Origin of the sequence: Paludisphaera mucosa, from assembly GCF_029589435.1 — a bacterium.
Lineage (GTDB): Bacteria > Planctomycetota > Planctomycetia > Isosphaerales > Isosphaeraceae > Paludisphaera > Paludisphaera mucosa.
In genome coordinates this window covers 1381719-1493500 of sequence record NZ_JARRAG010000001.1, presented here as the reverse complement: position 1 = coordinate 1493500, position 111782 = coordinate 1381719, and the positions used below count along the sequence as shown (strand labels likewise).

General features: G+C 68.1%; 113 protein-coding genes and 4 tRNA genes (1 of these 117 only partly in view). 39 read left to right on the top strand and 78 right to left on the bottom strand.

Annotated elements, in window-relative coordinates; all coding sequences use genetic code 11:
* Window positions 1-1908: the 3' portion of a hypothetical protein gene (locus PZE19_RS06120; RefSeq protein WP_277859687.1), read on the top strand. 981 nt of this gene lie to the left of the window's left edge; only the last 1908 of its 2889 coding nucleotides appear in the window; its start codon lies off the left edge, out of view; the stop codon is at window positions 1906-1908.
* A gap of 147 nt (window positions 1909-2055) precedes the next feature.
* Here PZE19_RS06120 and PZE19_RS06115 read toward each other — a convergent pair whose 3' ends face one another.
* The 15 genes from PZE19_RS06115 to PZE19_RS06045 all read right to left on the bottom strand — a co-directional run bounded on the left by PZE19_RS06115 (window position 2056) and on the right by PZE19_RS06045 (window position 27221).
* The gene (locus PZE19_RS06115; protein WP_277859686.1) at window positions 2056-2427 is read right to left on the bottom strand and encodes an HU family DNA-binding protein; all 372 of its coding nucleotides are present in this window, start codon (window positions 2425-2427) and stop codon (window positions 2056-2058) included.
* Between the two features lie 243 nt (window positions 2428-2670).
* Window positions 2671-2880: a hypothetical protein gene (locus PZE19_RS06110; RefSeq protein WP_277859685.1), complete on the bottom strand. Its 210-nt coding sequence runs from the start codon at window positions 2878-2880 to the stop codon at window positions 2671-2673.
* Between the two features lie 323 nt (window positions 2881-3203).
* Window positions 3204-4829, bottom strand: a complete 1626-nt coding sequence (locus PZE19_RS06105; protein WP_277859684.1) for an alpha/beta hydrolase-fold protein — start codon at window positions 4827-4829, stop codon at window positions 3204-3206.
* 168 nt (window positions 4830-4997) lie between these two features.
* Window positions 4998-5071 (bottom strand) — tRNA-Ile (locus tag PZE19_RS06100).
* Window positions 5072-5255: 184 nt separating this feature from the next.
* Window positions 5256-6533 (bottom strand): DUF1559 family PulG-like putative transporter, encoded by a 1278-nt coding sequence (locus PZE19_RS06095; protein WP_277859683.1) that lies wholly within the window; start codon window positions 6531-6533, stop codon window positions 5256-5258.
* Window positions 6534-6709: 176 nt separating this feature from the next.
* Complete coding sequence (locus PZE19_RS06090; protein ID WP_277859682.1) at window positions 6710-12406, bottom strand: hypothetical protein; 5697 nt, start codon at window positions 12404-12406, stop codon at window positions 6710-6712.
* 129 nt (window positions 12407-12535) lie between these two features.
* Entirely contained in the window at window positions 12536-14575 is a 2040-nt protein-coding gene (locus PZE19_RS06085) for a PulJ/GspJ family protein (protein WP_277859681.1), read from the bottom strand.
* A 94-nt stretch (window positions 14576-14669) separates the two neighbouring features.
* A complete protein-coding gene (locus PZE19_RS06080) occupies window positions 14670-16154 on the bottom strand; it encodes a type IV pilus modification PilV family protein (RefSeq protein WP_277859680.1) in 1485 nt (494 codons plus the stop codon).
* On the bottom strand, window positions 16151-17569 hold the full coding sequence (locus PZE19_RS06075) for a prepilin-type N-terminal cleavage/methylation domain-containing protein (RefSeq protein WP_277859679.1): 1419 nt from the start codon (window positions 17567-17569) through the stop codon (window positions 16151-16153). The genes PZE19_RS06080 and PZE19_RS06075 overlap by 4 nt, the downstream gene beginning before the upstream one ends.
* The gene (locus PZE19_RS06070) at window positions 17566-19206 is read right to left on the bottom strand and encodes a type II secretion system protein (protein WP_277859678.1); all 1641 of its coding nucleotides are present in this window, start codon (window positions 19204-19206) and stop codon (window positions 17566-17568) included. The genes PZE19_RS06075 and PZE19_RS06070 overlap by 4 nt, the downstream gene beginning before the upstream one ends.
* 114 nt (window positions 19207-19320) lie before the next feature.
* Window positions 19321-20541, bottom strand: a complete 1221-nt coding sequence (locus tag PZE19_RS06065; protein WP_277859677.1) for a type II secretion system protein — start codon at window positions 20539-20541, stop codon at window positions 19321-19323.
* Between the two features lie 144 nt (window positions 20542-20685).
* Window positions 20686-21930: a type II secretion system F family protein gene (locus PZE19_RS06060; protein ID WP_277859676.1), complete on the bottom strand. Its 1245-nt coding sequence runs from the start codon at window positions 21928-21930 to the stop codon at window positions 20686-20688.
* Window positions 21931-22009: 79 nt separating this feature from the next.
* Entirely contained in the window at window positions 22010-23725 is a 1716-nt protein-coding gene (locus tag PZE19_RS06055; RefSeq protein ID WP_277859675.1) for a GspE/PulE family protein, read from the bottom strand.
* 328 nt (window positions 23726-24053) lie between these two features.
* Entirely contained in the window at window positions 24054-25166 is a 1113-nt protein-coding gene (locus PZE19_RS06050; protein ID WP_277859674.1) for a type IV pilus twitching motility protein PilT, read from the bottom strand.
* Between the two features lie 303 nt (window positions 25167-25469).
* Window positions 25470-27221 (bottom strand): GspE/PulE family protein, encoded by a 1752-nt coding sequence (locus tag PZE19_RS06045; protein ID WP_277859673.1) that lies wholly within the window; start codon window positions 27219-27221, stop codon window positions 25470-25472.
* Window positions 27222-27674: 453 nt separating this feature from the next.
* On the opposite strand from PZE19_RS06045, the gene PZE19_RS06040 reads away from it, so the two are divergent.
* The 3 genes from PZE19_RS06040 (at window position 27675) to PZE19_RS06030 (ending at window position 32727) form a co-directional block, all read left to right on the top strand.
* Complete coding sequence (locus PZE19_RS06040) at window positions 27675-28937, top strand: PQQ-dependent sugar dehydrogenase (RefSeq protein WP_277859672.1); 1263 nt, start codon at window positions 27675-27677, stop codon at window positions 28935-28937.
* A gap of 111 nt (window positions 28938-29048) precedes the next feature.
* Window positions 29049-30605, top strand: coding sequence for a UxaA family hydrolase (locus PZE19_RS06035; protein ID WP_277859671.1), 1557 nt, complete (start codon window positions 29049-29051; stop codon window positions 30603-30605).
* 1 nt (window position 30606) lies between these two features.
* Window positions 30607-32727 (top strand): DUF8201 family protein, encoded by a 2121-nt coding sequence (locus PZE19_RS06030; RefSeq protein ID WP_277859670.1) that lies wholly within the window; start codon window positions 30607-30609, stop codon window positions 32725-32727.
* A gap of 10 nt (window positions 32728-32737) precedes the next feature.
* Here the strand turns inward: PZE19_RS06030 and PZE19_RS06025 are convergent, their stop codons facing one another.
* Window positions 32738-34051 (bottom strand): hypothetical protein, encoded by a 1314-nt coding sequence (locus PZE19_RS06025; protein ID WP_277859669.1) that lies wholly within the window; start codon window positions 34049-34051, stop codon window positions 32738-32740.
* 96 nt (window positions 34052-34147) lie between these two features.
* Between PZE19_RS06025 and PZE19_RS06020 the strand changes: the two genes are divergently transcribed.
* The 4 genes from PZE19_RS06020 (at window position 34148) to PZE19_RS06005 (ending at window position 38066) form a co-directional block, all read left to right on the top strand.
* Window positions 34148-35134, top strand: coding sequence for an NAD-dependent epimerase/dehydratase family protein (locus PZE19_RS06020; protein ID WP_277859668.1), 987 nt, complete (start codon window positions 34148-34150; stop codon window positions 35132-35134).
* A 556-nt stretch (window positions 35135-35690) separates the two neighbouring features.
* A complete protein-coding gene (locus tag PZE19_RS06015) occupies window positions 35691-36248 on the top strand; it encodes an FHA domain-containing protein (protein WP_277859667.1) in 558 nt (185 codons plus the stop codon).
* Complete coding sequence (locus PZE19_RS06010; RefSeq protein ID WP_277859666.1) at window positions 36245-36622, top strand: FHA domain-containing protein; 378 nt, start codon at window positions 36245-36247, stop codon at window positions 36620-36622. Before PZE19_RS06015 ends, PZE19_RS06010 begins: the two co-directional genes overlap by 4 nt.
* Before the next feature lie 286 nt (window positions 36623-36908).
* Window positions 36909-38066 (top strand): hypothetical protein, encoded by a 1158-nt coding sequence (locus tag PZE19_RS06005; RefSeq protein ID WP_277859665.1) that lies wholly within the window; start codon window positions 36909-36911, stop codon window positions 38064-38066.
* A 106-nt stretch (window positions 38067-38172) separates the two neighbouring features.
* On the opposite strand, the gene PZE19_RS06000 is transcribed toward PZE19_RS06005, so the two are convergent.
* A complete protein-coding gene (locus PZE19_RS06000) occupies window positions 38173-39954 on the bottom strand; it encodes a DUF885 domain-containing protein (protein ID WP_277859664.1) in 1782 nt (593 codons plus the stop codon).
* 402 nt (window positions 39955-40356) lie between these two features.
* On the opposite strand from PZE19_RS06000, the gene PZE19_RS05995 reads away from it, so the two are divergent.
* Both PZE19_RS05995 and accD read left to right on the top strand, forming a co-directional pair.
* Complete coding sequence (locus PZE19_RS05995; protein ID WP_277859663.1) at window positions 40357-40956, top strand: histidine phosphatase family protein; 600 nt, start codon at window positions 40357-40359, stop codon at window positions 40954-40956.
* Window positions 40957-41059: 103 nt separating this feature from the next.
* Window positions 41060-41905, top strand: coding sequence for an acetyl-CoA carboxylase, carboxyltransferase subunit beta (accD, locus tag PZE19_RS05990; protein WP_277859662.1), 846 nt, complete (start codon window positions 41060-41062; stop codon window positions 41903-41905).
* Window positions 41906-41914: 9 nt separating this feature from the next.
* Here the strand turns inward: accD and PZE19_RS05985 are convergent, their stop codons facing one another.
* A complete protein-coding gene (locus PZE19_RS05985; RefSeq protein ID WP_277859661.1) occupies window positions 41915-42706 on the bottom strand; it encodes a PIG-L deacetylase family protein in 792 nt (263 codons plus the stop codon).
* A 278-nt stretch (window positions 42707-42984) separates the two neighbouring features.
* Between PZE19_RS05985 and lexA the strand changes: the two genes are divergently transcribed.
* Entirely contained in the window at window positions 42985-43593 is a 609-nt protein-coding gene (gene lexA / locus PZE19_RS05980) for a transcriptional repressor LexA (RefSeq protein WP_277859660.1), read from the top strand.
* Window positions 43594-43720: 127 nt separating this feature from the next.
* Window positions 43721-44212 carry a ribonuclease HI gene (rnhA, locus tag PZE19_RS05975; protein WP_277859659.1) on the top strand — a complete coding sequence of 164 codons (492 nt, stop codon included), beginning with the start codon at window positions 43721-43723 and terminating at the stop codon, window positions 44210-44212.
* 24 nt (window positions 44213-44236) lie between these two features.
* Here the strand turns inward: rnhA and PZE19_RS05970 are convergent, their stop codons facing one another.
* Complete coding sequence (locus PZE19_RS05970; protein ID WP_277859658.1) at window positions 44237-45742, bottom strand: hypothetical protein; 1506 nt, start codon at window positions 45740-45742, stop codon at window positions 44237-44239.
* A 120-nt stretch (window positions 45743-45862) separates the two neighbouring features.
* A complete protein-coding gene (locus PZE19_RS05965) occupies window positions 45863-46531 on the bottom strand; it encodes a PEP-CTERM sorting domain-containing protein (protein WP_277859657.1) in 669 nt (222 codons plus the stop codon).
* A 272-nt stretch (window positions 46532-46803) separates the two neighbouring features.
* On the opposite strand from PZE19_RS05965, the gene PZE19_RS05960 reads away from it, so the two are divergent.
* Window positions 46804-47637, top strand: coding sequence for a helix-turn-helix transcriptional regulator (locus PZE19_RS05960; protein WP_277859656.1), 834 nt, complete (start codon window positions 46804-46806; stop codon window positions 47635-47637).
* Window positions 47638-47855: 218 nt separating this feature from the next.
* Here PZE19_RS05960 and PZE19_RS05955 read toward each other — a convergent pair whose 3' ends face one another.
* The 6 genes from PZE19_RS05955 to PZE19_RS05930 form a co-directional block, all read right to left on the bottom strand.
* Window positions 47856-49256, bottom strand: coding sequence for a sigma-54-dependent transcriptional regulator (locus PZE19_RS05955; RefSeq protein ID WP_277859655.1), 1401 nt, complete (start codon window positions 49254-49256; stop codon window positions 47856-47858).
* 74 nt (window positions 49257-49330) lie between these two features.
* Window positions 49331-50947 (bottom strand): sensor histidine kinase, encoded by a 1617-nt coding sequence (locus PZE19_RS05950; protein WP_277859654.1) that lies wholly within the window; start codon window positions 50945-50947, stop codon window positions 49331-49333.
* Window positions 50948-51100: 153 nt separating this feature from the next.
* Window positions 51101-52576 (bottom strand): M48 family metallopeptidase, encoded by a 1476-nt coding sequence (locus PZE19_RS05945; protein ID WP_277859653.1) that lies wholly within the window; start codon window positions 52574-52576, stop codon window positions 51101-51103.
* A 99-nt stretch (window positions 52577-52675) separates the two neighbouring features.
* On the bottom strand, window positions 52676-53239 hold the full coding sequence (locus tag PZE19_RS05940) for a hypothetical protein (RefSeq protein ID WP_277859652.1): 564 nt from the start codon (window positions 53237-53239) through the stop codon (window positions 52676-52678).
* 178 nt (window positions 53240-53417) lie between these two features.
* Window positions 53418-54941 (bottom strand): helix-turn-helix domain-containing protein, encoded by a 1524-nt coding sequence (locus PZE19_RS05935; protein WP_277859651.1) that lies wholly within the window; start codon window positions 54939-54941, stop codon window positions 53418-53420.
* A gap of 90 nt (window positions 54942-55031) precedes the next feature.
* Entirely contained in the window at window positions 55032-55496 is a 465-nt protein-coding gene (locus tag PZE19_RS05930; protein ID WP_277860348.1) for a hypothetical protein, read from the bottom strand.
* A gap of 430 nt (window positions 55497-55926) precedes the next feature.
* On the opposite strand from PZE19_RS05930, the gene PZE19_RS05925 reads away from it, so the two are divergent.
* Complete coding sequence (locus tag PZE19_RS05925; RefSeq protein ID WP_277859650.1) at window positions 55927-58395, top strand: DUF1549 domain-containing protein; 2469 nt, start codon at window positions 55927-55929, stop codon at window positions 58393-58395.
* A 91-nt stretch (window positions 58396-58486) separates the two neighbouring features.
* Window positions 58487-59098: a phosphoesterase gene (locus tag PZE19_RS05920; protein WP_277859649.1), complete on the top strand. Its 612-nt coding sequence runs from the start codon at window positions 58487-58489 to the stop codon at window positions 59096-59098.
* Here the strand turns inward: PZE19_RS05920 and PZE19_RS05915 are convergent.
* Window positions 59081-60283, bottom strand: coding sequence for an alpha/beta fold hydrolase (locus PZE19_RS05915; RefSeq protein WP_277859648.1), 1203 nt, complete (start codon window positions 60281-60283; stop codon window positions 59081-59083). The genes PZE19_RS05920 and PZE19_RS05915 overlap by 18 nt on opposite strands.
* A 316-nt stretch (window positions 60284-60599) precedes the next feature.
* On the opposite strand from PZE19_RS05915, the gene PZE19_RS05910 reads away from it, so the two are divergent.
* The 3 genes from PZE19_RS05910 to PZE19_RS05900 all read left to right on the top strand — a co-directional run bounded on the left by PZE19_RS05910 (window position 60600) and on the right by PZE19_RS05900 (window position 62034).
* Entirely contained in the window at window positions 60600-61202 is a 603-nt protein-coding gene (locus PZE19_RS05910; protein ID WP_277859647.1) for a LemA family protein, read from the top strand.
* Window positions 61203-61300: 98 nt separating this feature from the next.
* Window positions 61301-61371, top strand: a tRNA-Gln gene (locus PZE19_RS05905).
* A 354-nt stretch (window positions 61372-61725) separates the two neighbouring features.
* A complete protein-coding gene (locus PZE19_RS05900; RefSeq protein WP_277859646.1) occupies window positions 61726-62034 on the top strand; it encodes a hypothetical protein in 309 nt (102 codons plus the stop codon).
* 37 nt (window positions 62035-62071) lie between these two features.
* On the opposite strand, the gene PZE19_RS05895 is transcribed toward PZE19_RS05900, so the two are convergent.
* The 7 genes from PZE19_RS05895 to PZE19_RS05865 all read right to left on the bottom strand — a co-directional run bounded on the left by PZE19_RS05895 (window position 62072) and on the right by PZE19_RS05865 (window position 64388).
* The gene (locus PZE19_RS05895; RefSeq protein WP_277859645.1) at window positions 62072-62407 is read right to left on the bottom strand and encodes a hypothetical protein; all 336 of its coding nucleotides are present in this window, start codon (window positions 62405-62407) and stop codon (window positions 62072-62074) included.
* Window positions 62404-62670, bottom strand: a complete 267-nt coding sequence (locus PZE19_RS05890) for a hypothetical protein (RefSeq protein ID WP_277859644.1) — start codon at window positions 62668-62670, stop codon at window positions 62404-62406. Before PZE19_RS05890 ends, PZE19_RS05895 begins: the two co-directional genes overlap by 4 nt.
* Window positions 62671-62961: 291 nt before the next feature.
* Complete coding sequence (locus tag PZE19_RS05885) at window positions 62962-63249, bottom strand: hypothetical protein (protein ID WP_277859643.1); 288 nt, start codon at window positions 63247-63249, stop codon at window positions 62962-62964.
* Between the two features lie 84 nt (window positions 63250-63333).
* Window positions 63334-63585 (bottom strand): hypothetical protein, encoded by a 252-nt coding sequence (locus PZE19_RS05880; RefSeq protein ID WP_277859642.1) that lies wholly within the window; start codon window positions 63583-63585, stop codon window positions 63334-63336.
* Between the two features lie 47 nt (window positions 63586-63632).
* A complete protein-coding gene (locus PZE19_RS05875; protein ID WP_277859641.1) occupies window positions 63633-63836 on the bottom strand; it encodes a hypothetical protein in 204 nt (67 codons plus the stop codon).
* 79 nt (window positions 63837-63915) lie between these two features.
* The gene (locus tag PZE19_RS05870; RefSeq protein WP_277859640.1) at window positions 63916-64161 is read right to left on the bottom strand and encodes a hypothetical protein; all 246 of its coding nucleotides are present in this window, start codon (window positions 64159-64161) and stop codon (window positions 63916-63918) included.
* A 23-nt stretch (window positions 64162-64184) separates the two neighbouring features.
* Window positions 64185-64388: a hypothetical protein gene (locus tag PZE19_RS05865; protein ID WP_277859639.1), complete on the bottom strand. Its 204-nt coding sequence runs from the start codon at window positions 64386-64388 to the stop codon at window positions 64185-64187.
* A gap of 232 nt (window positions 64389-64620) precedes the next feature.
* On the opposite strand from PZE19_RS05865, the gene PZE19_RS05860 reads away from it, so the two are divergent.
* A complete protein-coding gene (locus PZE19_RS05860; RefSeq protein ID WP_277859638.1) occupies window positions 64621-64848 on the top strand; it encodes a hypothetical protein in 228 nt (75 codons plus the stop codon).
* A gap of 151 nt (window positions 64849-64999) precedes the next feature.
* Here PZE19_RS05860 and PZE19_RS05855 read toward each other — a convergent pair whose 3' ends face one another.
* The 7 genes from PZE19_RS05855 to PZE19_RS05825 all read right to left on the bottom strand — a co-directional run bounded on the left by PZE19_RS05855 (window position 65000) and on the right by PZE19_RS05825 (window position 70152).
* Window positions 65000-65872 (bottom strand): S1 family peptidase, encoded by an 873-nt coding sequence (locus PZE19_RS05855; protein ID WP_277859637.1) that lies wholly within the window; start codon window positions 65870-65872, stop codon window positions 65000-65002.
* A 25-nt stretch (window positions 65873-65897) separates the two neighbouring features.
* Window positions 65898-66095: a hypothetical protein gene (locus PZE19_RS05850; protein WP_277859636.1), complete on the bottom strand. Its 198-nt coding sequence runs from the start codon at window positions 66093-66095 to the stop codon at window positions 65898-65900.
* Window positions 66096-66338: 243 nt separating this feature from the next.
* Window positions 66339-67061: a hypothetical protein gene (locus PZE19_RS05845; protein ID WP_277859635.1), complete on the bottom strand. Its 723-nt coding sequence runs from the start codon at window positions 67059-67061 to the stop codon at window positions 66339-66341.
* Window positions 67062-67163: 102 nt separating this feature from the next.
* Window positions 67164-67892: an AbiU2 domain-containing protein gene (locus PZE19_RS05840; RefSeq protein WP_277859634.1), complete on the bottom strand. Its 729-nt coding sequence runs from the start codon at window positions 67890-67892 to the stop codon at window positions 67164-67166.
* Window positions 67893-67991: 99 nt separating this feature from the next.
* Window positions 67992-68606 carry a hypothetical protein gene (locus PZE19_RS05835; RefSeq protein ID WP_277859633.1) on the bottom strand — a complete coding sequence of 205 codons (615 nt, stop codon included), beginning with the start codon at window positions 68604-68606 and terminating at the stop codon, window positions 67992-67994.
* Between the two features lie 221 nt (window positions 68607-68827).
* A complete protein-coding gene (locus tag PZE19_RS05830) occupies window positions 68828-69334 on the bottom strand; it encodes a hypothetical protein (protein ID WP_368411243.1) in 507 nt (168 codons plus the stop codon).
* Window positions 69335-69738: 404 nt separating this feature from the next.
* Window positions 69739-70152, bottom strand: coding sequence for a hypothetical protein (locus PZE19_RS05825; protein ID WP_277859631.1), 414 nt, complete (start codon window positions 70150-70152; stop codon window positions 69739-69741).
* 143 nt (window positions 70153-70295) lie between these two features.
* Between PZE19_RS05825 and PZE19_RS05820 the strand changes: the two genes are divergently transcribed.
* The 18 genes from PZE19_RS05820 (at window position 70296) to PZE19_RS05735 (ending at window position 82741) form a co-directional block, all read left to right on the top strand.
* Window positions 70296-70481 carry a hypothetical protein gene (locus PZE19_RS05820; RefSeq protein WP_277859630.1) on the top strand — a complete coding sequence of 62 codons (186 nt, stop codon included), beginning with the start codon at window positions 70296-70298 and terminating at the stop codon, window positions 70479-70481.
* Between the two features lie 72 nt (window positions 70482-70553).
* Window positions 70554-70838, top strand: a complete 285-nt coding sequence (locus PZE19_RS05815; protein WP_277859629.1) for a hypothetical protein — start codon at window positions 70554-70556, stop codon at window positions 70836-70838.
* A gap of 128 nt (window positions 70839-70966) precedes the next feature.
* Window positions 70967-71668 carry a sigma-70 family RNA polymerase sigma factor gene (locus tag PZE19_RS05810; RefSeq protein ID WP_277859628.1) on the top strand — a complete coding sequence of 234 codons (702 nt, stop codon included), beginning with the start codon at window positions 70967-70969 and terminating at the stop codon, window positions 71666-71668.
* Between the two features lie 69 nt (window positions 71669-71737).
* On the top strand, window positions 71738-71938 hold the full coding sequence (locus PZE19_RS05805; RefSeq protein ID WP_277859627.1) for a hypothetical protein: 201 nt from the start codon (window positions 71738-71740) through the stop codon (window positions 71936-71938).
* Between the two features lie 43 nt (window positions 71939-71981).
* Window positions 71982-73511 (top strand): UvrD-helicase domain-containing protein, encoded by a 1530-nt coding sequence (locus tag PZE19_RS05800; protein WP_277859626.1) that lies wholly within the window; start codon window positions 71982-71984, stop codon window positions 73509-73511.
* 71 nt (window positions 73512-73582) lie between these two features.
* Window positions 73583-74221 (top strand): phage replication initiation protein, NGO0469 family, encoded by a 639-nt coding sequence (locus PZE19_RS05795; protein WP_277859625.1) that lies wholly within the window; start codon window positions 73583-73585, stop codon window positions 74219-74221.
* 102 nt (window positions 74222-74323) lie between these two features.
* On the top strand, window positions 74324-76873 hold the full coding sequence (locus PZE19_RS05790; RefSeq protein ID WP_277859624.1) for a DNA primase family protein: 2550 nt from the start codon (window positions 74324-74326) through the stop codon (window positions 76871-76873).
* A 64-nt stretch (window positions 76874-76937) separates the two neighbouring features.
* Window positions 76938-77252 (top strand): hypothetical protein, encoded by a 315-nt coding sequence (locus PZE19_RS05785; RefSeq protein ID WP_277859623.1) that lies wholly within the window; start codon window positions 76938-76940, stop codon window positions 77250-77252.
* Between the two features lie 226 nt (window positions 77253-77478).
* Window positions 77479-77706, top strand: coding sequence for a hypothetical protein (locus tag PZE19_RS05780; protein WP_277859622.1), 228 nt, complete (start codon window positions 77479-77481; stop codon window positions 77704-77706).
* 17 nt (window positions 77707-77723) lie between these two features.
* Window positions 77724-77846, top strand: a complete 123-nt coding sequence (locus tag PZE19_RS05775; RefSeq protein ID WP_277859621.1) for a hypothetical protein — start codon at window positions 77724-77726, stop codon at window positions 77844-77846.
* Window positions 77843-78592, top strand: coding sequence for a DNA cytosine methyltransferase (locus PZE19_RS05770; RefSeq protein WP_277859620.1), 750 nt, complete (start codon window positions 77843-77845; stop codon window positions 78590-78592). Before PZE19_RS05775 ends, PZE19_RS05770 begins: the two co-directional genes overlap by 4 nt.
* Before the next feature lie 37 nt (window positions 78593-78629).
* Window positions 78630-79835 carry a hypothetical protein gene (locus PZE19_RS05765; protein ID WP_277859619.1) on the top strand — a complete coding sequence of 402 codons (1206 nt, stop codon included), beginning with the start codon at window positions 78630-78632 and terminating at the stop codon, window positions 79833-79835.
* On the top strand, window positions 79835-80317 hold the full coding sequence (locus PZE19_RS05760) for a hypothetical protein (protein WP_277859618.1): 483 nt from the start codon (window positions 79835-79837) through the stop codon (window positions 80315-80317). Before PZE19_RS05765 ends, PZE19_RS05760 begins: the two co-directional genes overlap by 1 nt.
* The gene (locus PZE19_RS05755) at window positions 80314-80556 is read left to right on the top strand and encodes a MerR family transcriptional regulator (RefSeq protein WP_277859617.1); all 243 of its coding nucleotides are present in this window, start codon (window positions 80314-80316) and stop codon (window positions 80554-80556) included. The genes PZE19_RS05760 and PZE19_RS05755 overlap by 4 nt, the downstream gene beginning before the upstream one ends.
* Window positions 80557-80573: 17 nt before the next feature.
* Window positions 80574-81722, top strand: a complete 1149-nt coding sequence (locus tag PZE19_RS05750) for a tyrosine-type recombinase/integrase (RefSeq protein WP_277859616.1) — start codon at window positions 80574-80576, stop codon at window positions 81720-81722.
* Window positions 81723-81920 (top strand): carbon storage regulator, encoded by a 198-nt coding sequence (locus PZE19_RS05745; protein WP_277859615.1) that lies wholly within the window; start codon window positions 81723-81725, stop codon window positions 81918-81920. It abuts the gene before it with no gap.
* A gap of 141 nt (window positions 81921-82061) precedes the next feature.
* Entirely contained in the window at window positions 82062-82388 is a 327-nt protein-coding gene (locus tag PZE19_RS05740) for a hypothetical protein (RefSeq protein ID WP_277859614.1), read from the top strand.
* On the top strand, window positions 82385-82741 hold the full coding sequence (locus PZE19_RS05735) for a hypothetical protein (protein ID WP_277859613.1): 357 nt from the start codon (window positions 82385-82387) through the stop codon (window positions 82739-82741). Before PZE19_RS05740 ends, PZE19_RS05735 begins: the two co-directional genes overlap by 4 nt.
* Before the next feature lie 18 nt (window positions 82742-82759).
* Here the strand turns inward: PZE19_RS05735 and PZE19_RS05730 are convergent, their stop codons facing one another.
* The 36 genes from PZE19_RS05730 to PZE19_RS05555 form a co-directional block, all read right to left on the bottom strand.
* A complete protein-coding gene (locus PZE19_RS05730; RefSeq protein ID WP_277859612.1) occupies window positions 82760-83035 on the bottom strand; it encodes a hypothetical protein in 276 nt (91 codons plus the stop codon).
* Complete coding sequence (locus PZE19_RS05725; RefSeq protein WP_277859611.1) at window positions 83032-83394, bottom strand: hypothetical protein; 363 nt, start codon at window positions 83392-83394, stop codon at window positions 83032-83034. Before PZE19_RS05725 ends, PZE19_RS05730 begins: the two co-directional genes overlap by 4 nt.
* A complete protein-coding gene (locus PZE19_RS05720) occupies window positions 83391-84233 on the bottom strand; it encodes a hypothetical protein (protein ID WP_277859610.1) in 843 nt (280 codons plus the stop codon). Before PZE19_RS05720 ends, PZE19_RS05725 begins: the two co-directional genes overlap by 4 nt.
* A 3-nt stretch (window positions 84234-84236) precedes the next feature.
* Window positions 84237-84662, bottom strand: a complete 426-nt coding sequence (locus PZE19_RS05715) for a hypothetical protein (protein WP_277859609.1) — start codon at window positions 84660-84662, stop codon at window positions 84237-84239.
* Window position 84663: 1 nt separating this feature from the next.
* Complete coding sequence (locus PZE19_RS05710) at window positions 84664-85566, bottom strand: hypothetical protein (protein ID WP_277859608.1); 903 nt, start codon at window positions 85564-85566, stop codon at window positions 84664-84666.
* An 18-nt stretch (window positions 85567-85584) separates the two neighbouring features.
* A complete protein-coding gene (locus PZE19_RS05705) occupies window positions 85585-87105 on the bottom strand; it encodes a hypothetical protein (protein WP_277859607.1) in 1521 nt (506 codons plus the stop codon).
* Between the two features lies 1 nt (window position 87106).
* On the bottom strand, window positions 87107-87289 hold the full coding sequence (locus tag PZE19_RS05700; protein ID WP_277859606.1) for a hypothetical protein: 183 nt from the start codon (window positions 87287-87289) through the stop codon (window positions 87107-87109).
* Between the two features lie 26 nt (window positions 87290-87315).
* Window positions 87316-87906 carry a hypothetical protein gene (locus PZE19_RS05695; protein ID WP_277859605.1) on the bottom strand — a complete coding sequence of 197 codons (591 nt, stop codon included), beginning with the start codon at window positions 87904-87906 and terminating at the stop codon, window positions 87316-87318.
* A gap of 80 nt (window positions 87907-87986) precedes the next feature.
* Window positions 87987-88403: a hypothetical protein gene (locus PZE19_RS05690; protein ID WP_277859604.1), complete on the bottom strand. Its 417-nt coding sequence runs from the start codon at window positions 88401-88403 to the stop codon at window positions 87987-87989.
* A 15-nt stretch (window positions 88404-88418) separates the two neighbouring features.
* Window positions 88419-88958, bottom strand: coding sequence for a hypothetical protein (locus tag PZE19_RS05685; protein WP_277859603.1), 540 nt, complete (start codon window positions 88956-88958; stop codon window positions 88419-88421).
* A gap of 3 nt (window positions 88959-88961) precedes the next feature.
* Window positions 88962-89489 carry a hypothetical protein gene (locus PZE19_RS05680; protein WP_277859602.1) on the bottom strand — a complete coding sequence of 176 codons (528 nt, stop codon included), beginning with the start codon at window positions 89487-89489 and terminating at the stop codon, window positions 88962-88964.
* A 24-nt stretch (window positions 89490-89513) separates the two neighbouring features.
* Entirely contained in the window at window positions 89514-90107 is a 594-nt protein-coding gene (locus tag PZE19_RS05675) for a hypothetical protein (protein ID WP_277859601.1), read from the bottom strand.
* Window positions 90107-91525: a hypothetical protein gene (locus tag PZE19_RS05670; protein WP_277859600.1), complete on the bottom strand. Its 1419-nt coding sequence runs from the start codon at window positions 91523-91525 to the stop codon at window positions 90107-90109. Before PZE19_RS05670 ends, PZE19_RS05675 begins: the two co-directional genes overlap by 1 nt.
* Before the next feature lie 51 nt (window positions 91526-91576).
* Window positions 91577-92005 carry a hypothetical protein gene (locus tag PZE19_RS05665; RefSeq protein WP_277859599.1) on the bottom strand — a complete coding sequence of 143 codons (429 nt, stop codon included), beginning with the start codon at window positions 92003-92005 and terminating at the stop codon, window positions 91577-91579.
* Window positions 91998-92363 carry a head-tail adaptor protein gene (locus PZE19_RS05660; RefSeq protein WP_277859598.1) on the bottom strand — a complete coding sequence of 122 codons (366 nt, stop codon included), beginning with the start codon at window positions 92361-92363 and terminating at the stop codon, window positions 91998-92000. Before PZE19_RS05660 ends, PZE19_RS05665 begins: the two co-directional genes overlap by 8 nt.
* Before the next feature lie 3 nt (window positions 92364-92366).
* Complete coding sequence (locus PZE19_RS05655; protein WP_277859597.1) at window positions 92367-92945, bottom strand: head-tail connector protein; 579 nt, start codon at window positions 92943-92945, stop codon at window positions 92367-92369.
* An 18-nt stretch (window positions 92946-92963) separates the two neighbouring features.
* Window positions 92964-93413, bottom strand: coding sequence for a hypothetical protein (locus PZE19_RS05650; protein WP_277859596.1), 450 nt, complete (start codon window positions 93411-93413; stop codon window positions 92964-92966).
* Window positions 93414-93472: 59 nt separating this feature from the next.
* Window positions 93473-94000 carry a hypothetical protein gene (locus tag PZE19_RS05645; protein ID WP_277859595.1) on the bottom strand — a complete coding sequence of 176 codons (528 nt, stop codon included), beginning with the start codon at window positions 93998-94000 and terminating at the stop codon, window positions 93473-93475.
* A gap of 64 nt (window positions 94001-94064) precedes the next feature.
* Window positions 94065-95510: a phage major capsid protein gene (locus PZE19_RS05640; RefSeq protein ID WP_277859594.1), complete on the bottom strand. Its 1446-nt coding sequence runs from the start codon at window positions 95508-95510 to the stop codon at window positions 94065-94067.
* A 92-nt stretch (window positions 95511-95602) separates the two neighbouring features.
* Window positions 95603-96568 (bottom strand): HK97 family phage prohead protease, encoded by a 966-nt coding sequence (locus PZE19_RS05635; RefSeq protein ID WP_277859593.1) that lies wholly within the window; start codon window positions 96566-96568, stop codon window positions 95603-95605.
* Complete coding sequence (locus PZE19_RS05630) at window positions 96537-97472, bottom strand: phage minor head protein (RefSeq protein WP_277859592.1); 936 nt, start codon at window positions 97470-97472, stop codon at window positions 96537-96539. The genes PZE19_RS05635 and PZE19_RS05630 overlap by 32 nt, the downstream gene beginning before the upstream one ends.
* Entirely contained in the window at window positions 97460-98890 is a 1431-nt protein-coding gene (locus PZE19_RS05625; RefSeq protein ID WP_277859591.1) for a phage portal protein, read from the bottom strand. The genes PZE19_RS05630 and PZE19_RS05625 overlap by 13 nt, the downstream gene beginning before the upstream one ends.
* 40 nt (window positions 98891-98930) lie before the next feature.
* On the bottom strand, window positions 98931-99191 hold the full coding sequence (locus tag PZE19_RS05620; protein ID WP_277859590.1) for a hypothetical protein: 261 nt from the start codon (window positions 99189-99191) through the stop codon (window positions 98931-98933).
* Window positions 99192-99243: 52 nt separating this feature from the next.
* Window positions 99244-99822 (bottom strand): hypothetical protein, encoded by a 579-nt coding sequence (locus PZE19_RS05615; RefSeq protein WP_277859589.1) that lies wholly within the window; start codon window positions 99820-99822, stop codon window positions 99244-99246.
* A 140-nt stretch (window positions 99823-99962) separates the two neighbouring features.
* Complete coding sequence (locus PZE19_RS05610) at window positions 99963-100328, bottom strand: hypothetical protein (RefSeq protein WP_277859588.1); 366 nt, start codon at window positions 100326-100328, stop codon at window positions 99963-99965.
* The gene (locus tag PZE19_RS05605) at window positions 100325-100513 is read right to left on the bottom strand and encodes a hypothetical protein (RefSeq protein WP_277859587.1); all 189 of its coding nucleotides are present in this window, start codon (window positions 100511-100513) and stop codon (window positions 100325-100327) included. The genes PZE19_RS05610 and PZE19_RS05605 overlap by 4 nt, the downstream gene beginning before the upstream one ends.
* On the bottom strand, window positions 100510-100866 hold the full coding sequence (locus PZE19_RS05600) for a hypothetical protein (protein WP_277859586.1): 357 nt from the start codon (window positions 100864-100866) through the stop codon (window positions 100510-100512). The genes PZE19_RS05605 and PZE19_RS05600 overlap by 4 nt, the downstream gene beginning before the upstream one ends.
* A gap of 76 nt (window positions 100867-100942) precedes the next feature.
* On the bottom strand, window positions 100943-102169 hold the full coding sequence (locus PZE19_RS05595) for a phage terminase large subunit family protein (RefSeq protein ID WP_277859585.1): 1227 nt from the start codon (window positions 102167-102169) through the stop codon (window positions 100943-100945).
* Entirely contained in the window at window positions 102090-102575 is a 486-nt protein-coding gene (locus PZE19_RS05590; RefSeq protein WP_277859584.1) for a hypothetical protein, read from the bottom strand. Before PZE19_RS05590 ends, PZE19_RS05595 begins: the two co-directional genes overlap by 80 nt.
* On the bottom strand, window positions 102572-102919 hold the full coding sequence (locus PZE19_RS05585; RefSeq protein WP_277859583.1) for a hypothetical protein: 348 nt from the start codon (window positions 102917-102919) through the stop codon (window positions 102572-102574). The genes PZE19_RS05590 and PZE19_RS05585 overlap by 4 nt, the downstream gene beginning before the upstream one ends.
* A 172-nt stretch (window positions 102920-103091) precedes the next feature.
* The gene (locus tag PZE19_RS05580) at window positions 103092-103337 is read right to left on the bottom strand and encodes a hypothetical protein (protein ID WP_277859582.1); all 246 of its coding nucleotides are present in this window, start codon (window positions 103335-103337) and stop codon (window positions 103092-103094) included.
* 204 nt (window positions 103338-103541) lie between these two features.
* Window positions 103542-103895, bottom strand: coding sequence for a hypothetical protein (locus PZE19_RS05575; protein ID WP_277859581.1), 354 nt, complete (start codon window positions 103893-103895; stop codon window positions 103542-103544).
* Between the two features lie 546 nt (window positions 103896-104441).
* Window positions 104442-104514 (bottom strand) — tRNA-Phe (locus tag PZE19_RS05570).
* A 132-nt stretch (window positions 104515-104646) separates the two neighbouring features.
* The gene (locus tag PZE19_RS05565) at window positions 104647-106773 is read right to left on the bottom strand and encodes a molybdopterin-containing oxidoreductase family protein (RefSeq protein WP_277859580.1); all 2127 of its coding nucleotides are present in this window, start codon (window positions 106771-106773) and stop codon (window positions 104647-104649) included.
* Between the two features lie 503 nt (window positions 106774-107276).
* Window positions 107277-109514, bottom strand: a complete 2238-nt coding sequence (locus PZE19_RS05560; protein ID WP_277859579.1) for an OPT family oligopeptide transporter — start codon at window positions 109512-109514, stop codon at window positions 107277-107279.
* A 103-nt stretch (window positions 109515-109617) separates the two neighbouring features.
* Window positions 109618-110298 carry an adenylate kinase family protein gene (locus PZE19_RS05555; RefSeq protein WP_277859578.1) on the bottom strand — a complete coding sequence of 227 codons (681 nt, stop codon included), beginning with the start codon at window positions 110296-110298 and terminating at the stop codon, window positions 109618-109620.
* 183 nt (window positions 110299-110481) lie between these two features.
* Here PZE19_RS05555 and PZE19_RS05550 point away from each other — a divergent pair, with 183 nt between their 5' ends.
* A complete protein-coding gene (locus tag PZE19_RS05550; protein ID WP_277859577.1) occupies window positions 110482-111096 on the top strand; it encodes a histidine phosphatase family protein in 615 nt (204 codons plus the stop codon).
* Window positions 111097-111106: 10 nt separating this feature from the next.
* Here PZE19_RS05550 and PZE19_RS05545 read toward each other — a convergent pair whose 3' ends face one another.
* The gene (locus PZE19_RS05545; protein WP_277859576.1) at window positions 111107-111418 is read right to left on the bottom strand and encodes a glutaredoxin family protein; all 312 of its coding nucleotides are present in this window, start codon (window positions 111416-111418) and stop codon (window positions 111107-111109) included.
* Between the two features lie 132 nt (window positions 111419-111550).
* Between PZE19_RS05545 and PZE19_RS05540 the strand changes: the two genes are divergently transcribed.
* Window positions 111551-111637 (top strand) — tRNA-Leu (locus PZE19_RS05540).
* Window positions 111638-111782: the final 145 nt, after the last annotated feature.

Genomic DNA, 111782 nt, shown 5'->3' with positions numbered 1-111782 from the left:
GTCGTGCAGATCGAGAAGACCGACGGCGTCGGATCGATCCGGGTCGACGACGTCCGCGTGACCGCCTCTCCGAACGCCGACATCGCCGCCTGGACCCCTTACCAAACGGCCGACGACGTCATCGGCTGGCACGAGTACAAGCCCGCCGCCGCGATCGCCGCCGGCTCGGCCCTGGATTTCTCGTTCCTCAACCCCGCCCCGGCCGGGTCGAAGGGGCCGGTCCTCGTCAAGGACGGCCACCTGGCGTTCACCTCCGGCGGCCGCGCCCGCTTCTTCGGGGTCCAGCTTTTGCCGCCTGCGGCGTTCCAGGACGCCGCGAAGTCCGACGCCCTGGCCGATCGCCTGGCGCGTTCCGGCGTCAACCTGGTCCGCATCGGCGAACTCGACACGCCCCTGGGTCCCGACCGCAGCCTGTTCGACGACGCCCGCGACGACACCAAGGAATTCGATCCGGTCTCCCTGTCGCGACTCGACCACCTGGTCGCCGCGCTCGAAGCCCGGGGGATCTACGTCGCCCTGGAGTTGCTGGGCGGTCGTCGCTTCCGCGCCGAGGACGGCGTCCAGGCGGCCGGCCTCCTCTCGGCCGGCGGCGGCCCCGCGGCCGTTCTGGACCCGGCGATCGCCAAGCTGAACCTGGACGCCTCGCTCGCCCTGCTGAACCGCACCAACACCGAGACGGGCAAACCGCTCCGCGACGATCCGGCGCTGGCCTGGGTCACGCTCGCCGGCGAGGTCTCGCTGTTCGACCTGATCGACCGGCCGGACGGTCTGCCCGCCCCCTACGCGGCGGAATTGCGAGCCAGGGGCGAGAAGGCGCGAGGACTGCCCGGGCGCCGCCTCTGGCAATCGGTCGAGTCGGCCCACTATTCGGCCTGGGCCGCGCAGCTCCGCAAGGCCGGCCTGAAGGCCCCCCTCGCCGGCGTCTCGCACTGGAGGCGGGAGTCCGAGTTCACGGCGATCCTCTCCGCGCCCGGGCTCGACATGATCGACGACCGGCTCTTCTGGGCGTCGACGGCCTGGACCGCGCCCGATCTGAGGTCCCAGCTCTGGAGCGGCGACGGCGGCCTGGTCGCGGGCGCGTCGCGCAAGCTCGTCGAAGGCCGGCCTTACGCGGCGGGCCAGTGGTGCCCGCAGACCCAGGGGGCCTGGGCCCTGCCCCACGAGGCGGCCGACCAGATCCTGGCCGCCGCGACCGCCCGCCACGAGGACTGGGACGCGTTGGTGCGCCGGGGCGTGTTCATCTACCCCAAGGTCTGGGGCGACGGCCCCGTGGGCACGGCGGGCGTCGAGGACATCTTCCAGATCCCCGAGGTCGCCAACGGAACCCCGCAGGTCTACGCCCTCTGGCCGCACGCCGCGTCCATCCTGCTCCGCGGACGCGAGGCGACGACCGCGAAACCGGCCGGCGAGGGGGATCGGCCCGTGATCCGGAAGCGGACCGTCCTGCCCGGGTGGGACTCGTCGCAGGGCAAGCTGGTGATCGACACGCCCTTCACCCAGGGCGTCGCCGGCTGGAACGGCGAGGATGGGGCGAAGTTCGACAGCCTGAGCGTCGCCGCCGAGTCGCCCTTCGCGGTCGTCGTCGCAACCTCCGCAGGACCCGAGCCGATCGCCGAGGCGAAGCGTCTGCTCGTGACGACCCTGGCTCGCGTCGAGCCGACCGGGTTCCGCTGGGTCGACCCCTGGAAGCGCGAGACGGCCGATCCCGGCCGCCCTCCCCTGCTCCAGGAGCCGGTCCGCGCCCGGGTCGAGTGGCGTCGCAAGGGGACGGTCAGGGCCTTCGCGCTCGACTCGTCGGGAGCGCGCGTCCAGCCGGCGCGGGTGGAGACGCTCCCCAACGGCGAGGGCGTGGCCCTGATCGTCGACGGTCAGTCGCCGGCGATCCACTGGGAGCTCGTCGCCGAGTGACGGGGCCGGCTCGCAGGCCTATTCTGCCCGACGTCCGAGCCCGCCGGGGCTGGAAACGACGGACCGCGTCGAGGGGCTCTCCACACGGAGGGCCCGGACGCGGTCGTGTTCGTCGGCCGACGTCGTCGGTCGATGGATCGGCAAGACTCAGATGAGGTCCTTGAGGGCCTTGAGCGGCAGGACCTTGACCACCTTGCGGGCGGGCTTGGCCTTGATCGTGATCTGCTCCTTGGTGGCCGGGTTGAAGCCCGGGCGGGCCTTGGTGGCCGGCTTGTGCACGACCTTGATCTTGAGCAGGCCGGGGATCACGAAGAGGCCGGGGCCCTTCTTGCCGATCTCCTTCTCGATCAGCTCGGACATCGCCTCGAACACCCCGGCGACGTCCTTCTTGCTGAGGTTCGTCTTCGTGGCGATGGCGGTGTAGATCTCGGTCTTGGTCGCGTGCTTCGCGGCCGTCTTCGCGGCCGGGGCCGGGGCCGCCTTGGGTTCCGCGGCCTTGGGAGCGGCTTTTTTGGCCATGGGACAATCATCCTTCTTCGAGAAAATCGACGACGAACGTCTCGCGAGCCGGTCGGATCCTCCCTCCCCGTTGAAGAGTGGTCGTCGTGGCTCCTGCCGATCGTTTTCGACGATTATGCCCGAAACATCCAGAGAAAATCAGGGTCGACCCCCAAAAACCCAGGGGTTTCGGCGATATTCTCGCTCCCGGCCCCTTCCGACCCCCTGATTTCGGCCTATCACGACCTTCGAGGCCACGTGCGCCTACACCGCCAGGCCGCGACGGACAGTCTCGAAATCCATGATGAACAGCCCCGTCGCCGACATCATGTCGACGACGAACCCCTCCCGCGCGTAGGCCTCGGCGCTGCGGGAAGCCTGACCGAAATCGGCGAACGCCTGACGCACCAGCCGCGAGCCGTCGCTGATCCGCAGTACGACCGTGGGACTCTGGGATCGCGTTTCGTTCGTCATGTTCACGTTCCTCACCGAAATCCAGGAGGGATCGTCGGGGATCGATGCGACGGGCGACCGTCGCGGTGGGGTGCGATCGTGGATGTGCGGCGTCGGTCGCCAGGGCTCAACCCGCAGTTCCTGCCGAGACCGACCTCGCAACTACGTAGGATAGGGGCCGACGTGCCTCCTGTGTCGCCCTGTTTCTCAAATTCGGCGCGAAGTTGCCGTGAAGCACGGGGCACCCTTTCTGAGCGTCGTAGGCGCGTGCGATCTCATGCCAGGCTGGACGCCGGCATGAAATTGCTGCGGTTGAGATGGTGCGCACTTAAGTCGTCAGCCCATCAAAGGCGGGGGGCCTCGGGCTTCCGCGGCGGGTCGAAGGCGTTTGCGCCTCGCGTCTTGACCTTACGCTTGTAGACGCCGGTCCCCGTCCCCACGTAGAGGACGTCGAAATTCGGACCTCCGAACGACAGGGACGTCGCGGCGCCACGAGGCGTCGGCAGGATGACGTTGACCCGGCCCGCCTGGTCGCAGACCTGGACGCCGAGCGCCGTGGCCGCGTAGAGCCGACCGTCGCGATCGACGGCGAGCCCGCTGGTCCCCGCGTCGCGGGCGTCGTCGCCGACGTGGAGGTGGTGATACTTCTGGCCGAACTGGAGGCTCAAATCGGGCTGGACCTGGTAGCTGTACACCCAGCGGCTCGCGGCGTCGGCGATGTACATCAAGGACTGATCGGGCGACAGGACGAGGCTGCCCGCCTCCGGCAGCGCCGTGTTCGAAACGACCGCGGCCCCGGTCGGCGAACGGGCCTCGATCTGCCGGCCGCTGGTCGAGGTCTCGCCGGGCCCGGGGAACGGGACGAAACGGGCGCCGTCGTGACGCGTGAGCCGTCCCAGGAGGGCGTCGACGACCTTGTCGGGCCGATCCGAGACGCTCTCGACGCGGCCGTCCGCGGAGATCTTCTGGATGCGTGAGGCCGCCGCGTCGCTGACGTAGACGTCGCCGGCCGGGTCGACGGTCATCGACGAGGCGTTGACGCCCGCCGCGGCGACGGACCAGCCCTCGCCGGGAACGACGATCTCCCGGAGCTTCTCGGCCCCTGGGCCCGGCTTGATGGGGACCGTCCAGTCCTTCCAGAGCCACCGCATCGCGTCGGCGAAGATCTCGGTCGCGTGCTTGGAGCTGTGGCCGCCCTCGCCCCAGGCGTGGGCGACCTCGTAACCGGCGAACGTCAGCGCTCGCTCCATCTCCTGGTTGGCCATCCACCAGTCGCCGCCGTAGATGTTCAGGTCGTCGGCCCCGTCCTCCATGAACACCCGCAGCGGCCTGGGCTCGTACTTCCGGATGAGCGTGGGATAGACGTTGCCGCCCCGCAGGCCGACGTAGGTGCCGATGCCGCTGAAGACCCGGCGGAAAGAGTCGGGGCGTTCCCAGGCGGCGGTGAAGGCGCAGACGGCCCCGCTGCTCGACCCGGCGATCGCGCGTTCGTCGGGACTCCGGGTGATCCGGATCGGGCGACCGTCCGCCGTCTTCTGCTTCTCGACCTCGGGCAGCAGCTCCTCGATCAGGAAGCGGGCGTAGGCGTCGCCCAGGCCGTCGTACTCATAGCTGCGGTTGAATCGATCCAGGGCCCCGTCGGACGTCGCCTTGACCCGGCCGTGCATCACGAAGACGCCGATGAGGACCGGGACCTCCCGCCTGGCGATCAGCTCGTCGAAAACCGCGGGCGCGTCGTACTGGACTCCGTCCTGGCAGACGAACAGGGCGGCGGGCTTCGAGGCGTCGTACTGTTTGGGGAGGTAAATCCAGTAATCGCGCGTCGTCCCCGGGAAGATGGTGCTCGCCTCGAAGACGTGCTTCTGGACCTCGCCCTTCGGCGTTTCCTCTGCGGACGAAACCCCGCACGCGACGACGCCGAGCCCGAAGACCCTCAGGACGAACCCCAGCCGAGCCGATCGTCGCATCATCGTTCGCTCTCATGAGAAAGTGGGGGCCTCGGGCGCGCCGAGAGCGGGACGCCCCCTAAGGCGTGACCGCATCGGTGGCTGATCCTATCCCGAGCGAAGGTCGGGCAAAAGGGCCGGGCCGCGTCGGACCCGAGGACGAAAGCGGGCGAGGAAGGGGAGGGACTCGAATGGGCGCACCAGGATTCGAACCTGGGACCTTACCCTTATCAGGGGTACGCTCTAGCCAACTGAGCTATGCGCCCGGCGTGCGGGACAGGAGATAGTTTAGCCGAAGGCGCCGGTGAGTCAACCACCCACCCCCTCGGCCGGCCTCGGATCCCCGAAAAGGAAACGACCCGCCCCGCGGGCCGGTGGGGCTCGCGGGGCGGGTCGATGGGGGCCCGTCGTCTCGTTCAGGCCGTCAATCCGAAAGACGCCTCGACCGCCTTACTGGATAAAGGCGTCCTGGCTGACCGGCAGTTGCTTGTACGGCAGGGGCAGCTTGCTCCCGGCCGGGGTGATGATCTTGGCGTAGACCGTGCCGTCGATCGTGTTGCTGATGAACCGGACCGAGCCGTCGCAGAAGCCGTAGTTGCAGCCGTTCGGGTGGCCGCTGGTGACGAACGGGAACGACCCCTTGATCGTCAGCGTCTGGCCGTAGCCGATGTTCTCGAAACCGCCCACGCGGTTCGCGGCGCCCCAGCCCTGGGCGTCGGCCGCCGAGGTTCCGCCGGCCAGGCCCGCGGTGCAGTCGCCGGACGTGCCGCAGACATTGTCGGAGGCGATGAACATCGAGAAGGTCGGCCAGGGAGCCGCCCAGTTGGTCTCGGAGGAGCCGGAGAACGTCGTGCCGGTCGAGTAGCCGACCAGCGTGTTCTCGCCGAGCAGGACCGTCGAGCCGGAACCGTCCACGATGCTCGCCGTGGTGGTCTTCATCCCGCCCCAGTAAGGGTTGCGACCGTTCTGGGCGCCGGGGATGTCGGTGTCGTCGCCCGTGATCGTCGAGTTGTTGTTGTAGATCGAGTTGATGAACATGACGCCCAGCTTCTGCTGGACGGCCTGGGCGAGGGTCTGGGTTCCCGTGGAATCCCACTTGAGCATCGTGCCGGTGCTGCCGCCCGTGCCGCCGTCGAGGGAGTAGCCGGTCCAGCCGAACGGATAGGCGCCGAAGCGGGCGAACCCGCCGTTGGCCGCGTAGCTCAGGTTGCCTTCGTTGGCCGTGAAGTTGGAGTCGTCGGGGCATCGCAGGATGCTCAACGAAGCGTGAGCGATATTCGCATTGGGGGTCGAGGTGCCGGGAGCGGCCGTCGCCAGGTAGCTCAGCTCCTGGGTCCAGTTATTGGCCAGGTCGGCCTGGTCGAGGTCCTGGAGGATTTCCACGACCCAGCTCTTGCCCGCGCGAGCCGCGTCGGTGGAAGCCGGCGCGTCGCCGACGCGATAGAGGACCGACTTGGTGATGTCGCCCTGGGGGGCCGTCTTGGGCACCGGCAGCGAGGCCGGGTCTTCGAAGAAGAGGCCGGCGGGGGGATACGAACCCTTGCGGATGGCGAAGTTGTTCAACGCCAGGCCGATGTTCTTGAGATTGTTCTGGCACTGGGCGCGGCGGGCGGCCTCGCGAGCCGACTGGATGGCCGGGAGGAGGAGGCCGACCAGGACGCCGATGATGCTGATGACGACCAGCAGCTCGATCAGCGTGAAACCTTGGCGGCGGCGACGGGGCTTCATGAGGCGGTCCTTTCGTAGACGGGAAGAACGAGACCACTGGATCCTATCGAGACGACGTCCCCTAAGACAATACGTTCGCCGGCGGGGCCTGTGACGGACGCCGAATTCCATCGTCGCGGGCCTCAAGACCCCAATTCGCCGGTCGAGAAGACCGGTGAAGCGACGGATTCATAACATCATTGCTTCAAAACCTGGCGGTAGAGCACCGCCTCGCGGAATTTCCCGGGGTTGGAGGCGTCGAAGCCGTCGAGCTTGAGACGATCGACGATGAAGAAACCCCGCTGTCGGACGTTCTTGCCCCCGACCAGTCCGACCTCGCGACCCAGGGTGTCGAAGGCCGCATTTACATCGGTCCACGCCATGGAGGGATCCCCCTGCGACTTGACCTCGAAGAATCCCACAGTGACCCAGACGGCGTATTGATGAGTACGCACCGTGCTGAGGTTCATCATCTTCTGCATCCACTCCGAGCGCCAGAAGGGATGCATCGCCTGCGTTTCCAACATGCCTGGTTGACCAGACGTGAAGTTCGTGAGATTGACCTGAGGCTGCTTCAGCGTGGCCACCGACGGCGGCGCATAGGTCCGCTGAAAGGACTCGCCTCCTCGGGAAGCATTACTATTAGACGCGGCATCTGTATCTGGAACCTGGAACAGACGCCTCGGCGGGACTGCAGGAGGATAAATCGGATCGTTGGGCCCCGGAGGCAAGTGAGACCGGAGCGCGGGATTCCTGACCCCTGCATCTCTCGCCACGATGCCGTGATCCGCCTGGGTCAGATTCAGGGTCGGGGTCGCCGGCCTCATGATGGTGGCATTGATGTCCGGGAAAGTTAGCGAGCGAAAAGGAGCTTCTGGCAGGGGGCTGAACAGGTAGCCCGAACTGCCGTGGCGGAGTTTCAAGAAATCGCTGAAAGCTCCCTTGAGGCTCCCACCTATAAGCGGGTCCGAGTCATAGAATCCTACATTGCTGAGCGGGTAGGCGGCTCTTCGAGGGTTCGAGGGGTTTAGATCGGACGGCCTCGGAGGAGACTGGGTGTAATCCCATTCGGTCACGACGAGCGGGACGTGGTCGGAAGTCGCGTCGAAGCCCTTTGGGTCCACTTTGTCGATCGTGATCGCGTTCAAAGCCGGCGGTACGTTTACAACTTGCTGTAACGTCGTCTTCGGAGTTCGAGAGCCGGCGTTTCCTACCAACCCCAGGAACACCTCTTCATCGATGATCAGATTGAGATTGAGTTGGCCGGGTCTGATGTCCTGACGGAACCAGTCGTAGTTGAAGCCGTTCGCCGCCGAAGCCACCGCCCCCATGACCGGGCTGGGGACCTCGAAAACCTCGAACATCTTGAACCAACCCCCGCTGCTCGGCCCGTACACGGTGTTCCATGTCGTAGCGGGCGGGCTCTGATCTCCAGGCGACGCCGAAGTGTAAAAGAGCTGGTCCACCAGATAGGGATAGGTGCGAGGATCCTCCGAGAAATTATCGACGTTAGGAGTAGCTAGGTTCGGGACTGTGACAGAATTCGTGGGCTTCGGCTTTGTGCGATCGCCGGTGAACTTGGGGGATTTCGACAGATTCACGTTGACATCGGAGGGTGCGTACTCCACGAACTGCTTGGTGAAGAGACCCGGTGGGCAGCCGGGGACGAGGGAAAGCTCCGCGACGCTCGTGAAGTCGCGATCATGGAACACGAGAAAGTCCCATCGCGGCAGCACGGCCGAGCCCTGGGTCTTATCCCCCAGCGTGTTATTGATGACGTTGGTCGACGGATATGTCTGGGTGCCATCCTTCGATTTTCCGAAATTACCCGCATTCGTCGCCGTCGTCGTGGACGGGGAGGCGAGCAGCTGTTCCGTGAAGCCGTATCGGGTGACGTCGAGATCTCGGCCCGCAAAGCTGCCGGTGGCTCTGGGCACGAGATGTCCGCCGCGATTCGGCTGGAAGCGTTGAGTCGAGTAGATTTTGTTGGCCGCGGACAGGTCAGGGATCTCCTCGCCTGCGGCGTTGATCTTCGGCTCCCCAGATCCCTCGATCATGTGGAATCGCATCGAATCCACGACGATCATCGGATTGTCCGCGGAGACGGGCGCGAACGGGTTGGCGGGACGGCGCAGGCAGACCCACTTGTATGCATTATCTCCGCGATTGTTGATCGCCGGAATTCGCCCTGGATAGGGGGCGGTGGGTTGTCCCGGCGGAGGTACGACACCAGGGAGGACGCCGGCAGGGATGTCGAAGCCCGGATTCGTCTGGACGGCCGTTTGAGTCGTCGGATCGTAGGAAGGCTTCAGGCTTTGCACCAACGATGGACTGGGACCATTTGGGCCCGGTGCGAAGGTCTGGCTGGGAGCAGAGGTCTCGCCATTCGGCACCGTCAGATCGTTGCCGATCGTGTAGTAGAAATTTTTCGGTGGCGCCGTTGCCGTTCCTGCAGCGGGAGGAGGAGTGGTGCTTTCCTTTGTCAAAGGGACGAGTTGCACGTCCTGAGCGAGGGATACGCCGTTTTGGAAGGCATCGCGATTGAGCGGCAGGGGGGCATAATAGCCGGTCCCTCCATTCGGCAGGAGTTGCCCTGTAAATGGATCGGGGCGCGTATACGGGGTCTCGTCGGCGAAGATCAGGTCCCAGCATCCGCCTTCGTAAGGTTTGTTGATCGTGTAACCGAAGCCGCCCAAATTCAGCGTGCTTGCATTGCTTGCGCCGCTCGTGGAGGACTCGGTGAGCGTATTGACCAGCTCGATAAAGAATCGCGAGACGGGATGAGGCGACGGCGCTGCGGGCGTATCCATCTTCGTCAAGAACGAATACGCCAGGACCTCGTTGATCGCCACCGGGCTGTATTCCATGCCGTATTGAATCAACGGCAGGTCGGAACCGTCGGGAAGTTCGGTGGCGAGGACGAGGCTCGGCGCCGTCGCAGGCATCGCGGAGCCGGGACGGATCGTGCAGTCCGGATTCACGAATCGGGTCATCGTGGCGTCCGGATCGCGGAAATCGACGATGTTGACGAGGTACTGGCTGAGGAACGCGAGTTCCTCCGGGGTGTCGATGCTGAGCGGCGGCAAGATTGTCTTCAGGTACTGGTAGGTCTCCGAAATCCACTTGAGCCGGGTCGGCTCCGTCGAACTGTTCGAGACGGGCAAGGGATAGTTTAGGTTGATCTTGCGATCACGTTGCACCAACGAAGGGGTATGCGACTGGACCTTCTTGACGGTGGACGCCGCGACATAAGGAACGTAATCGGGATCGGCGGTGTCCAGATCCGACAATGTCCGCAGACCGGTATTGGCCTTCGATCCGAACCGTCGGTTGTCCGAGAATCGATTGCCGGGGTTGTCGTTCGCCCAAGTGATGGAGTTGGTATCCCACGTGTCGATCGAATAGAGGCGGCGACGGCGCAAGGCGTCCGCGGAGTCGCGGAAGCTGAGGGGGGCCAATTCCGACAGTCGACTGGACAGCGAGGCGCCGTCCTGATCGTGCGCCCGATAGAGCCATTCCAGGTCAGTATGGCCGAAAGGCCGGTCGGCCGAGTTCGGCTGATAGAGCGACATCTCGGCGGCCTCGTTAAGGCCGGCGCTCGACATGAGCGAATTGACGAGATTATTGTAGGTCGGCACCGTCGAACCACCGCTCGTCGTGGTCCAGTTGTTGGAAAGGTCAAGTGTTTGGTTGCCGCTCGCATCCAGATCCGTAGGAGCCGCCCCAAAGTGTAACGGCGAAAGTGGCAGGACAACTCCCTTGAGCGATGGATTGCGAAAGGCTTCGAAACCGTGCAGGGGATTATTGGTCACATCGAACGCCGTGCCAGGAATCGTCGCGTTGGAACCATCCACCCAGGAAGGCTCACCAGCCTTCGTCTTGGCCAGTGGCGATTGTCGAGCCACGACGTCCCCCACGGTTGCCACCGGGACGCCGGGGGGTCGAAAATACTTGTGATAGGCGACCCGGCCGAAAATATCGGGCGAGATGAACTCCGTATTTCCCACGTTCACGGCGCTGATAACCTTACCATCTCCGGCCAGATCCATGGGAGTGACGAAGCGACGCATACGCTCGGCCGGCAGGGCGAAGTCTCCCGCCGCGTCGTAATAATCGGCCGGCCATCCTCCCACCGTTGGACTTTCGGCCCCCAGCGTCGATGGCCAGTGGTCGAACGCCGTCGAGTCGTCGTCCCGGCCGTCCACTCCAGATCCGACCAGAGCCGAGACTCCCGCACGCACCATGCTGGAGAAGGACAGGAAGGGGGTCACGCTCGTGTCGAAGATTTCGGGGATCGCCCCGGGCTCTCCCCAGCGGCCGGGCACCGCGCGCGGAGCGAGCCGATGGATTCCCGCCGTGGCGGGGTTGTCGGCGACGTCAGGGACGTTGTTGGGTAAGACATACCCCCCTACCCGGTTTCGATCCTCATAACTTCCCGTAGGGTCGGGGCGCGTGCCGGTCAACAGGCTCCTAAGCTGGGTCACATTGACCGAGATTGAGGCATCGTCGACCTGTGGCTTCGTCGCATCATTCTGAAGCCCGAAGGTCGGATCCACCTCGCTCGGCGAGTTGCCGAGGTGCGAAGTGTGCATGAAGACGGGGTTGCCGGCGTCGTCCCGTTGCTGGAGGTTCCCCGCCGTGTTGAGCGGAATCCGGCCGTTGAGGCCGATGACCATGAACGCGAAGAGCGGTTTGAACAACACCCCCCGCGCGTCACGCGTCGCGGGGTAGCCGAGGTCGACCCAAACGGAGTCCGTGAGGCCGTCGCCGTCGTTGTCAACATCGTAACGGATTTTCCCAGTAGCCTCCTCGGGTCTCAGGTTCGGAAACGTCAGCGGATCGTGACCGTCGGCCGCCCTGGGACGAAGGATCTTCGATCGCACATCGGCGGTGGTAAGCGACCAATCCGACTGTCGCAGGACGCCCGGCCGATGAAAGGAAGGCATGATGACCTTGCCGTCGGCGCTCTGGATTGCGAGGAACCAGTTCTCCAGGTCGCAGGCGTCGTAATCCTCGTCCATCCCGACCGAATCCGGCTCTCCCGGCTGGAGGATCAAGTTGTTGCCGACCAGAGGACCGCCGTTATACCGCATATTAGCGTACACGGCCGATGTGCCCATGCCAGGGCCGTTGAACGCGTGGAGCGCCCGGCCATCGAGGACGAAGCCGACGTTGATCGGCACCCCCGGGGCACCCGCGTATTCTCCGACCAGCGCGCTGGCCACGACCTGATCGGCCGTCTTCGACCGATCGGTGTCGGGGCTGAGGTAACCGCTTCGGAGGCCCATGGCCGACGTCGGCGACGGTGAGAGATAGAAAACGTGGTTGGTTGCATTAACCGTTCCGGAGACGTCGTCCTCCAGCACCTCGAAGGTTTGGCCGATGAGGCGCGTCTCAGAGGTACCGGTCACCACGCTCTGCGGGCCGAACTTGACCACCCACCGGGTGAAATCGTAGCCGTAGAAAGTGGGATTAGCGGACGGGAGCGGGATGTTGGTGATGCACTCGATCGTGCCGATACGTTTGGCCGGTGTGGTGGCGATCGTGGCGCCGGTAAATTTGAGAAGCCCGGCGACGGTGTCGGTCGGATTCCGATCGACGTATCCGTTGCGGGCGGCGTCGTTGCCGAACATGTCGCGGGCCATGCTGTGGCCGCGGATGGCGGAGCCGACGTCGTCGGTGTCGCCGATCAGCTGGGACAGGGCGTAATCCATCAGCTCGTTCGGCTGCGGACGCAACACCGACTGGGCGTAGTTGCGGGCGCCGATCCGGGCCTGCCCCGAGAAGGTCGCGAAGGTTACGCCGATCAGCGCGAGTAATCCCAGCATGCCCAGCACCAGGATGAGCGCGACGCCCCGGCGCTTCTTGAGTCTGGCTCGATTCGTCGTCAACATGAGGGTTCTCCCAGGTCGATTCGCCGCTGGGCGGGCTCGACGAGCCCGTGGAATCGTTCTGCGTCCTCGCCTGGGCCGGCGACCGGATGGGTCGCACGAGGCCGGAAGGAGGCCGTTGCGGTATCGGCGTCAGAGCTTGTCCGTGAAATCGTGCCGGATGGTGATCTGTTTCACATGCTGGTTCGACGGGTCGACGGCCCGCACCTGGATCTGGATCCCCTTGAGGGGGGCCGGATAGGGCGGCGGATACGACGGATAGACCGGCGGATCGTTGGGCGGCCCGACGCGCAGACCGGTCGAGGGGTCGATCGCGTGGGCGGGGGCGTTCGTGTAGTCGGTGGACCAGGTGTCGAAGACGCGGCGGAGCCGATTCACCTGTCCGCTGTCGTCGCCGATGTTGCCCGTGTATACCCCAGAGCTGCGATAGGTGTTCTGGCCGAACTGAGCGTCGTATCGGTTGTCCGCCACCAGCGGCGGCATCCGTCCCTCGTGCCCGAACGTGGTGAAGGAGTTGACGGTACTAACGCCCCAGGTCAACAGCGGCGGGGTGGCCGCCAGGAACGTCTCGGACCCCGTGAGCCGCACGTCGTCGGCCCACCCCAGATCGACGTAGCCGCCGTAGACGTCGTCGAGCACCTTGACGTCGAAGCTGCGCACCCCGGTCATGATCAGGTCGTCTTCCCAGACGTTGGCCCAGAAGGCGCTCATGTTGGAATAGACGGCGCTGCTCGTGCCCATACCATCCGTGAACAGTTGCGGATTGGTGCGAATGTCGCTCGTCATCGGGGGGAGCAGGTTGGCGTCGTCCGCAACCCTGAGGACCCCGCCTGATGCGTTCGAGGGGTTGCGGGGGCTCAGGCCATTGGCCTGGTCGCCGGCGTTGAAATTGGGCGGGACGGTCGGATCCTGCCACCCCAGCGAGAGGGTCTCTCGCGACGTCGGGAACCCCCACCACGTCTGGAAGGTGTTGTTCCCGGACTCGGGCCGATACAGGTTGTCGCCGACGTCCAGCGGGTTGTGGTTGAGCCGCTGGAGATAGAGCAACGCGCTCGCCGCCCCGGCCGAGACGATATTCGTCGTCTGGTCGGGGACCGGCGAATGGATCCATCCCAGGTTGGCCACGTCGGTCTCGGGCTGGGAATAGGCGCCTGGGAAAATATAGGGGAAGGCCATGGCCGAGAAATAATTGACCCCTGTCGGCAAACTGGCCACATATCCGTTCTTGGCCGAGATCAGGTTTCCGACGGCCGTCGTGAAACTCCCCGTCGCGTCGGCATAGAGCGTCGGGTAGAAGTCGGGGACTCCGTCGGCGTTGCCGTCGTCGGAGACGCCGTCGTTGTTATAGTCGTCGGCGAACCGCGGGGCCGCGAAGCGGTTCTCCCGGTTCGTGAGGTCGCCCAGCGTGTTGAGCACGATCTGCCGAGCGGCGGCGCCGGGCGTGATGCCGGAGCCACGCTTGGCCGGGCGGGCGGAGAGGTCGTTGACGCCTTGCCAGCTGACGATCGCCGAGCCGCCGAACGCTCCGGGCTGGAACTGGAAGTCGTTGGTGAACTGGCTCGCCGCCGCGGGCCACGTATTCCTGAACATCGGGACGATGGAGTCCTGGCGCTCGGGGGCGATCAGCAACACGCGCCGATAGAGGTTGCCGTTGCGGACGAAGTAGATGATCTCGGCGCACTCGCTCGTGATCGTGATCGGCTGCGAATTCTTGTAGAGGCTCAATTGAGCGGCCGACATATCTGCGGGATCGAGGAGCTTCCCCGTCGCAACGTCGAAAGGCGGCTTCAGGAAGACCCGGCCCCGGAAGGGCCGTCCGGGCGGGGCCTTCGCGGTGAACCGGAGGTAGTCGTCGGAGTCCTCGCCCTGCAGGTCGGCGAAGGCGTTCTCGCCGTACTCGAAATAGCCGAGGTTGTTTTTCGGATCCAGGGGGGGGGTGAGCCGCGCCGTCACGCCGTCGAGGTCGGACCGGACCTGGACGTCGAGCCTTCGCAAGGAGTTGTCCAGCTCCTGGAAGCTCTGGGCCGAGTTGAGGGCTCCGGTCGCGGCCTGGAAGACCTGGACCAGGACCGTCATCATCAGGACCAACATCGCGACCGTCACGAGCATCTCGACGAGCGTCACGCCGCGTCGGCTCGAAGAACGGCTGCGATGGTCAACGGCGTTCTGCATCACGGCTATACCCTTGGGGTCGGGGAGCACGACGCTCGGGATGTGGTCATGTCAGGCCGTCCGACCGGGTCGGACGCGGTGTCGAGCTTTTCGGTCAGGGCATGACGAAGGTCCGAGGCACCACGCCGACGACATACGGGGAGACCATGGCCACGTTGACGTGGTAAGGAACATCGTTGGCCATGTCCCAGAGCGTCTTGGCCTGGAGCTTGGTCCTGGTGTAGACCAGGGAGTAACGCCCGTTTCCGAAGGCTGCGAAGGGCGTCCCCGCCGTGTCGGCGGCGGGCGTCGCACGCTGAACTTGATACCAGAAGCAGCGCTGGGCGGGCGGCTGGCGTTCCCCCGTCGAGGTCTTGAACTGGAAGCGCGAGATCGCCAGCGGCTGCAATCGCTCGTAGGTGACGTCGGCCACCCAGGAGCCCATCTTGATTTCCAGGTCCGGGGTGGTGGACGGCCAGAGGAGCAGGACGACGTTGTCGGCGCCCGCCGAGACGCCGACGACCGTGTCGTCGAACATGGTCCCGACCGTCCTCCGGATGGAACTGTAGCCGAACACCGCCTGGACCGTGCGCTCGCCGGCGACCTGGTTCAACTGCGAGTCGAACCCGAAGGGCCGGTTCTCGAAGATGACCACGTTGCCGTTGAACAGTCGGTCGTTGAACGCGTCCGCCTGCTGGCCCACGAACATCCAGGTGTATCGCCAGTCGTTGGTCAAGGCGGCGTAATTGGCGAGTTCGGCCGGCGGAGTGCCGTTGGCGATCATGTTCTCGCGAGTCGCCATGGCGGCGGTCGCGAGGTCGGGGATCACGGGGCTGGGGCTGACGACCTCGGAGGGCATCGCGACCGTCGGATCGAAAAGATCCTGATAGCCCGTATTGTTGGTCTCCTGCCAGACGATGTCCTCGGGAGATATGAACGTCGACAGGATGATGTTGGATTGCAAAGGGAGGGCGTAATTGAGGTTGGTCAACCGCTGCAAACCCCAGGCGCTCGCGACGGCACCGCCGCCGCTCGTGTCCGCGAGACCGAGCATACTGCCGTCGCCGAATCGCGCCTCGCCGGCCGGGTTGTCCGCAGGGACGCTGGACGGAATCAGCCTCTGCTGATGCCACCACAGCGGGTCGTAGGCGACGGGCAGCCCGGCTCCGTATTGCAGGGGGCCGCCGTTATAGGATTTTTCATTGACCCCGAGGGCGCCCAGGCCGCCATATCCACGGTATGCGCCGGCTTTCGTGATGTCATTGCCGCCCGACCAGTCGCCGAACGCGAAGGGCGTGTCCTGGATCCAGGGATCGTAAGCCAGCGGGACGTTTCCGGCCCCGTACCAGGGGCTCTGGTTGGGGTCGAGGAACGTCGATTTCTTCAGGAGCCCTCGCGAGAGCAGGTCGGCCCCGGCCGACTGGGACAGGATCGCCGAGCGGCTGTAGCGTTGGGCTTCCCGCAGCCTGACCAGGCCGATGGGGAAGAGCGTCGCCAGGGAGACCAGGCCGATCCCCAGGATCAGGACCGAGATCAGGAGCTCGGTCAGCGTGATCCCGCTCCGGATTGTCGCGGCCCGGGCCGCGCGTCGCGTCGTCATTGGCCACCTCGAACGCCCTGTTGAGCTTTGAAGAATGGAGCGCTCGGGTTGTAAGCGGCCGTATTGTAATTCCCGGGGACGAGGTCGAAATCCGCGACCTCGTTCGTCGTGATCTGCCCGCTGCGCGTGAAAAGCGTGACGATTCGGTACTCGCCCTTCAGGAAGTTCGTCGCATTGGGATTCAACCCCTCGGGCACGGGCAGGAAGGGGGCGAATTTCGCCAGGTCGGGATCCGCTACGCTGGCCCCCGCCTCGTACAAGTCTTGTCGCTCGGCCAGCCAGAAATGGAAGAAAGTGTCTTTCATCGAGAAGCTGGCGGGCGTGGAATAGACGGTGCTTGGAACGACGTCGCCCTGGGGCGAGAACATTACGTCGACGTATCCAGTGAACCGGTCGACCGGTGCACGAGTCCGCTCCGGGCTGGCCTGATTCCAGGTGGTCAGATCGATCACGACGCCCGAGGGAAGGGCGGTCTCGCGGGCGTTCGCCGACGGGATCGGACGACGTGTGATCGTGTAGGCCTTATCGATCAAGGGCCCGCCGCTGAGCTGGTAGATCTGAGCTTCACTCCCGACCCAACGCTCACGCTCCCACTCGGCGAGAGTGTCGACGAGCGGATTACCGACGGTGCCGTCGAGATCATTGTCGATCCCATCCCAACCCTCGTCGGTGAATCCGTCCCCGTCGTCGTCGACGCCATTGACGAGGAAGAGAAACTCCCGGGGGCCTTGCCCGTCGCCGTAGTCCATCGGGGAAGTCGTGCCCGGCACACCCACATTCACGAAAAGCTCGGGATTGCCGGCGGACGGCCCGATCGTCATGGGTCCCACGACCGTATACTGCCAACCGGAACTGCCGATGCGCAGCTTGTCGCCGATGCGGATGTTCCAGAACCAGGACGTGGGGGCGTTGCGCGCCAGGGTCGTGAGTTGCAGCGGCTGCTCCGTCACGATGAGTACCGGCGCCGTCAGATTCCCCATGGCGTCCCACGGATACACGAAGCCGCCTGCGGGCGGATCCCCCGGATAGGGGACGTTCGCATCGCGATTGAAATCCAGTTCGCGAGCCGTCAGCCTCCCCTCCGAATAATCCGGGGCCGGCTCGATGGCCACCATGCGATTCGCCGCGAGGATGCTGGACCCGGTCGGGATGGCGGGGTCGGGCAGCAGGCGGACGCCGCGGGGGGCGTTGGCGTGGACCGCCGCGTCCTGGGCGCCGACGAAGGCCCCCTGCAGGAGCCGAGCCGACTCGTTGACCTGGCGATGATTGAGCGCGGGCAGGACGACGGGCAGGGCCGCGGCGCTGACGATCAGGACGATCACGAGGACGACGAGCAATTCGATCAGCGTGAAGCCCGCTCGAATGCGCACCGGGCCGCCCTCCGTCGAAGAAGTCCGGTCGGAGAGGAATCTCATGGCGCCGAACCTCCAATGCCGCCCGCGGGAATGTTATGGCTGTTGATGTCGTCCTGCCCCCGGGCCTGAATCCTGTAACTGTCTTCCGGCGCCGTGTCGTCCTTCGTGATCAGGCCGCCGATGCTCGCCTGATCGGTGACGAGTCGCGTGAGATCGAGGAGGGATAGAGGAGCCGCCTGGCTCTCCAGGGCGATCAGCGGGTAGGCCGCGGAATAAGCGCTCGTGCTCGCGGCGTCCGAGATGGCGGCTCGCAAGGAGGCGTCGTCGAACATGAGGAGCCCCAGTTCCTTGTCCGGCCCCGCCGAGACGATCAGGAACTTGCTGGTGAGGGCACGCCGCGCCGCGAAATCGCCGCTGGGCGCGCCTCGATCCCAGAAGAGCCCCACCCCGGTGCTCGAACCGTATAGCAACGGTTCATGCAACAGGTGAAAGTAGTTCTCGAAGAACGCAACCCCGGCGCTGCGGTTCCGCGACTTCGCCGCGAAGAGCGTCGGGAAAAGGCTGGTCACGCTGGTCGGATCGTTGTAGGCGGACGACCACCAGGCCGGCGACATGAGTTGCTGATTGGGGTCGAACCCGTCCAGCTCGCGCTGCTCGATCATGCCGGCGTAGGGTGCGGCATAGGCGACGTCCTCGTTCACGGATTGGAATTTCTGGCCCCGCTGCAGGCCCGAGGAAAAGAGCAAGGGCCATCGATAGAACTGGAGCGGTTCGCCCCAGGAATCGACGAACTCGGGGAGGCCGTCGCCGTCGGTGTCCTTCACCTCTTGGTCGGTGAAGTCCTCTCGTTCGAAGATCGAACCGAACGGACCTTGCGACTCGACCAGGAGTGCGTAGAGGACTTCCGCGCGGGCCGTCTTGTGTTTGTGGAGCCCGAGCCGCGACTGGACGGTCTCGAGCACCGTCGCGTCGGCCGTGGTGAAGGCCGGGGCCTGATTCACCCCCTCCGCCCAGTTGTCGATCCGCCCGTCCCCGTCGTTGTCGATCCCGTCGTACCCCGTCGGTTGATATCCGAGGTTCTTGTACAGGCCCGCCGCCATGTGATAGGAGGCCCCATAGATCCCTTCCCCCGGGTTGAAGTAGTTGCTGCCGCTCGCGCCCAACGGCCACCCGTCTCCCAGGGGGAGGACGAACTCGGCGTCCGTCGGCGGCGTGTCCGTGCCGCCGTTGGGGTTCCCGCTCGAGATGGGATACGGATTCGCGGCGAAGTTCAGGGGATAGCCGTACGTCGCCACGTCCTGCAGGTAGAAGACGTCCGGCACTTCTCGTGCGAAGAACTCGATCTGGGCCAGCACGTAAGCCCGCTCGGACATGCGCGGGTCGGTCGCGGGTGTCAGCGTGTCATAGCACCGGGCGATGAGGCCCTGAACCTGAGTCGGATCGGGGGGCCGGCTCTGGAGGATGGCGTCCAGCCGATCGGTGAGGGCGACGTCGAGCTTGGAGATCAGGCTCTGCGTCGCCTTCTCCCGGGCGGAGCGGACCGCGCTCCAGGACGCGTTGAGGATGAACACGAGCAAGATGCCGATGATGACCATGACGACCATGAGCTCGATGAGGGTGAACGCACCCCGCCGGAGCGACCAGGCCTCCGGTCGAATGCGCCTCCGCAGATCGTTCTTGCGTCCGTCGAGTGTCATAAATCCGCCTTGCAGGGACGTGTTCCGGGGAAAAGGTTCGTCCGACGATGAAGCCCGGGTCGATCCGCGGCGCCGAGAAAGACGACCTGTACGTCCAGCCCGTTGGAATCGACGTCAGTCGAGCCGCCCGCCCTTGAAATTCGTCAGATTGTCGTGCTCGCGCTGGCGGAGGGTCCTCGCAAGATTCGCGGGGGCCCCGAATTCAGGGACGTAGTCGGCATCCTTGGCGACGCCCTTCGGCGTCGGAAACGGCGTCACCTCGCCGGTCGTCTTGTACGTCCCCCCGAATCCGAACTGGCTGTCGAGGCCGGCCGAGATGATCTGGAACGTGTTCTTGTTGACGTACTCGGGATTGGTGGTCCCGGGCATCTTGAGCGCCGAGCCGTTCGTATAGGGGTTCGGGGCGAAGCTGGCGGCTGGACGATTGAAGAACCACCCGCCGATGCCGGTGAGTGGAGTGCCGAACGAGGTCCAGGCCGGGGTGACCGTCGACCCGTCGCCGAGCGTGCCCTCCTCCGCGTAGTTCACGTCGTCCGGGTCGTAGCCGGCGCCTTCGTAGGACGAAAAGTAGGCGAAAGGCTGCGGCGTGGGCCCGGTGAGGCCGTCAAGATACTCGGGGAAGCCGTTGCCCACGGATCCCGAGCTACGGATCGGATAATTATCCGCGAGTCGTCCGGGGCGGAACTCGTACAGCGGCTGCGAGCGATTTGTCCCGAGCGTGGAGTTGCCGGCGGCGATGGCGGGATTCGCCGGATTCTTGGCGAAGCCGGTCGTGACGATCCCGCCGTCGACGAAGCCGGGCAGACCGCCCAGGAAGAAAGCCAGGCACTCGGCACCGTCCAGGATGTGGACCTGACCCTCCGTGATGAGATTATTGCTGTCGACGGTCGGTGCAACCATGTCGCCGTTGAAGTCGTAGCAGCCGGTCGGGACCTGGGTCACGTACAGCGGCCCCGAAGTGCTCAATACCATCTTGGGCCAGATCCTCCTCAGGTAGGACACGGATCGCGGGCCGAGCGCCATGGCCTCGTTGCCGCGGTCGGCGTCGCTGCTCTGGAGGTAGGACGGGAGGTAGTTGCCCGTCTCGCTGAGCACGATCCTGGACGGCGGATAGACGCCGTACTGCGACTTGAACTGGGCCAGCGCCTGGGCCAGTTGGCTGATCTCCGTGGACGCGGCCGAAGTCTTGGCCGTCCGCACGGCGCCGCTGATGGCCGGCAGCAGCAGGGCGATCAGGATCGAGAGGATGACGAAGACGACCAGCAGCTCCACCAGCGTGAAGCCGCGCCGGGCGGGGCCGGCCGGGGTGCGTCGGCGGGTCGGGGTGCGAGTCATCGGTCCGGGCCTCCGCGGAACCCCGCTCGGCCGGCGGGGCCGTCGCGGGGGTCCGTTCTCACGTGTCGAGGTACGACGGTTCTTGAAACCTGTCAGCATCGGTCCGGATCCGCCCGGCCCGACGCCGCCCGCGGCGGGCCGAACTCAGCCCGAGAGCTTGGTGATCAGCGTGATGAGCGGCAGGAAGAGGGCGATGACGATGAAGCCGACGATGCCGCCGAGGACGACGATCATGATCGGCTCGAGGAGGCTCACCAGGGACTCGACGGCCACCTCGACCTCTTCGTCGTAGTTGTCGGCGATCTTGTTGAGCATGGTGTCCAGGTCCCCCGTCTCCTCGCCGACGTCGATCATGTTGACGACGATGTCGTCGACGATGCGCGCCTCGCGGAGCGGCTGGGCGATCGTCTCGCCCTCGCGGATGCTCTCGTAGATCCGCGTGAAGGCCCGCTCGAAGACGGCGTTGCCGGCCGTCTCGCGGACGATCGACAGGGCTTCCAGAATGGGCACGCCCGACTGCACGAGGGTCCCCAGCGTCCGCATCGTGCGGGCGACCGTCGACTTCTCGGCGATCGTCCCCATGACCGGGATCATGAGCAGGACCCGGTCGCAGACGTACGCCCCGGTCTTGTTGCGGTAGAGGAGCTTGATGAACATCCAGAAGAAGAGCGGCGCGAGGAACACGACGTAGAAGTACTTGATGAGGAAGTGGCTGGCCTGGATCAGGACCTTGGTCATGTTCGGGAGCGGCACGCCGAAGTCGTTGAAGATGGCCTCGAACTTGGGGATGATGAAGTAGAGGATGAAGCCCACGATCACGCACGCCACGAAGATGACGACGATCGGGTAGACCATCGCGCCCTTGATCTTCCGCTTCAGCGACTGGGACTTCTCCTTGAAGTCGGCGAGGCGCTGGAGGATGGCTTCCAGGGCGCCGCCGGCCTCGCCGGCCTTGATCATGTTGCAGTAGAGGCGGTCGAAGGCCTTGGGGTGCTTGGCGAAGGCCTCGGAGAGGGTCTGGCCGCTCTCGATGTCCTCGACGACGTCCCCCAGGGCGTTCTTGAGCACGCCCGGCTTGCACTGGCCTTCGAGGATCTTGAGGCTGCGGAGGATCGGCAGCCCGGCGTCCTGCAGCGTCGAGAGCTGCCTGGTGAAGGTGCAGAGCTGCTTGGTGGAGATCCGGCCGATGGTGAACGACTTCTTCTTCCGCCGGCCGCCCTTCTTCGCGGTCGCCGACTTCCGGGTCTTCTTGGCCTTCTCGGCGATCTTGGTGACGAAGAAGCCCTTCTGGCGGATGAGCTGCTGGGCTTCCTCCTGGGTGGCGGCGTCGATGGCGTCCTTCACCTCGCGCCCGGTGTGGTCCATCGCTTCATATTGAAAGGTCGGCATCGGCGTGCTCCTGCCGCGGGCGTGGGTGCGTGGTTCGTTGGACGGTCGGTGGTTCGGCGGTTCGGACTCTTGCGACGGCCTAGACCTCGGTCATCGTCTCGCGGAGGATCTCCTCCACGCTCGTCCGGCCCTCGGCGATCGCCTCCAGGCCGGCCTCGCGGAGCGTCTTCATGCCGTGCTTGCGGCAGGCGGCGCGGAAGTCGTCGAGCGAGACCTCGGCGACGATCATCTCGCGGAGGATGTCGTTCATGACGATCAGCTCGTAGATGCCCTGACGGCCCTTGTAGCCGGTGTTGTTGCAGCGGTCGCAGCCCTTGCCGTAGAACCACTTCTGGCCCGCAGCCTGCTCCGGCGTCAGGCCGAGTTCCATGAGGACCTCGGGGCTGGGCATGAACTCGGTCTTGCAGTTGACGCAGAGCCGACGCACCAGCCGCTGGGCCAGCACGGCCTCGACGGTGGCGGTGATGAGGAACGTCGGCAGCCCCATGTCGCGGAGCCGGGTGACGGCCGAGGGGGCGTCGTTGGTGTGCAGGGTCGTGAAGACCACGTGGCCGGTGAGCGACGCCTGGATCGAGATCTCGGCGGTCTCCAGGTCGCGGGTCTCGCCCACGAGGATCTTGTCGGGATCCTGCCGGAGGATGGCCCGCAGGCAGGCCGCGAAGGTCACGCCGATCTCGGGGTTGATGGGGACCTGGATCAGGCCCTCGATCTCGTACTCGACCGGCTCCTCGGTCGTGATGATCTTGTCCTCGATCTTGTTCAGCTCGTTGAGCGTGGCGTAGAGCGTGGTCGTCTTCCCCGACGACGTCGGCCCGGTGACGAGGATGATGCCGTTCGGCTTGTGGATGACTTCCATCCAGCGGTTGTGGGTGTCCTGGGGCAGGCCGAGACGCTTCAGGTCGAGCTGGACGACCGAGCGGTCGAGGATCCGCAGGACGACGCTCTCGCCGAACATGGTGGGGAGGGTCGAGACCCGGATGTCGACGCTGTTGCCGCCCAGGGCGAGCTGGATCTTGCCGTCCTGGGGGAGGCGGCGCTCGGCGATATCGAGGTTCGACATGACCTTGATGCGGCTGGAGATCGCCGGGGCCAGGTGGCGCGGGGGCGGCACCAGCTCGTACAGGATGCCGTCCACCCGGTACCGCATCTTGTATTCTTCTTCGAAGGGCTCGAAGTGGATGTCCGAGGCCTTGTCCTTGATGGCCAGCAGCAGCACCATGTTCAGCAGCTTGCGGACCGGGGCGGCCTCGGCCATCTCCTCGATGGCCTCCAGGTCGATCGTGTTCTCGTTCCGGCCGGCCATCTTCTGCAGGCCCTTGTCCTGCTCGATCTGCTTGACGACGTCCTGGATCGATTCGTGGTGGCCCGCGTAGATCCGCTCGATCGCCGCCGTGATGTCGGACTCGCTGGCGATCACCCCCTTGACCGGCACGCCCAGGAAGAGCCCCAGGTCGGCCAGGGTCGAGGGGTTCTGGGGCTCGGCCATCGCGACGGTGACGCTCTTGTCCTTCTTGCTCTGGGAGATCGGCACGACCTTGAACGCCGCGGCCATGGTCTCGTTGACCAGCTCCGTCATCTCGGCCGGGATCGTGGCGTCGTTCAGCTTGATGACCTTCATCCCGTGCAGCTCGCCGAGGGCCTTGAGGACGTGCTCCTCCTTGGCCATGCCCAGGCGCGTGATCACCTTGCCCAGCAGCTCGCCGGCGCCGCGCTTCTGCTCCTCGAGGGCGCGCATCAGCGCTTCCTCGTCGAGGTAGCCCATGTCGATCATGATCGTGCCGAGCCGTCGAGCCATGTACCCGCCCCCGATCGATGCACGCGCGGGACGTCCCCGGGAGGCCCTGGGGGGCCGCCTTCCACGCCTCGTCGTCGGATCTGTCGTGATGAAGTCTTGTCGGAGAAGATCGCCGCGGCCGTCGAGGCCCGCGCGCCTGGGTCGCTGGGAATTCCGGGATCCGAGGAGGGGGCGTCGAGGGGGCCGGCCGCGAAAGCCGGGGTCGAACCCTCGCGCCCGCCGCCGGACGCTCGCCTGATCGAACTGAGCTTGAACCTATTTCAACGTGTATATCTCAAATACTCGCCGCGGGACGCCCTGTGACGAAAACCCCCGGAGAATCCGCCGCTCAACCTTCCTCTTCCTCCTCGCCCTCGGCCTCGTCGAAGATCCCCTTCTTGGCGTTCTCGATGCGCTCGCGCAGCTCGTTGACCTTGCGCGACTTGTAGAGGACCTCCTGCTCCTCGACCAGCCCCTGCTTCCAGAGGTTGAAGAGGCTGTCGTCGAGCAGGATCATGCCGTGCTTGCGGCCGGTCTGGATCGACGAGTCGATGCGGTAGGTCTTGTTCTCGCGGATCAGGTTCGAGATGGCCGGCGTCACCACGAGCATCTCGTAGGCGGCGACCAGGCCCTTGGGCTTGCGGGGCAGGAGCGCCTGGGCGAGGACGCCGATGATCGCCACCGAGAGCTGGGTGCGGATCTGGTCCTGCTGCTCCTTGGGGAAGACGTCGATGATTCGATTGACCGTGCCCTCGGCCGAGTTCGTGTGCAGCGTGCCGAAGACGATGTGGCCCGTCTCGGCCGCCGTGATCGCCGCCTGGATCGTCGCCAGGTCGCGCATTTCGCCGACGAGGATGATGTCCGGGTCCATACGCAGGGCGCGGCGGATGGCCTCGGGGAAGTCCGGCACGTCGATGCCGATCTCGCGCTGATTCACAAGCGATTTTTGATGCTTGTGGAAGTACTCGATCGGGTCCTCGATCGTGATGATGTGCCGGTCCATGTTGTTGTTGATCCAGTTGATCATCGAGGCGAGGCTGGTCGTCTTGCCCGAGCCCGTGGGCCCGGTGACCAGGATCAGGCCGCGAGGCCGCTGGATCAGCTCTTCCATGATCGTCGGCAGGCCGAGCTGCTCGAAGGTGAGGAACTCGTTCGGGATTCGCCGGAGGACCAGGCCGATGTTGCCGCGCTGCTTGAACACGGCGACGCGGAACCGGGCCATCTCGCCGAAGGCGAACCCGAAGTCGGTCCCGCCGACTTCCTGAAGCTCCTGCTGGCACCGCTCGGGCGTGATGCTCTTCATGAGCGCCACGGTATCGGGCGGTTCGAGAATCTTGGTGGCGAGCGGTCGCATGTGGCCGTGGAGCCGCAGCATGGGCTGACTGCCGACGGTCAAGTGCAGATCGCTGGCCCGCTGGGTGCACACGGTCTGGAGAAGCTTGTCGATGAGGATCGTGCCCATGCCGTCTCTTGGCCTCCCCTAGGTCTCGATGGAATGTCCGCCGGTCATCGGAGCGGTTCTGACTGGAGTTGACTTTGTCCTGAAGACCAGGCGTCCATCGAATTCCTGAGGACCGTATTGGAGTTAGGCTGATGAGCCCGAATCCTCTCGGCCACCTTCATTATTTCGATCGGGCACGACTGGATCAAGCGCGCAAGTGCTTGAAGAATCTGAGAATCCTGCAGGACCGAGGCCCTCCGCAAACCCTCCGCGATCGCGGCGGGGGTCCGCGAGGAACCTTTTCGTTTTTTCTATCGGTCGTCGTCACGCCGGAGTAGACGGCTTCTTTTCGGGTGTCGGCGTGGGTGCTGACGAGACGTCGTGTTGGGTGATCCGGAGGACCTCGTCCAGCGTCGTGATCCCCTTGATCGCCTTGATGATCCCGTCCTCGAAGAGCGTACGCATCCCCTGCTTACGAGCGACCTTGCGGATCGCCATCGTCGACTCGCCCTTGAACGCCATCTCGCGGACCACGTTGCTCATCAGCATCAGCTCGTAGATGCCCAGACGGCCGCGGTAGCCCTTCTTGTTGCAGTTCGAGCAGCCCTTGCCACGCACGAAGTTGGCTTTCTTGGCCAGCTCGGGTCGAAGGCCGAGTCCGGCCAGGATATGGGCCGGCGGCTCAATCCGGACCTTGCACTTGGGGCACACTTTCCTGACCAAGCGTTGCGCCAAGACTGCAAGCACGGAGCTTGCCACGAGGAAGGGTTGGATGCCGATGTCGACCAACCGTGTAATGGCGGCGGGCGCATCGTTCGTGTGCAATGTACTGAAAACCAAGTGTCCTGTCAGACTGGCCTGAATGGCGGTCTCAGCCGTCTCCAAATCACGGATTTCGCCGACCAGAAGGATGTTCGGGTTCTGCCGCAGCATGGCTCGAATGATGCGTGCAAAGGTCATCCCGATCTTCGCCTTCACCTCACATTGGTTCACCCCGGGGAGGTAATATTCAACGGGATCCTCGGCCGTGATGATCTTCACGTCCGGGCGGTTCAGCTCGTTGAGGGCTGCGTAAAGCGTCGTCGTCTTTCCCGACCCGGTGGGTCCGGTCACGAGCAGAATCCCATTCGGCCGTTTGATCAACTGCCGGAACTTCGCGTAGTCCTCGTCGGAGAAGCCAAGGTCCTGGAGACTCACCTTGATGTTGTCGCGGTCAAGGATCCGCATGACGACCGATTGTCCATGCGTGGTCGGGAGTATACTGACTCGCAAGTCGATGTCCTTGCCCGCGACGTTGATCTTGATCCGGCCGTCCTGAGGTCGGCGCTTCTCGGCGATGTCGATCGACCCCATGATCTTGAGCCGGCTGACCATGGCTCCCAGCAGTCGCCTCGGGGCCGAGTCGCGCTCCATCAGCACGCCGTCGATCCGATAGCGAATCCGGACGCGTTCCGCGAAGGGTTCGATGTGGATGTCGGAGGCGCGGTTGCGGACCGCCTCCTCAATAATGAGGTGGACCAGCCGAATGACGGGGGCGTCGCCCTCTTCGAGAGTGTTCGTCGTCGACGGCCTGCCGCCGGCCCCGTCGTCGAGGTAATCCATCTGGGTGTCGGTGAATTCGGTGAGCATCGAGTCGACCGACTCGGTCTCCCCCGCCGATCCGCCGTAGTACTTGTTGATGGCCTCGATGATGGCCTCGCGGGGGGCGAGGGCCACCTCGATCTCGCGATTGAGGACGAAGCGGAGCTTCTCGATCGTTTCGAAACCCATGGGATCGTGCATGATGACGCGGATTGAGCCGTTGCTCTCCGACATCGGCATCACGATGTTCTCGCGAGCCAGCGATTCGGGCACCTTGCCGATGACGGAGGCCGGGATCTCGACCTCGCGAAGTTCGACGTACTGGAGCCCATGTTGCTCGGCCTTGGCCTTCGTCACGTCGGTGGCGTCGGCGTAGCCGAGCTTCACCAGGGCGTCCTCGACGTCTCCGCCGGAGCGCTCCGCCTCCTTCAGCTGATCGGGACCGATGACGCCGCGTCGAATGAGGATGTCCGTCCAATCCCGACTCTTGGCCATGACGACGTAACTCCCAAGAGGAAACCCAAAGGCGGGGCGATGGGCGCGTGCTGGTCCCCGGCTGCAAGCGACGCGTCCGACGAGGGCGGCGCGCCGACGAGGTCAGGGGGCGAGCGGCGTAGCCGCAATACTATGGCGTAACGTCCACTACGGATACAAGGACCCGGGCGTGACGGCGACGAGCGACATCGGTCGGTCCGTCTTGCGAACAGGCGAAGGGGATGAAAAGGATTCGATGAGGACAAATTGAAGGTACCAGACCGAAATTCCCCCATCAAGCAATTCCTATGGAATTCGAGGACGCCGGGGCCGGTCGCGCGGGCGGCGGATCGGCGGGCGACGCCTTGACTTGCGGGCCGTCGCCCAACAACTCTAGTTCCATGGAAGCGTGTGGACGACCGGCGACCTCGTCGCGGTCGGGACCCGAATCGAGCCCCCTTCGGAGATCTCCCCTTGCAGCGTCTTCCCGAGACGTCTTCGTTCCCGGCGCGAGGAGCCCTCGCGGCCGCGCTGGCGACCTGCTTCGCCCTCGGATCGGCCGCGCCCCGCGCCGGAGCCCAGGACGTCGTCCTGCCGCAGGTCGCGACGCCCGTCGCCTACCCCAACCTCAAATTCGACCGTCCGGTCGCCCTGGCGTATCCCAAGGACGACACCAGCCGCTACTTCGTGGTCGAGCAGCACCAGGCGAAGATCTGGTCGTTCCCGTCGAGCCCCCGCGACACGTCGGAGAAGAAGCTGTTCCTGCAGCTCCCCGACGAGATGAACCGGGGCAACGAGGAGGGCCTGCTCGGCATGGCCTTCCACCCCAAATACAAGGAGAACGGCCAGTTCTTCGTCTATTACTCGGCGAAAGACGACCAGCGGCGCTCGGTGGTCTCTCGGTTCAACGTCTCCTCGGACGACCCGACCAAGGCCGACCCCACCAGCGAGAAGCGGATCTGGGTTTCGGACGTCGACAAGTGGGAGAACCACAACGGCGGCACGATCCTGTTCGGCCCCGACGGCTTCCTGTACATCACGCTCGGTGACGGCGGGGCGGGCGGCGACCCGCTCAACACCGGCCAGAACCCGAAGGACTGGTTCGGATCGATCCTGCGAATCGACGTCGATCACCCCGCCGGCGACGCGGCGTACGGGATCCCGGCCGACAACCCGGCGCTCCGCTCGAAGGCCCACGCCCATTGGGCGCCCGAAGTCTACGCCATCGGCCTGCGCAACGTCTGGAAGTTCAGCTTCGACCGCCAGACCGGCGACCTCTGGGCCGGCGACGTCGGCCAGAACCTCTTCGAGTACGTGCACAAGATCGACAACGGCGGCAACTACGGCTGGAGCATCCGCGAAGGCTTCCACGCCTTCGAACCCCAGCGTCGGCAGAAGGCCGACACCGCGGCGAAGATGACTCCCCCATTGGCCGAGTACCCCCACAAGCCGACGGCCGAGCGTCCCGACAGCGGCCTCAGCATCACCGGCGGATACGTCTACCGCGGCGAAGCCATCCCGGCCCTCAAGGGTTGGTACGTCTACGGCGATTACGACAGCGGCCGCATCTGGGGCCTCAAGTACGAGGGCGGCAAGGTCGCTGCGGGCGGCGAACTGCTCAAGGTCACGCCGCAGACCAAGTTGAACATCACCTCGTTCGACGAGACGCCCGAGGGCGAACTCCTGATCCTGGCCTTCGACGGCCGGATCCACGAGCTGGCTCCCGCCTCGAAGTGAGCCGACGGCGAGGGGCGGGTCGGTCGCGGCCGACTCGCCATCTCGTCCGGTCGTGATCGGCGTGAGTCCGGTCCCCGCCCCCTACAGTCCCGTTCGCCCTGAGGAAACCTGATGGCGACTGCAACGCGATCCGCCCGCGCCGTCCTCCTCCGCGGCGACGACGACGTCGCGATGGCCCCCGCGCCCATCCCGCTCGGGGCGAGCGTCGAGGTCGGCGGCCGGACCATCCAGGCGCTGGCGCCGATCGCGCTGGGGCACAAGATCGCGGTGCGCGACGTCGCCGAGGGCCGGCCGGTCCGGAAGTACGGCCAGGTGATCGGTTTCGCTTCGAAGCCGATCCCGGCGGGGTCGCACGTCCACGTCCACAATCTCCGGGCCGACCTCTTCGAGCGCGATTACGCGTACGCCTCGGAACGTGGCCCGAGTCATCCCCCCGAGCCGCCCCGCACCTTTCAAGGTTATCTCCGTCCCGACGGCCGCGTGGGGACGCGCAACTACATCGCCGTCGTCAGCACGGTGAACTGCTCGGCCAGCACGTCGCGCTACATCTCGGAGCGATTCCGCGGCCGGGACTTCTCGCGTTCCCACCCGAACGTCGACGGCGTCTTCGCGATCACCCACAAAGGGGGATGCGGGCTCCCGTTCGAAGGCAAGGACCACCAGATCCTCGAGCGTGTGCTGGCCGGTTTCGTCCGCCATCCCAACGTGGCGGCCTACGTCCTCGTCGGCCTGGGCTGCGAAGGAGCCTACGCCGAGCACCTGATCGAAACCCACCACCTGCGACTCGCCTCGAAGAACGGCCCGACACCGCCGTCGCCGCGCGTCTTCACCATCCAGGAAGAAGGGGGTATCGGGCGGACGGTCGAGGCGGCCGTGGCGGCCGTCGAGGGGCTCTTGCCTGCGGCCGAGGCCTGGAAGCGATCCGACCAGCCGGCCTCGAAAATCTGCCTGGCCCTGGAGTGCGGAGGCTCGGACGGCAACTCGGGCGTGACCGCCAACCCCGCGCTGGGCGTGGCGGCCGATCTCGTCATCGCACAGGGCGGCACGGCCGTGCTCGGGGAGACGACCGAAATCTACGGCGCGGAACATCTCCTGACCCGCCGCGCCGTCTCGGCCGAGGTCGGTCGGAAGCTCGTCGACCGGATCAAGTGGTGGGAGTGGTACACGGGCGTTTTCGGCGCCGAGATCAACAACAACCCCTCCCCCGGCAACAAGGCCGGCGGGCTGTCGACGATCTACGAGAAGTCGCTCGGCGCCCTGGCCAAGGCCGGCTCGTCGCCGCTGGTCGACGTGGTCGATTACGCCCAGCCGGCGAAAGGCCCGGGCCTGATCTTCATGGACACGCCGGGGTACGACCCCGTCTGCACCACGGGGCTCGTGGCCGGCGGGGCCAACGTGCTCGTCTTCACCACCGGGCGGGGGAGCGTCCTGGGCCTCAAGCCCACACCCTGCATCAAGATGGCGACCAACACGCCCATGTTCAAGAAGATGAAGGACGACATGGACGTGAACGCCGGGACGATCCTCGACGGCGAGTCGGTGGAAGCCGTCGGTCGATCGCTGTTCGAGCAGATCCTCGCCGTCGCGAGCGGCGAGCGGACGCGCAGCGAAGGCGTCGGTCTCGGCGAGGAGGAGTTCGCTCCCTGGTCCATCGGGCCGACCCTCTGACATGAGCAAGCGCCAACCCAGCCTGCGGCCCAAGGCGAACGATGCGGCCGGCTTCGGCGCTCCCTCGCCCGGGCTCCTCCAGCGCAGCGGCTGGCCGCTCGTCGTCCTGGCGATTCTGGAGCTTGCCTGGCTCGGCTGGTTCCTGGCCGAGCCGCTCCCGAACGCTCCCTCCCCTAAGGGCGCGATCACGCGGGGCATCCTGCTGCTGGACGCTCTTCCCGGGCTGGTGCCCGGTGTGACCTATCAGGACTCCCTCCTCGGCAAGGCCGTCGGCGAGATGAGCCATCTCGGCAACCTGCCGCAGCGCATCCCGATCGTGGCCGCCGCGTTCCTGATCGCGCTCGCCGCCATCGGGATCGGCGACTGGATGTTGCGGAAGGCCCAGATGGAGGGCTCATGCGGGGTCGCCGTGCGTCTCGCGATCGACTACACGCTCGGCGCGATCGTCCTCGGACTCGCGACCTTGTTCCTGGGTCGGCTCGGACTTCTTAGGCCCTGGCTTTTCCGCCCGTCGCTGATGGTCGCTGGAGTCGCGGGCGTAGTCGGCTCGAAGATGTGGAGATGGCCACGCCACGGCTTCGACCCCGGCGTGGCGCTCGCCGTCGTGGTCGTCGCTCCCTTCCTGGCGATGATGCTCCTGGGCTCGATGCTGCCGGCCATCGATTTCGACGTCCTCGAGTATCACCTCCAAGGCCCCAAGGAGTATTTCCTGAACGGCCGGATCGCGTTCCTCCCGCACAACGTCTACACGAACATGCCGTTCGGCGTGGAGATGCTGCACCTGCTGGGGATGGAAGTCCTCCGCGACTGGTGGTGGGGCGGGCTGGTCGGACAACTCCTCGTCGCGCTCTTCGCCCCGTGCGCCGCGGTCCTGATCGCCTCCACGGCCACCCGGCTGGGATCGTGGCGGGCGGGCTGCCTGGCGGCGGTCGTCTACCTGAGCACGCCCTGGATCTACCGACTGGGCGTCATCGCCTATGTTGAGGGCCCGCTGTGCGGCTACCAGGCCGCCCTGCTCTGGGCCTTCGTCCGGGGCCGCAAGGAACGTGACCATTTGCCGGTGCGTCTCTGGGTCTTGATCGGAATCCTCGCCGGCGGCGCGACGGCCTGCAAGTACACGGCCGTCCTGCCCGCCGTGCTCCCCTTCGGGGTTTTGAGCCTCGTCGAGTCCTGGCGGACGCGCTCGGCGCGGCCGGTGCTGGCCTACGTGCTGGGCTGGGCGGTCGTCATGAGTCCATGGATGATCAAGAACGTCGTCGACACGGGCAACCCGATCTATCCGCTCGCCTTCCCGGTGTTCGGCGGCCGCGACTGGACCCCGGCTCGTGAAGTCCAGTGGAGCCGGGCGCACGGGCCGCGGCCCATCACCTGGCCGCTCTTCCGTTATTCGCTCATCGAGGTCCTGGGGCGGTCCGACTGGCAGTCCCCCCTTTACGCGGCTTTCGCCCCCCTGGCCTTCTTCAACCCGAGATCTCGACGCGTCGCGGGTTGGCTGAGCCTGTACCTGGCCTGGATGTTCCTGTCGTGGTGGCTGCTGACCCACCGTCTCGATCGCTTCTGGCTGCCCATGCTCCCCGCGGCGGCGGTCCTGGCCGGAATGGGGGCCGACTGGTCGAAGTCCCTCGCCTGGGGCGTCGTCCGCGCAGGCGTGCTCGCGCTGGGGATCGCGACGAACTTAACGTTCAGCTCGACCGCGCTTGCGGGCCTGAACGAGTGGACCGGCCAATTGCTGTCCCTGCGAGAGGACATGCCACGCCGCCTCAACGCCCCGCTCGCATCGATCGACGCCAGGCTTCCTCCCGACGCCAAGATCCTCCTGGTCGGGCAGGCGGCCGTCTTCCACCTGAAGCATGCGGTCCTTTACAACACGGTCTTCAACCCCGAGGTGATCGAGACGCTCGCGGCCGGCCGATCGCCGGAAGAGTTCCGGCGGGAGCTCCGCGGGCGGAAGATCACGCACGTCTACGTCGACTGGAAGGAGATCGATCGGCACCGCCACCCCGCCGGATACGGCTTCACCGACTTCGTGACGCCCGACCGCTTCGCCGGCTGGGTCGCCGCCGGGGTGCTCGGCCCCTCGACGGCCGTCGGCATGGAGCAGGATTTGTTCGAGGTCCGTTGATCCGACGCGATCAGGGCTGACCGGCCTCCTCCACCATCTTGAGCGCGTTCTGGATCAGGATCTCGCCGGTCTCCTCCCCGAGCGAGGTCCTGGAGACGTACTCGTATCTCGGGAAGCTGTGGAAATCGACGCGCGTCAGGATGTAGCCGAAGGCGTCGTTGGTCAGGCCGAAGAGCAGGTTGTCCTTGCCTTTCATCTTGCGCTTGAGATAGAAGCCGATGTTCGGCAGGGCCTCTCCGGGGATCGTCAGGATCCGGGCGTCGCCCAGCTCGACGAGGTTGAGCCGTGTCGAGATGGTGCGGTCGTCTCCGTGGGGATACTTCAGCGGCGAGGCGACGACGACCGCCCACATCAGGTCGGACTCGACGGAGAAACGCACGGTCCGGGCGGTGCACTTCAATTTCGGATCGTCCTGCACCGGCGCGTCGGCGACGATCCGCAGGGCCTCGCCGGCCATCAGGCGGCCGATCCGGAGGCATTCGTCCCAGCTCCGGGCGTCGTTCCAGCGGCCGCGGACGGGATCGTCGGGTTGCTCCAGCAGGCGGTTGTCGGCCGTCACCATGCCCCCTTGGGCTCCGTTCATGAAGAGGGCGACGCCGCCCGCCTTGGCTTCGACCGCCTCGCAGAGCGGGCCGATCAAGTCGGGGCTCAGGATGCCGACGCTATTCCCGAGGACCTCGGGGTGGATCGCGTAGTTGACCAGCGTCGCGATCGTCTTCCCGCCCGGCGTCACGGCCTGGATCACGCTCATCCGCCGGTCGTACAGGTCGGGAGCGTAGTAGTTGTAGGCGATCTTGCCCTTGGCCTCGCCGGTGGCGACCTTCAGCCGCGCGGGTTCGAGACGGTCGATCGCCTCGTTCAGCGCTTCCGCGGCTCGGTCGCAGACCAAATCCATGTAGGCCAGGTCGCCGGAGTGGCCCCCCTTGCCGTCGGGCAAAGCGTAGCAATCGGGCGCGCTGTGGGTGTGGGTGGAGCCGATCAGGATATTGACGGCCGAAATACGCGGGACCTTGGCGCGGACCCGGTCGCCGAGGGCCGCGGGGAAGCCCAGCAGGTCGAGGCCCACGACGCCGACCGAAACGTCGCCCTTGCGGAAGACGAGGGCTCGCGCGGTCAGGTCCCCGCGCTTCTCGAGCGCCGGCTTCGTCGGCCCCATGCCGCCGGAGACCGGGAGCAACGGATTCGGGGTGATGACCCGGACGGCCGCCCCTGCTAGAATCTCGGCCGACGCCGGGGCGGAGGCCGCGACGAGGAGGATCGAAACGCCGACGGCGAGCGCGAGGCCGCGCCGAAATTGGGCAGCTAGGCGGAGGGGACCTGGCATGGAGGCGACTCCCGGGGATCAGCGGCGATCGATCTCGTCGGACCACGACGCGCCTTATGCTACATGCGAGCGAACGTGAAAGGAACCGGGGGTCACATGAGCGGGCTGTCGACCGTCACGGGGGGCGCGGGCTTCATCGGCAGCCACCTGGTGGACGCCTTGCTCGACCTGGGACGGCCGGTCCGGGTCCTCGAACGGCCCGGCGCCGACGTCGGCCATCTGCCCCCCGAGGTGGAAGTGGTCTTCGCCGACATCCGCCGCCGCCAGGGGCTCGCCGAGGCTCTTCGAGGCAGCCGGTACGTGTATCACCTGGCCGCTAATCCGAACCTGTGGGTCCCGGACCGTCGCGAGTTCGACGCGGTGAACCATCAAGGCGCGATCAACGTCCTGGACGCCGCCCTCGACGTGGGGGCCGAGCGGATACTGCATACGAGCACAGAGAGCATCCTCACGAAAAGCCGAGCGGAAGGGCTCATCGACGAGGACGTCGTCATCCACGAGAGCGACGCCGTCGGGCCTTACTGCCTCTCCAAGCTGCGCGCCGAAAACTACGCAATGAAGCTGGCCCGCGAGGGCCGGCCGGTCGTCGTCGCCAACCCCACCATGCCCGTAGGCCCCGGCGACCGCGGCGGCTCGCCGCCCACGCGCCTCATCCGGGATTTCTGTCGGGGGGCCCTTCCGGCCGTGATGGACTGCACTCTGAACCTCATCGACGTTCGTGACGTGGCCCAAGGGCTCGTCCGGGTGCTGGACGTCGGCCGCCCGGCTCGGCGCTACCTGCTGGGGGGGGCGAATCTCGCCCTTCTGGAAATCTTCTCGCTTTTATCCGAGTTGACGGGCCGGGACGTGCCACGCTGGCGAGTCCCTTATGGGCTTGGTCTGGGATTTGCTTATCTGTCCGAGTTCTGGGCCGACCACGTGACCGGGTCGTCTCCCAAGGCGACCGTGACGGGCCTCCGGCTGGCGCGACGCATCATGCATTTCGATGCGACGAGGAGCCTCCGGGAACTGAACCTCGAACCGCGGCCGATCCGCGAATCGCTCGCGGATTCCGTGGCTTGGCTGCAACTACGAGAGGCTTGACGACCGATACGAAATCGATAGGCTGCGACCAGCGCTCGGTCTGGCCTGTGGCGTCGGTGAAAACGCATCGCCGAATGTGTTCACTGTTTCGCTATTTTGTTTGAACCAATTAGAGGTTGTTGTTAGAAAAAGATCCCCTCACGCGTCTTACATGCATCTGTCGTTGGAACTCGCATGCGAGCTGGCATTTCGACGAGTTCGGGGAAGAACTCGAGGGGTTTCGGCGAATACTGGCGATTTCAGGCTGCTACGGCGAGGGACGTCCGGGCTTCGGGTTTGGGGTAACGACGAGAAGATTTCGCCTCATGTTGGACGGATCACAAAGATTTCTTGTCGTCCCGATGAGCCGATCGCGGTGTGAGGGGAGACGCGTGAATCGAGAAGCCGACATGCGGGGTTTTTTCGCATCTTTTGGAAGCTGGGTCGCCTGAGGCAGGCCGTCTTTTTTGCGGTGGATGTCCCGGTGTTACTTCGTTTATAGTAGATTTTTGACGTTCCGCGACGGCCGATTTCCCGTAGGAACCCCGTCATCGGCGTCGTTCGAGGACCCAGTCCCATGATCGCCCGTCTCGTGGCCCTCGACGAAGGTCCGGATATCGATCTGGATCGCGCCATGGTCGTGGTGGGTCGGCACCCGGCGTGCGACGCCCGGCTGGACTCCTTGCGGGTCTCCCGCCACCACTGCTGCATGACGCACGACAACGGCGAAGTCCTGGTCCGCGACCTGGGCAGCACCAACGGGATCCGGATCAACGGCCAGCGGGTTGAGATGGGCCGCTTGAGGGCGGGCGACGAGCTCTCGATCGCCCATATACGATATCGCCTCGACGACGGGTCGGGCCACGACAAGACGCTCGCCGATATATCCTCCGCCCAGGCGCTGCGGGTGCCGATCTCGCCCGATCTCGCCCATTTGCACCTCAACGGGACCCCCTCGGACCCGGCCCCCGACGAGAACGCCCTGGCGGCTGCCGTGCGGAAGATCCTGCCTTCCTCGGTCGCCCACAAATGTCGGATCCAGGTCATCGTCCGCATGGACGACGAGGCGGAAGAACCGCCCCACGCGACGCCCGTCGGCATGTCGAGCTCCCACGCGGAGAGGGCCGGGGAATGACGCTCAAGCTGACGCCGCTCGTCAAGGGGAGCGGGCCGACGGTCTTGCTGCAACGCCCGATCTACCTGGTCGGTCGACATCCCGAGTGCGACCTCCGTCTCGAAATCCCCAAGATCTCGCGCCGACATTGCTGCTTCGCGCTGGCGTATGATCGCCTGATGATCCGAGATTTGGGCAGCCGCAACGGCGTCCGGGTCAACGGTCGCGACGTGACCGAGACGCAGCTCTTCCGCGGGGACGAGGTGGCGATCGGCCCCTTGATCTTCCGCGTCGAGCAGGACGTGGAGCCCGGCACGGCGACTCCCAAGTCCCCACCGGGCCGCGAGCGCCCCGCCGCACCCGAGGTCGAGCTGGTCCCCCTCGACGACGTTTGAGTCGACCGGTACGCTTCCCGACGCCGCGCCGGGCCGGCCCCCCGGGGATCGCAACTCGCGTCTCCGGCAGGCCATGCACGGTCGTCCGCGCCGTGTGGATTTCCTCTGCGGCGGTGTTATAGTTTCAGAAACGGAATATGATAGAAAGCTCGGGCCTCGTCGAGCCGTTCACCGGTGCGCCGAGGTCCTGGGGCGTCCCGTCTTTCCCCCCGGCAGGCCCCGCCGGACTCGATTCGTGTGGACCGACTTCGCTTCGCCGTCGCTGACGTCATCCGAGAGGCAAACCATGATGAAACGATCGATCCCCACCTTCGTGGGCCTGGCGATCGCCCTGTCCTTCTCCGCGACCGAAACCCGGGCCCAGTTCGGTTACGGCATGTACCCCGGCGGCTACGGCGGTTACGGCTGGGGCGGCTGGGGCGGCGGCGGCGGGCAGAGCTACGCCGGCAGCGTCGCCCAGGGCCTTGGGATGTTCAACATCGGGGCCGGCATCTACAACGAGAAGACCGCCGTCGCCAACTCGATCAACACCGACACGACGATGCGCTGGAATCAGTACGTCTACGAGGCCCAGAAGGAAGCCACCCGGCAGTACTACGGGCGTCGCGACGCGAACATCGCCAAGAACAAGGAAGCGTTCAACTCCCAGATGGATCGGATCAACAACAACCCGTCCGCTCGCGACGTCGAGCGGGGCGACGCGTTGAACGCGATCCTCGACCAGCTCTCCGACCCGCGGATCCCGCCCTCGGCCCTGCGGACCGTGGACGCCCCGATCGACGCCAAGCTCGTGCGCCAGATCCCCTTCGTGAGCGCCTCCGAAGCCATCTCGATCAGCCTGGAAGCGATTCGCGACGCGTCGAAGTGGCCGGCGCGGCTCCGGGACCCCCGCCTCGAGCCCGAGCAGAAGGACTTCGAGAAGCTGGTCGTGCAGGCCCGTAAGGAAGACGAAGAAGGCGAGATCGCTCCCGAAACCCTGACCCAGCTTCGGGGCGTGGCCAAGCGGATCAAGGACAAGGTCAGCGAGATGCCGCTCGCGAATCGCCGCGAGGACATCGACGCCATGAACTTCGCCAAGACGATCGTCGCCATGACCCGGCTGCTCGACAAGCCGCAGGTCGAACAGGTCCTCGACGAGCTTCGGAAGATCGACAAGACCAACCTGAGCAACGTCCTGGGCTTCATGCACACCTTCAACCTGCGGTTCGGCCCGGCGACGACGCCCGACCAGCGGACCGCTTACTCCGAACTCTTCCCCGCGATGGACGGCGTCCGCGACAAGCTCCTGGCCGAGCTGAAGCTCCCGGAAACCACCCCGAGCTACAAGGCTCAGCCCCACGATTTCTTCTCGGCGATGGGCGACGACGACATCGAGGGCAAGAAGAAGGCCGCCCCGGCACCCGCCGCGGGCGCAACCCCCCCGCCCCCGACGCCCAAGCCCTGACGTCCTTCGTCGTCGGCGAAATCCTACGAATCAAGCCCCGCCCGCGACCATCCGAGTCGCGGGCGGGGCCTTTTCATGGGATTTGGACACATCTCGACTCGAATCCTCAGCGCGCCCCCTGCCCCGTTTCGGCGAGCCTGGCCCGGACGAGTTGCGGCAGGTGCTTGACCGGGATCGTGCCTTCGGACAGGACGGCCTCGTGATATCTCCCGAGGTCGAATCGATCTCCCTGCTCGCGCTGGACCGCCCGCCGGAGGCGGCTGAAAGCCGTCCGGCCGACGAAATACGTCGAGAGCTGACACGACGACTGCTTGGATCGGATGATCTTGCCTTCGGCCTCGCCGTCGGTCTGGAAGGCCCGGCCGACGAGCAGTTCGCGCGCCTCCGCGTCGGTCATGCCGCCGCAGTGCATCTTGTTGTCGAGGATCGCATTGACCACGGCCCGCAGGTAGAACTTGAGCTGCTGGAGCCGGAGCGGGACGCTCCCTCCGCCGAAGCCCTGGTCGAGCATCATCTGCTCGGTGTAGACGGCCCAGCCCTCGGCGAAGGTGCCCGAGGAGAGCACGCGGCGGATCTTGCTGGGGCAGCGGTTCGAGTATTCGAGCTGGACGTAGTGGCCGGGATAGGCCTCGTGGATCGTCAGGATTTGGAGCATCGCCCGGTTGTACTCGTGCAGGAAACTCTCGGCGCGCTCCCGGCTCCATTCCGACGGCGGCGGGCTGATGGCGTATTCGCTGGACCCCCGGGCGTCGAGCGGCGGCGCCGGGTTGAGGTAGGCCACGGAATTTCCGCGCATGAATTCGGGCATCTCGATGATCCGCAACTGATCGGGGTCCGGCAGGCCGAGGATGTTCTTCGCCCGGATGAACTCCTGGATCGCCCGGACGGTCCCCTTGGCGTCGGCGACGAGCGTCTCGGCCGTGCCGTGGTCGTCGCCGATCCGGCCCAGGACGCGGCGGATCATCTCGCGACGGCCCGCCTCATCGTCGGGGGGGACGGCCACGCCTGGGAAATATTCCGACCACAGGTGGCGGGCGAAAACGCCCATCTCCGACTCGACGCGAGTCGCTTCACGCTCGGCCTCGGCCAGGACTTCGTCGGCGGAAAGCCCCGCGTCCAGCTCGTAGTCGAGCTTCTTGACGAATTTTTCGCGGCCGATCCGCCACTCCTCGCCGCGCCGGGGCAAGACCTCGTCCTTCAGGAAGGCGATATACTTCGTGAGCGCCTCGACGATCTTGGCGGCGGGCTCGGTCAACTCGCCTTCGCCGGGCTTGTCGCCGACAAGCTGGAACAGCTCCGCCTTGTAGAAAGAGACCGCTCCCTCGGCCTGACGGACCGCCGTCTCGACCTTGACCCGAGGCGGGCGGCCGATCGTCCGCCTGGCGGTCTCCAGGATCCGCGGCACTTCTTGCATTCGCTTGAGGACGTTTCGCTTGTTCACCTCGCGAGGGAGCGTCGACTGAGTCAGGGGGAGATACACGCTCTCGGCGACGTAGTCGCCGTAAACTCGGGGGTCGTCCCGGAAAGGGTCGAACGTCTCGCGGAGCCAGATCGAAGCTTCGAGGTTGCGGCGGAAGACGTCATGGTCGACCTTTCCCGCCGGCGAGAGTTGATCCGGATGCACGTCGCGGCCCAGCCGTTCGAGCGTCTCGCGCAGGAACTCCAGGTTGGCCCGACGCGCCTCGGGCGAGACGTCGTCAAGGCGGTCGTCGTACGCGTGATCGCCCAGACGGGTCGCCGACATCGGCTCGCGGCGGAACGACTCCTTCAAGTAGACGTCGAAAGCCCCGTTCAATCGCGCGTCTTCCGCGTCGTCGGCGCCGCAGGCCGGCGCGCGACTCAACAACGACAGGGCGATGACGGCGAACGTCGTATAAGGCCGGATCATAACGGCTTTCCTCCGAGGGTCGTCGCGCCGCGAGGCGGGGGCCCGGCGATGCCTAAGCTCGTCAGACTTGTCAAAATGGACTCGGAATGTTAGAACGAGACCTTACGATGCGGCGGGATCTCCCGTCAACCAATGCGCATCCTCCGATTGCGACGGTTCGATTTCCGAGGCGTCCGCCCTCGGACTCATGCCCCGACCGCTTCCTGCCGACCTCCCTCAGGTGAGACCCATGGGGCCATGGGCGTGGTCGAGGCCTCGGTCGGGGCGTCGTCGATTCGTGGGAACGGTGGGTCGGCTCAACCGAAAGGCTTAAATCGGGATCGACCGCGGGCGGACTACCCTGCCCAAGATGACGCTCGCGTCGTCCGCGGCTGATCGCGACGAGAAACGATGGCCGTGTCGATGTCATCGCAGGTCTTACTCATCCGGCCCGGCGCGACGCTCTACGACGAGCAGAACCGTGTGCAGGGCATCCTCGACATCCCGCTCAGCGATCAGGGCCGTACCGAAGTCCTGCAACTGGCGGAGCGACTCGCGGCCCGCAACGACCAGGCCCCGCTGTCCGCGCTCTATTGCGGACCCGGGGAGAGCGTCGTCCGCACCGCCGAGGTCGTCGGCAAGGCCCTGGGGCTGCGTCCCAAGCGGATCGAAGACCTCCGCAACCTCGATCAGGGGCTCTGGCAGGGCCTGCAGATCGAGGAGATCCGCCGCCGAAACGTCCGCCTGTTCCGCCAGTGGATCGACGACCCTCGGACCATCCGCCCTCCCCAGGGCGAGACGATCGAGGAAGCGATGGAGCGGATCCAGGGGGCCTTCCGCCCTCTTTTCCGCCGCCATCCCGACGAGGCCTTCGGACTGGTCGCCGGCGAGCCGATCGGCCGCCTGATCGCCGGCTACCTCAAACGGGTGCCGCGGCTCCAGCTCGACGAATTCCTCCCCTGCTGCGGCTACGAGCGGATCGAGGTCCACGCCGACCTCCTCGGCGGCCCCAGCTCCCCTTGACAAGAACCCGCCGTCCGGGAAGTGTGGGGACTTGATCACCGACGCGAGCCGCCCCGCGGCATCGCGCCCGGTCCCCTCGGATCCCACAGGAGCAAGAACGCCCATGGCCGCCAAAGGAGGTCCCCTGCACGCCTGGCATGGGCACTTCGAAGCCAAACGCGTCCCCGAGGGCGTCTGGATGCGCTGCGACGGCTGCGGCGCGACCCTGTTCCGCAAGCAGGTCGAGCAGAACCTCAGCGTCTGCCCGGAGTGCAACCACCACATGCCGCTCACGGCCGTGGAACGCATCCGCCAGCTCCTCGATCAGGACACCTTCGAGGACTGGTTCCCAGACCTCCAGCCGGCCGATCCCCTGGGCTTCGACGATCGCCGCCCCTACCCCGAACGCGTCCGCGCCGAGCAGGCGCGCACGGGCCTCAACGAGGCCGCCCTCGTGGGCCAGGGATTCATCAAGGGCCGACGCATCGTCTTCGGGATCACCGACAGCGGCTTCATCATGGGGAGCATGGGCTCGGTCGTCGGCGAGAAGCTGACCCGGGCGGTCGAGGAAGCGACACGCCAGAAGCTGCCGCTCGTGATCGTCTCCGGCTCGGGCGGCGGTGCCCGGATGCACGAGGGGATCTACTCGCTGATGCAGATGGCCAAGGTCTCGACGGCGCTCGGCCGTTTCCGGGGCTCGGGGGGCCTCTTCATCAGCGTCCTGACGCATCCCACGATGGGAGGCGTCGCGGCCAGCTTCGCCTCGCTCGGCGACATCATCCTCGCCGAGCCCAAGGCCCTGATCGGCTTCGCCGGCCCTCGCGTCATCGAGCAGACCGTCCGGGTCCAGCTCCCTGAAGGTTTCCAGACGAGCGAATTCCACCTCCAGCACGGCTTCATCGACCGCATCGTCCACCGTCGCGACCTCAAGAGCATGATCGCGCAGTTGATCGACTACGCGACCCCCTGAGCCGTCGTCTCAGGAGCCTTTCGATCCCCCGCGACCACCCCGGCCGTCCTGCCCTAGCAGTTCGAGCAGCCGGTTGTCGTGGGGGTAGGGATGGCCCAGGTACTGGCGGAAGCCCTCGGCCGCGGCGACGCCGATCTCGGCCCCGCGGATCTCGCCCCAACGCTTCTGGCTGTCGAGATATTCGTCGATCCCGTGCTGGCGCAGCAGCCATTCGCGCTGGCTGGCGTGGCAGGCGAGCATCTGGCGTTTCAGCTCGAAGACCTCGGTGACGTCGACGTGGAACGCGACCGGCAGCGGGCGGCCGTCGCGGTCGTTGCCTTCGAGGGCGTCGACGAAGTAGAGGTGCGGGATGTGGTCGAGGGCCTTCGACGGGTCCCAAAGCCGGGTGGCGTAATTCGGACACCCCGCCGCAAAGCAGGCGTCGCGCACGAGCAGGCTCGTCATCTCGTGGTCGCACAGGTAGTCGACCGGTGGCGCGGTCAGGATGACGTCGGGACGGAGCCGCCTCACCGCCTCGGTGACCCGCCGGCGCGAATCGTCGTCGTTGAAGATGGCCAGGTCGCGGAATTCCAGGCACACGTAGTCGGCCTCGATCAGGTCGGCGGCGGCCTTAGCCTCGCCCCGGCGGATGGCCGCGATGGCCTCGCTGTCATGCTCGGCGCTGCCGCAGTCGCCGGGGGTCATCGTCGCGATCGTGACGTCGTGACCCGCCTGTTTCAAGAGCGCGAGCGTCCCGGCGCACTGGAACTCCACGTCGTCGGGATGTGCGTGAATGGCGAGGATACGCTTTTTCGTGTGCATCGGTGAGGGTTCCCAATCCACCGTCGATCTCAAAAAACGAGGCGGCATCGTAACCAAATCGCCTACCTAAATCAATGTCTGCATGGGCTTTGCGTAATTCTGAAGTAGGTTGTAATGGATGCCTGGGCGAGCGGCGGGAAAAATGTTCTGGCGTGCGCTAGACGACCGCTGTACATTAGCCACAAAGGGTCAGGTACTGATCGTCCGTGTGCTAAGTTTTCTGTTATGCTGCATGCGGGCATGCCGACCCTCTGGACACGACCTCAACGGAGCCTCCCATGGCCGACCTGGAATCTTTGACCTCGCGCCAGCGCGAGATCTACAGTTTCATCCGGAGCAAGATTCAAGGACGAGGGTACGGTCCCACGGTTCGGGAGATCGGGATCCAGTTCCTGATCAAGAGCCCCAACGGCGTCATGTGCCACCTGAAGGCCCTCCAGAAGAAGGGCCTCATCCATCGCGAGCCCAACATGTCGCGGGCGATCCAGCTCCTGGACGATCCCGCGACGCTCCAGCCGGCCCAGGGTTTGAAGCTGGTCGGGCGGATCGCCGCCGGCCAGCCGATCGAGGCGATCGAGCAGGATGAGGAGCTGACCTTCTCCGATTGGGTCGAGGACGGGGCCAAGTTCGCCCTCCGCGTCACCGGCGACTCGATGATCGAGGAGCACATCGCCGACGGCGACTTCGTGATCATCAAGAAGCAGGACCAGGCCCGCGACGGCCAGATCGTGGCGGTCCGCGACGAGGACGGCGAGGCGACCCTCAAGAAGATCTTCCGCGACCGCAGCCGCGTCCGCCTGGAGCCGGCCAATCGCGCCATGAAGCCGATCTTCCGCGACCACGTCGACATCCTGGGCGTGCTGGTCGGCGTCGTCCGGAAGTACTGAGCGACGGGCCGGCTTGACGGCGTCTCGCGTTGTTCCGATCATCGAGGGCCGGTCGGGAGGCGTCTCCCGCGCCGTTCTCGTCGACCCGCTCGTCCCCGAGCGGTCCCGGAAGGATCGAGCAGCGACTATGGAACCGGACGCCTCGGCCCCCGCCGACCTCGTCAAGCTCTTCACCGACGGCGCCTGCAGCGGCAACCCGGGACCCGGAGGATGGGCCTACATCCTCCAGCACCCCGCCAGCGGACAGGAGCGCCAGGAGTCCGGTGCGGAGTGGCAGACGACCAACAACCGCATGGAACTGATGGGGCCGATCGAGGGCCTCGCCTCGCTCAAGCGGCGCTGCCAGGTCGAGCTGGTGACGGACAGCCAGTACGTCGCCAAGGGCATCCAGGAATGGATGCCGAACTGGAAGCGGCGGGGATGGCAGCGCAAGGACGGCAACGTCCTGAAGCCGGTCATGAACGTCGACCTGTGGCAACGCCTGGACGAGCTGCTCGCCGCCCACAAGGTGCGCGTGATGCACGTCCTCGGCCACCGCGGCCATCCCGAGAACGAGGCCTGCGACCGCCTGGCCGTCGAGGCCTACAAGGAACTCAAGCGGAACGGCCGTTCCGCTTGAGTTCCGAAGCTTCGGACGCGAGCGTCACCCCATGACGCTGGCGACGGCCTCGCGGGCGCGCTTCATCAATGGGCTGTTGGGGCGCTGCGTGCCCGGCAGGTTGTACATCGCGGCGGCGGCGAGCCGAGGCCGCCACTTCGGGTCGGTCGTGTTGAGGGATTCCTCCCAGACCGCAGCACTGTATTTGTAATCGTGGCTGTCGGTCCCCTTGTGCATGATCATGCGCGAGGCGACCTGGAACAGCGCGTCGGCTGATCCGCCTCGGGACAGGTAGGCGAGCGTCTCGGACGCGGCCTTCGCCTTGTCTTGACCCACGGCGTCGAAGATCCGCTCGATCGAGGCCGGCTCGGTGGAGATCGCCGCGTCGTCCGGCATCGCGTCGATGACGACGGGGTTCGGCGACTTGATCCGCTCGCGGTAGAGCGGCTGCCAGCCGATCGCTTGCAGCAGGGCGAGCTTGCGCGTTGTGTCGTCGCCGCTCGCACCGAAGATGAAATGGAGCGCGTTGGCCGAGGTCGTGGCGTGGATCGCGATGATGCCGGGGTTCCGCATCATCAGCTCGCTCGAGAAGAGGAGCGCGGCGTCCCAGATCGAGCCCGGGGCGACGCCCTGCCCCAGCAGCTTGACGACCTCGGCCGAGGCCGCCTCGGGCGTCGCCTCGCGGAGCATCGCCAACAGCGCGACTGTGGCGGCGGGATCGGGACGGCCGGCCTGCCAGTCCGGGCCGATCTTGGCCGCGTTCCTGAGGTTTTCCTCGTAGGGTCCGACCGGTCCCGGCTTCGACCCGCCGAGGTCGAGGAGGCCGTACGCCAGGCAGCGAAGGACGGGCTCGGCGTGTTCCCAGCCGATCGCCTGGAGGGTCCGCCAGCTCTGGGCGGCGAAGATCGCCTTGTGGCCGATGTCACGCTGGTCGCGGACGGCCATCCGCCAGAGCGGCTCCATCGTCTCGGCGGCCCCCGAGCCCCGGCAAAGCCCCGCAATCGCCACGTCGGCGCCGTCGACGTCCCAGGCTTCCATCGCCCGGACGAAGTCCTCCTTCGCCCGGTGCGGCCTGGGCACCCGTGCTTCGTCGACCGCCCCGAGCGACCAGTCGCCCTCGGCGACGTCCTTCGCCTGCGACGACTTGAAGTTGTCGAGCGCCCAGAAGAGGGGGAGCAGCCGTTCCGAGGCCGGCGAGGACTGGCCCAGGAAGTGGGCCGAATTCATGACGAGGACCGCGTGGAACTTGAATCCGACCGGCCGGGGCTGGATGTTCCGGACGCCGGCCAGGAAGAGCGACCCCAGCAACGAGCGATAGGAGAGCCCGGCTTTCAGCTCGGCGACGGCCTTCTCGAAGACGCCCTCGCGAGGCGTCTCCTCGATCCAGCGCACCACGGGCTCGATCTCGGGCCGTAGCCGCACCATTTCGGGCCGAATTTTGGCTTCCTCGGCCGCCCCGGCGCGCCCCTGGATTCGCTCCCAACCCGCCAGCCCGGCCCCCGCGATCGACGCCGAGCGCAAGAAGTCGCGACGAGGGTATCCTCGATCCATGATCGCCTCCGTACCGCACGAGTTTCGAGACCTGTCCTGCAAGTCATCGTAGTCGTGCGACGGTACGAAGGGAACCGCCGGCCGCCGCGAGCGACGGCCGGCGAGACGGCCATAGGCGGGTCAGGCCGTGAGACGCGCCCGCCTCGTCGCAACTCCCACGGCCACAATGCCCGCCCCCAGCATGGCGAGCGAGGTGGGCTCGGGAACTGCGGTCGCGCTGCTCACTTCGAGTATCAATTGCCGGTGATTGGCGGCGTCACGGGTGTAATTCATCGCGTAATGACCGGTAAAAGCCCCGGAGAGGGCCCACAGGCCGTTAGCATCGTTCATGTCCGCCACTGCTCCGGCCGAGAGGGCGATGTCGACATCCGTATGGCCATTGGTGAACCAGTCGAGGTCGATCGACCCGTAGGCCGTTCCGGTCGCCAGTTCGTCGTAGATCGCCTGGTTGGGGTTCCACTGGCCGTAAGTCTGGACGAGATCCGCAACGGGCGTTTGGACGTCGTAAACCTGATAATTCCCCCCCCCGAGGATCTCCCCGGACGCCACGCGAAACGTGGCCGAGACGATCCGACCGGAGAGTCCGGACAAGTCAAACACGAACCAGTTCTTGGCACCGATGCCCGAGCCGACTTCGTAGTTGTCAAACAGATTCTCGGAACGACCGCCGTCATAGAAGGAGCCCGATCGAGACCAGTCGACGATGATCGTCTCGGCCTTCGCGCCGAGCGGCTGGAAGGCCAGCATGAGCCCCAGAGCGATCGCAGCAATTTTGCAGAATCGATTCATGTGTTGTCTCTTAGAAATGGTCAGGGAGGTAAGCGTGGAACGGAGGATGCGTCAGCGATCCCCTGCGTCGCTCGGAATTCGGCCAGCAACCTCCGGAATGGGGTGCTTACAGATCCCGGTACGACCCTCGTATTCAACGCCGTTCCCAAAAGGCTGTCGATTCCCATAAATTGGGGATATTCCGGTCGCGATCAAATTATTAATGATCATCAGGATGCTGTATGTCTCACGCCGCAAGTTTGCGAGCGAGCGATTGGAGAGCGATCCGGGACATGACCGGCGAGGCGCGCGAGTTTGGCGACGACGCGTTCGCCTGGCGCGAGCACTGGCTGCGACGCCTCGCGAAGGTCACGGACGCCTCGATGGGCCATTTCGGCGAGATGGCGATCGGCCCTGGGTACCAGCCGCGAGATATCGGCGTCGCGGTGTGGGGTTACCAGGAAGGGTTCATCGACCTGGCGACGGTCGAACGGCAACTCGTCGAGTTCCGTACCGAGCCGGACTTCTTCGAGTCGCTCCGGGAGTACTTTCGCATCCAGGCCGAGGAGGACGGCGTGTGCCTGGGTCGGCGGGAGTTCATCGAGGATCGGCGCTGGTACGGATCGACCGACCACCAGGTCGTCCAGGCGGTCTTCGGCGTCGACCCCGTCCTTTACTGCCATCGCTCGATCAACGGGGCGGCCACGGGCGAAGGCTCGGGGATGGTCCTCCATCGTGCGCGAGGGATGCGGGACTTCGGCGCGCGGGAACGGGCGATCATCCGCGAGGCCCACGACGCCATCGTGCCGCTGATCGGCCGGACGCTGGCGCGGTTCCACGAGCCGTCGCCGGCCGACCTGGCGCCGCGTGTTCGGCAGACCCTGGCCTGCATGCTGGAGGGCGATTCGGACAAGCAGGTCGCGTCTCGACTAGGTCTCGCAACCTACACGGTCAATCAGTATGCGAAGTGCATCTACAAGCACTTCTCCGTGGAGAGCCGGGCCGAACTTCTCGCGCGTTGGCTGCGCCGGGGGTGGGGCGTGCGGTTCGCCTGGAACGAGCCGGAAATTCGACCCGCACGTGCACCGTACACGGTGCGGAACGATCGCGTCGGCGCGGGGGACTGATCCCGACCTGCCCGCGCGGCGAGTCAACTAAAGACCGAAGGCGCGCGGCGGCCGAAGCGTGCGGCCCGGCCGGATAATCGACCGTCGCCTGGTATCGACGGGCCGAACATCATGGAGGCCTCGCGATCCATCGCGTCAGACGCACGAGGGGCATGGTCGAATCGACCTTGCCGATGGTGCGGGGGTTGGACTCCGACGCGTTCGGCCGCGTCGGCCGGTCACATCTGCTGGAGTTGATTGATCTTGTTGTAGAGCGTTTTGAGGCTGATCCCCAGCTCCTTGGACGCGGCCGGCTTGTTGCCGTTGTGCTTCTCCAGGACGACCTGGATGTAGCTCATCTCGATGTCCCGGAGCGTCGGCGTGCCGTCGGGGATCGCGAAATGAGGCGCTGAGATGCCCTGGGCCGTCCCGGGCTGGGTCCGGCTGCGGGCTGGGAGCTGGGTCGGCAGGTGCTCGGGCCGGATGGGCCCGTTGCCGGCCAGGATCAGGGCCCGCTCGACGGCGTTGGCCAGCTCGCGGATGTTCCCCGGCCAGTTGTGCGACGAGAGGACGTCGACCGCCTCGGCCGAGATCGACGTCTCCGTCAGGCCGCGGCGCACCGCGTACCGCGTCAGCATGTGCCGGGCCAGCTCGGGGATGTCGTAGCGGCGTTCGCGGAGGGGCGGAAGCAGGATCTCGAAGGTGTTGAGGCGGAAGAAAAGGTCCTCGCGGAACAGGTCGTTGGCGACCATCTCGCGGAGGTCGCGATTGGTGGCGCAGACGACCCGGACGTCGACGCGGAAGGGCTCGTTCTCGCCCACCCGGCGGATCTCGCCCGATTCCAGGAACCGCAGCAGCTTCACCTGCACGCTCTTGTCCAGCTCGCCGACCTCGTCGAGGAACAGCGTGCCGCCGTTGGCGACCTCGAACAGCCCCTTGCGGTTGGACTCCGCGCCGGTGAAGGCCCCCTTGCGATGGCCGAAAAGCTCGCTCTCGACGAGGTTCTCGGGGAGCGCCCCGCAGTTCACGGGGATGAACACCCCTTTGACCCGGTCGCTGCGCTCGTGGAGGTTGCGCGCGACCAGCTCCTTGCCCGTCCCGGTCTCGCCCAGGATCATCACCGTCGCCTCGGTCGGGGCGATGGTGTCGATCAGGCGACGCACCTGCTGCATCGCAGGCGTTTCGCCGATCAGCAGCGGTGCTCCCTCGGCCGCCTTCAGGCGGCTCTCCAGCGCCACGTTCTTGTTCGACAGGTCGCGACGCTCGGCGACGCGGTTGAGGATGACCTCCAGCTCGGCCCACTTGCACGGCTTGGTCAGGTAGTCGAAGGCCCCCAGCCGGAGCGCCTGGACGGCCGTGTCGACGGTGGCGTGGCCGGTCAGCAGGATGACCTGGGTCTCGGGACTCAGCAGCTTGATCTGCGTGAGCACGTCGATGCCGGTGATGCCGGGCATGCGGATGTCGAGCAGGGCCGCGTCGTAGCTGCCGCGTTCGAGGGCCTTCAGGGCGGCGGTGCCGTCGGGGCAGACGGTGACCTCGTGGCCCAGACGGGGGAGCTCCATCTGCATCAGGTCGCGGAGGTGCGCCTCGTCGTCGGCGAACAGGATCCGCAAACCTCCGCGATGCGACTTGTCGATCATGGCTTCCTCCCTGACCCTTCCCCGTGCGTCTGGATTCGGTGTTTCGGCGTTCGCCGGGCGCGGCTGAGGCCCGCTCAGGCGGCGTGGACGTGTGCGGCGAGCTCGCGAGGAGCGACGTCGGCCTTCTCGGACGGGTGGATCGGCAGGCGGACTCGGAACGTCGACCCCCTCCCGGCGCCGAGGCTCGTCGCGGTGATCTCGCCGTGGTGCTGGTTGATGATCCGGTGCGAGATCGAGAGCCCCAGGCCCGTCCCCTTGCCGTCGCGGCGACGGGTGAAGAAGGGCTCGAAGATGTTCTCCAGCACGTCCGGAGACATGCCGCAGCCGCTGTCGGCGAAGACGACCTCGGCCATCCCCTGGTCGTATCGCGCCTCGATGCGCAGCACCCCGCCGGCGTCCATGGACTCGAGCGCGTTGACCGCCAGGTTCAGGACGACCTGCTTGATCTCCTGGCTGTCCACGTGGGCCAGGACGGCTTCCTTGGGCTGGAAGTGGATGGTCTTGCCGCGGTACTTGCCGATGTGGCGGATCATGTCGACCACCCCCTGGATCAGGCTGGGGAGGTCGGCGCGCTCGCGCTTGATGTCGCCGCAGCGGGCGAAGTCGAGCAGCTTCTCGGTGATGTTCTTACACCGGAAGGCCTCTTCCTGGATCATCTTCAGGTAGTTGGCGATGACGCGATGGTCGGGGTCGTCGGCGGCCCCCGCGAGCCCGCCCAGGCGGTTTTCGAGGGCTTCCGAGCAGAAGGCGATCGACGCAAGCGGGTTGTTGATCTCATGGGCCACGCCGGCCGCCAGGAAGCCGACGCCCGCGAGTCGCTCGGAGCGCACGAGCTGCCGGCTGCGCTCTTGCACCTGCTGCTCCAGCTCGGCGTAGGTCATGCTGATCCGCGCCGTCATCTCGTTGAAGGCGGCGGCCAGGTCCTGCATCTCGTCTCCCGAGTTCAGGTCGATCTTGTAATCGAACGAGCCCTTCGCGACCCGGCGGACCCCGCGTTGGAGGAGCCGCACGGGGTTCAACACCCAGCGATGAAAGAGCGCCATCAGGCCGCAGAGCATCGCGAGGACCATCAGCGCCGAGGTCCAAACGATGACCCGGCTGGCCTGGTACTGGGTCTTGGACATCGAGAGGATCTCGAAGAAGTCCTCGTGAAGCTCCTTCGGGAGCAGCATGACGATGTGCTTCAGCCGCTCGATGTGAGACGCGAGGTCGTCGGCCTGTTCGAGCTGGGGGAGCATCTCGGGATGCTCCTTGATGAAATAGCTCGTCCCATGAAGGACCGGGGCGACCGGCGGGTCGGTCGGCCTCAGGTCGTTCAGGACCACGGCGAGGCCATCGTCCATGACGAACGACAGGCCCAACTCGTCCAGGCCGCTGTTGGCGCGGTTGCCGCGCAGGGTGTTCTGCTTCAGCTCGTGGAAATATTTCACCAACGAGTCGCGGGCGCCCTCCGCCGAGGCGATCAACGCGTCGCGTTCCTCGTCGGTCCCTTCGCGGGGGGCGTGAAGGCGGAAGACCGACTCGATCAGGTCCTTGGACGCCCCCAGCTCGCGGAGCTGGTCGGTGAGCGAGAGGTTGCTGACGTGGAAGGAGTGCAGCCCGAAGATGGAGCCGCCCATCAGGATGAGCATCATCCCGACGACCACGCAGAGGCCGACCATGAGCTTGAGGCGAATCGGCCACCGGACCATGACGACCTCCTTGTCGTGCTGGCGGGCTCGGTCAGTCGGGGACGCCGCCCTGATCGGTTCCGGGGACGGCGGTGACCTTATACCAGAAGTCGCGAAATCGCTCAAACGCGACTCAAGCCGCGGCGTGAAGAAACCGAAAGCCGGCGGTCTCGCTCAATGGAGGACGCCGAGCCAGTAGGCGGCCCCCGCGAAACCGATCGACGCCGCAAGCCCCATCGCCAGGCCGTATCGGACGTTGCGTACGTGCCGCTGGAACGCCAGCTCGCGTTCCGGGGCGACGGCCAGCTTCTGCAGGAAGGCGATCCGGCTGGCGATGCTTCCGTGCCGCCATGATCGCGCGTCGAGCGCGATGCCGTTCTGATAGGCGACCGTGGCCAGGGCGTCTGCGAAGATCCGAACGCCGGTCGGGCAGACGTTGCGGATGGGCTGTCGTTCCTCGTCCGGCATCTCGCCGAGGTCGAAGTGCGGCGGGCAGTCGGGCGAACCGCACGAAACCGCCTTGCAGCCGTACACGTCGGCCTGACGCTCGAAGCGGCGGGAGAGGTTGCCGAAGACCACCCAGAAGAACGCTCCCACGGCGGCGGCGACGATCACGCCCTCCAGTATGTCGCGGAGCGTCGACGGGCTCGAAGGATCGACCGACGTAAGCTCGGAGATCCAGGCCTCCAGGCCGGTGAAAGCGTCGGACGCCATGGTCAGGACGGCCAGGCAACCCACGAAGAAGTAGAGGAAATACGGCAGGTGGCGATGGGCGACGTGGCCGATCTCGTGGCCGAAGACGGCGGCGATTTCGAGCGGCGTCAGCGTGTCGATCAGGGCGTCGGACAACAGCACGTAGCGGAACCGCGGCAGGATTCCGGTGACGCAGGCGTTGATCATCGTATGATCGGTGTCCCAGACCAGGACGTCCGCGCACCGGAATCCCGAGCGCCGGGAGATCACCTCCAGCCGGCGCCTCAAGGGCCCGTCGGGCAGTGACCGCGTCGGCCAGGCCAGGCGGATGAAGATCGGCGAGGCCGCCAGCACCATGACGCCCAGGACGGCCAGCTCGATGGTCTCGGCCATCGGCTGCTCTTGCCATCGCGGCCAGAGCCGCCCCACAACGTCGTTCCGCACGACGAAGATCGAAACGATCGGCAGGATCAGGGCCAGCGACTGGCGTTCCTTGAGGTACAGATGCCGCACGACGCGTCGGCCGGCGTGCGAGGTGGGCAGCCCCTGGAGGGCGCGCTCGCCGTAGAAGGTCCCCCACCAGACGAGGATCTGCATCACCAGGAAGGGCGCGATGATCAGGAGGTCGTCGACGAGGATCGATCCCCGCCATCCCCAGGCGCCCAGCACGACGCCCGGCCAGTTCCAGGCGTGGATCGCCCAACCGAAAACGCCAAGCCCCGCCAGGGCCAGCAGCCGTGAGCCGTTGAGGAACGTCCGCCGCAGGCGAGCGGTCGCGAACCCTTTTCGTCGAACGCCCCAGGCCGTCCCCAGTCCGAGAGCGAAGGCCGCGGCGGCGACCGCCAGGATCGAGCCGGCGACTTGCAAGATCGTCGCCCGGACGTCGTCCGGCGGGAAAGTGGGCGTGTTGACGCCGAAGGCCAGGAACAGCGCGATCAGGAGGGGGATGGGTATCATTTGGGCCTGTGGGCGACGCCGAGCGGGGGCGGACCGTCTCCGGGCCGGCGTGCTCGCGCCGGACGCAGGCCGGATTATCCGAGCCCCGTCCACGCCGCGTCAAGGGGAGGCGTCGAGCGCGGGCTCCGCTTCGCGCGACGGCTCGGCGGCGGGAGCCCAGCCGAACCGGCGGTCCTGGGGCGAATCGAGACGGGTCGGCATCGGCTTGCGGCGGTCCGTCCTCGGAGCGGGCTCGGGCGTGGGAGGGGTGACGTCGCTCGCCTCGGCCTGATCGTCCTTGCCCAGGGCCACCCGAGAGCCGGACTCCGACATCGCCGAGCGGACCGCGGCCGGCAGGCTGTCGCGCAGCTCGCGGAAGGCGGTTTTCAGGTCTTCGTGTTCGGCCTGGTAGGCGTGGACGCTGCCCCGGAGGTTCTCGATGGTGGTCGACTGGGCTGTCAGGCGGCGGGCGTCGTCGACGGCACGTTCGGAGTAGTCCTCGTTCTGGTTGCGGAAGGTCAGGAGCTCGTCCTTGAGCTGATCGTTCTCCGAGCGTAGGGACTGGATCGTTCGCCGGCTCTCGTCGAGGCGCTGGCGCGAGCCGAACTGGCTGCACCCCGGAACGGCCGCGGCGCACGCCAGCGCGAGAATCGACCAGGCTCGTCGGCGCGGCGCGGCGATCATCCGTCCCGGTTCCCTCCTGGAACGCCCGCGGATCGTCGCGCGAGGGGCGCGACGCGACCCGTCCCGGCTCGATGGTCTCGGCGGGAACGGGTCGTGGTGTCTCGCGAGGGCTTCACGGCGTCGTCTTAGCGGATCTCGGCCGATCGGGCAAGCCCGACCGGTCGGGGGCCGCCGACGATCAGCTGAAGAAGAGGCCCGAGATCGACTTGACGAGGCCGGAGGCGGGGCCGCCCTCGTGGAAGTCGTAGAGGTTGCGGACCAGGTCGAACGCCAGGAACGACGAGAGGAAGATGAACAGGCTGGCGACCGCGAGCAGGCCGACCGAGAGGCCGTCCCAGTCGACGGCGGCCTCGCGCGAGATCACCACGCCGGGCGTCGAGGCCGAGCTGGTCGGCGAGTCGTCGGAGGCCCAGGCGGTGGCCATCTCGCTGGAGACGGCGTCGTCGAAGCCGTCGTCCTCGTCGTCGTCGTCATCGTCGGTGATGCCCGACGGGGCCATGGCGGTGGCGGCGTTGATGTCGACGTCTTCCTCGTCGATGGCGAAGACTTCCGAGGCGCTGTCGCTGTCCTCGAGGTCGAAGTCGCTGCCGGCGTTGAGCTGGACGGTCTTGTCGTCCGACTCGTCGTCGAGGGCGGCGTCGACCTCGAAGTCGGTGTCGTCGAAGATGTCCTTCTCGCCCTTCTTGACGGCCGGCGGCGGCGTCGCGGACAGCGAAGCCTTGGGCTTCGCCGGGGCCGCGGCGGGCGGCTTGGCGCCCTTGCGGCTGGGCACTTCCTCGTCGCTCAGGGGGGCGAGCTCGATCGACTCGGCCCCGCCGCCGTTGAAGGAGCCCAGCAGGTTGATGCCCGAGTCGCTGGGCCGCGAAAGGTTGATGCCCGAGAGGTTGGGGTCGGCGGCCGTGACGTCGGAGTCGCTGGGCTTGAGCGGGGTGGCCTCGAACTCGTCGCTGGCGTCGAGAGCGCTCAGCTCGAAGTCGCTGCCGGACTCGGGCTGGAGGGCGTCGACCAGCTCGCTCGAAGGGTTCAGCTCGAAATCGCTGTCGGACGAGCCCGCGGCGGGGACCTCGGCCGAGGAGCCCAGCAGGGATCCGGGGCGGACCGAGCTGTCGGACGCGCCGGCGCCGGCGAGCAGGCCGTGCTCGGAGGTGTCGTCCTTGATCAGCGTGACGTCGGAATCGCTGGGGACGCGGCCGATCGGCGCGGCCAGGCGGACGTCGGAGTCGCTGGCGCCCTTGAGGTTGTCGGGGACGAGCCGGACGTCGGAGTCGCTGGGCCGCTTGCCGCCCGAGGACATGCCGATGATCACCGAGCTGGAGCCGGTCACGGGGTTGGGCGGGACGGAGAGGTCGTCGATCATCAGGTCGTGCTCGGAGCCCTCGTCGGCCCCGCGGCCGGTGGCGCCGAACTGCATGGTCTCGTTGCCGAGGTCGGGCTTGGCCACGCCGAGCTGGAACTCGGACAGGTCGAGTTCGTCGAGGTCGCCGGCGCTGGCGGCGGGGACCTCGAGGTCGGAGAGCCGCAGCTCGGCGTCGCTGCCGAGGCCGTGGCGGCGGGCCAGCTCGTCGACGTCGACCACCCGGAACCGCCAGGTGCCGCCGTCGAGGAAGGCCCGGACCTCGCGCTGCTGCGCCTTCGCCTTCAGCTCCTCAGGACTCATCCCCAGGACGCGGGCGGCTTCTTCAAGCGTGTAGAACTGAGCCATGGACAGGGTCCTCGCGATCAAATCGGCCCGGGGGGGCCGTGGGTGGGTCGATTCCAAGTGGGCCGAGGACCGCGGCCGATTCGCGCCCGCCTAGCGGTCCTTCGGGGTTCGTCCGGGCTGCGACGACGCCTTCACGGTCGCCTCGATGGCGGCCGGCTCCGGCGCCTGGTTGTTGTACTGTTCCAGCTTGAGGTCCCACTCATACTGACGAGCGGCTTCGAGCTTCAGCGACCCCTTGGGGTTCGAGGGGTCGAACCGATAGACGGCCAACGCCTGCGTCTTCGAGTCGATCAGGAAGAGCCACTGACCCTGCATGCCCGGGGGGGACGTGACGAAGGCCAGCGTCCCCCCCGCCTCGGCCGAGGCCGCCGGCCGCATGGCCGAAGCCCGTCCCGGCTCGACGGCCCGGGGCGGAGCGGCCTGGAGCGGCGCCTCGCCCGTCGTCTGGGCCGTCGACTGCGGCGCCTGCGCCCCCCCGACCCACGAGACCACGACGCCCAGGATCAGCCCGGGAAGACCGTATCGCGCCACCCCGTTCCAGTCGCGAAACCTCATCACGCTCCCCCTCCTTGAGAACCTCGGCCGGCCCTCGTCCCAAGCGCCGACCCCGACGTCGCGCGGGATTTTCCCCGCGCACGCCGCTGGACTTTCGACTTCAGTCTATCACACGCTTTTCGGGAGATTCGACGCTTCGAACCACGGAATGCGGCCGGCGGCGCCGGCGCGACGAGAGATGCTGACGGCCGGCGCGGATTCTTGACCCTTTATTGTAAGAATTCGGACCTTGGTCGCAAGTCCCCCGTTTCCGGCCCTCGACATCGATTGCACACAGGCGCTTGATAAATCCCGGCGGATCGGCTAGCTTGTTAAACAATTGCCGTAAGATTGGTGGAGGCGCGACGTCAAAACGTCGTCCGACGCCTTGGACGCCGGCCCCCCCGCCGACGGTTCCCACCTTCCCGCCCCGATCGCGAGGAACGACCCCATGAGTGGACGCCGAGGCCCCGACTTCCGCGGCAGCTTGGTCCTGCTGGCCGCGCTTTTCGCCGCGCCGACCGCAAGCTCGCGGGGCGAGGACGCGGCCGTCGACCTCGTCGGCACGCCGGCCTCGGTCGAGATCAGCCCGGCTAGCCCGGTCCTCGCGGGCCGTCGTGCGAACGCTCGTCTCATCGTCACGGCGACCTATCCGGACGGCAACGTCCGCGACCTGACGCGGGCCCTCGAATGGTCGAGCGCCGACCCCAACGTCGCGGTCGTTTCGCCGACCGGCCTGGCCACGCCAAAGGCCGACGGCACGGTGGTCCTCACGGCCCGCAAGGGGAGCGTCGAGGTCTCGACGACCGTCAAGGTCGAAGGTATGGCGAACCCGGCGCCGGTCAGCTTCCGCCGCGACGTCGTGCCGGCCCTGAGCCAGGCGAGCTGCAACATGGGGGCCTGCCACGGCACCCCCACCGGCAAGGGGGGGCTGAAGCTCAGCCTCCGCGGCTATCTGCCCGACCAGGATTTCCTCACCCTCAGCCGCGAGTCCGGCGGCCGTCGCATCAACACGCTCAACGCCGACGCCAGCGTCATCCTCCGCAAGCCCCTGGGCGAATCGCCCCACGAGGGCGGCATCCGCCTGAAGCGCGACTCGAAGGCCTTCGAGTACATCCGCGACTGGATCGCCGAGGGCGCCCACGACGATCCGGCGGCCGTCGAGGCCGTGAAGCTCGAGATCCTCCCCGGCGCCCGCGTGCTGAACGCCCCGGCGAAGACGCAGCAGCTCGTGGTCATGCTGACCCTGGCCGACGGCACCCGCAAGGACGTCTCGTCGATCTGCTATTACGACTCGTCGAGCCCCGACGTCGCCGAGGTGGACTCCACCGGCTACGTGACCTTCAAGAACCGCGGCGAGGTCGCGATCATCGCCCACTTCCTCAGCCTGGTGGCGAACGTCCGGCTGACGCACCTGGTCGACGTCCCCGGCTTCACGGCCGTCGACGTCCCCCAGGACAATCCGGTCGACCGGGCGGTGTACACGAAGCTCAACCGGATGCGGATCGCCCCGTCCGAAGCGTGCTCCGACGCCGAATTCATCCGCCGCGCCTACCTCGACGTCATCGGCGCCCTGCCCCGCCCCGAGGAGGTCGACGCCTTCCTCAAGGACAGCCCCGCCGATCGCCGCGCCAAGGTCATCGACGCGCTGCTGGAGCGGCCCGAGTTCTACGACTTCTGGGCGCTCAAATTCGCGGACGTCCTCCGCTCGAACGGACGCCTGATCGAGCCCAAGGGGGCTTACGTCTTCCATCGCTGGATCCGCTCGGCCCTCGAATCGGGGATGCCGATGGACCAGTTCGTCCGCAACCTGCTGGCGTCGGACGGGTCGACGTTCTCCAACCCGGCCACCAACTACTACCGGATCAGCCGCGACCCCGAGACCTCGACCGAGACCACGGCCCAGCTCTTCCTGGGCGTGCGGATCCAGTGCGCCAAGTGCCACAACCACCCCTTCGAGCGCTGGACGCAGGACGACTACTACGGCTTCGCCGCGTTCTTCTCGCAGGTCGGCCGCAAGCCGGGCGCCCTCCCCGGCGAGGAGGTCGTCTATGCGACCGGCGGCGGCGAGGTGAAGCAGCCCCGGACCGGCAAGGTCATGCCGCCGAAGGCGCTGGGCGGGCCGAAACTGGAAGACGCCGCGGTCGACCGCCGCGCCCGGCTGGCATCCTGGCTGACGTCGAAGGAGAACCCGTTCTTCGGCAAGAGCCTGGTCAACCGCGTCTGGTACCACCTGATGGGCCGGGGGATCGTGGAGCCGGTCGACGACTTCCGGGACTCGAACCCGGCTTCGAACGACGAGCTTCTCGACGGCCTGACCAGAGACTTCGTGGCCGGCGGCTACAACCTGAAGTCGCTGATCCGGACCGTCCTCCAGAGCCGGACGTACCAGCTCTCCGCGACGACCAACAAGCTGAACGTCGACGACGCGGTCTACTTCTCGCACGCGACGACCAAGCTGTTGCCCGCCGAGGTCCTGCTCGACGCCATCTGCGACGTCACGGGCTCTCCCAACGCCTTCGCGGGCCTCCCGGCCGCCGCCCACGCCATCCAGCTTCCCGACGGCAAGATGGACGACCCGTTCCTGAAGACCTTCGGCCGGCCGGCGCGCGAGCTGGCCTGCGAATGCGAGCGCGAGAGCGACTCGAACCTCTCGCAGGCGCTGCAGCTCATCGGCGGGGCGACGGTCAACAACAAGCTCCGCAGCGACGCCGGCCGGATCGCCGGCCTGGCCAAGAGCGGCAAGCCCCCCGAGGCGATCACCGAGGACCTCTACATGATCGCCTTCAGCCGGACGCCGACGCCCGCCGAGATGGAGGCGGCCGTCAAGCACCTGAAGGGCGCCAAGGACCTCCGCCCGGCCGTCGAGGACCTGGCCTGGGTCCTGATCAACTCCAAGGAGTTCCTCTTCCGGCATTGACGATCGGCGGCGGCCGACCGCACTCTCGGCGGAAGATGATAGATTACCCTCGGATCGCGTACCCGACCGTCCCGATCGCGAGGCTCCCGCCGTGAGTGCGTCTTCGAACGAACGCGTCCTGGTCGTCCCCGCCGCCGAGTTCGATCGCCTGGGGCGATTCCAGGGCTTCCACGTCGATGGCGATCGATATCTCGCCGCCCTGCTCCGCCCCGAGAACACCGCGTTCCGGCCGCGCTCGGAGGTCGAGGACGACCCGAGCCTCAAGCAGATCATCCCCTACGTCGTCCTTCGCGCCGGCGACGAGGTCTTCTGCTACACCCGCGGCGGCTCGCAGGGCGAGGCTCGCCTGCACCGTAAGCGCTCGCTGGGCGTGGGCGGGCACGTCGACGAGGCCGACGCCGAGGGCCGTTGCGGCTTCGAGGCGTACGACACGGCCATGCGTCGCGAGCTGGCCGAGGAGGTCGACATCCAGGGCCCGGGCGTCCTCCGGCTCGCGGGCCTGATCAACGACGACTCGACGCCCGTGGGCTCGGTCCACCTGGGCGTCGTCCACATCTATGACCTGGATCGGCCGCTCGTCACGGCTCGCGAGCTGGGCCTCGCCGACTGCGGCTTCACGCCGATCGCGGAGCTTTCGGCGGCGCGCGGCGATTTCGAGACCTGGTCGCAGTTCTGCATCGACGAGCTACTCCGGCAGGCTTGAGCGGACGTCGACCGAGGCCTGGGGGGTGGCCTCGACCTGCGGGCTCGGCGGCGGACCGGGCTGGCGGGCGTCGAGCCACCGGATGATGGCGGGAAAGACCTCGTGGGGGGCGTTGCGGCTCCAGACGAGGTCGCAATGGCCGTAACGGCCGAGGCTCCCCTGCGCCTCGCCGAAGATGAGCAGGGTCTTGTCGGGGCTGCCCAGTCGGTCGAAGGTCGTCTGGGTGGACGGCACGTCCGAGATCAGGTCGGTGTCGCCGGCGATCATCAGCGTGGGGACGACGACTTCCGGCAGGTGGTCGACGTAGTCGATCCGCTCGTCCGCCGAGAGCAGGTGGCCGTCTCGCAGGTAGGGGGCGAGCTGGCGGAGCGCCCCGGGGCCGGGGTCTTCCAGGGTGTAGCCGTAGAACCGCGAGACCGTCCGGCGATCGACGTTCTCGGCCGTGTAGTAGAAGCGGTCGATCTTGGCCATGCCCGGCATGTGGAAGAAGGCCAGCGGCCTCCCCAGCCTGCCCGCGCTGGCGACGTTGAGCAGCGTCCGGATCCCCGAGTTGGCCCGGAGCATCGCCTTCTGCGGCGTCGTCGCCTGGACGATCGTGCTCCCCATCCCCACGAAGTTGGCGATCCGGTAAGGCTCGAGACTGAGCTGCTCGAAGGGGAATACGACCATCCCCCCCAGGCTGTGTCCGATCCAGTTGACCTGGCGACGCCCCGTCTCGCGCTCGACGTGGTCCAGGATCGCCGGCATGTCGAAGCGGACGACGTCGTCGAGCGTCCAGTTCGACTCGCCGCGCTCCGGGAAGGGCGTCCCGCGCAGGAACCTGTTCATGACGTCGCACGAGCCCAGCCGGGCGTTTTCGCCGGACGCGCGGAGGTCGAACAGGAAGACGTCGTAGCCGCCGGCCGCGAGGCGGCCGGGAAGGTGATCGTCGGTGATCGTCCAGAAGGTGGCGTTGAGCCCGAGGCCGTGGCAGAGGACCACCGGCAGCTTGCCCGGCTCGGGGCGGTCGGGCCGATAGCGCCGAACCCCCAGCCGCCAGCCGTCCTTCGTGTAGGCGTACTCGTCGGTGCAGGGGCGGAGGTCGGGAGACAGTGCGTTCCGACGCATCGCGGCGCAACCGGACAGCCCCGAAAGGCCGATGCCCAGGGCCGCGGCCGTCCACTCCCTGCGGGACAGTCGGTGCATGCGTTTCGGAGTCCTTCCGCCAGCGACTGATTCGCGGTCTTCCCGACCGCGGGCGAGATTCTAATCGACGCGGCCGCCGCCGGGAACGCGAGCATGCGCGGAAGTTCGCCCCGCGCCGGAGGAAGCGCGAATTCCTCGGAGGCCGCTCGGCCTTTGCGGGAAATCGGGACGCCCGTCCCATAATCCGCCCGTCCCAGCGAACTTCCGTCTTGAACGGGCCCTGCGCGGGCCGCAAGATCGTTAGCAACGCGGCCGTTCGAGGCCGTGATCGAGTCGTTTCGCAGCGCCGGCGGGTCGCGAACGGGGGAAGGCAGCCATGTTTTCGGGAATTACGGGCGTCCTCGTGGTGGTGGCCGTCGTCGTGGTGGCGGTCCTGGGCTGGATCGCGATGGCGTTCAACAGCCTGGTCGCCCTCCGCAACCGCTACAAGGCGGCGTTCAGCCAGATCGACGTCCAGCTCAAGCGGCGGTACGACCTGATCCCCAACCTGATCGAGACCGCGAAGGGCTACCTGAACCACGAACGGCAGACCCTCGAAGCCGTCGTGCAGGCCCGCAACTCGGCCCTGGCCGCGAGCCGGACGGCCGCCGCCAACCCCGGCGACCCCTCGTCGATGGCCGGCCTGGCCGCCGCCGAGACCCAGCTCAACGGCGTCCTCGGCCGCCTCTTCGCCGTCGCCGAGGCCTACCCCGACCTCAAGGCGAACCAGAACATGCTGGCCCTCCAGCAAGAGCTGAGCAGCACCGAGAACCTGATCGCCTCATCCCGCCAGGTCTTCAACAACACCGTCCAGCAGTACAACACGACCCGCGAGAGCTTCCCCTCCAACCTCGTCGCCAACGCGATGGGCTTCGCCCCCGCCCAGCTCTTCGAACTGACCTCCGAGAAGGAACGCGAGACCCCCGGCGTCCGATTCTGACGTTGCGACCGAGGGGCCGGCCAAGCTCTCTTGCACAAGCGGGCCGAGACCTTTATCATGCCTGGAGACGGGTCGAGACCGACCCGCTCCCGCCGCTTTGGGGATTGGTGTAACGGTAGCACGGCTGACTCTGGATCAGTTAGTCTAGGTTCGAATCCTAGATCCCCAGCTCACTCGAAACCCGCAACGGCCGCCGCAAGTCCTGACTCCAAGACGACTTGCGACGGCCGAATCGCTTTCAGGCCTACGCCATCCCTGGCGAGACCGGCGACCGATCGACGCCATCGAGTGCGTGAAGCTGCACCTGAGTGCGTACGGCGGCATTACGCCAGCAGCGCTAAAGCAGCGCACGGCGTTCATCAATATCAACAGTCTCTGATTAGTCAGGCGGAGCGACCCGCCTTGACGGGCGACCTCTCCGAAAATGATCGGTCGGCCATTGCCGACCCTTTTCATGAAGATGTAATGTACATCCAGTCAGTATGTCGGGCAGCGGTCGAAGGGACGGTCGGAGGGCGAGGCGATGTCGGATCGACGGGTGATCGCCGAAGTGGTGCGGATGCGGAGACTCATCGCCGGCCGGGTCGTCGAGCTCGACGTCGTCATCGCGCCGGCCGCACGAGAGGCCGAGCTGCTCGAGGCCCGGCCGGCGCTGGGCGCCTGGACCCGCGCCGCCACGATCTGGATCGCCACCCCGATGGTGCTGTTCGTCGAGCCGACGACGACGCCCGCCCCGGCCCACGCGGCCGAGAGACGGCTGCCGCCCCTGGATCTCGAGTGGCTGGTCCAGGGTTGGAGCAAGTTCGACGACAGCCCGTCCACGGCGGGTTGAGAGCCGGCCCGATCGGGGCCGGGCCGGGGCGTGCGGTTCATTTCTTACGAGGCCGTCGTCGCCTCGGTGGGGACTCGGCCTCACGACCTCCCGGCGGATCGCACCACGCCGGCCGCGTCAGCAGGGCCAGGCCCAGCATGCGGGCGACGTCCGAGGGGACGAACAGGTCGACCACGAAATCCGGGCCCATGCAGGCGGGGAACTCGCCCCGATCCTGCAGGTGTCGGCCGGCCCGCGCGGCGGCCTCGGGGCGGAGCGACAGGTCGAACGCGACGGCCCCGAGTCGGCACCGGATGCAGACCATCTGGGGATGGTGTTCGACGTCCAGGGAGCCGTAGCCCGGCGTCGCGACCTCGATCCGCACCGGCTTCATCGGCCGCCGCCGTCTTCGGACGAGGTCCGCGGCTTCGCGCGGGTCGCGGCCCGCTCCTCGGCGTCGATCGCGCGGACGATCGCCTCGATCGCCCAGACGAGCGCCTGGGCCTCGAAGGCCGTGAGGACGATGCGGTCGGTCCGTCGACCCTTCTTCAACGAGAGCGCGATCCCGCCGCCCTCGATCCGCTCGACTACCGTGTCGGGAGTCCACGGCTCGAAGCCGTCCTCGACCTCCTCCAGCCCGGGCGTCTCGTCGGTCATCGAGCGTCGCCTCCCGCCCCTGGGGGCCCATGCCGGGCCTTGCCCGCCCGACGTGGGCCGATCGGCCGGCCTGGACGACGGCGGGCCCGTCAGTTCCGCCTCGAGCCTCCATGCCTCTAAGCCGAAGCGCATGGTACGCATCGTCGCGACCGGTTCACCGTCCGCCGCCGTGCAGACCGATTCGAATTCGACGATCTCGCCGGCGTGGTCGTCGACGCCGTCAGGTGGCCCGCGTCGACGGCCAGCGTCGGCCCGAGCGCGATCGGCGGGTCTGCGCCGAGTTCGAGACCCTCACGGCCCGTCCGCGCCGCAGCCGTTCGGGCACCGCCTCAGCCCCCAGGCGACGCATTCCCGGGTCTCGGTGTCGATCAGGATCGCTTCCCAACCCCGCAGCCGGCCGCACTTCTCGCACCAGGCCGCCCGCTCCGGGACGTCCCGGGATTCGGCCAGGGACAGGCGGCCGAGCCGACGGCACGCGTCCCGGACCGCCGGCGGGATCCCGCCGGGGGTCGTCCCCAGGTGGCGGAGGACGACCGCCAGGTCGATGAGGGTGGATTCGGCGAGCGTCTGCAAAGCCATCGCAACGCCTCCGGGGCCGTGCCTGGGCGCCGCACGGCTCGTGCGGCGCTCGACCGAGCATGATCGCCGGCGCCGCTCCACGGTTCACGGCGCATCCGGGTCGTCCGACGCCAGCAGGACCGCGGGGCGGCCGAGGAGCCGGTATCTCCCCTTCCCCAGGCGGTCCACCGCCCGCCCCTCCTGGGTCCGGTACCCCTTCTCCCCCCACGCCTCGCCGTCCGGCTCCTCCGGGGCCGAGGCGTCGACGACCTCGACCACCTCGTAGACGATATACTCTTCGCCCCGCGGGTCGATGGCCAGGAACATCCGGCTGACGTCCCTCCGCTTGATGGTCATCTCACGAGTCCTTCGTCGGGCGGCGGGCCGACGTCGAGGCCCCTGGATCAGTCGTCTTCCCGGGGCCGATCCCCGGGCACGATGGGGAAATCCCGGCAGTACGCGTCGATCGCCTCGGCGACGACCTGGCCGGGGCTCCTGCCCGAATGCACGCAGTGGACGTGGAGCCTGATGAACGCGTCCTCGTGGACGTCCACGCTCAACCTCCGCGTCGTCGCCGACCGGCCCGCCCGGTGCATCGACCCCGTCATCGCGAGCCTCCTTCCGTCGACGCGCCGTCGCGTCGCGTGACCTCGACGGCGGCTCGACGCCGAGCCGCCTCCGTCATCCTCACGGCTTGCCCGCCCCCCCCTCAGCCGCGCGAGAGTCGCGGAACCGGAACAGGGCCTCCGCCGGGCCGCGCAGCTTGAACCGAAGCATCCCGGGCGGGTCGCCCGGCCGGGGCGGCGCCTCCTCGATCTCGACCTTCCAGGCCTCAGCGCCGGCGTGCTCGGCGAGCAGCGCACGCAGCTCACGTTCCGCGACCTCGGCGTCGGGGACGCCGCCTACGTCCGACTCGGCCGCGATGTGGGCCACGGCGGTCAATCCCGTCTCGTCCGTCATCGGCCGCCGGGCGTCGGCCTCTCGACGGCCTCCAGGACCACGTCGCGGGCGAACGCCGTCATGCTCAGCCCGCGGCTCGCCGCCGCGACCCGGACCCGGCGATGGTCCGCCGGGGTGAATTGCAGTCGGACCCACGTCGGTCCCCGGTCCGCCGCCGGCGTCGAACCCGCCGGCCCCTTCCGCGACTTCCGCTCCGCCATCGTCGCCTCCCGCCCGTTCGGGCGCTCACCAGTACACCACGAAGACGGCGTGGATGCAAGATCGCCGAGGATCTGCGGCCTACGCGGTAATCGCGTCCACGGAATTTCCAAAGTGCATGCGATGGACATACTTACCTATGTGGGCCGCGGGGTCGTCCCGGGGCGAGCGAACGAGCCTCGAGCGTCGAAGCCGCGTCGGGGCCGGATGGGCCTCATCCAGGAGAAAGAACCCATGGCGGACGTGAACGGCGAGATCCTCGAAATCCGGACGGACGACGACACCGACCGCCTGGCCGACGTCTTCCTCAGGGGGGTCGCCTTCGGGCTCTTCGGCCGCGAGGCGCTGAAGCTCAGGGTCCAGGCCCACGATTGGGCCGGCAAGGGCCCAGCGATCGAGTTCGACGGGCCGCCCGAGATGATCGAGCGATTCCAGGACGCCTTCGCGGCGTTCGCGAACTGAATCGAGGGGCCAGGTGGGCCCCACGACGTCGCGCGGGGGGCCTGCCCACGTGTGGGTCGAGCCCGGGGCCGAGCGGAGGCTCGATCACGACGAGACATTAGGCCGCGCGGACAATGAACGCCGCACCCTCCGCGAGGGGTGCGGCGTTTTTTCATGCGCCGGATGAACCGTCGGTGGCTTCGAGCGGGGATGGCGCGGCGGATTGCGACCGGATCAGGGGTTCGAATTCCAGAAGCCTATGAGACTTGATCACGTGCCCGAGGTTGATCAGCATCCGCGAGACCGCCATAAGTTTGGGCGGCCCCTCCACGCTCAGGGGCACGAGATCGCCGTAGATTTTCTGAGTAGGTCCCTCGTACAAAACCCCGAGAAGTTTCGCCCTCGCGCCGAATCGCAACTCGCCTCCCTGGTGGAAAGCGCCCGAGTTATACAAGAACACGGGCGAGCCGCTCGATCCCGGGAAGCAGGCTGCATCGATCAGAAACTCATGCTGTCCGCAGTAGTCGAGGTTGGGATGCGAAGCCGTGATACCTCTTCGGAATAACGGCATATTGTTATGCGTATCCCATAGGCCATTTGGATAGCCGACCATCAGGATGTCTTCGACCGCCCCGACCTCGTCCAGCTCGGAATCGCTCGGGATCAGGTCGGGCGTCAAAGGTTGCAAGTACATTTTCCAGCCCAAGCTTTTTACGGCATGGATCAGAGGACCGATCAACATCATGCACAAGTCGACGGCCGGGTCGGGATGTCCGATCCAGCTGTTTTCGAAATCCAGGAGCTCGAACTGGATGCTCTTCTCCGGGCGTCCGACACCTTCGACCTCCCGGATGTGGATCTGAAGATGCCCCGTCGTCGCCCCCTTGACTACGTGTCGATTCGTGACGATGGCCGGCCAGCCCGTCGCGCCATCGGAACAAAACCGGAAATAGAATCCCGTCCCGGTGGATAGGCCAGCGGGCGTCTGGCACTCGATCCTCACCGTCGCATAGGCCAGGGCTTCGCTCAACAACAGCTCGCGCATGATCTCGCATCCTTATCATTGGCGTTCAACCTTCGGCCGCGAGGGCGTCGCGGACCCGGACCAGGACCTCCGCCGGGCCGCGGGCCTTGAGCCGCAGCATGCCGGGCGGGTCGCCCGGCCGGGGCGGCGCCTCCTCGATCTCGACCTTCCAGGCCTCGCCGCCGCCATGCTCGACGAGCGCCTCCCTCTCCGCGACCCGCGCGTAGGGGGACCGTCGCCGCACTCCGCCTCGACGACGAGGTGGGCCGTCGCCGCGCCTTCGATCCGGTCCGTCACGGCCCTCCCTCCCCCGCCGCCGCCAGTCCACGCGCTCGACCAGCTCGTTCAACAGCGCCAGCGTGGCGTGGGAAACGGGCCCCAAGTCCCTGCGGATCGTGGCTCGCCGCGCACCGAGCGACTGAGCGTAGTAGAGTGCGGCCCGATGTAGTCGATCGCCGTGGACTCACGAGCCCTCTCGATTCAAGCTTCAGACTCCAGGGTCCTCAATCAGAAACATGGGAGGACTTTTCGGCCACTCCACAGGGTGACCCCCTTCGATCCTCTTCAAGAGGGTGATGAGTTGGACTAAACCACCGTCCACCGGCTCGAGCGGACTTCCCTGGTGTTCGCCCTCGAACGACATCTCCGGAGGAGGAAACGTAGGACCAAATCCATACGCGGAGCGAACATCCTCCAACATTATTCTTGCTTGCTTCACGAACTCGTTGACGTCTTCGACGAAAATCTTGGGGGTCTGGACTCTGCCGACGATCGTCTCGTAGTCATTGTGAGCGATGGATTTGTGCCTTGCCGTGAAAATTCGTTCGCGGACGTCCTCGATGAGCGTCAGCTTACGATGGAATTCCAGCTTGAGTTCTTCCTCGCCGTCCTTGCCGATGGCGTCTGCCAACTGGGCGAGCGTGCAGTTCGCGATCCCCTTTTTTTCATTCCACCAAGCGACATCACAGATCGTACAAGCGCTTAGAATAAGTTGTTTATACAAGAATCTTTGTAATAAAACCATTGAGTAAGGCGCGAGCCTTCGCCATAACTCCAAGGTCGAAGGATCACCGTAAGTTTGCCTTAGTATAAACATCAACTCGCGTAATTGTCTGATTTGCTCATTGAGCGCGTAGTACCTCTCCCTGACCGATGCTCGAGTATCGAACCTCGGTTTTTCATCAGGTGAAACCTCGTCTGGTTTATCCATTGGCCTTTTTCTCTCCGGCTCGTGCTAAACACAACTGCATTTCAGGATTTCATCAGCCGCACGCCGAATCGCGTTCGTACGCGACTGGAGTCATGGCTAAGATCAGTCGCCGGGGACGCCGCCGGAATCTTTCGCCTCGTCCGTCTGCACTTCCATGATCGGCCCCGGCCATCGGGCCGGCCGGCCCGCTCGTACGTCCTCCAGCAGCGCGATCAGCCGCGCGAAGTTCGAGGCCGGACGCTGAGCCAAGGTCTCGCCCGGGGCCGTCGAGCGCTTGCTGCCGGGGTCGAAGGTCCTACCGATGCCGTAAGCCCCCTGGACGTCCAGGAGGATCCACCCCGCGGCGTCTTCCAGCCGGCTGAAGACGTCGCGTTGCAATCTCCATCGCCCGTCGCCCTCGGTGTGGGCGACAAAGTCGGCATGGGCGAGGTGCGCGTGCCTGATCGCCCGGAGCTTCCCGACGTCCTCCTCGCGCTCCGCGACCGCGGTGCGAATCCGCCCCCCCAGCTCCCAGCGGCCGTCGGCCTCGACCAGCTCCGCCAGGCGTTCCAGCGTGCAGCGGGCCTTATTCCGCCTCTTCTTGTCCAGCCAGGCCGAGTCGTAGACCTTGCTGAGGCCCAGGAGGGCCTGGTTGATCATCGCCTGCTGGACCATCGCCATCGCGTTCGGCGCCAGGTCGTTCCAGAGGGCAACCCTATCGCGGCCGACGAAGAGTTCGTCCAGGAGCTTGACCAGGCCCCGGGCCCGCGCGACCTGCCTCACGAGCGCGTGATACGTCTCGACGACCACTGGACCTCTTGGAGCGGGTGCCGCCCCTTCAGGTTCGACCATGCGCGTCTCCTTTTGCAGCCGGGCAGCCTGCTGCGCGAACCAATGCCCACCGTTTCCCTCATCGAGTCGACCACGATCGACCGCGCTTAGCCTGTTGCCTCACTTGTCAGGCAGAGCTGGATTGTCGTCCACGGGATACGGGCCGGGCTCCGCCCCGGGCCGAGAAAGCTTCAAGATCGAACCGGGCGCGGGCTTCAAACCCTCATCGCGAGACCGAGTTGGATCAGACCCCTCACCGATGAGTTCCTCCCATGACTTCCACCGACACAATTCGACCTCATCGGCCAGCTTCTGGATCGCAGCTTCGTTCGTTGAAGCCCACCACTTGGTCAGGTCCAGGAGCAGGCTGGCCATGTCTCCAATGTCTGTGCCAAACATGGTCCTATCCAAGAGCGAATCACACCAACGAAGGAACCGAGAAGCCCGATCCTCGGCCTTTTCCAACTTCCCTCTTAGTACCCGCTGGTCTTCGCCGTTGAAGCCGCGGATAAGGGCCGACTTCAAATAAGCTATGCATTCGTCGTAATCCACTTTTGCATCGTCGTAGAGCCTACGTCCCTCGCGCTCTATGCCGTCTTGATTGAGCTCCCAGACCAATTCCCGCGACGCACGCGCCCGCCCCTCAGCTAGCGACTTTGCGCGATGGAGCTCGGCCGCCAAGGCGGGGAACTCCGCCGGGGGCACGGGCGTCTTCCACATGACCAGCAGAATCATCCCTACGAAGACACTCGCGAGAAGGGCACGGATGACGTACGCAGGATCGGCCAGGAGGTCAGCAGTGCGAAAGTATCTCCGATCTTCATTGTCGTCGGATCGACCGGCCGTCATTTCGACCATCTCTCCCTGTTAAGCCTGCTGCCGGGCTTGGGCAGTGTGAGCCGTGCACCTGGCAGAATGAACCCGCCAGCCGCGGAGGGTAACGTTGATGGAACAAATCACTCTCTGAACTGTCCATGATCGAGGGACCCGAGATACCCCCGTTTCATGGCATCGGGATGTTCCTCGGCGAAGGAGGCGGACTTGTTGGCCCGCGCCGCTTCCTCCGTCGAGTAGAACCAGGCTTCGTCGAGCCGTTCCTTCTGAGCGATCGCTCTGGCGATGGATTCGCGCTCGGTCTTCGGGGTCTTCGGGGACAGGGACGGCACGATCACGTCGCTGGATCGACCGACGACAGCGTTCGTGATGACCTTGACCACGCGGTAAGCGGGGAGGTCGTCCACCGCCTCTCGCTCGTACGGCCCTTCGGGCGACACTGGGGCGCGGCGGACGTCTACCGGTCGTTCGCCCTCGGGACGACGCGGTGCCAAGATCGTACCCGCGACGACCACTACAACGAGCAGCAGGCCCAGCGTCAGGCACAGCCGGACGATCTTCCCGAGACAGCCGACCTTCTTCAGCAGGACGCGGCCGCACTTCGGGCAGGCCGGGGCCTTCTTGCTCACGTCGGCCCCGCAATCGGGGCACTTCTTCAGCCGAGCCATACGCCACTCCCTCGGCCCTTCTCAGGGCCTGGCTTCCTCGCCCACCGCAAACACCTGGGACGAGTCTGCTCGATCTTTCTGCAAAGCAGGCCGTCCACGCCTCGGAGGTGGACCATACGACGTCCCTCGAGCGATGAGAACTCGGCAGTCGACCTGCTGCGCATTTCTGCGCAGCAGGTCCTTCCAAGGTCTCCTCCCCCCCTGCTCTGGTGCGCTGGTGCGCGGGAAACAGGGTAAAAGGCATTCGCAAAGAATAAAGGAAAAATTGAACACTAGTACAGGAAAATCGATGGACTAACTGTACCAACGTTCTATTTTTGTGAATGCCGTGCGGGGATGAAAACGACGCGCACCGGCGCACCGGATCAAGGCCTGATCAGCCGTTTCGTGGGCTCCACGCTCCGACGGGGAGCAGGCGTCTCCTGGACCGGCTCCGGCTCCAGGATGGGGATGTTCGTCGAGGTCAACGCCCTCCCCTCGGACAGGCGAAGTGTTGCGAGCCTGGCTGGCAACTGGTCGAGCGGAACCTTCAGCAGTTGATTGCACAGGTCAGCCCCGTCCAGGGCGATCCGGTCCTGGACCTCGGTCGGCTGCATCGCCCACCAGGTCAGAATCGAGTTGACCAGAGCGGTGATCGAGAAGACCTCGCCCCCGACGCGTGGCTCGTGGACGCGCTTGATTCGCGTCACGCCGTCCTCGACGGCTTGCTTGATCTCGGTCAGCGACCGGCTCGGGAGCCGCGCCGACTCGACGAATTTCCGGGAAAAGTTGTCGCTCATAAGCCAAATTTTCCCAACGCGTTAGGTGTGCGTCAACGCGAATCTGCAAACTCGCACGTTGACACAGTGGCCAATGTGCGTCTATGCTTAGGCTCAGACGCACATGAGCACCAACGCTCCTGTGCCAACGAAAGGAGGATCAGATGCCCGAGACGAAGCCGAAGCCCGAGACGACCCGTTCGCGGATGAACCTGGTCGTCGACGACGACATCGCGGAGACGATCCGCATCGAGGCCGTGAAGACCAAGAAGCGCCCCGGCGAGGTCGCGAGCGAGAGGCTCCGCGACTCCTACCGCCAGGCCCCCATGCGGACCGGTCACGCATCCTGACGCCCGCCGTCGTCGTCGGTATCAAGACATTCCTTTCCGACAACCTTAGTCCACGAAGCTGGGGGGCATGACATGGCGATGCGGGGCGTGAACGTGTTCCAGATCGGCGACCTGCGGGTGACGCCGGACGACGCGGACCTGCGGGGCGGGTGGCGGGTCGAGGAGGACGGCGCGGTGGTGGCGCGGGGGATGACGCACGGCGAGGCGACGTTCTGGGCGGTCCGCACCCACAACGTGACGCTCGCGGCCCGGATCCAGGAGCGGATCGCGGGCTCGACGCTGGACTCGACGACGACGACGCGGCGCCTGGAGGCCGCGCTCGCGGCCCTCGAGGAGCGACGGTCGAAGGCGGGCTGACGACGGGCGGAGAGAGATGGGTTTCCCAGGATCGGGAGGACGGCGAGATGGGATCGGACGGACGAGGGTCGGATCGGGAGCCGACGAGGCGCCGACGGCCGCGGAGCGAGCAGGAGACGGGTGGTGCGTTGTCGACGCTCTCGCCGCTGCTCACGGGAAAGTACCTGACGCCCGCGGAGGAGGCCGAGCTGGGCCGGGCGCTCGTGGCCGGCCGGGGCGACGACGCGTGCGACGAGCAGATCGCTGCGGCGAAGGCGGCGCGGGACGAGCTGGTCGTTCGGAACACGGCCTTCGCCATCCGGAAGGCGGTCGACTTCCGGCGGTTCTACCCCGAGCTGAACCTGGACGACCTGGTCGGCCAGGCCATCCTCGGGCTGATCGACGCGACGGGGCGGTGGAACCCGGAGCGGGCCCGATACACGACGTGCGCCGGGTTCAGCGTCAGGCGCCGGCTTGGCGAGGCGTTGACGCTCGAGGCCATGGTCCACATCCCGCAGTACCTCAAAAGCCGGGACAAGCGGGCGAGGCCCGAGTTCCTCGCGGCTGCGGCCAGGATCTGCCGGGCCGAGACCGGCGACCTCGTCGCGGTGGTCGACGAGCGTTCCGACGCCCCGGACGTCGAGCCGGAGCTGGCCGACGACCTGGAGCGGCTCCCGGCCGCGCTGGCGCTCCTCGACGAACGGCCGCGGGCGATCGTCACGCGTTATTTCAACCTCGACGGAAGGTCGCCCGAGCGGCTGGGCGGCCTGCGGAGGCGGCTGCGGCTTTCGGACGAGGGCGTCCACCGCAAGGTCGACCGGATCCTCGACGAGGTCCGGGCGGCGTTCTGAATCGAGTCGATCATCCCCCGCGTCGCGGGGGGAAAGGGGGGAGGTATGTGCGGGAAATCGTGTCCGGCCGTGAATCCGATCCGGGAGGACCTCTGGTGCGGATCCTGCCGCGCCGAGGACCAGGTCATGTGGGACGAGCTGGGCGAGCTTCACCAGCTCGAGGTCGACGCGGCGGCGGCGATGGCCGTGACGCCGGCGACGGACGAGGAGCGGCGGCGGTACCTCGACGAGGTCGCGCCGCTGGTGCGGGCGGTCCTCGGGGCGGCGTGAACGGTCGGGGATCCATCAACCACGAACGAGAGGGGGACTCATCATGGGATTGGTCGCAAGGAGCGCGGACGTCGGGGGGGCCGTGGAGGAGCGGCCGCCGTTCCGGCCGTCGCCGCAGCAGGCGGACTTCCTCGACGACCTGGTCGAGGGCGACAGGCACATCCTGCTCGCGGCCCGGGCCGGGTCGGGCAAGTCGACGACGTGCCGCCAGGGGTCGCACGCGCTGGGGCCGCGGCGGCGGTCGGTCTACTGCTGCTTCAACTCGCACGTCGCCCGCGAGTTCCAGGCGGGCCTGCCGCCGAACTGCCGGGCGGCCACGATGCACAGCCTCGGCCTGCAGATGCTGCGGGACGCGGCCGGCGGCAAGACGGTCTCGGTCGACCTGGAGAAGGTGGACCGGCTCGTCGAGAAGCGGTTCCCCCGCCAGTGGGACCGCCAGCCGCAGTGGGCGACGCGGAAGCTGGCGAGCCTCTGCAAGAACCTCCTGCTGGACGGCGAGGACCCGGGCGAGCTGGAGGACCTGGCGGCGGCCTACGAGGTCGACCTGCCGACGGGCCGGCTCGACGAGGTCCTGGAGGCTGTCCCGGCCGTCCTGAAGGAGTGTCTGGAGACGCCGGCGCTCGTCGACTTCGACGACATGATCTGGCTGCCGGTGAAGCTGGGCCTCCGATCGGCCGCGCGGACCGACGTGCTGTTCATCGACGAGGCCCAAGACCTCAACGCGGCCCAGCACGCCATGATGCCGGGCCTCTGCCCCTCGGGGCGGATCGTCGTGGTCGGCGACCAGTACCAGGCGATCTACGCGTTCCGCGGGGCCGACGCGCACTCGCTGATGAAGCTGCAGGCGAGCCTGGGCGGCTCGGAGCGGGGCCTGTCCGTCCGGCCCCTGACCTACACGCGGCGGTGCCCGAAGCGGGTCGTCGCCCTGGCCCGGCGGCTGGTGCCTGACCTGGAGGCGCTCGACGACGCCCCCGACGGCGAGGTCGTCGAGGAGCGGCCCGAGAAGTGGTTCGAGGCCGTCGGCGTCGGCGACATGGTCCTTTGCCGCACGAACGCCCCGTTGGTCTCGGCGTGCTACCAGCTCCTGAAGTCGGGCGTCCCGGCGGTCATCCGCGGGCGGGACATCGGCAAGGGCCTGACGGTCTTAGTACGCCGCCTGAAGCCGCTGACGGTCGGCGACCTCTTCCGGGCCGTCGGCGACTACCGGGCGAAGGAGCTGGACAAGCTCTCGCGGCTGCGGAACCCGGCCTCGGCCGTCCAGGCCCTGGAGGACAAGTGCGACTGCCTGCTCGCCATATGCGACGGGGCGTCGACGGTCCAGGAGGTCCTGGGCCGTATCGAGCGGATGTTCTCGGACGTCTCGGACGGCAACGTCGTGACGCTCTCGTCGATCCACCGCGCGAAGGGCCTGGAGCGCGACCGCGTCGTGGTCCTCCGGCCCGACCTGCTCCCCGGCCCCTGGGCGAAGACGCTCGAGGACCAGGCCCAGGAGCGCAACATCCTCTACGTCGGCGTGACCCGGGCGCGGTCGCGGCTGACGTTCTGCGGGCCGACGCCGGCCCTGATCGCCTGAGGGCGGACCCGTTGCGCCCGATCCATCCAGGTTTCCCGTCGTTTTCAGACCTTCAATTCCGGAGTTCACGCATGGGCATCGTCGCGCAGCAGGGTGAGACGCGGACCCCGATCCCGGCCGGGAAGTACCTCGGCGTCGTCGTCGGGGTGTACGACATCGGCACGCAGACCGGCGGCAAGTTCGGCGACAAGCGGCAGGTCGTCGTGACGTTCGAGCTGCACAAGAAGAAGGGGGTGTGCCGCAACGAGGAGGGCCAGCCGCTGCTGACCTCCAAGTTCTACAACCTATCGTTCGGCAAGAAGAGCGGCCTGCGGGCCGACGTGGAGTCGATCCTGGGCCGGTCGTTCACCGAGACCGAGGCCAAGGCGGGCTACGACGTGACCGATCTGGCCGACAAGGTCTGCTGGCTGGTCGTGAAGCACGAGACGAAGGACGACGGCTCGATCCGCGACTTCATCGACAGCTTCAGCCTGGTCGACGAGGACGACCCCGAGCCGACCAGCGAGACCGACACGGTGGTCTTCGATCGGCTGGACCCGTCGCGGCCCTTCCCCAAGGAGGTCCCCGAGTGGATCCAGACGATGGTCAAGAAGAGCAAGGAGTACGCGTCCCCCGGGTCCTCGGGCGGCGGCAAGCCGGCGGCGGCCCCGGCCAAGAAGCGGCAGACGGTGCCGGCGGACGACGACGACGACGACGATCCGCCGTACTGACCGGCCGGTCCGTCTTCGTGGAACCTCCGGGGAGGCGTCGCCGCCTCCCGGGGGGTCTTCCCCTCCCCCGCCCCGCCTTGAGTTTCATGGACTTCCGAAGTCATGGCGATCATCGCGAACGCGAGCCCGGCCGACGACTCGCCCGATCCGCTGCGGTGCGACGCGGCCGACAAGATCCAGGGCGTGCTGCGGATGCTGGCCCTCGGGCCGGTCGTCGAGCTGCGGGCCCCCCGGGTGAGCCGGGCCGGGACCGACGTGACCCACGTCGAGACCGCGATCTACCCGACCGACGGCGAGGGCCTCCGCAAGCTGGCGAGGGACGCCCGGGCGCTCTCGCCGCGGGCCGAGGCGGTGTTCGTCACGCTCAACGACCTGCGGCCCGACCTGAAGGGGGCGGCGACCGACGCCGACGTCACGCGACGGGTTTGGCTCCTGGTCGACGTCGACCCGGTGCGGCCGGCCGGCGTCAGCTCCACCGACGCCGAGAAGCAGGCGGCGTGGCAGGTAGCCCTGTCGATCCGCGACGGCCTCGAGGGGCGGGGCTGGCCGCGGCCGATCCTGGCCGACAGCGGCAACGGCTTCCACCTGCTCTACCGGGTCGACCTGCCGGCCGACGACGGCGGCCTGGTCGCGCGGGTCTTGGCCGCGCTGGGCGCCGAGTTCGACACCGACCTGGCGAAGGTCGACCGGACGATCGGCAACTCATCCCGGATCTGCAAGCTCTACGGCACCCTGGCCCGCAAGGGGCGGTCGACGGCCGAGCGGCCCCACCGCGCGGCATTCGTGCTGGAGGCCTTCCACCCCATGGAGGTCGTGCCGACGGCGTTGCTGGAAGGCCTGGCCGGCCCGGCCGAGGGGACGGCGGCGACGAAGGCCCCCCGCCCCGCCCCGTCGGCCGGCGGCATCGTGGCACGCGACCTGGGCGAGGACCCGGTCGAGGCCTACGCGACGAAGGCGCTGGAGGAGGAGGTCCGGCTGGTCTCGACGACCCCCAACGGCCACCGCAACCACCAGCTCTTCAAGTCGTCGGCCGCGCTCCGCGAGCTGGTGAATGCGGGGACGCTCGACGGGCCGACGGTCGAGTGGCGGCTGCGGGACGCGGCCCGGATCGCCGGCCTGGCCGACGCCGAGATCGAGACGACGCTGGGTTCGGCCCGGCGGAAGACGCAGGGGAAGTCGCGGAGCCTCGAGCACGTGGGCCGGCCGGCGACGCGGACGGTGGTCGACCCGGCCGACGACCAGGTCCGGAAGGGGGAGGAGGACTGGGAGCTGCTGGCCGAGGGCTACATGCGCGAGCGCCGCCGGCACGGCGAGAACTCGACGATCCTGTTCTGGAACGACGAGTGGCACACCTGGGACGCCGGGGCCTGGTCGCGGACCTCGCCGCGGGTGGTGAGCGCCGGCGTGACGAAGCACTGCCTGGCCCACTTCCGCCGCCGGGCGAAGGCGACGGGCGCGACGATGCGGAACGTCGGGACGCGGACCGTCGGCAACGTGATGACGATCCTGGGCGCGAAGGCGCTGGTCGACCCGCGGGACGTCCTGGAGCAGCCGGCCTGGCTGGGGGTCGCCGGCCCGCCGCCCGCCGAGTGCCTGAACTGCCGCAACGGGATCCTGCACCTGCCGACGGCGATCGAGAAGGGCCCCGAGGCGGCGCTTACCCCGCCGACGCCGCGGTTCTTCGCGGCCAACGTGCTGGACTACGACTTCGACCCCGAGGCGCCGAGGCCCGAGCGGTGGCTGTCATTCCTGAAGGAGGTCTGGCCCGACGATCCCGAGTCGATCCTCTGCCTGCAGCAGTGGTTCGGGTACCTGCTGACGCCCGACACCAGCCAGCAGAAGATCCTGCTCATGCTGGGCCCGAGCCGGGCCGGCAAGGGCACGATCGTGCACGTGCTGCGGCGGCTGCTGGGCCGCGAGAACACGACCGCGCCGACGCTGTCGAAGCTGGGCGGCCAGTTCGGCTGCCAGGCCCTGATCGGCAAGCTGGCGGCCTTCTGCGGCGAGTCGCGGATGAGCGGGCGGTCGGACTCGCAGGCGATCGTCGAGCGGCTGCTGTCGATCAGCGGCGAGGACCCGCAGTCGATCGAGCGCAAGAACCTCGTCGACTGGGAGGGGCGGATCACGGCCCGGTTCGTGATGAGCGCCAACGAGCTGCCCCGGCTGGGCGACTACTCGAACGCGATGCCGAACCGGCTGATCGTGCTGCGGTTCCTGCGGAGCTTCGTGGGCCGCGAGGACACGGAGCTGCGGTCGAAGCTGGACGCCGAGACCTCGGGGATCCTGCTCTGGGCCGTCCGGGGCTGGGAGCGGCTCCGCGAGGCCGGCCGGTTCGTCCAGCCGGCGAGCGGGCTGGAGAAGATCGCCCAGTTCAAGGAGGCGAACAACCCGATCGGGGCGTTCCTCGCCGAGTGCTGCGAGACGGGCGTCGACCACCTCGTCAGCAAGTCGAAGCTGTACGAGGCCTGGACGACCTGGTGCAAGGCCAACGGCCGCGACCACCCCGGCAGCAAGCAGGGCCTGTCGATCGGGATCTCGACGGTCCTGGAGGGCCTGGGCGTCGAGTTTGGGGAAGTCGTCCCTCGCGACGGCGAGCGGCGGGTGCGGGCGTGGAAGGGCCTCAAGCTGCGGGACGACCTGGCGGCCTACTGAAACGAATCGATCGGAGTCCGACCCATGGCGGGCTGGATGTCGGGGTGGCTTCTGGAGGAGAGCGATGTCGCGGACGCAGGGATACTGGCGGCGGATCGCGCGGGACGCGGTGGCGGCGGCCATGGCCGAGGCCATGGCGGCGGGGCTGTCGGGCCGGGACCTGGAGCGGGCCGTCCGCAGGCGGTGCCCGTTCTCTCGGTCGAACCACCCCTACCGGGTGTGGCTGGAGGAGGTCCGGTTCCAGCTCGAGGGCCGCTGCCGGAGTTTCCCGAGCCTGGTCCGGACGAGGCCGACGGCCGGGCGGATTTCTTTGCAGCTCATCCCCGCGGATTCCTCGTCGCCGCCGCACTCGGTCGCGCGTGGACCGACCCGGGGCTAGCCCGCGAGGGGGTCGACGTCGAGGGCCTGCTCCACGGCAGGGGCTGGGACCATCCGGGGGTCGAGTCGGGCGAGCGGCTGGAGGACGGCGATGGGCGCGTGGAAATCCTGGGCCGCGAGCGAATCGCGGCCCGTCGGGACGCCCGCAAGGGAGTCGAGGCTCGCGCGGCGGGACTACGCGACGGCCTGGTCGCGGATCAGGACGCGGCCTGAGGGGGCGGTCGACCATGGCGCGTTACAGGGCTTTCGACGTGGACGGGATGGAGTTTCCAGGCCTCTGGGAGGTGCTGCGGAGGTTCGGGAGGGAGGCGGCGGATCAGCCCCGGCGTCGGGCGTCCCGGCCGCTGTACGGCCTGGTCGCCGAGGGCCCGCACGCGGGCCGCCGCGAGCACCTGGGGACGGTGGAGACGGCGCGGGGTCGCGTGGGCCTGGTGGGGGTGGAGCCGGCGGAATGAGCGAGGGGAGGTGATCGGTGGGCGAGCGGTCCTGGGAGCTGGCGGTCATGGCGTGCTTCTTCGCGGCGCTCCTGGTCTGGGCGTTGGCGACGTCCGGTGAGCCCGAGTGGGACGACGAGGAGTGGGAGGGCGGCGAATGACGACCTTCGGAAGTCTTTTCGCCGGGATCGGCGGGCTCGACCTGGGTCTGGAGCGAGCCGGCCTGCAGTGTCGTTGGCAGGTCGAGCGCGATCCTTACGCCCGCCGCGTGCTCGCCAAGCATTGGCCTGACGTCCGTCGCCACGACGACGTCCGGACCTTCCCGCCCACTGATCCCGAGGAATGGAGGGTCGACCTTGTCTGCGGAGGCTTCCCCTGTCAGGACCTCTCCTATGCCGGGCGAGGGGCGGGACTCGCCGGCGAGCGGTCCGGACTCTGGTCCGAGTTCGCGCGAATCGTTCGCGTGCTACGACCCCGTCTCGTCCTCGTGGAGAACGTCTCAGCGCTCATTACTCGGGGGCTGGATTCCATTCTCGGGACGCTGGCCTCGTTCGGGTACGACGCGGAGTGGGACTGCATTCCGGCGGCCGCCGTTGGTGCCCGTCACCTTCGCGAACGCGTTTTTATCCTTGCGACCGCCGTGGAGGTTTTCGACCCCCGTGGCGTCTCGTCGAGGTCAGTACAAAACGGCTCGCGTCAAGAATTCCAAAGGCGGTTGCGCGACGTTCGAGGCCGAGATTGCATCTCTGGGGGACCGTGGGCCGTTGAACCCGGAATACCGCGAGTGGCTCATGGGATTCCCTCCCGGGTGGACCGACTGCGAGGGCTCGGAAACGCCGTCGTCCCCCAGGTCGCCGAGTTCATCGGAAGACGATTGATCGAGTTGCACGGTGCTTTGACTGACTGAAGCCTCGCCAGCTTTCTTATGCAAGGGAGCGGATTCGATGACCACGGAAACGATGACGGACGAGACGAAGAAGCCCAGGAAGCCCCGCAAGCCGATGGGCGCGGCGAAGGTGCCGACGGCGACGGTGGAGGCCCCCGACGAAGCCGATCGGGTGGGATGCGGAAAGCCCGCATCAGACGCGTTCGATGCGGGCTTTCCGCACGATTGGGAGTCGACGCCGACCAAGGCCGTTTTCACCAGCGCGACGATCATTCCAACGCGGTTCGAAGAGGTCGGGTTGAAGACGCTCGGCGACCTGGCTCGCGTCCTGAAAGAGGGGGGCGGGCTTGCGACGGCGTTCAAGGATTGGGCCCGCTGGAACGTCCCGTTGTCGTGGCATAAGTCGATCAAGAGCGACGTTCGGGCCTGGTCTGCCGATCATCCCGGCTTCCCTCTCGAGCTGCTCGACGACCAGGTCGTCGCCGAGGAGCCCGCGCCCCTCGGGCCGCCGCCGACCATCGAGCCCATGGCGCCGGCGACCGAGGTCCCGGCGGGCTTCCCTAGCATCACGCCGGAAGAGCGGCGGCGTGAGGAGCAGGATTCGCTCATCCGCCAGATCGCCGAGTTCCGCCGCCTGAAGCTGGAGGCCTACCGGGAGTGGACGGACGCCAAGGCCGAGGCCAAACAGATGGTGGCCGAGAAGAAGGAGGCGTTCGACGACGCCTGCTCCACCCTGGAGGAGCTGACGGGCGAGCTGGTCGGCATGAGCGTCCGGCCGCTGTTCGCGAAGCGGGACGAGCCGGCCGAGACGCACGCCCCGACGGTCCGGGAGGCCGCCGTCCCCGAGCCGACGGCTGAGGAGGTCGAGGACGACGAGCCGGAGGAGGCTGTCGACGCCGAGGTTGTGAAGCCGTCCGACTGGCGGGAGGAGCTGCTCTTCGACGTCCTCGGCGGCCGGGACGAATACTCGGAGGACATCGCCTCGTCGATCGCGGAGGCTCTCGCCCTGGGCGAGATCGACGTGACGATGGACCTGGTCGACGGGGCATTCCAGGCCGGCCTCAAGATCGGCGATATGGAGATCGACGAGGATGCCAAGCTGCGGTTCCGGGCCGCGCTGGAAGCGTGGCACAAGTCGAAGGGCTGGCACGCCGGCGTCGAGCATCCCGAGGGGATGTCGCTGGAGTTCGTCACGTACAAGCACCACGGCCTGACGCCCGAGCCGCCCAAGAAGAAGCGGGCGAGGCGGAAGGAAGCGGTCTGATGGGGCGTCCCCGGTCCAAGACCTTGAAGCCCGGCATGCCCGAGTCGCGGGTCCTGATGGGGTCGCTGCAGGCCTGCCGATTCTGGTGCATCGACGTGAAGCGGCAGAACACCGGCGGCATGATGAACGACAAGGGCCGCTACGTGGCCTTCGGGGTCAAGGGCGACTCGGACATCGCCGGGACGACCGAGGCCGTCTGGGGGCCGCTGCGGGGCCGCACGGTGCACATCGAATGCAAGCGGGAGGGGTGGAAGCCTCCCCGGCCGCCGAAGTCGGGCAAGGTCGCCGGCCCGGCCCGCCTGCGATGGGAGGCCCAGGTCGCCCGCCTGCGGAAGACGAACGCGAACGGGGGGTACGGATTCTGGAGCGACGACCCCGAGTACACGTTCCGGGTCCTGGAGTTGCTGCGTCGCGGGTGCACGATCGAGATCGGCGACGACGACCACTGCGTCGTGGTCATGCCAAATGGAGCATCGACATGAAGGCGAAACCGAAGGCCGCGAAGAAGCCCGCCGCCGCCCCGCGCCCCTCCCCTCCCCCGGGCGTGACGACGCTGCTGACGTCGGCCGAGGTGGCGGCGGCCCTGGCGGTGTCGATCCGCAAGTTCCGGCAGATGACGGCGACGGGCCTCTTCCCGCGGGGGGCCGGGCCCCCGGGGATGGATCCGCGGTGGTCGACGAAGACCGTGAACGAGTGGATCGCCAGGAACTACGGCGGCTGACGGGACGGGGGGCGACGGTGGGTCATCTCTTCCGGAGGAAGACCAGGGACGGCAAGTTGGCGGCGCGGTGGTCGTTCGTGTACCTCGACGCGAACGGCCGGCGGCGGACGGGGACGGGGTCGAGCGACAAGGCCGCGACGCGGCGGATCCTCGACGAGCTGGAGACGAAGGCCAAGCTGGTGCTCGCGGGGGTGATCGCCCCTGAGGACGACAAGGCCGAGAAGGCGGCGCGGCGGCCGATCGCCGAGCACGTCGAGGACTTCGGGCTGGCGATCGTCGCCAAGGGGGGCACCGAGAAGCACGCGCGGGAGGCCCGCGGGGCCGTCCTCCGCCTGCTGGAGGGCGCCGGGGTCGAGCGGCTGTCGGGGCTGGACCAGGAGACGCTGCAGGCGGCCCTGGCCCGGCTGCGGGCGCGACGGTCGGCCCGGACGGCGAACTACGCGCTCAAGGCCGTGCGGTCGTTCCTGCGGTGGTGCGACGACGCCGGCCGCATCAAGGCGGCGCCCAAGTGGCTGCGGAGCGTGAAGACCTACAACGAGAAGGTCGACGTCCGCCGCTGCCGCCGCTCGCTGACGGCGGCCGAGCTGGCCCGGCTCCTCGAGGTCGCCGCGGCCTCGCCGCCTGTCGCGCGGGGCGGACGCCGGGGGGTGCCGGCCTACCGGATCAGCGGCGTCGAGCGGGCGGCGCTGTACCGGCTGGCGGCGTGCACCGGCCTTCGCGCCAACGAGCTGCGGACGCTCGACGCCTCGGCGTTCAAGTTGGACGGCCCCGACCCACACGTCGTGGTCCGGGCGGGCTACTCCAAGCACCGCCGCGAGGACCGCCAGCCGCTGCGGGCGGAGGACGCGGCGTTCCTCCGCGAGTGGCTGGCGAGTCGCGAAGGGGCGGCGGTCGTGGTCGTGCCGGCGGACACGGCGGCGATGCTGAGGGGCGACCTGGAGGCGGCGGGGATCGCGGCGGAGACGGCCGACGGCGTGGTCGACTTCCACGCGTTGCGCGCGACGTATATTACACTCCTCCTGGAGTCGGGGGCCGACCCCAAGGAGGCGCAGCGCCTCGCGCGGCACAGCACGATCACCCTGACGATGGACAAGTACGTCAAGAAGACCGAGCAATCCCTCCGGGACGCCCTGGAGGGCCGCAAGGGGCCGAAGGAAGGGGACTGAATGCTGGTGCTCAGCCGCAAGCCGAAGGAATCGGTCTGGCTCGACCTGGGGGACGGCCGGTTCGTGAAGGTCGAGTTCTGCCTGCTCAGGGAGGGCCGCGTCCGGCTGGGGTTCCACGCCCCGGCGACGGTCCAGATCCTCCGCGAGGAGCTGCTCGCGCCGGACGAGCGGAAGCGGCGGGAGGAGCTCGTCTCGTGACGTGATCCGCCGCGATGCCGCGCAATGGAAAACGCCCCGCCTTCGCCCCACGGAACGGGGACGAGGGCGGGGCGTTCTTCGTTCCGGGACCTAGGGTTTCGATGTCGGGGGGAAACGGACGGGGTGGAAAGGACGGCTGCCATGAACCGGTCGAGCTGCGAGGTCCGATGCGACGTCAGCTGCGACGTCTGCGCCGTCGAGCCCGCGTCCTTCCCCGCTCACGGGGAGTTCGGGGGCGTTTCGCCGGGGATCCTCGGGACCATCCTGAAGTACCAGGGTTGGCTGGTCGGCTCCAACGGCCTGCATCTCTGCCCGAGATGCCACGCCGCGAGCCGGCGGGACTTGAAGGCGCTGGCCTCCGTCGGCGTCGCGTGGGCCGACGACGTCCGGGACGCGGGGCCGGTCCCGGCGAGGGCTAGGGCGATCGTGACGCGACCGAGAGAATGGGACGGCAGGAGGTTCAGGTGAGAGATTTCGTGAGCGGTAGGAGTTTCTTCGTCGACGAGGACGGGGTCCTCGACGAATTCGACCGGAACGGGCTGGTCGACGCCCTGCGTGAGCACCTCGGGGAGGACTTTTGGTACCCTCGTCGCGTCGCCGGCCAGGCCCGTCGACGGAAAATGCCCCACCTGGTCGAGGACGGTCCCCGCGTCGAGAAGCTGTTCTTCGACTGCGCGGTGGTCGAGCGTCGCCGCGATCGCACGATCTCCCGGGTGCAGGTCGTCTTCAGGCATTTCCGGCGGATGGTCGCGATCCGCGCCGAGTTCGAGGGGGCCCGCGAGTGGCGGGTCGAGAGGACCCGCGACGTCGCCCTGGCCTAGCCTCCGGTCGACCCGGCCTCAGATCGGGAGCCACCAGTCGACCAGCTCCCAGGGGATCGCCCCGCCGTCGTCGCCCCGCGGGTCGTCGGGGTCGATCTCGACGGCCTGGACGGTCAGGCCCTCGCCCGAGGGGAGCCAGATGTAGGCGCGGCCGCCGATCTCCAGGGCCTCCAGGACCTCGCGGTCGGCCGACTGGTAGCCGCCCGGCCGGCGGCCGACGCTGAAGTCGGCGACGAACGTGGCGGGGACGGCGGCCAGGGCGGTGACGGGACGGGGGGCGGTCGCGTCGCTCAAGGGGTCTCTCCGATCGTCGAGAGGTCGGGCCCGGGGCAGCCGATGCAGTCGTCCAGCGTGACGTCGCGGCCCAGCTTGGAGCAGCTGCGGGCCCCGGTGCAGCCGCACGCCGCGGGCCCGGCCGCGGGGCACTCTCGGGCCCGCTCCGTCGCCCGGAGCGCGTCCGCGAGCGGGATCCGGGCGGGCGTCGAGGCCGGCGGCCGCGGGGCGGGGCCGGCCCGGAAGCCGGCCGCCATCTCAGCGACGGTCGCCCACGCCCCGGCCCGCTTCGCGGCGTCGGGGTTGGCGTCGGAGACCAGCCAGCGGAATCGCTCGTGGCCCGTCCGCTCCATCACCAGGTCGAGGTCGTCCTCCGTCATTCGCTCACCGTGATCGTGAACGGCGTGGCGACCGGATGGTGCCCCAGGACGTAGATCGACCTCGTGAAGGCGGGCGTCGTACAGTTCCCGAACCCGTTGTAGGCCAGCGTCGTGTTGATGTTGCCGGCGATCGAGAAGCCGGCTCCGGATATGATCGACCCGCCGCTCGACTGGACGTTCCCCTGGCCGAGGGCGGGCGGCGGCCCCGTGGGGCAGTTCGGGGAACTCACCCCGGCCGACCACTTCCATTCGAACTGGAAGGACACGGATCCGGCGGCGTACGGGCTGGACCAGTTGCAGTTCCACGCGAGCTGAAGGTTGACGGTGACCGGCGTGCAGCTCGCGGAGCCGTCCGGCGGCGAGTACCCGTAGCTCGTCATCGTCGCTGTGCCGAGCCATCCTTGCAGGCCGGTTATGTTCGTGTAATTGAGCACGCCGGACGCGCCGGTCAGGGAGTCGGACCAGTACAGGACGTCGGCCCACGGATTGTTGCCGACGCCGCAATGGTAGCCCGACGCGGGGATCATCGTGGACGTGGTCGTGGTGGCCGAGGAGTTGAACGTCCTGGTGCCCGCGAAGCTCGCGTAGCGGGGGTGCGAGACCTCCAGCCAGTACGAGCCGCCGGCCCCGACGTTCACGATCACCTCGCCCGACGTGGGAGTCCCGAAGGCGTCGGTCGTCCCGGTCGCCAACAGCGTCGTCTTCGCGGAGGACGTCCAGACGTTGACGGTCGCCCCCGGGATGCGGGAGTTGCCGCAGCCGGCGGGGATCACCTTCACGAGGTAGGTCGGGGCCGTGCACATGCACTTCCCGGGGGCCTGGGTGACGGCGCTGGGCATGGGTCAGACCACCGTGCACGAGTCGAGGAGGGCGTCGTAGGTCCCGTCGTCGTTGGCGATGCACGCCACCAGCTTGTTGGCCAGGGCCGAGTCCTTGTACCACCAGTAGATCGTGGCGGAGGACGCGACCAGGGCGAGGGCCCCGGCCGAATTCTCGTACACGTCGGCGACGAACGTCTTCGGCGTCAGCGCCGGCCAGGTGCCGGTCGCCGCGAGCACCCCGCCCGAGGGGATCCGGCACCAGGAGGCCCGGGTCCGCCGGATCGGCAGCGCGGTCACCTGGAGGCCGCCGGGCCCGACCCGGCCCGCCAGCCCGGCGCCGAAGCGCACCCGCTGCAAGTCGCGGACCGCCTCCTGCATCCGGTTCCACATGGCCGCGGTGATCGGGTCGCCGGCCCTGGCGTCGCGGGGGTTGAACTTGGCGGCCACGTCAGCTCCGATCCAGCGCGGTGAAGATGTCCCGGAAGTCGGCCGAGGCGAAGATCGGGGCCCCCGAGCCGGCCCGCTTCACCGCGACCGGGACGCCGTCCCTCGGCAGCATGTTCCAGGTGACGCCCGGCGTCCCCGCCACCGCGAACGACAGCACGAGGTTCTGGCTGAACCCCTGGGTGGTCGCCTCGACGCGGGTGGTCATCCCCTCCAGGAGCAGCTCGCCGATCCCGCAGTTCAGGACCGCGACGGAGTTGACTTTGTTGATATATGGGCGGACCGCCTGCCAGGGCAGGTAGGGGATCGCCGGGAACTCCAGGTCGAGCACCGACTCGCAGGAGGGGATCGCGTGCTCGCCCGGGACCGTCTTGGAGTCGCTCGTGTACTGGAAGGAGCCGGCCTTCGACGTGTCCATCTTCCCGGAGGAGCGGACCGTCTGGCGGCAGACGGTGATCGGGTTGGAGGGGTCGAGCTGCTGGAGCGTCCCCTCGCCGGGCGCCTGGCCCTGGCCGGGGGTCTGGTAGGTGACGGTGACCTTCGCGTAGCTGAAATATTCGCCCGGGAATAGGCCCAGGTTCGGCATGCTGGCGTCGTCGACCGCGTCGCCGTCGATCCCGCACGGCGTCAGGTCGAAGTCGTGGGCGTAGAGGGCGGCCGTCGTGAAGGGGAGCCGGTGCGGGGCGTGGTAGGTGATCGCGCCGTAGACCGTCGCCGCCGTGGACAAGCCCATCACCTCGTCGACGAAGACGAAGGCGTCGGCCCAGAGGACCAGGTACTCGACGAACGCCCGGTAGCCGCTCTCGACGTCGCCGGTGATGTGGTAGGTGGAGGGGACGACCCGGTGCGGGGTCGTCAGGCCCGACAGCAGGGTCAGGCCCGTTCCGCCGGGGGGGATCTCGGCCATGCGTCAGGCTCCTCGGGGTCAGGTGAACCGGGCGACCGACGCGCGGCCGACCGCCTCCGCCGTCCGCCGGGTGTTGGCTTCGGTCTTCTCCGCCGCCGCGAGCTGCTTCTTCGGGACGTCGTCGCCGCCCATGATCGAGAGCGTCAGCCGGCGGGCGAAGTCGGCCGAGTCGTAGCTCTGGCCCCCCTTCTCGGAGGCCTCCGCGGCCTTCGCCGCCGCCGCCCCCTTCGCCGGGGCGGCCTTCAGCTTGTTCGCGATCCGCTCCGCGCGGGCCCCCTCGCGGTCCTCCATCTCCTTCCCCTTGGCGGCGATCTCGTCGGAGAGGTCGACCAGGGCCGGGCGGAGCATCTCGGGGAGCTTCTCCGTCGTCGCCTCGAAGCCGTCGAGCAGCGGCGTCCACTCGAACTCGAAGCCCGAGAGGGGGTCGGTGAAGAACGAGTAGACGGCGGCGGCCAGGCTCGCGAGGTTGCCGGTGAAGTTGGTGAAGACCGCCTTCAGGGCGAAGAAGCCGTCGGCGATGAGGTTGTACCAGTTGCGGCCGATCCAGCCGGCGATCCTCCCCACGTTGTCGGGGAGCACGCCCAGGATCGCGATGAGGTTCTGGCCCATCTCCGAGGCCTTGATCGTCGTCATCTCCCAGACGGTCCCGAGGTTCCGCCACAGGACGCCGACGGTCGCGACGACCTCCGAGACGCCGGCCGCGAACGACTCGAAAACTCCCCCCAGCCACTCGATCCCGGGGCCCACCGAGCCCACCAGCGAGTTGCCCGCGACCAGCACGGCGTTGAGCGCCGGCTCCAGCTTGCCGGCGAGCTGGACGGCGGCGTTCGTGAGGTCGCCGGTCAGCTTCCGCCACTGGTTGGCCGTGCCGCCCGCCGTCCGCTCCAGGTCGCCCTGCTGGTCGATCGACTTCGCCATGATGAGGTCGAGCGTCGCCTGCTTCTTCGCCAGCTCCGAGACCTCGTTCTTGTTCGCCGCCAGCCCCATCGCGACGGCGTGCAGCGCCACGGCGTCGGCGTTGAGCATCACGTTGAACCGCTCCAGCGGGTCGAACTCGCCGCGAAGCGCGGCCCCCAGGGCGGTGAAGACCTCCTCGTTCGTGCCGTTGCCGAAGCTGGCCATGTCCATGCCCAGCTTCGCGAGCTGGTTGCCGACGTCGGCGGCGGCGTCGCCGGTCAGGCCGGCCGCCTTGAACGACGAGCCGAACCCGGCGGCGGCGTCCATGAACGACTGCTTCACCACCCCGTATTTGGCGGCCATCTCGTCGGCCTGGGCGGTGATCTTCCCCGCGCTGGATCCGAAGATCGCGTCGACCTTGCTCATCGTCTCCTTCAGGTCGACGGCCCCCTTGATGCCAGAGGCGAAGAACCCGGCGATGGACGAGCCGGCGGCGGCGATCGCCTGGCCGGCGAGCGTGCCGACGGCGGAGCCGGCGGCGACGCCCCAGGCGGAGAGGCTCGTCTTCGTCTCGGCGAGCGTCCCCTTCAGGGCGTCGTCCTTCGCCTTGATGTCGACGAATAAGGATGCGAGCTTGAACACGTCAACGGCCTCCGATCAGGCGGTCCAGGTCTGCCCACGACTCGACGGGGATGTTTCCGGCGTGGGGGTCGGCGTCGCGCTCGCGGAGCGCGTGGACCAGGCCCGTCAGCGTGTAGCGGGCCCACTCCCACTTCCGCATCCCGAGGCGTCTCTCGGCCTCCGCGACCAGGTCGACGAGGTCCATCGCGGGCCCCGTCGGAGCCGGCCGCCTCAGCCTTTTGGGCCTTCGTCCTCGGGGTCGTAGGTGCCGAACAGGGTGCCGTAGATCCGGCCGATGCGGGCGTCGCCGTCGAACTTCGGCGGCGCGGGGGGCGGCGTCGGCTTCAGGCCGGCGGCCTCTGCCGCCTCGCTCGCCGCGGCGTGGGCCGCGCACTCGGCGACGTAGGCGGCGCGGGCCTCGCGGGCGGCCCGCTTGACCTCGCGCGTCAGGCCCGAGTAAAGGGCCTCGGCGTCGGCGTCGGTCGCCGCCGGCTCCTGGGCCCGGAGCCCTTCCAGCAGCACGAGGAGCTGGCCCTCCTGGGTGCCCAGGAGCAGCTCCGACGCGGCGTTCGTGCCGATCCGCGGCGGCCAGCTCCGGCCCGCCTCCACGGCGTCGGCGATCAGCTCCCGCCGCTCCGCCGCCGTCAGGCCCTCCAGGTGGGGCTTCAGGGCGTCGAGCGGGTGCGGGCAGGTCGCCTTGATCCAGGCCTGGAGACGGCCCAGGGCGGCGAGCGTCAGCTCCGAGAAGCGGTAGGTCCGGCCGCCGACCTCGACGACGAGGGCGGGGGCGTCGATCAGCGAATCGAGCGTGGGCGGGTTCAAGGGCGGGCCTCGGGCGGGTGGAGGGGATGGGGCTGCGCGCGAGCGATGGTCGGACGGCGACCATCCGACCATCGGCGGGATCAGGCGTCGCCGGGGAGGACCCAGGCGCCCTTCGACTCGAACGAGACGGTCAGGATCGTCCCGCCCTTCACCTGGCTCTTGATGCTGATCTTGGTCAGCAGGGCCGCGCCGCTCAGCTCGACGCCGTCGGTCTCGTTGATGTTCAGGTGGAGGACGGCGACCGTCTTGCCCTGGCGGACGCCGACGCCCGGGGGCGTGGCGGAGGTCGGCTCCAGCGCCGGCTTGTCCGACGAGTAGAGCATGTCGAACGAGCCCTTCACGTTCGACGTCGAGGCCGAGACGTCGTCCCAGCCCGCGTCGCCGGTGGTCGTCGAGTCCCAGGTGTTGTTGCCGACGTCGGCGGACCAGCCCATGACGTCGCAGTCGACGGCCCCGATCAGGACCTTGCCGTCGACGCCCGAATAACCCTTGGACATTTGAACCCTCGCTGATTAGTAATCGACCTCGTGGGGGATCTCGACTTCGAGCGTGGCGACCCAGGAGTCGCGGCCCCCGGGGGCGAACCCTTCGCCGACCTGGAGCGACTGGCCGGAGGGGAGGACGTGCCGGACGGTCAGGCCGTCGACGGCGAGCGGGGCCCCCTTGACGGCGGCCCGGAACGCCTTGCGGACGGCGGCGGCGGCGTCCGGCGTGTGGGCGTGGAAGTTGAACTGGAGGACCGTCGTCAGGCAGGCCCAGGCGGTCGTCCGCTGCTCCTCCGCCTCGGCCGCGGTGAAGACCACGACGTAGGGGAGGTCCTGGCCCTCGGGGGCCTCGACGTGCCAGAGGGCGGCGTAGGGCTCGGCGTCGCCGCCCGGGTCGTAGGCCGCGACCAGGCCGTGCAGCGCGTCCTGGTCGGCCCACCAGAGTTGCAGGGCGTCGACCAGGGAGCCGGCGTCGTAGGTCGACGGGCCGGGCGGGGAGGGGCCGTAGGCGTCCAGCCAGCCCAGGGGGCGGAGCCGGCCCAGGGGGCGGAGCGCGCCGAGGATCATGGGTCAGGCCCCCTTGGTCTCGTAGGGGCTCGGGACGGCGACCCAGCCCGCGAAGGCCGGCTCGGCGGCGGCCAGGGCGTCCGCCAGCGCCCGGATCTTCTCGAACAGGTCCGGGTTCTCGGCGATGATCTGCTTCACCCCGGGGCGGGCGGGGGCGATGACGGGGGCCGGCCCGTAGGTCGGCTCCACCGCCGGCGTCACGATCCGCTCCGAGGCCTCGCCGAAGTCGTCGGGGCCGTTGGTCCCGGGCTCGCGGATCACGACCCGCTCGACGACCGCGGGGACGAAGGGCGTCAGCTCGGGCCGTTGGCCCAGGACGGCCGGCGTCGGCCCCTGCTGGAGCGGGATCTCGACCCAGCCGATCCGGCCGCCGGTCGGCGACTCGAACGCCTCCTTCGACGAGAAGACGTCGTAGGTCAGGAGGATCTGGCCGCCGGTCCGGAACAGGATTCGGAGGTCGTTCAGCGGGGCGTAGGCGGCCGGGAACGTCGTCACGGTCTCGGCGTGGTAGTGCGGTCCGACGAGCGCCATGGGCGGGGCTCCGGTGGGCTGGGGTTAGAGGGCGAGATGGCCGAAGGCGGCGGCGGGTGCGGCGCCGCCGGCGTAGTGGGGCAGGAAGCGGTCCAGGAAGATGCCGGAGGTCGCCACGCCGTAGCTCAACGAATTGACCATGCCGACGCGGAACTTCACCGACCCCCAGACCCGGAAGACGTACCAGACGCCCGGCACCACGACGGTCGAATCGGCCCCGGTCGCCAGCAAGGTGGCCCCGTCGTAGACCTCGACCTTCTGGATCCGGGCGCCGCCGGACAACTCATAGCAATAGACCGAGGCGTAGATCCACTCCGAGCCCGGGGCGGTGAGGTCGTAGTCGATCACGCCGTTCGCGCCCAACGTATACATCAGCCAGGTGGACTGGCCGGTGGTCGGCGTCTGGAGCGACGCCGTCGTCGGCGTCCCGGAGTCGTAATAGGCCACCGTCGTCGGCGAGGAGACGGCGACCGAAAAGCCCGCGGGCATCGAGTTGAAGAACGTGGCGTTGCCGGAGCAGAAGCGGTATCCGTAGCCGCCGCGGCGGGCGAACCCGGTGCCGTCCTTCCAGGACCCCTTGGCGGCCTTGTCGAGGCCGAGATACGCGGCGCCCGGCATCAGCGGTTCCTCCGCGTGTGCTTGATGAACAGCCGCCCGTACTGCACCGCGGAGCCGACGCTGGTGACGTTGACGTTGTAGACGTCCCCGCTGGCGATCGCCGTATCGCTGATCGTCGTCGTCCTGACCAGGGTCGTCGTCGAGGTCGAGACGGTCAGGGTCGCGATCGTGGTGCCGTTCTTGGTGACGACGACGGTGGCCCCGCCCGAGCCGCCGTTGACGCGGAAGACGACCGAGATGGACGTGACCTTGCCGGTGCAGTCGGCCACCAGGCCGTTGGGATACAGGCCGGTGCCGGTCGTCAGGTCGACGCCCTGGGCGAGCAGGAAGACCAGCTCGTCGTCGCCGCCGAAGCCGTCGGCGTCGAAGGCGCTCGCGAGCGTCCCCACCTGGTTCAGGATCTTCAGGGAGTCGCCGGTCGAGCTGGCCTGGACCGACTTGTCTTTGAGGGTCTGGGCGGTCAAGAGCAAGGCGTAGGAGCCCAGCGTCGTCGTCAGGCTGGTGGACGTGACGTAGGAGCCCAGGGCCGTCGTCAGGGCGGACGACGTGACGTAGCCCGAGAGGGTGGAGGACATCGCCGCGACCACGTCGGTCGCGAACGTCCCCAGGCTCAGGTCGCCCTTCAGGTACTGCGACGTCGAGCCGGTGGTGATCGTCCCCTGCTTCGTCCCCAGGCCCGCCGTCAGGGCCGTCGTGGTGGCGTAGCCGGACAGGGTGGAGGAGAGCGTCGTCGCGGTAACGTAGGAGCCCAGGACGGCGCCCACGGCGGCCGTCGTGGCGTAGGGGGAGAGGGCGGAGGCCAGCCCCGCGGGCGAGACGTAGTCGGTCCCCGCGGCCCCGGCCGCGAACCCGGAGCCGGTGCCCACGATCACGCCGGAGAGGGTCGTCGCGATCGCGAACGTCCCCGCGCCGGTGACGGGCCCGCCGGTGACGCTCAGGCCGGCGGGGACCGTGAGGTTCACGCTCGTCACCGTGCCGGAGCCGCCGGAGCCGCCCGTCGCGGCGATCGTGTAGGGGGAGGCGGCCGTCCCGGCCCCGGTGATGGTGACGCCGCCGCCGGCGGCCAGCTTGCCGACGACGGCGTTCGCGATCGTGGCGTACAGCTCGTCGGCGTCGGCCGCGACCCAGCCGGCGGAGACCTGGTCGCCGACGTCGACCGGCTGGTCCGTCTTGCCGGCGGCGACCGCGACCGTCAGGTCGTCGCCGCTCCGGCCGGTGCACAGGAAGTAGCCGACGGCCGGGGCGTCGGCCGGGCCCGTCTGGATGCGGAGCGGCCGGGTGGGGGACGGGGGGCCCAGCGTCGGGTGCACGAACTTCGCCCCGTCGCCGGCGGCCACCTTGATGGTCGAGCCGCCGAGGGCCCGGCCCGGGTCGGCGGCCGTCGAGACGGCTTCGTCGATGTAGAGCGGCGTCGACATGGTTTCGCCTTGTGGGGGTGGGGAGGGGCGGGGGCGGCGGCGGGCGGGCGGTCAGGGCTCGCCCAGGCCGTCCAGGAGCTGCTCGACGCGGGCGGCGACCTCGGCCAGGGCCCGGCGGAGCCAGGGCCGCGGGGCCAGCCCCCGCTTCGTCCCCAGCTCCAGGTGCCTGCCGTATTCCAGGTTGGTGCCGACCCGCGCGGTCAGGGTCGCCTCGTCGACCTCGTGGGCGACCTTGGATCGGAGCAGGCCCGTCTGCTTCCGGGGCGGCTCGCCCGGCTTCGAGCGCGTGACCGTCGCCTTGAAATGGCCCTTCGCGTTGCGGGCCGTCTTGCCGTCGACGCGGCCGGTGCCGGCCACGGAGAGCAGCTCCTTCGCCCGGTTCTTCACGGCGATCGCCGCGCGGTGGAGGCAGCGCACGACGCGGGCCCGGATCATCGCCAGGGCCTCGTCGCCGTGCCATTCCAGCTCGGCGTCAGGCATCGGCGACGGCCTCGCAGTCCACGTGCAGGAGCCGGCCCATGTTGTTCACGTCGACGACGCCCAGGACGGCGAACGTCTCGCCGGCGGCGGCGATGCGGTGCCCGGTGGAGAGGCGGAGCGGCGGGTCCAGGGCGGCGAGCGGGTCGCCGGCGAAGTAGATCCGGGCGTCGACCTTCTGGCGTCGCGCGTCGTCGCGCGGCGACTTGCCGTAGGCCAGGGCGGCGGCGGTCCGCCGCACCTTGCACGCGACGCCCTCGGCCAGCAGGACCGGGGCGGAGCGGGACGCGGCCCCCGAGGGGGTGCGGGCGACGGGCAGCGACGAGATCGTCGCCAGGTCGTCGAGCATGTCGGTCAGCATGGGTCAGACCCCGACGCGACGGTAGGGGAGGAGCAGGCCGGCGGCGTCCCGGAGGAACGGCTTGGAGTCGGCCTGGGTGTAGGACCAGTCGCCCAGCGACTCGCTCTTGTAGGGCCCGGCCGACTCCGCCATCGCGTGCAGCGCCCGGGCGGCCAGGATCGTCGCCCGCCGCACGGCCCCGGGGACGGCGTCGTATCCGGCGGTGTAGCGGACGGAGACGTTGCGGAAGCCCGCCGGCCACTTGGGCCCGAAGCGGACGGCGGAGAGGCGGCGGCCCCGCACCAGGCAGCCGGAGTCGGGGTCGAAGTCCCAGCCCTCGCCGGGGCCGCCGTCGATCGGCGAGCCCCAGAGCGAGACGGCGTCGACCGAGAGGACCGGCTTCACGGAGAGCCAGAGGCGGGCGGTCCCGCGGCCGGAGAGGACCTCGGTCCGCTCGGCCATGAGCAGGTCGCGGTCGACGAAGTCCCGGACGGCGGCGTTGGCGTCGTCGACGATCGCCTGCTGCTCGATCGGGTCGCGGCCGGTCGCGAGGCCCGGCCAGGCCAGCAGGACCGTCGCCAGGTCGGCGTAGGTTTCGGGCATGGTCGGGCCTCGGGTGGATCAGGCGTTGAGCAGGACGGGGGGGACGGCGGGCGTGGTGGCGGCCTGGTTCGCGCCGGCGGCGGCGGGCTGGTACCCGGCCCGGCCCAGGATCGCGACCCCGCCGGCGACGACGGCGTTCGCGGTGGCCCGGGTGACCACGACGCGGACGTACCGCTTCGAGGGCCGGTGGACCTCGGCCGACCAGGCGACCTTGTTGGACTGCGTGTCGGCGATCGCCACGGCGGAGCCGGCGACGTCGGCCATGTCCGACCCGTTGGCGAGCGCGCCGCTCTGGATCTTCAGGCCGGTGACGGCGGTGCTCGTGATGGTGCCGATGTTGATCGCGAACGCGATCGACTCGTACCCCAGGGTGTCGATCACCTTGCCGTTCGCGTCCGTCGCGCCGGCGGCGACCGGGTCGATCGCGACGTCGATGCCGACCACTCGGGTGATGTTGTGGCGGAACATGCGTGATCCTCGATGTGATGGAAGGGGGGAGGGACGGCGGCGGCGGCGGCGGGCGGAGGCTACGGGGCGAGCCCGGCCGCGAACGCCCGGAACGCCCGGGCGAGGGCCCGTCGCTTGTCGGGCGTCACCGCGGCGGGCGGCGAGTCGGAGGGGACGACCTGGTCGAAGACGGGCTGGACGTCGCGGTCGAAGAACGGCACGCGGTAGGCGGTCCAGGCGGGGCCGACGGCGGCCAGGGCGTCGGGGATCGCGGCCCCGGCCTCCAGCTTGTCGGCGGCCGTCCGCCAGCCGGCGGAGTAGCCCCGGACCAGGGCGGCGGCGTAGGAGCGGCCCGCCGCCGCCGGCCCGGCGTCCGGGTCCACCGCCGGCCTGGGCGTCGGCGTCGGGATCCAGTCGGGCGAGGGCGGGGCCGGCGGCGGCGTGTAGGGGGTCGGGGCCGGCGTCGGCGCGTACGGCGAGGGGGCCGGGGCGGGGACGTCGGGGCGCTGGACGCGGTTCACGATCGTCGCCGTCAGGCCCGCCAGGACCATCGAGACCAGGGCGATCGCGAGCTGCTCGCGCGTCGGGAGCGAGATGGTGACTTGCAAGGCCCGGATCCTCGACGAGGGGAGGGCCCGCCGCCGGCCCGGGGGCGCGGCGGCGGGGCGTGGGTCAGGAGTTGTCGCTCTTGCCGATCTTCAGCCGGAACGGCTCGACCGGCTTGCCGCCGAAGCGGACGCGGCCGACCAGCTCGATCTGGTTGGCGCGGGCCCGGGTCTGGTCCAGGACCTGGATCGAGAAGCCGATCCGCTGGGCCAGGTAGTACCCGCGGAGGTCGCCGTAGACCACCGGGAAGGCCCCGGCCCCGACGTTGGGGGCGAAGGCGGAGACCACGATCGGGTCGCCCAGCAGGACGCGGCCCCGGGCCCCGGTGATGCCGTAGTCGGCCGCGCCGGTGGTGAACAGCGGCCGGTTGTTCGAGTCCTTCAGCTTCCGGATCGCCCGGAGGGTGCTCTTCTTGTTCATCACCCAGCGGGTGTTCTCGTTCTCGTACTGGGCCGCCAGGGCGGTCTGGAGGTCGTCCAGGCCGTCGTAGCTCAGGGCCCCGGCCGAGCCCGAGAGCACGACCTCGGGCAGGTCGGGCCGGACGGTCGTGCCGTTGTTGGCCGACGCCGCGCCCAGGAGGATGCCGGTCGGCTGGAAGACGCCGTTGCCGTTGAGGATCATGTCCTCGTAGAGCAGGTCGATGACCTGGCCCAGCTCGTTCTCCAGCCAGCTCTGGACCGGGAAGGCGGAGTCCTCGATCAGGTTCTTCGACAGCGGGGCGGAGAGCATCGCCGTGTGGACGGGGATCTGGATGGAGCCCAGCAGGTTCTTGTCGTCGACCAGGTGGAGCGCCCCGGTGCCGTCCGAGGGGATCTCGCCCGTCCAGGTGGGGCGGAACGCGGTCGTGTACTTGTCGTCGGCCGAGTACTGCTTCCGCGGCATCTCGACCACGTCGCGGCCGGTCGTGATGCTCTGCACCAGGCCCCGGAGCTGGGTGGGGGCGGGCTCGCGGCCGATGATCCGCTGGATCATCTCGGCCGGGGCGAAGACGCCGCCCTGGTCGTCGATGCCCTCGACGAGCGTCTTGAACCGGACGTCGTCGATCGCCCGGTTGCCCTTGCGGAGGTACTGCGTGAAGTCCTTCTTGTACTCGAAGGACTGGAACAGCTCCCACTTCTTCACGCCGAACTGGCCGGGGCCGACCTCCTCCAGGCAGAGCACGTCGCCGCCCTTGTCGCGGCGGTAGCGGCCGTGCCCGGCCTCCTCGAAGCCCTTGACCTCGACGCGGCCGGCCTCGCCGGCGGCCGGCTGGCGGCCCGAGAACGGGGCGTCGCCGGCGGGGGCGGCGAGCCACTCCTGGGCGTCCTTCGCGGAGAGTCTCAGGGCGGCGTGGCGGCGGGCGTCCTCGGTCGCGCCCTTGACGTCGAGGCGGGCCTTGGCGATCTCCTCGTGGAGCTTCTCGGCCTTGGTCAGGTCCGCGCCGGTGGGGGCGTCGGCGTTGACGAGGCGGGACAGCTCGGTCGACTTGCTGGCGATCTGGTCGCGGAGGGCCTGGATCTGGTCCGGGGTCATGTGTGGGTCTCGCGGGGAGGGGGGGACGTGCGGCGATCGGGCCGCCCGCCGACGTCGGCGGGGGTCGCTGAGGGGTGCGGCGGGGGAGGTGGTCAGGCGGCGGCGGCGTCCTCGTCGTCGGCCAGGCCGTCGACGAACCGCCGGAGCTTCAGGACGCGAGCCCGGTGGCCGGCGTCGTCGAAGGCCTTCTTCGCCGGCGGGGCGTCGTCGCCGTCCGGCTCGTCGCCGCCGTCGTCGGGGTCGGGCTTGGCGTTGGGGTCGAACGTCTCCAGGTGCTTGTGCATCGCGGCGGCCAGGGCCTTCGTCCCGTTGCCGTGCTCCTCCAGGCCCTTCGCGGCGGCCCGGAGGCTCTTGGCGTGCATCAGGCCCTTGTCGCCGTGCTCGTCGAGCTGGTCGGCGTAGGAGCGCAGGGCGGCGTGGTTGGCCTTCGACATCGCGCGGCCCGACTTGGTCGCGAAGCCCAGCCATTGCTTGACGCTGTCCAGCATCCCGGGGCGGTCGTCGTCGTGTTCCATCGGCTCCTCTTGACGGGTCGCGCTCTTGACGTCGACGACGCCGGCGAGCGGGTTGGCGGGGAGGTTCACGAAGCTGAACTCGTAGACCCGGAGGGCCCGGATCGACTGGACCTCGCGGCCGCCGACCTGGACCTTCGCGGCCCTCGCGACCTTGTAGCCCAGGCTGCACTTCACCGACTTGCCGGCGGCGGTCCGCTCCTTCACCACGGTCCGGACCTTCTGGGCCTCGGGCGTCGAGTGGAACCGGCCCTCGATCCTCAGTCCCTTGGAGTCCTGGACGGCCGATACGACGTAGGCGATCGGCACGGCGGAGAGGTCGTGCTCGTAGAGGCCGACGCCGTCGGCGCTGAACTCGTCGAGGTTCAGGAACGAGCCGGGCTCGATGACGTCGCCGACGCGGTCGACGTTGCCGAAGATCGCGGCGTACAGGGTGAAGCCGCCGGAGCCGTCCTCGTCGAAGCCCAGGCCCTTGCCGGCCAGGTCGACGTCGAAGGATTTGTGCAGCAGCGCGTCAGGCGTCGCCGCCTTCGTCGGGGTGGCCATCGTCGATGTCCTCGGGCTGGGGCTCGGGGCGGTCCAGGGTCGGCGACCATTCCAGGCCGTGGGCGTCGACGTCGAGGATCTCCTCGACGGTGCAGTTGCAGTGCGGATGCAGGGGCGGGTACTTCACGACGCCGTAGTGCGGGTCGTCGGACAGGATCGCGAAGGGCCGGCCCAGCCGGACGATCGGGGCGCGGCGGGCGATCGTCTTGCAGAGCGGGCAGGCGTCGGCCGAGAGCAGCCACCGCCAGCCGGCGACGACGCCCGAGCCGATCGCGGTCCGCTCCTGGGCGGCGTGGACGGTGCGGGACGTCTCGGTCTGGGCGATCCGCCGGGCCCGCCAGGTCTCGGCCCCGTCGAAGATCGCGTTGATCCGCTTCGTGAGGGCGGCGACCGACTCGCCGCGGGCGACGACCCCCTCCTGCAGCTCGGCACGGACGGCCCGGACCGCGGCGTCGATCGACAGGCTGGTGGTGTCGAGCGTCGCCTGGCAGAACGCCAGGGCCTGCTCCTGGAGGACGGCCTCGGCGTTGGCGTCGACGACGCTCCAGGCGTCGGCGTCGAGGCCGACCCGGGGGGCGAACGCCGCCGCCGCCGACTCCCAGAAGTAGGAGAGGACCGGGGTCATCCGCTCGGACATATTCAGCGCGCCGAGCCGGAAGGCGTCCCAGCCCGGGAAGCCGGAGAAGTCCAGCGGCCCCTGGGGCTCGACCTTCGTCTCCAGCGGCGGCCCGCCCTTCGTCCCGCCGGCCCGTGCCCACGCCAGGACGGCCCGGCGTTGCACGCGGGCGGCCTTGACCAGCTCCTTCCGGAGCGGCTCGCCGGTCGGCAGGCGGAACGTGTTGGCCTCCGCCTTGCGGCGTGGAATATCCCTTGGAATATCCCGGGCCTTTCTCAGTAGCGCCATCGCCACCCCTTCTTCGCCGGGGCCGCGGGCTCGTCGTCGCCCGGCTTTTCGCCGCCGCCCTCTTCGGGGGCGGCCGGATCTTCCTCGTCGTCCGGCTCCTCGGGCGCCGCCGCGGCGGCCAGGTCGGAGGCGAAGACGTCGCCGTCGTCGACCGGGTCCTGGCCGACCATCTCGCGGCCTTCGTTGCGGGTCAGCAGGCCCTTCTCGAAGCCCAGGCAGGCCCGGGTCATGACGGCGTCCTGGCTCTCCTGCAACTCGGCCACCTGGCTGTAGTCGTAGATCACGACCAGGGCGAGCGGGCCCGAGGCCGGGGTGATCCTTCCCTTGATCTGGATGACCTCGGTGATCAGGTCGTCGCGGAGGGCCTCGGCGATCAGCTCCTGGGTGGCGACGATCGTGCCCCAGCTCGTGCGGTTGGCCTCGCCCAGGTTGGCGTAGGTCTTGTTCGGGTCCGGCATGCCCAGCGACATGAGGACCACGCCCGTCGCGGTCGCCAGCCGGGCGATCGCCTGCTGGGGGAGCTTGTCGACCATCAACTCCTCGGGGGAGTAGCCGACCTTCTCGATCTTCCAGGGCCCTTGGAGGACCGCGACGCCGCCGGCCCCGTCGCGCGAGAACTCGTCCTGCCACTCGCCGACGATCTGGTTGGCCTGGGCGTCGCTCGGGCCCCGGCCCGCCTGGAAGGCTGGGCCCGCGGGCACGTCCGGGACGAGGGCGTAGGCCGGGACGCCCTGGTTCATCATCAGGCCGGCGGTGTGCGACGCGGCCCCGTTGTCGGTCGCCGCCTCGCGGAGCTGGGCCTTCAGGGCCGACAGGCCGAACCGCTCGTTCAGCGGGTCGACGCCGTCCCGGATGTGGATGATCTCGGTCTTGGGGACGTCCCAGAGCCGGCCGTCGCCGCTGATCCGATAGCCCGAGATGTACTCCAGGCCGTCGGCCGGCCAGAGCGGGCGGCAGCGGAAGTGCGGGATATACCACAGCTCCATGACGCGGCCGGCGTTGTCGCGGCGCTTCCAGAGGTAGGCGTTGCCGTCGACCTTCAGGCTCAAGACGATCGCCTTTTCGAGGGTCCGCCGCCCGTAGTGCTCGTTCGGCCGCGTCCACAGCTCGACCAGGCCGTGCCCGGGGATCTCCACCGGCACGCCGTTGCGGCCGATCCGGCAGACCTTCAGCTTGGGCCTCGCGACCCGGTCGCCGATCCACGCCAGGCAGAGGGCGACGATCGAGTTCTGCCAGAGGTTGCCGGCCTCCTGCTCCCAGTCGTGGGTGGCCCCGGGGGCCAGCGTGCGGATCGGCCGGCCGCCCCAGCCCGAGCCGCCCCAGCGCGACCAGGGCCCGGCTCCGCCGATCGCGATCACCTGCTCGGCGATCGCGCGCGCGGCCTTCGCGGCCAGGCCGCGGATCGATGGGAATGCCATGATGGGGGGCGTCCGGTGGGAGGGGTGGAGGGGGCGGGCGTCAGGCGGGGTCGGCGTCGTCGACGGCCAGGATCGCGAACGGCCGCCCGTCCGGGCCCGGCCAACGGGCGGCGACGTGCAACACGTCGTCGGCGTCGTGGTAGGCGGCCCGGGTCGACGGCTCGGCCAGCAGGGCGGTCATCACCAGGGCGTCCGCCGCGGAGGCGGCGGCCCTGGCGGCGTCGTAGGCGGCCTTGGCCGCGACCTTAGCGGCCAGGGCGTCGTCGGAGTCGGCGATGAGCTGGGCGAGGGTGACGGACATAGGCGGGGCTCGGGGCGGAGGAGGTTGCTTGACGGTCGTCAAGCGGGACGGGTCAGTCGGCGACGAAGGCCTTCGCCAGGCGATAGGCGTAGCGGTTGGGGCCGTTCATCCAGGAGCAGTTGAGCACCACGAACAGCTCGCGGTCGACCGGCACGATGGGGCGGCCGAAGGCGGGCTCCTTCTCACAGTCCAGGATCCCGGCCAGCACCAGCACGGCCTTGGCCGCGTCCTGCTCGGCCTGCCGGGCGGCCTGGGCGGTCCGCCTGGCCTGCTCGGCCAGCTCGTCGGCGACCTTCGCGTGGTCGGCCTTCGTCTTGTGGGCGGCGATCGCCTGGGTCAGGGTCGGCTTCGGGGCGGCGGCGTCGGGCGGCATGCAGGCCTCTTTCGTGGTGATCCTGAAAACGGAGACGTCGGGTCCGGTCCCGAGGTCCACGCCGATGCAGCGTCCGCGCGGACGCCCGTTGACGGTGACGGTGAAGCGGTGCGGCTTCGCGTCGCAGGCGACGGCGCGGCAGTTCTCGCAGCCGGTTACGCAGGGCTCGGGCTTCAGCATGAACGGCTCCATGAGCTTCCCCAGGTCGACGACCCGCTCGGCGAAGGCCTTATCGGCCCCGGCCCGGACCGCGTCCATCGCCGCCTTCAGGAACGGCTTCCCGACCAGGGGCCGGCCGTAGTCAACGAAGGCGGAGTACCTGGTCGGCGGGTCGACCTTCAGGCATCCCGGACAGCCCCGAGCGCATCCCTTGCAGTCGCTTCGATAGCCGAAGGGGATCAATGTCGGCTCCGGTTCGAGGGCGGCGGATTCTTGATGGCGGTGCAGAGGATCAGGACGTACCAGCCGAAGCCCAGGCAGACGTGGACGCCGAGCCAGGAGGCCCAGGTGACGGCGAGTGGGCGGCGGAGGGCCAGGCCGGCCAGCAGGAGCACGAGCTTCGGGGCCAGGGCGAGGTAGACGCCCGAGAGCGAGACGAGCAAGGCCAGGGCGATGTGGACGGCTCGCTGCGTGGTCATGAGCGGGGGCGGCTCCGGTGCGATGTTCGAGCCGGTACCCGTCTTCGGCTCGGGAATGCTGAGGACGCCGCCCAGGACGTTGGCGGCGAAGCGACGGGCGAATCGGGCCTTCTCGGCTTCGGTCACGCGGCCCTCCCGACTCGATGCTTGAGGACCAGGCGGGCGACCAGCTCGACGGAGCCGGGGACGGTGATCGGCCGGCAGAGGCCGGCCAGGTGGATCGCGACCTCGCGGCCCGCGTGGCGCTCGGTGACGGCGACCACGGCGGCGGGGTCGATCCAGACGTCGGGTACGATCTCCAGCAGGCTCAACGCGCCCTCCGGGCGTTCGCCTTGTCGGCCCGGCGCATCTTCCGGTTGGTCGCCGGCGGGGCGTCGGGGCGGTAGAGGGCGGCCTCCTCGGCCTTGCGAGGCCCGCGGCGGCCTCGGAACGGGCCGGCGCCCATGATGCTCGGGACGGGTGCCCCGGGCCCGAGGTCGGGCGGGTCGACCTCGTCCTGCTCCGCCTGGCTCAGGACGTAGACCTCGCCTTCCACGCCGACGTGGCAGTAGACGGGCTCGCCGGCGTCGAGCAGGCGGTTCACCTTCTCGCGCTGGTCGGGCGTCATGTGCTCGCGGACGTAGGCGGTCGGCGGCGGCGTGCGTAGCTCGGCGGTCGGATTCAAGGCGGCCCCCCCCTGCTCTGTCGGATCGGATCTGGTCCTCTGGTAACTATGGCCCCGCCGGGGCGGTGCGAGAGCGTCAGCGGGCCCGGCCCGACGTGCGGATGCCCCAGCTCGGCCGGACGGCCTGGCAGCCGTGGTACGCGAGCGCCAGGGCGATCACGCAGTCGTCGTGCATTCCCTCGGGGGCGTTGGCGGTCCAGTTGCGGCTCTTGGTCATCTGGTACTCGTAGGCGACCAGCTCGGCCTCCTGCTCCGCGACGTCCATCAAGCGGATCTTGCCGGCGTCCAGGCCCATCGCCAGCTCGTCGATCAGCGGCTTCTTCGACGCCGAGGTCAGCACGTAGGGCTCGACGGCCAGGCCGAGGTCGGCGAGCTGCTGGTAGATCGGGTCGCCCAGGCCGGAGGCGTCGAGGACGACGGTCGCCCGGTATCGCTCGGCGACGGCCTTGATGCTCGCGACCTGCCGCGTCCAGTCGATCTGGTTGAAGCGTTCGAAGTAGACCTGCCGGCCCGACTGGTCGAGCACGCAGAGGACGGTGAAGTCCTCCAGGCGGGCGAGGTCGACGCCCAGGGCGTAGGCCCCGACGCGGCGGGGCTCCTCGGGCAGAAGCCTGCCCCGATCGACGGCGTCGGCGACGTGTCTGAACACTCCTCCGGCGTCCTCCAGGAACTCGGCCAGGTACTCCTGGCGGAACACGCGGTCGGGGAGCTGGCGGCGGGCGTCCTCGATCTCGGCGGGGTCGATGTACGGGTTGGCGAGGGTCGGGAACCGGAACGATCGGTACTCCGGCTCGAGCTCGTCCTCGCCGCGGACGTAGAGCTTCCAGAAATAGTCCCGGCCCCGGGGCGTGCTCCAGAAATCGGCCGTCCCCTTCAGGTCGGTCAGGGTCGGCCGGATCGCCTTGGTCCAGGCGGCCTCCAGGTACCGGGCCTTGGCCGCCTCGTCGACGACGACGTGCTTGTACTTCCGGGACCGGCCGGAGTCGGGGTCGTCCAGGCTCCAGAAGTCGATGCACCCGCCGCCCAGGAGGCGGATGCGTCGCTCCTGCTTGCTGGAGCCGACGACGACCGGTCGAAGGATGCTCGAGAGCGAGTCCCAGGGCTCGGCCAGGAATTTGTACTCGGGGGCGAACCAGGCCGTCGGATGGCCGGCGAGCGCCGGCTTGACGATCCGGATCTGGGCGGCGACGGTCTTGCCGAACCGCCGCCCGCAGTCGACGACGTTAAACCGGGCCGTCGAGCGGAGGATCGTCGCCTGGCCGGGGTGCGGCCGGGGGAGCGTAAGCCGGATCTCCGTCGGCATATTCGACGACCACCTTGATCTCCCCCGAGTGCTCGGCCGAGAACTTCTCGCGGAACTTCTCGGGCCGGTGCGCCTTCAGCAGGACGATCATCAACGTGTCGGAGTACTTCTTCACCACGCCGCACTGGTAGCCCTGGTAGAAGACGGGCTCCTTCGTCCCCTCGTAGGCCCGGCGTCGGGCCTCCAGCTCCAGGACGTCGCACGCCTCCTCCAGGGCGGACGCCCAGGCCTTGGCGAACGCGGAGTCGGTCTCGCGGCGGCCGTAGGGCGTGTCGCGGTTGACGCCGGCCATCCGGGCGGCGGCCGTGACGTTGCCGGTCTCGGCGAGCACGGAGAGGAACGTCTCCGTCCAGTCCGCGTCGCCCCCTTTTTCATGCGCCGGACGCGCCGGGACGATGTCGTTCATCGTGGCTCCGGGACGACCAGGTCGGCGGGGAGAGGCGCCCGCGGGTCGACGGCGTGGAGCCTGGCCAGCTTCAGCTCCAGGAGCGCGGCCTCCCACTGGTCGTGCCGGGCCGATTCGCGGACGGCGGCCTGCTCCTCGCGGCGGATCCGCTCGCGCTCGATCCGGGCCTGGACGACCTGGGTGCGGAGGGCGATCGCGGCCGTGATCGCGGTGAACAGGCCGGCGGCGAGCAGCTTCAGGAAGTCCACGCCGTTCGGCGTCGCGCACCAGCGGAGGAACGAGTCCAGCGTGATCGCGCCGGAGGCCGTGGTGGTCGCGTAAAGGATCGGCGCGGGGTGGTCCACGGCGGGGCCTCGGCGGTTCGGGGGGATGAATAAACCCGGGGCCGGAGGGGGAGAGCCTCCGGCCCCGCTTCCCGGCGGCCTCGTCGTCGCCGGGGGGAGTGGGCCCGGACCCCGCCGGAGAGATCGGGGGCCGAACCGAGGTGGAGATGGATCGCGGGCGGGATCGGTCGAGTCAGACGGCGCGCGGCCGGGTCGGCTTGCCGGCGCGGCCGAGAAGCCGGGCGAGGAAGCCGCGCACGTTGGGGCGGCCGAGCGTGTGCGAGACGGCGATCGTGCCCAGGACGGCCCCGGTCGAGGCGTCGGGCGTGCCGTCGTGGAAGACGGCGAGGATGGCGAGGATGATCGGCCAGGCCGCTTTGACGATCGGGACGAGCTGCTTCACAAGCGGGAGGAGCTTGGCGAGGGATGCGATCGACATCGAGCGGCGTCTCCGGGTCGAGGAGTGGACGGGGGCGTCGCGTCGGAGCCCCCGTCTTCACCATGTCGCCGGAAACCGGATCAGGAAATTGGCCGGACTTCGTTGATATGACGAACGTCGTTTAAGCGTAAACACTGAAAATTCTTACGTTTAGGACGTCCTCAAAAAATTGTTTGCAGCCGCGAAACTTGCACCGCGAGGACGTCAGCCGGAGCCCATCGACCTGGTCGGCCCCAGGCGGACGGCCACCCAGAAGCCTAGGGCCTCGTGCCACCGCGCGTCCATGCCCGGCCGGGGCGTCGGCGGCTCGGCGTGGAGGTAGAGCTCGACCGGATAGATCAGCGGCGAGAGGTCGAGCCGGAACCGCTCGATCCACCGTTCCCACTGGGGATCGGGCGCCGGCCCGGGGCCGGGGACGATCAGGCCCGTCCCCCCGGGCCCGGACCGAGGGTGGAACGCGGAGGACCGGCGGCGGCGGTCGTTCCGCTCGCGCCAGAGGGCGGCGAGGGGATCGAACAGGATCGTGGGCGGGCCTTCCTGCGGGCCGGCGTATGACATGGGTTGTTCCTTCGTCGGAGACCGTCGGATCGTCGTGATCGTGCCATCGGAAGCGCGAACCGGGTCGTCGTCCGCAGGGCCTCTCCGCGTCGAGAAACCTCGAAACCGCTTTATCTTACATCGACGCCCGCGAGGATTCCAGGAGTCCCGCGAGAGGCCGCCGAGGGCTCCCGACAGCGCCACGACAGCGCACGGTTTCGGACCCGGCCGCTAACCCGATCCGAGGGACGGATTTAGAAGTCGCCATAGAACGGACTCTGGATCAGTTAGTCTAGGTTCGAATCCTAGATCCCCAGCTCCCGACGAAGAACATCGAAGCCGTCGCAAGCCTCCTCCGGGACGCACCCTGCGACGGCTTCACCGCTTTCGAAGCGACCCGCCGCAGCGTCCTTCGCGCCCTTATAAAAGAATTCATTGATATCAACGGTCATTCGCGCGGCGGACGCTCCTGAGCGAGCCCGGCGAGGTCTCTGGGTCCCGGAGCGGGGCATGAGAACCCGAATCGACGGGAAAACCACTCGAAGGGGCGAGTGGCAGGGGAGGGAGTGGGCAGAGGCGGGATCGAACCGCCGACACACGGATTTTCAGTCCGTTGCTCTACCAGCTGAGCTATCTGCCCGCACGCGTTGGCGAGAGGCCCAGGATAGGATTTCGACCCCCGGGCTGTCAACATCACGGCGGGTGAATCGCGGAAAAGCGGAGCGAGCCCTCGGCCCGGATCCCGCCGGGCGAACGCCTCGATTCGTCGAGATCACTTCGAGCCTATCGCCGCGCCGTCGACCTTCGACGGCTCGCCGGTCGTTTCGGCCGCAGCCCGGATCTCGACGAGGTTGTCGAAGAAGGTGGCGCCGCCGCCCATGTCGGTGAGGGCGGACGAGGTGGTGCTGTTGACGTTGGAGAGGCCGGGGGAGAGCTTGTTCCAGTAGATCCCGGTCGCGACGGCGACGCCGGGGCGGACCGCGCCGGAGAGCGATGCGCGGGCGCGGAACGAACCGCGGGCGTTGAAGACCTCGACCCGGTCGCCGTCGGCGACGTGTCGCGACCGGGCGTCGTCGGCGTCCATCTCCACGGTCGGCTCGCCGGCGCGACTGCGGTGGCGGGGCGAGTTCGCGAACGTGGAGTTGAGGAACTGGGGACGGGGCGGGCTCAGGAGCTGGATCGGGAACCGCGCGGCCAGGTCGGGGCGCGACTGGGGGTCTTCCAGGGGGGGGATGTAGGTGGGGAGGGGGTCGAGGCCGTCGCGGGCCATCCGCTCGGAGTAGAACTCGCACTTGCCCGAGGGTGTGGGGAAGACGCCGGCGGCGAACGGGGCGTACGAATCGGGGAGGTTCAGGCGGACCGAGCCGGCTTCCTTCAGCCGTTCCAGGGTCACGCCGCGGAGCGTCGGGCCGCCGTCGAGGGCCTCGCGGATGAGCGTCTCGTCGTCGGGGAACAAGTCGGCCTCGAAGCCGAGTCGCGCGGCCAGGGCGCGGAAGACGTCGTTGTTCGAGCGACACTCGCCGCGAGGCTCGATGGATCGCGGGTTGTACATCACTTCATGATGGCCGTACGAGCCGTGGACGTCCACGTGTTCGAGCTGGGACGTCGCGGGCAGGACGACGTCGGCGTAGTCGACCGTGTCGGTGGCGAACAGCTCGTGGACCACGGTGAAGAGGTCCTCCCGGCGCAGCCCTTCCAGGACCTTCGCCTGGTTGGGCGCGACGGCCGCGGGGTTGCAGTTGTAGACGTACAGGGCGCGGATCGGCGGGCCCGGCAGCTCGCCCGCGAGGGCCTCGCCGAGCTGGTTCATGTTGACGGTGCGGGTCCCGGCGGGAGCGAGGTCGGGGCGGGTGAGCCGGGCCAAGTCGAAGTCGTAGGCGCCGCTGGTGGAGAGCATCGCCCCGCCGCCGGGATGTCGCCACGAGCCGATCAGGGCCGGCAGGCAGGCGATGGTCCGGACGGCCATGCCGCCGCCGTGATGACGCTGCATGCCGTAGTTCAGGCGGATGAACGAGGGCTGTTCGGTCGCCAGGCGGCGGGCGAATTTCGTGATGGTCTCGACGACCACGCCCGTGATGGCGGCCGTGCGTTCGGGCGGGTAGTCGTCGAGGACGCGTTTCCGGAGTCGGTCGGCTCCGATGGTCGCGCGGGCCAGGTAATCCTCATCGGCGAGGCCGTCGCGCCAGACGACGTGCATCAGGCCGAGCGCCAACGCCGCGTCGGTCCCGGGGCGGGGCTGGATGTGCCAGTCGGAGCGTTCGGCGGTCGGGCTGCGGTAGGGATCGACGGTGACGATCGTCGCACCGTTCCGCTTGCGGGCCTCGATCATCAGGCTCCACAGGTGGGCGTTGGTGTTGACCGTATTCGAGCCCCAGTTGACCACGAACTTGCAGCCCGGAACGGCCAGCGGGTCCGCCCCCAGGCGGCCCCGGCCCATCGTGTACTCATAGCCGACGGTCCCCGCCGAGGCGCAGATGGTGCGGTCGAGCAGCGAGGCGCCCAGGCGATGGAAGAACCGGCGGTCGAGGCTGCTGGCCTGGAGCTTGCCCATCGTGCCGTAGTAGCTGTAAGGCAGGATCGCCTGCGGGCCGTCGGGCGAGTCGGCGACGGCGCGGAATCGCTCGGCGATCGTCGCGAGCGCCTCGTCCCACGAGATCGTCTCGAACCGTCCCTCGCCCTTGCGACCGATGCGCTTCCGGGGCTGCATCAGCCGATCGTCGCTGTAGACCCGGTCGAGGTAGCGGGCCATTTTCCCGCAGAGGGCCCCTCGCGTGAAAGGGTGGTCGGGGTCCCCCTTCAGCTCGACGGCCACCCCCTGACGGATCGTCACGAGCATGCTGCACGTGTCGGGACAGTCGAGCGGGCAGACGTTCTTCCGGAGGATCGACTCGTGCGACACGCCAGGCCTCCCTTCGAGCGGTTGGAAACGACCGTCCGACCCGATTCCATCCCGACTCCGCCGATCGCGTTCGCGTTCGGCGATCTTGATGTACTGTCCATTCAAGGGCCGGCACATCCTGCTCGTTTGGCGGAAACGACCTGGTGCGACGGACGTTGGACTTCGGGGGGCGGTCGATTGCTTACGGAAACCTCGAATCGAGCCTGGGACGGCATGAAATGCACGAGGGTTCCGGGAAATCCCATGGCGCCAATCCCTGCGCGTCGCCCCAATTCTTCAACGAACACGCAAGCCCAGGGCGAGGCTCAACACCAGGCCGGGCTGGCCCGCCCTGGGCTCCGGGGCGCTCGGCCGAACTCTCGTGCGTCGAAAAAATGATTTTGCAGAGTGCTCCAAATCGCCCGAGTTTTCACCTTAAATTTTTATGCTGAAGATAGTTACGTCGCATGGCTTCCTTGGTCTCGGCGACGAGTGAAGCCGATTCGAAGCCGATCGATATGGCATCACGGTTCGTCGATGAGCGACGTCTCGTCCTTGACCCCCTGCCCCATGTCCTGACGCTTGCCCGTCATGGCGACCACCAGCAACGAGACGGTCAGGACCCCGAACGCTCCCAGGGCGGGGAGCAGGTACTCGGCCTCGCCGCCCGGCTTGACGCTGGAGAAGTCGACCGCCTTGCCGAGGTTCTCGAAGACGACCAACAGGGCGATCAGGATGCCGGCCAGGGAACCGCCCGCGATCAGGCCGGTGGACATCATGGTGCCGGGGCTGGTCTCGGAATCCTCGGCCGAGAACTTCCGGGCCCGGTCGACCAGCAGGCGCACCAGGCCGCCGATGAAGATCGGCAGGGTCGTCGAGAGCGGGAGGTAGACCCCGACGGCGAAGGCCAGCGCCGAGACCCCGGCGAGCTGCACCACGATCGCCAGCACGGCCCCCAGGATCACGAGCCCCCAGGGGAGGTCGCCCGACATGATCCCGTCGATGATCGTGGCGAACAGCCGGGGCTGGGGCGGGTTGAACTTGCGGATCGGGGCACCGCTCGTGGTGTGGTCGAGCCGGCCGCCGATCCCGGCGTCCTTGATCCATTCGGCCTTGCCGGCGTCGTTGACGAAATAGGTGCCGGGGAGGGCCCCCTCGATCGGGGCCGTCAGGCGCACGACCTTGAACTCCCGGCCTTCGTACGAGTCGGTCTCCGAGACCTTCGACACGTCGAAGCTCGCGGTCGGCAGGTCCTCGGGACGGTTCGAGTAGGTGGTGTAGGCGTCGTTCAACCAGAGCAGCGTCCCGCCCATGACGACGGCCGAGAGCAAAGCCCCGACGAGGATCGCCACCTGCTGCCGCCAGGGCGTGGCCCCGACGAGGTAGCCGGTTTTGAGGTCCTGCGAGATCGTGCCGCCATTGGACGAGGCGATGCAGACCACGGCCGCGATCGACAGGGCGATCAGGCGGTACTCGCCTCCCACCCAGCCGAGAGCGACGAAGATCAGGCAGGTCAGGAGCAGCGTGGCGATGGTCATCCCCGAGATCGGGTTGGACGACGAGCCGATGACGCCCGTGATCCGCGAGCTGACCGTCACGAAGAGGAAGCCGAACAGCACGACCAAGCAGGCCCCGGCGATCCTCCCCGTCGCGTCGGCGGGGATCAGGCTGGAGGTCGCGATGAGGGCGACCAGGCCGAGCGTCCCCAGCAGGACGAGGGGCAGCGGGATGTCGCGATCCGTCCTGGGCGTGTCCCCCGCCTCGATCTCGCCCGTCGCGCCGGCCGGCCGCAGGGCCTTCAGGCTGCCTGCGATCGAGGAGAAGATCAGCGGCAGGGCGTTGAGCATGCTCAGGATGCCGCCGGTCGCCACGGCGCCGGCGCCGATGTAGCGGACGTACTGGCCCGAGATCTGCCCCGGGGCCATCTCGGCGATCTTCGCCTGGCCCGGCGGCAGCACGGTCGGCAGGCCCTCGCCGAAGTACGCGATCATGGGGACGAGCATCAGGGACGTGAGCAGGCCGCCGCCGACCATGACCGCGGCGATCCGCGGGCCGATGATGTAGCCGACGCCCAGCAGCGTCGGGTCGGGCTCGAGCGCCACGACCGCCTTGTTATAGCCCTTGATGCCGACGACCGCCTTGTCCCACTCGGCCGGCCAGAGCTTCAGGCCCTGCATCAGGATCTTGTACATGGCGCCCAGGCCGAAGCCCAGGAAGACGGTCCGGGCGTTCGACCCGCCGTGCTCGCCGACGATCAGCACCTTGGCGCAGGCGGTCCCCTCGGGATACGGCAGGACCCCGTGCTGCTTGACGATGAACGCCTTGCGCAGGGGGATCATCATCAGGATGCCCAGCAGGCCGCCGAGAACCGAGACGAGCATGACCCGGGACCATTCGAGGTTGTACCCGAGCAGCATCAGGGCCGGCATCGTCGCACCCACGCCGAAGGCGATCGACTCGCCCGCCGATCCCGCGGTCTGGACGACGTTGTTCTCGAGGATCGTCGCCCGTCGCAGGCCGAACGCGTAGGAGAGCCCGCGGAAGATCGTGATCGCCAGCACCGCCACGGGGATCGACGCCGAGACGGTCATCCCGACCTTCAAGAAGAGGTAGAGCGACGAGGCCCCGAACACCACGCCCAGGATCGACCCGAGGGCGACCGCCCGGAAGGTCAATTCGGCGGGCTCCTGATCGGCTGGCACGTAAGGACGGAACGCGGCGGCGGGATCGGCGGCGGTCGGCGAGACGGGGGCGTGCGCCATGGGGCGGCTCTCCTGCGGGGGGCGTCGGGCGTAGGTTGGGGGGACGAGGGACGCGTCGAGGCCGACGGGGAGAGGGATGGGCCGCCGGCCGGGCCCCTTCGGGTCAGGATCGGGCGTCGGCGACCGCCTCGGGGACCGAGGCGACGGGGACGGCGACGCGCTTGATCTCAGACAGGCGGTTCACGATGTCCTTCAGCACGTCGATCATGTCCTGGCCGGCGTCGACGTCGAAGACCAGCTCGGGAGGGTAAAAGCTGAGGGTCTGGATCGTTTCCTCGTAATAGGTGTTCAATCGCCGATTGATGACGTCCTCGCTCATGTCGTCGAGGCGGTTCTCCAGCAGGGCCCGGGCCCGGAGCCGCTTGCGGGCCAGCTTCTTGTCCATGATCTTCAGGTGGAAGATCTGGACCACGTCGAGGAGGAAGTCGAGCCGCTCGGCCTGGGCGTAGCTGCGGGGCAGGCCGTCGAGGATCAGGGTGTGGTGCTCGGGGAGGAAGAACTCCTGAAGCTCCAGGATCTTGATGTGGCGCTCGAAGATCCGCACCGTCAGGTCGTCGGGGACCATCTTGCCGTCGGAGGTGTAGGTCTCGATCTCCGCGCCGATCTTGCCGAGCCGGGGGATCTTGCGGAAGACGTCCCCCATCGAGATGTGGAGCAGGTCGGGGAGCATCCCCAGCACGGCCCCCTGCGTCCCCTTGCCGCTGCCGGGCATGCCGAACAGGAGGATCGTGCGATACTTGGCGTTCTGGCCGGTGAGGTCCGTGCTTTTCCCGTCGGCGGTCATTGCGTTACCCTGTTTGGAGTCGTGACGCCCGGCCTGAAGGGTCGACCGGCGTCGAATCGGAACCGCGGCCTCGGCGCCGGCGTCCGGGATGCCCCGCATCCGGCCGCGGCCACGGGCTCGCGGATTCCGCCCCTATTGTTTCTGTCTGTCGCGCCCGGGAGCAAGATGGTGCAGGAAACCGCCATGTCCCTCATTCGGCACGCGGAGACCTCCGCGCCGAACATCTTCCACGGCGCCGAGTCGGACGTCGGCCTGAGCGAGTGGGGGCACAAGCAGGCCGGATTGCTGGCGGATCACCTGGCCTCGCGAGGGGCCGAGGCCGTCTACTGCTCGGCGCTCCGTCGGGCGGTCGCCTCCGCGACGCCGATCGCCCACGCCCTCGGCCAGTCGCCCGTCGTCATCCCCGAGCTTCACGAGCGCAAGATCGGCCCCCTGAGCGGCCGGACTCGCGACGAGGGCTGGGGCGTCTACGAAGAATCGAAGCGTCGCTGGATCGCCGGCGAGGTCGAGTTCTCGCATCCCGGCGGCGAGTCGTTCGCCGACATCGACCGCCGCGTGCGGCCGATCCTCGACGACCTCTCGAAGCGTCATAAGGGGGGCAGGTTCCTGGTCGTCGTCCACGGGATCGTCATCCGCGTCGCCCTGACGAGCCTGCTGGCCGACCGCACCCCCGCGGACTTCGACGCCATCGCCATCGATTTCGCGTCGATCAACGACCTGGTCCACGACGGCTCCCGCTGGCGGGCCGAAGCCCTCAACCTCGTGGTGGCCCCCTCCCCCGCGCGGCCCGTCGCCTGACAAGCCGTGCTCATCCCGCCTCGCCGGCGGACGCTTCCGCCTTCAATAACCGTTCGAGCATCGCCGGATTGATCGACCCGCGAAACCGCACGCGGCCGCCGACCTCCACGACCGGGACATCGCCGCCGTATCGGGCCCGGACATCCGGGGACGCGTCGACGTCGACCTCCTCGACGACGAACCGATGCCGCGACTGGAACTCGCCCAGGACGGCCAACGCCTTCCGGCAGCAGCCGCAACCCTCGCGCGAGTAGACCACGAACCGCAGCGGCTCCGTCGCGGGCCGATTCGAGAACAAACGAGCGATCAACGACTTGACCATCGAATCCCTCCGCCATGGGCCCGGCCGGGAACTCGACGAATGCGAGATCGCGGCTTCGGGTCGCCCAACGCTTGACAATCCACGATCTCGCCCACAGAATGATACCTCACCTAACAAGTGAAACACCGCGACGCCGGAGTGGTGGAATTGGCAGACACGCTAGCTTGAGGGGCTAGTGGGCTAACCATGCCCGTGCAGGTTCAAGTCCTGTCTCCGGCACTCAGCCACGACGAGCCGCCGAACTCGACCTCGCGAGTTCACCGAAAAGCGGCCTGGTTCCCCCGACGCCCCGGACGGTTCGCCGTCACGGGGCGTCTCGCATTTCCGGTTCCTCGACTCAGCGACCGCGGTTCCCGATCGGACG

Excerpts from the sequence above, each read along its gene's own strand:
- PZE19_RS06115 (WP_277859686.1), bottom strand. The coding sequence starts at position 2,427 with ATGGCCAAAAAAGCCGCTCCCAAGGCCGCGGAACCCAAGGCGGCCCCG.
- PZE19_RS06110 (WP_277859685.1), bottom strand. The coding sequence starts at position 2,880 with ATGACGAACGAAACGCGATCCCAGAGTCCCACGGTCGTACTGCGGATC.
- PZE19_RS06105 (WP_277859684.1), bottom strand. The coding sequence starts at position 4,829 with ATGATGCGACGATCGGCTCGGCTGGGGTTCGTCCTGAGGGTCTTCGGG.
- PZE19_RS06095 (WP_277859683.1), bottom strand. The coding sequence starts at position 6,533 with ATGAAGCCCCGTCGCCGCCGCCAAGGTTTCACGCTGATCGAGCTGCTG.
- PZE19_RS06090 (WP_277859682.1), bottom strand. The coding sequence starts at position 12,406 with ATGTTGACGACGAATCGAGCCAGACTCAAGAAGCGCCGGGGCGTCGCG.
- PZE19_RS06085 (WP_277859681.1), bottom strand. The coding sequence starts at position 14,575 with ATGCAGAACGCCGTTGACCATCGCAGCCGTTCTTCGAGCCGACGCGGC.
- PZE19_RS06080 (WP_277859680.1), bottom strand. The coding sequence starts at position 16,154 with ATGACGACGCGACGCGCGGCCCGGGCCGCGACAATCCGGAGCGGGATC.
- PZE19_RS06075 (WP_277859679.1), bottom strand. The coding sequence starts at position 17,569 with ATGAGATTCCTCTCCGACCGGACTTCTTCGACGGAGGGCGGCCCGGTG.
- PZE19_RS06070 (WP_277859678.1), bottom strand. The coding sequence starts at position 19,206 with ATGACACTCGACGGACGCAAGAACGATCTGCGGAGGCGCATTCGACCG.
- PZE19_RS06065 (WP_277859677.1), bottom strand. The coding sequence starts at position 20,541 with ATGACTCGCACCCCGACCCGCCGACGCACCCCGGCCGGCCCCGCCCGG.
- PZE19_RS06060 (WP_277859676.1), bottom strand. The coding sequence starts at position 21,930 with ATGCCGACCTTTCAATATGAAGCGATGGACCACACCGGGCGCGAGGTG.
- PZE19_RS06055 (WP_277859675.1), bottom strand. The coding sequence starts at position 23,725 with ATGGCTCGACGGCTCGGCACGATCATGATCGACATGGGCTACCTCGAC.
- PZE19_RS06050 (WP_277859674.1), bottom strand. The coding sequence starts at position 25,166 with ATGGGCACGATCCTCATCGACAAGCTTCTCCAGACCGTGTGCACCCAG.
- PZE19_RS06045 (WP_277859673.1), bottom strand. The coding sequence starts at position 27,221 with ATGGCCAAGAGTCGGGATTGGACGGACATCCTCATTCGACGCGGCGTC.
- PZE19_RS06035 (WP_277859671.1), top strand. The coding sequence starts at position 29,049 with ATGGCGACTGCAACGCGATCCGCCCGCGCCGTCCTCCTCCGCGGCGAC.
- PZE19_RS06030 (WP_277859670.1), top strand. The coding sequence starts at position 30,607 with ATGAGCAAGCGCCAACCCAGCCTGCGGCCCAAGGCGAACGATGCGGCC.
- PZE19_RS06025 (WP_277859669.1), bottom strand. The coding sequence starts at position 34,051 with ATGCCAGGTCCCCTCCGCCTAGCTGCCCAATTTCGGCGCGGCCTCGCG.
- PZE19_RS06020 (WP_277859668.1), top strand. The coding sequence starts at position 34,148 with ATGAGCGGGCTGTCGACCGTCACGGGGGGCGCGGGCTTCATCGGCAGC.
- PZE19_RS06015 (WP_277859667.1), top strand. The coding sequence starts at position 35,691 with ATGATCGCCCGTCTCGTGGCCCTCGACGAAGGTCCGGATATCGATCTG.
- PZE19_RS06010 (WP_277859666.1), top strand. The coding sequence starts at position 36,245 with ATGACGCTCAAGCTGACGCCGCTCGTCAAGGGGAGCGGGCCGACGGTC.
- PZE19_RS06005 (WP_277859665.1), top strand. The coding sequence starts at position 36,909 with ATGATGAAACGATCGATCCCCACCTTCGTGGGCCTGGCGATCGCCCTG.
- PZE19_RS06000 (WP_277859664.1), bottom strand. The coding sequence starts at position 39,954 with ATGATCCGGCCTTATACGACGTTCGCCGTCATCGCCCTGTCGTTGTTG.
- PZE19_RS05995 (WP_277859663.1), top strand. The coding sequence starts at position 40,357 with ATGTCATCGCAGGTCTTACTCATCCGGCCCGGCGCGACGCTCTACGAC.
- accD (WP_277859662.1), top strand. The coding sequence starts at position 41,060 with ATGGCCGCCAAAGGAGGTCCCCTGCACGCCTGGCATGGGCACTTCGAA.
- PZE19_RS05985 (WP_277859661.1), bottom strand. The coding sequence starts at position 42,706 with ATGCACACGAAAAAGCGTATCCTCGCCATTCACGCACATCCCGACGAC.
- lexA (WP_277859660.1), top strand. The coding sequence starts at position 42,985 with ATGGCCGACCTGGAATCTTTGACCTCGCGCCAGCGCGAGATCTACAGT.
- rnhA (WP_277859659.1), top strand. The coding sequence starts at position 43,721 with ATGGAACCGGACGCCTCGGCCCCCGCCGACCTCGTCAAGCTCTTCACC.
- PZE19_RS05970 (WP_277859658.1), bottom strand. The coding sequence starts at position 45,742 with ATGGATCGAGGATACCCTCGTCGCGACTTCTTGCGCTCGGCGTCGATC.
- PZE19_RS05965 (WP_277859657.1), bottom strand. The coding sequence starts at position 46,531 with ATGAATCGATTCTGCAAAATTGCTGCGATCGCTCTGGGGCTCATGCTG.
- PZE19_RS05960 (WP_277859656.1), top strand. The coding sequence starts at position 46,804 with ATGACCGGCGAGGCGCGCGAGTTTGGCGACGACGCGTTCGCCTGGCGC.
- PZE19_RS05955 (WP_277859655.1), bottom strand. The coding sequence starts at position 49,256 with ATGATCGACAAGTCGCATCGCGGAGGTTTGCGGATCCTGTTCGCCGAC.
- PZE19_RS05950 (WP_277859654.1), bottom strand. The coding sequence starts at position 50,947 with ATGGTCCGGTGGCCGATTCGCCTCAAGCTCATGGTCGGCCTCTGCGTG.
- PZE19_RS05945 (WP_277859653.1), bottom strand. The coding sequence starts at position 52,576 with ATGATACCCATCCCCCTCCTGATCGCGCTGTTCCTGGCCTTCGGCGTC.
- PZE19_RS05940 (WP_277859652.1), bottom strand. The coding sequence starts at position 53,239 with ATGATCGCCGCGCCGCGCCGACGAGCCTGGTCGATTCTCGCGCTGGCG.
- PZE19_RS05935 (WP_277859651.1), bottom strand. The coding sequence starts at position 54,941 with ATGGCTCAGTTCTACACGCTTGAAGAAGCCGCCCGCGTCCTGGGGATG.
- PZE19_RS05930 (WP_277860348.1), bottom strand. The coding sequence starts at position 55,496 with ATGAGGTTTCGCGACTGGAACGGGGTGGCGCGATACGGTCTTCCCGGG.
- PZE19_RS05925 (WP_277859650.1), top strand. The coding sequence starts at position 55,927 with ATGAGTGGACGCCGAGGCCCCGACTTCCGCGGCAGCTTGGTCCTGCTG.
- PZE19_RS05915 (WP_277859648.1), bottom strand. The coding sequence starts at position 60,283 with ATGCACCGACTGTCCCGCAGGGAGTGGACGGCCGCGGCCCTGGGCATC.
- PZE19_RS05910 (WP_277859647.1), top strand. The coding sequence starts at position 60,600 with ATGTTTTCGGGAATTACGGGCGTCCTCGTGGTGGTGGCCGTCGTCGTG.
- PZE19_RS05900 (WP_277859646.1), top strand. The coding sequence starts at position 61,726 with ATGTCGGATCGACGGGTGATCGCCGAAGTGGTGCGGATGCGGAGACTC.
- PZE19_RS05895 (WP_277859645.1), bottom strand. The coding sequence starts at position 62,407 with ATGAAGCCGGTGCGGATCGAGGTCGCGACGCCGGGCTACGGCTCCCTG.
- PZE19_RS05890 (WP_277859644.1), bottom strand. The coding sequence starts at position 62,670 with ATGACCGACGAGACGCCCGGGCTGGAGGAGGTCGAGGACGGCTTCGAG.
- PZE19_RS05885 (WP_277859643.1), bottom strand. The coding sequence starts at position 63,249 with ATGGCTTTGCAGACGCTCGCCGAATCCACCCTCATCGACCTGGCGGTC.
- PZE19_RS05880 (WP_277859642.1), bottom strand. The coding sequence starts at position 63,585 with ATGACCATCAAGCGGAGGGACGTCAGCCGGATGTTCCTGGCCATCGAC.
- PZE19_RS05875 (WP_277859641.1), bottom strand. The coding sequence starts at position 63,836 with ATGACGGGGTCGATGCACCGGGCGGGCCGGTCGGCGACGACGCGGAGG.
- PZE19_RS05865 (WP_277859639.1), bottom strand. The coding sequence starts at position 64,388 with ATGGCGGAGCGGAAGTCGCGGAAGGGGCCGGCGGGTTCGACGCCGGCG.
- PZE19_RS05860 (WP_277859638.1), top strand. The coding sequence starts at position 64,621 with ATGGCGGACGTGAACGGCGAGATCCTCGAAATCCGGACGGACGACGAC.
- PZE19_RS05855 (WP_277859637.1), bottom strand. The coding sequence starts at position 65,872 with ATGCGCGAGCTGTTGTTGAGCGAAGCCCTGGCCTATGCGACGGTGAGG.
- PZE19_RS05845 (WP_277859635.1), bottom strand. The coding sequence starts at position 67,061 with ATGGATAAACCAGACGAGGTTTCACCTGATGAAAAACCGAGGTTCGAT.
- PZE19_RS05840 (WP_277859634.1), bottom strand. The coding sequence starts at position 67,892 with ATGGTCGAACCTGAAGGGGCGGCACCCGCTCCAAGAGGTCCAGTGGTC.
- PZE19_RS05835 (WP_277859633.1), bottom strand. The coding sequence starts at position 68,606 with ATGATTCTGCTGGTCATGTGGAAGACGCCCGTGCCCCCGGCGGAGTTC.
- PZE19_RS05825 (WP_277859631.1), bottom strand. The coding sequence starts at position 70,152 with ATGAGCGACAACTTTTCCCGGAAATTCGTCGAGTCGGCGCGGCTCCCG.
- PZE19_RS05820 (WP_277859630.1), top strand. The coding sequence starts at position 70,296 with ATGCCCGAGACGAAGCCGAAGCCCGAGACGACCCGTTCGCGGATGAAC.
- PZE19_RS05815 (WP_277859629.1), top strand. The coding sequence starts at position 70,554 with ATGGCGATGCGGGGCGTGAACGTGTTCCAGATCGGCGACCTGCGGGTG.
- PZE19_RS05800 (WP_277859626.1), top strand. The coding sequence starts at position 71,982 with ATGGGATTGGTCGCAAGGAGCGCGGACGTCGGGGGGGCCGTGGAGGAG.
- PZE19_RS05795 (WP_277859625.1), top strand. The coding sequence starts at position 73,583 with ATGGGCATCGTCGCGCAGCAGGGTGAGACGCGGACCCCGATCCCGGCC.
- PZE19_RS05790 (WP_277859624.1), top strand. The coding sequence starts at position 74,324 with ATGGCGATCATCGCGAACGCGAGCCCGGCCGACGACTCGCCCGATCCG.
- PZE19_RS05785 (WP_277859623.1), top strand. The coding sequence starts at position 76,938 with ATGTCGCGGACGCAGGGATACTGGCGGCGGATCGCGCGGGACGCGGTG.
- PZE19_RS05780 (WP_277859622.1), top strand. The coding sequence starts at position 77,479 with ATGGCGCGTTACAGGGCTTTCGACGTGGACGGGATGGAGTTTCCAGGC.
- PZE19_RS05770 (WP_277859620.1), top strand. The coding sequence starts at position 77,843 with ATGACGACCTTCGGAAGTCTTTTCGCCGGGATCGGCGGGCTCGACCTG.
- PZE19_RS05765 (WP_277859619.1), top strand. The coding sequence starts at position 78,630 with ATGACCACGGAAACGATGACGGACGAGACGAAGAAGCCCAGGAAGCCC.
- PZE19_RS05760 (WP_277859618.1), top strand. The coding sequence starts at position 79,835 with ATGGGGCGTCCCCGGTCCAAGACCTTGAAGCCCGGCATGCCCGAGTCG.
- PZE19_RS05755 (WP_277859617.1), top strand. The coding sequence starts at position 80,314 with ATGAAGGCGAAACCGAAGGCCGCGAAGAAGCCCGCCGCCGCCCCGCGC.
- PZE19_RS05745 (WP_277859615.1), top strand. The coding sequence starts at position 81,723 with ATGCTGGTGCTCAGCCGCAAGCCGAAGGAATCGGTCTGGCTCGACCTG.
- PZE19_RS05740 (WP_277859614.1), top strand. The coding sequence starts at position 82,062 with ATGAACCGGTCGAGCTGCGAGGTCCGATGCGACGTCAGCTGCGACGTC.
- PZE19_RS05725 (WP_277859611.1), bottom strand. The coding sequence starts at position 83,394 with ATGACGGAGGACGACCTCGACCTGGTGATGGAGCGGACGGGCCACGAG.
- PZE19_RS05720 (WP_277859610.1), bottom strand. The coding sequence starts at position 84,233 with ATGCCCAGCGCCGTCACCCAGGCCCCCGGGAAGTGCATGTGCACGGCC.
- PZE19_RS05710 (WP_277859608.1), bottom strand. The coding sequence starts at position 85,566 with ATGGCCGAGATCCCCCCCGGCGGAACGGGCCTGACCCTGCTGTCGGGC.
- PZE19_RS05700 (WP_277859606.1), bottom strand. The coding sequence starts at position 87,289 with ATGGACCTCGTCGACCTGGTCGCGGAGGCCGAGAGACGCCTCGGGATG.
- PZE19_RS05690 (WP_277859604.1), bottom strand. The coding sequence starts at position 88,403 with ATGTCCAAGGGTTATTCGGGCGTCGACGGCAAGGTCCTGATCGGGGCC.
- PZE19_RS05685 (WP_277859603.1), bottom strand. The coding sequence starts at position 88,958 with ATGATCCTCGGCGCGCTCCGCCCCCTGGGCCGGCTCCGCCCCCTGGGC.
- PZE19_RS05680 (WP_277859602.1), bottom strand. The coding sequence starts at position 89,489 with ATGGCGCTCGTCGGACCGCACTACCACGCCGAGACCGTGACGACGTTC.
- PZE19_RS05675 (WP_277859601.1), bottom strand. The coding sequence starts at position 90,107 with ATGCCGGGCGCCGCGTATCTCGGCCTCGACAAGGCCGCCAAGGGGTCC.
- PZE19_RS05670 (WP_277859600.1), bottom strand. The coding sequence starts at position 91,525 with ATGTCGACGCCGCTCTACATCGACGAAGCCGTCTCGACGGCCGCCGAC.
- PZE19_RS05665 (WP_277859599.1), bottom strand. The coding sequence starts at position 92,005 with ATGCCTGACGCCGAGCTGGAATGGCACGGCGACGAGGCCCTGGCGATG.
- PZE19_RS05660 (WP_277859598.1), bottom strand. The coding sequence starts at position 92,363 with ATGCTGACCGACATGCTCGACGACCTGGCGACGATCTCGTCGCTGCCC.
- PZE19_RS05655 (WP_277859597.1), bottom strand. The coding sequence starts at position 92,945 with ATGCCCGAAACCTACGCCGACCTGGCGACGGTCCTGCTGGCCTGGCCG.
- PZE19_RS05650 (WP_277859596.1), bottom strand. The coding sequence starts at position 93,413 with ATGTTCCGCCACAACATCACCCGAGTGGTCGGCATCGACGTCGCGATC.
- PZE19_RS05640 (WP_277859594.1), bottom strand. The coding sequence starts at position 95,510 with ATGACCCCGGACCAGATCCAGGCCCTCCGCGACCAGATCGCCAGCAAG.
- PZE19_RS05635 (WP_277859593.1), bottom strand. The coding sequence starts at position 96,568 with ATGGCCACCCCGACGAAGGCGGCGACGCCTGACGCGCTGCTGCACAAA.
- PZE19_RS05630 (WP_277859592.1), bottom strand. The coding sequence starts at position 97,472 with ATGGCGCTACTGAGAAAGGCCCGGGATATTCCAAGGGATATTCCACGC.
- PZE19_RS05625 (WP_277859591.1), bottom strand. The coding sequence starts at position 98,890 with ATGGCATTCCCATCGATCCGCGGCCTGGCCGCGAAGGCCGCGCGCGCG.
- PZE19_RS05620 (WP_277859590.1), bottom strand. The coding sequence starts at position 99,191 with ATGTCCGTCACCCTCGCCCAGCTCATCGCCGACTCCGACGACGCCCTG.
- PZE19_RS05615 (WP_277859589.1), bottom strand. The coding sequence starts at position 99,822 with ATGGACGCGGTCCGGGCCGGGGCCGATAAGGCCTTCGCCGAGCGGGTC.
- PZE19_RS05595 (WP_277859585.1), bottom strand. The coding sequence starts at position 102,169 with ATGCCGACGGAGATCCGGCTTACGCTCCCCCGGCCGCACCCCGGCCAG.
- PZE19_RS05590 (WP_277859584.1), bottom strand. The coding sequence starts at position 102,575 with ATGAACGACATCGTCCCGGCGCGTCCGGCGCATGAAAAAGGGGGCGAC.
- PZE19_RS05580 (WP_277859582.1), bottom strand. The coding sequence starts at position 103,337 with ATGTCGATCGCATCCCTCGCCAAGCTCCTCCCGCTTGTGAAGCAGCTC.
- PZE19_RS05575 (WP_277859581.1), bottom strand. The coding sequence starts at position 103,895 with ATGTCATACGCCGGCCCGCAGGAAGGCCCGCCCACGATCCTGTTCGAT.
- PZE19_RS05560 (WP_277859579.1), bottom strand. The coding sequence starts at position 109,514 with ATGGCGCACGCCCCCGTCTCGCCGACCGCCGCCGATCCCGCCGCCGCG.
- PZE19_RS05555 (WP_277859578.1), bottom strand. The coding sequence starts at position 110,298 with ATGACCGCCGACGGGAAAAGCACGGACCTCACCGGCCAGAACGCCAAG.
- PZE19_RS05550 (WP_277859577.1), top strand. The coding sequence starts at position 110,482 with ATGTCCCTCATTCGGCACGCGGAGACCTCCGCGCCGAACATCTTCCAC.
- PZE19_RS05545 (WP_277859576.1), bottom strand. The coding sequence starts at position 111,418 with ATGGTCAAGTCGTTGATCGCTCGTTTGTTCTCGAATCGGCCCGCGACG.